This is a genomic window from Bacillus sp. FSL P2-0099, from assembly GCF_038007445.1.
Taxonomy (GTDB): domain Bacteria; phylum Bacillota; class Bacilli; order Bacillales; family Bacillaceae_G; genus Bacillus_A; species Bacillus_A mycoides.
In genome coordinates this window covers 2,443,301-2,558,643 of the sequence record NZ_JBBOXE010000001.1, presented here as the reverse complement: position 1 = coordinate 2,558,643, position 115,343 = coordinate 2,443,301, and the positions used below count along the sequence as shown (strand labels likewise).

Genomic DNA, 115,343 nt, shown 5'->3' with positions numbered 1-115,343 from the left:
ATACAAGCAGCGATCCCTATATTTACGATGATACTAGCTTCCTATTTTTTAAAAGAATATACGAATACATGGCAAAAAACATCAGTATGTATTTCTGTAATAGGTGTCATTTATATATTTGTTATGAATGGTATAGGGGCTCATAAAACGAGCTTTATCGGTGTTATTCTCATTTTATTATCGGCATTATCATCTGCTTGCTACAATGTATTAGCTCGAAACATGACAAAGAAATTCAAGCTGATGGATTTAACATACACAATGACAGCAATCGGTTTTATTAGTTTTAATTTCATCGCAATCATTGACCATATGAACAAAGGTACAATAACTGTATACTTTAAGCCATTTACGAATGGAACATTCCTTATCTCCATTTTATATTTAGGATTACTATCTTCCTTACTGACAGCATTATTATTAAACTATTCATTATCTTATATTGAAGCAGCCAAAATAAGTGTTTTTAGCAACTTATCTACACTTATTACCATTATCGCAGGCGTTGTATTCTTACACGAGCAAATTGCCTACTATCATATTGTCGGTACACTTATGATTGTTCTTGGAGTAATAGGCACAAATTTTCTAGGGAAAAAAGGAATCATAGCGAAAAAGAAGAATACCTCCTTGAGTAAATAAAAAGTGAGGGGTAAATAATGCAGAACTCTAATACGATCGATATCCGTAATATACATGAGCTAGAGAACGAATTATCTACTTTATTAAGTAAACCCATTTCTTCAGGAGAAGATTTAGAAAATTGGCTGAAAATACAGTCGAAATTAATATGGGAAATCGAAGAACAATTGAGATCACACTATATTGACTTTCAATGTAATACAGATAACAAAGAAATAAAAGATACGTTTGAATATGATCAACAATATGTAAGGCCTCTTTTGAAACGTTATCAAAATTCCTTTGATAATAAATATTTAGAGTCACCATTTCGAATGCAACTTGATCCAAAAACTTATAGCTTACTAGATAAAAAAATAAAAAATGCGCAAACATTATTTTGTGAAAAGAACATTGATTTAGAAGTAAAAGAAGACAAATTAGTAACCGAGTACTTCGAAATTACAGGCAGTTTGACTGCACTATGGGATGGCGAAGAAAAAACAATTACTGAACTACAGTCTTACTTACAAAATCCGAATCGTGATATACGAAAAAAAGCAAAAATGCTCATTTCTGAAAAATTCTTATCTGTTGAAAATAATTTACAACATATTTTAAATGAATTAATTGCAATCCGTCACCAAAAGGCAAAAAACATTCAATTAGATAATTATTGTGATTATATGTTTAAAAAATATGAACGTTTTGATTATACGGCTGATGATTGCTATGAACTTGCAGAATCCGTTCGTAAATACGTTGTGCCACTTATTGATAATATATTTAATGAGAAAAAAGCTGAACTTCAAGTAGATACACTTCGTCCGTGGGATCTAAAAGCAGCCGCACCAAATCAAAAAGTATTAAAACCCATTGAAGACGAGAGTGATTTAATCGAAAAAAGTTCTCATATTTTACAAAAACTAGACCCAGAATTTTCTGCATTATTGAGCCGTATGCATAAAAATGATTGCTTAGATTTAGAAAGTCGTAAAGGAAAAGCACCTGGAGGATTTTGCGAACACTTACCTGCTTCTCAATTATCTTTTATTTTTATGAATCTCAATCATACACATTATGATGTTACTACTTTCCTCCATGAAATGGGCCATAGTATTCATAATGAATGTATGAAGCAGCTAAAGCTACAAAAATATTTAGAAATCCCTTCAGAATCAGCTGAGCTAGCCAGCATGACAATGGAATTGTTTTCGATGGAGTATTGGGATACATTTTATGAGAATACAGAAGAATTTATAAAAGCAAAATTAGATTTCTTTAAAGATATTGTTAAGTATTTACCACAAATGCTTATCGTTGATCAATTCCAATATTGGATGTATGAAAATCCAAATCATACTGCTAAAGAAAGAAATGAAAAATATTTAGAATTACATAACACTTACCAATCGAATGTGGTAAATATTGAAGGTTATGAAAACTGGATAGCAACTGGCTGGTTACCTGTACTACACATATTCGAAATACCCTTCTATTATATTGAATATGCAATCGCGCAACTTGGTGCATTGCAAATGTATAAACAATACAAGGAGAATCCTAAACAAGCACTACAAAATTACAAAAAAGCATTATCTCTAGGTAGCTCTGAATCCTTACCAGAGGTATATGAAGCAGCTGGAATTCGTTTTGATTTTTCTAGTGAGACAATAAAAGAATTAATGGCATTTGTAGAAGAGGAATTGGAATTACTTAAACAAATATAAATAAAAAAATGCATCTGTCCTTATAGGTGCATTTTTTATTGTTTTTTTATTCAACACAAATTGAATCTTTATCTCGCTTTATTAATAAGCTCTATATATTGTAGATCCCCATATCCTATTGTTGGAAAAAGATTAAACAACCTTTTTAGTAACTCTTGTGTTGGTAAACCTTTATTTTTGGAGATATACTTTACTACTACATTATTTTCTTTTAGCATCTCTAAATATAAATCTATCGCCTGATACATTACAGGTAGTATCTCATGAGATGGTTTTTTTTGATTTACTAGAACTTGATTATAAACTGAAAAATAGTTTCCTAATTCAAGTTCAATTTGACTTACTTTAAATTCATCCTCTCTGAAGCTATTTAAGTATACTTTTCCCTTATAATCAGACTGTTCAAGATAAGAAAGTACGGTAAGTAGATTCATTTGGCAAAACATATCCTCACCAAACCATAAAACGATACATTTATACTCTTTCTTAAAAAGATTCTCTAAAGGATGAATAACCTTTTTTATATAATTTTCTACAGTACCTTGATGTCCTTCTGCCCTTGTTTTAATAAACTTATCATCAAAAATCTGTGCAGTAGTCGCATTTACACACATAGCTTCATTAAATGGAGCGTAATCAGATTCCCCCATTAGTCTTTCACTTTTAAATTCTTCATACATAAATTGACCATTTAATATGTTTAGTACATCTTTATCAAACAGCTCACTCTTCGCATTTCGTAACTGATTAACTTCAACTTTTCTAGAAAAATTCATTCTATCCCACTCCTTGCCATCATTGATTGAGAGTTTAATAAATGATTGAACCGGTATTTTGTTAAGTTGGAATTTCCCTGGGGTTATACCAAAAACAGTTTTAAATGCTCTACTATAAGCCTCTTGCGAAGAGTAATCGTAATCAAATGCGATATCAATTATCTTTCTATCATTCGTCAAATCTTCCGTTGATAAATACAATCTTCTAAGAAGAATATATCGTCTAATACTTATCCCTGTTACTTGATGAAATTTAAACGAACAGAAGTAAGGAGAATACCCCATATAATCAGATAATTTATCTAATGAAAACTCCTTTTTTAAATTGCCCTCAATCCATTCAATCATTAGCTGTATATGTTCATTCATTTATCTCCCTCCTCACTAAATATTATAAGAAGTATCCACTTCTTTCTTTTGATATTTCTTGTGGTTTATAACATTAACCACCCTCTAGAACCTTTAAATATCATATGTAATTACTCATTTCATATTTTTTCAGCTATCTTATTTTGTCATACATTTACTTTTCAATAAAGTGAAACTTTAATCAGTGGGGAGCTTGTTCCTCCCCACTGATTATTATCCCATACTAATCGGACTTTTACGGGATAAATCTTTTTTAAAGGATTCTACCAAATAAAACACGAAATTTGTAAGTTAATGAACTAGTAGTTTTGTGAGTGGAAAATTTATGTTTGGAAAGGAAGTTAAAATGAATAATATAGAAAAAGAGATACTTAAACTAATTAATAAACTATATCCATTGGATTTTATTGAAATGAAACCAATAACAAATGAAATGTATCAATGTCTCACAGCACAAGGTACTTACTTCGTTAGAATTACAAACTATAAAACATATGAAGAGCAATTAGAAGAAGTTACATATACGAAATTTTTATATCAAAAGGGCTTAGGAGTCCCTCCCATAATACCTTCTTTAAAGGGGAATTTAGTAGAGAAAATAACATTAGACAAAGAAGTTTTTGCTGTATTATATAAAGCTGCTCCTGGTATACATTTACCAAGAAACGAATGGAATTCTAATGTATTTAAAAAGCTTGGTCAACAAATTGGTAAATTACATCGTGCATCTAAAAATTTTGAAAGTATTGAACCAGTAAAACATATAAACGACTGGTATCAAAATGAAGAGTATAATTTTCTTAACTATATCCCAAAAGAAGAGACTACTATAAGAGAAATTGCATCTGACGTTTTAACTTCTATAAAGGAGCTGCCAAAGTCCACTTCAAATTACGGCTTAATTCATGGAGATTTATGGTTAGAAAACATATTAGTGGGCAATGATTTAAATTTAACAATGATTGATTTTCAAGACTGTGAAAAACATTTTTACATATTCGATTTAGCTGTTCCAGTCTATAGCGCGATAGAATATTCTTTCGTTGGGAATGGCAACATAGTCGACTATGAGAATTCTATTACAAAAGCAATAATCGGCGGATACCAGGAGGAAAATGATCTACCTACAGAAATGATAGAGCAGCTTCCATTGTTTATTAAATTAAAGGAGATATTCGAATATAGTTTAATGCATATGTATTGGAATAAAGAAGAGTTAACTGAGGAACAAGTACGGATAATGAACCTTTATAGAATAAAGATTGAAAAAAGCCATTCTTTAAACACAGTTGGTTTCCTATAAAGTACACCCAATTGTTACATTCAGTTTAACAATTGGGTGTACTTTTCTATAGATAAGTTTTCTTCAAAAGACAAAATACAAGGAGCGAAACGATATTTAATCGTACAGTGGCACCTATTTTTCAATCCATTCAACGGATTTATCTAACTTAATACCATCCTCGATATTACTTTCTTCCAAAGTATTTGCCCTAGCTTGAATACAAATAAAATAGAGAGGTTCACTTGAATTGTTACGCCAAATTCTTTCCCCCTCTTGTGCCACCCTTATGACAGTACCCTCTTTGATTTCAAGAATTTCATCATCAATCTTGAATTCCCCTTTTCCTTTGACGAAGATATACAGCTCTTCATTTTCTCTATGCTTATGATAAAAGGGCATTGAAATGCCTGGAGGGAAAACATTTAGTGAAACTTCCATCCCTGTACATTGTAAGTCATCTTTAAGAAATACCTTTCCAGGAGCTTTAAATGGATTTCCATTTTTATATTGAAGCAGATCCTCCCACTTTCCTACTTGAACAGCACTAAAATTTTTACCTTCCATTGTTGAATTAACAAATTGACTCATTTGTATTCTCCTCTCATATTTGTTTTCCATAATTCGACTTTTAATTCTCTAATAAATGAATAAATCCTCTCATAAAAAGAAACCGAATAGTCTCTTTTTCACGGTAAAAAAAACGGCTCAATTAGCCATAATATGTTATTAAGAAGTTTATTAGTAAAGATTGTTTTTTACATATTTATTTATCTCTACATTTATTTTATTTAGAATTTCTAAAAAACGAAGCAATCCAATTTTTATTAATTAATATTTATTTAAAATTGTAAATTAAGGCCTCAGCAGCTTCCATCACAATCTCACTTAAAGTTAGTTGAGCATGTGGTGTTAATGCAATATCTTCAACTGTCATGCCTGATTCAATTGCTAAACCCATTTCGGCAATTATTTCTGATGCACCATTACCCACGATTTGAGCACCTACTAATACACCATCTTCTTTACGCACCAATAGCCTCAAGAACCCTTTTCCTTCATTTGATACAAGTGCACGACCGTTTGCTGAAAATGGGGATTGAATCACTTTTACTTCCATGCCTTCTGCCTTTGCTCGCTCTTCAGTATAACCAACTGTAGCTAATTCAGGATTTGTGAAACAAACTGCTGGAATTGCCAAGTGATCAACACATGATAGTTCACCAGAAATAGCTTCAACAGCTACTTTTCCTTCGTAAAATGCTTTATGTGCAAGCTGTGGACCAGCAATAATATCACCGATAGCAAAAATGTTCGGAAGGTTAGTACGGCATTGTTGATCAACTTTTAATAAACCGCGGTCAGAAAACTCAATACCGATTTTTTCAAAACCAATATTTTCAGTATTAGGACGACGGCCAACCGTTACTAATACGTAATCAGCGTCAACTTTCTTTTCTTCACCACCAATTTCGTAGGTAACAATTACACCATTTTCAACTTCTTCAACACCTTTAGCGGATGCATCTACTATTACTGTAACACCTTTGTTTATAAGGTCTTCTTTCACAATTTGAGTCATTTGTTTATCGAAGCCAGTTAAAATATCTTTACCTCCTTCAATAATTGTTACTATAGAACCGAGGGAAGCGTAAGCAGAGCCCAATTCAGTACCAATGTAACCACCACCGATTACAACCAATTTACTTGGAACTTCAGTTAAACTAAGTACACCTGTAGAGTTAATCACACGTTTTGTAAATTTAAATGTTGGAATTTCAACTGGGCGTGATCCAGTAGCTATAATTGCATTTTTAAATGTATATGTTTGAGCTGCATCTTTATTGGTTACTCGTATAGTGTTAGCATCCATGAAATAAGCTTCACCTTTTATCACTTCTACTTTATTGCTTTTTAATAACCCTTCTACACCACCTATTAATTTCTTTACAACGTTGTTTTTAAATTCTTGTACTTTTGCAAAATCAACATTTACACCAGAAGAAAAAATACCCATATTTTCTGAATGCTTTGTTTCCTCAAAACGATGACCTACAGAAATAAGTGCCTTAGATGGAATGCAGCCGACGTTAGCACATACGCCACCAAGATTCTCTCTTTCTATAATTGCCACTTGTTGCCCTAATTGTGAAGCTCTTATTGCAGCAACATATCCTCCAGGTCCAGAGCCAATTACGATTGTTTCTATTTCTCTCATATCCTTTTTCACACTCCTCCAAAAATTAGAAACAGGTAGGCCGAAATTGTTCATACTCTACACATTTTTCAATTTACTATTTTGTATTAGTACCATTCTTCTCTCAACCGTTTTTTCATAGTTCCATCATGGAATTTCTATTAAGTGATCACCCCCTCAAAAAAGAAACCGAACAGTCTCTTTTTTGTGATAAAAATTACGGCTTACTTGGCCGTAATTTGTTTTTCCAATTCATCTAAAAGTCGTGACGATACTGTATCAATATAGACTGTATCTTGGTATAAGCGTGACAAGGCAAGTGCTCCTTCAAGAGAAGAAATCCAGATGATAGCAATCTGCTTTGCTTGAGTATCTGATCTTAACTCCCCTTGCTCAATTCCATTCGTAATAATCTTTTCAATCATTCCAAGTAATTGATTCATCGCTATCTGTGCTTGTTCTGCCATAAGTGGGTGGGAATCATCTGCTTCTAACGTTACATTCATGATTGGACAGCCTCCTGGAAGAGGATCATTATGAACGAGAGATGTAAAAACTGAGATAAAACTTTTTAACTTATCAAATGTAGTGGATGCTTTTTTTATTTCTTCAATATAACGCACTCCCATTTGTGAAGTTGCGTGCTGAAAGGCTTGAACAGCCAAGTCATCTTTATTTTTAAAGTGACGATAAATACCACCCTTCTCTAGCCCAGTCTCTCGCATAATATCAGAAATTGAAGAACCACTATACCCCTTTATATTAAACAGAGCAGAGGAACGATCAAGAATCATTCTTTTTGTTAATTCACCTTTACGCATAGTGTCCTCCTAAAAGAAAACATTTGGTCTCTTTTTAGTATATGACAAACCGAAAAGAATTAGCAAGAAAAATAACGGTGAGAATCAATGAGTAAAAAAATAAATGATTCACTATTTTAATAGGGATCAAAATAAATACTTGAAAACATCTTTTATTTACAGAGGTGTACTCTCTGCCAATCTAGCTGCGCTAATAATAGGAGCCCACTGGAAAATTTCATCTCTTAATAAACCTGTTTTTTTGCAATATATATGTAAATACATTTCAGCTAATTCCTCTGAATTCTGTGAATACAATAAGTATGTCCGAAACACATCTGCACGAATATCACCTGAACTAGCATCAACCCAATCTATAATATTCACATCACCATTACTCATAATTAAATTAAACGGATGAAAATCACCATGACATAATCTAGGTTCAAATGTGATTGAATCTAACTTTTTTAATATATTTCCCTTTTGTTTTTCATCCAGATCATGTACGGAGTTAATTTGACGATAAAGCCTCTTTTCCATCAGCTCTATTTCATCCGATCTCACATAGATCGCATGAATCTTTTGTTGTACACTAACACATATACTTATGTAATGCTCCGCTTTACTCAAATTATTAAGCAAAAGCTCACCAACACTTTCCCCTTCTACATATTCCATAATAATAGCTTGTCTACCTTGTATCTCTGTAACTTCAAATACTTTAGGAACGTGTAAACCACATGAATATGCATACTTTTGTTTTCGTGCTTCGTATAGAGATTCTGTATTAGGGAGGTATTCTTTAAACAATTTCACAACTTTATTATCACAAAGATAAATTTCAGCCGTATTTCCTTTGGCTATCGGATTTCCTAGATTCAATTCATTTCTCTCCTTACAGTAAATTAGAATAACGCCTTATAGTCCTCTATAAATTCAGTGTAATTATACTGAAACCCTTCTTCATGAAAATGAAAAAAACTTACCCCTCCCTATAATTATATAGAAAGTGGTAAGTTTAATTTTCTAGGAATATCGGAATGAAACTCCGGTGTATGCAAAACAGAAAATGAATACCCTTGTTGAATAAACAATACTTCAGTATGTTTACTTTCAAATGGAACACCATTTTTCTTAAAGTTATTTTGGATTTGTTGTAAAAACGCATGATCCGGTGTTCCGAATGAAACATGTACTTTCGGTGGTAAAGCTTTCATCGCGATTGGAATCCACGGTCGCTGCCACCAGGTTGCAACGATATATGCAGTGCCACCTATTACAAAGTTAAAAATATCCCCATCTTCCTTCGTTTTCATGTCTAGATTTGATTTCAACCATTCCGTAAATACAGGTACACTTTTAACCGGAAGACCAATTTCCCTTACGTATAAAATGTTTAACGGTGAATGCGGGACTAATACATCTTCTTTAACATAACTATGTGCAATAATTTCGAGAAGATTTCCATCACCATCTTTAAAGTATAAATTGAATAGACCATTCTCCTCACCAATTGTATGACCATCTTTCCATTTCACAATGAGTAATCCAGACTCTTTAAGCCATTTTGCCGTTTCATGAAACTTTGAATATGGGATCTCAAAAGCGAAATGCGCAGGTGCAATTGGTTCATATACTTCTTGAAAACTAATTGTTGTATACGGTGTTACTTCAAATTGAATATATGATGCGATTTCTTTTTTTATTGGAAAAGATAATATGTCTTTATAGACTTGTTTTACCCCTTCTATAGAAACCGTTTGTAGTTTTATATCTGATATATGTGTAATCACTTTACATTCCCCCTTGTTTCTTATTATCTATTCTTATTGTATTACACTTATAAATAGATAAAATCAAACCGAAGGGTGGATTTTTCATGTAAAAACTACAACTTTAGTATGAATATGTTAGCTCCAATTACTTTTTATTTCCTCTATAACAACTTCTGGTTTATCCCAGTGTAACAAATGTGTAGTATCAGAGATTAATTTTACTTTCGCGCCAGTTTTTAACTTGAAAATCCTCACTGTTTTATCTCTATATTCATCCCATATTTGTGGAACTGTAGCTCGAAGCAATATAATATTAGATGGTAACTTCTCGTAAATATCTATCGTTTCATCTTTATGCATACCTCTTATTATATTACCAGCTGTTGTACCTCTCGCATGCCAACATACTTTATTATCCATTTCAATCCCTAGGTCTTTTACAGCAACTTCTAATAATGGAGACCACCTAGTATATGCTTCTTTTTCACTTTTGAAAAATCCACCCCAATTATTAAAAATATATTCTTCAAAATCCTTTTCGTAATACGCGATTTCCTCTTCAAGCGTTTCTTCTTGAAGCCTTTTTGTTTGATATCCACCATCAATAAGAATACTTCCTAGTACTTTTTCTGGATTATTTAATAAATAAAATAGTGCTACAAAACTTCCCCACGAATGTGATAAAAAATAGAAATGTTCAATTCTCAGTTCATTTATTATTTCATTTAACCAGTTTGCTAAATTCAGCATCTCATAATCTTCCGTTCTTTCAAAGGGCGGTGTTTTACCATGCCCAGGTGCATCAATGGAGATAAATCTATACTCTTCCTTTAATTCCTCTGCAATTTCTATAAAACTTAAACTCGTACTACCTAACCCATGTAAACAAAAGATAACGGACTTTTCATTATTTCTCCACTCAGTAATATGTGCGTTTATTTTTTCGTTGTTAATATAGTAACGTTTCAAAATAATTATCCCCTATATTTCAATTTTTAGATTACCACTTTACCTATTTCTATGATTTTTAAGTTTTCCCTGCATTCTTTTCCACAAAAAAAGCTGATTTTCTTTTAAAGAAAATCAGCTTTTACGTTAAAATACACTATGATTTAACAGCAATAATCATAAACCTTTTTGAATTCGTACGAATACCTTTTTCGGAACTATTAGCGTCAATGAACTTTTGTAAAATATTAAAGTCCTCTTCTTTTTCTCCAAATCTAGGAATAATAGGCGTATGTTTTAATAAGAAAATAAGATCCTCAGGAGTACTGTAATAATCAGTAACATCATATTCACGTACTTGTACGAGTTCAAATCCTGCACTAATAAGTTCACCCATATAATTATCTTTTAACGTACCATCTCTTTCACCTAAACATTGCCCTCTACCAAATGCTTCTTTAAGATTTAATTTATCATGTTCGCTAACTTGTTGTGTTAAGAAAAAAGCACCTTTTTTCATTACTTTTGCCAATTCAGATGCTACAAACGGCGCATGACAACTTGAAGTAATATCAAAATGAGCATGCGGAAACGTTAAAAATTCCGAATCCATTTGAAGAAATTCAACATTTTGTATACCTGCTTTATTCAAATTGGAATGTGCTGTTTTGATCATTCCATTAGAATTATCTATTCCAATCAGTAATGCAGCTGAAGATGCTATTTTTAATATATTCTCTCCTCCACCTGTGCCAACATCAAGTAGAATATCTGATGGTTTACATCTTTCTTGCACTTCGCCATAAAAGTCCCAAGTGTCACCTACAGTTTCACACTTTAGCTTACTAAAGTCCCACCCATTTAATCGTCCCACTTTATCATAAAAACTTTTATACTCTAATTCATTCATTTTATTATTTCCCCTTTGTAAAAAAGCATTAACTGTTTAGATGATTCTCGAAATAGACTCATAGTTGATATTATCGTGAAAGGGCCTACGTCTTCTTTTATATCTGCTACGCATTTTTTCAGCCCCGAACAACTAGTTACTTCGAACGATACAGCATTTCAGCTATATCACCTCATCTGGAAGACTGCATATATAATAACCTATAACACTACTTAATTATATATTATAAAATACAAATTATTAAAACGATATGTTTCGACAAATTCCATTTAGTTTACATAATAATGTTATATTTTATTTTTATCAATATATTCTAAATGTCCTCTTCCCCAACCACACATACTATCTAAAACAGTACTAACTGTTTTTCCATGCTCAGTTAAGCTATATTCCACTTTAGGTGGTATTTCTTGATAAATTTCACGTTGTATTAGTTGATCTTGTTCTAATTCACGAAGCTGCTTCGCTAATGTTCCTTGAGAAATGTCTGGTATTAATCGCTTTAATTCACCAAACCGTTTCGTTCCATCTGTTAATAATATAAATAAAATAAGTGGCTTCCATTTCCCACCGATTATTTGTAATGTCGCTATTACCCCTTTTAATTTCGGTTCCTCTAAATTCACTTTCCTCACCACTCCCTCAAATCATAAATTATAATGAGTAATTTTTTATATTATGTATCCATATAACAAGCGATTAGTACGAAATTTGCGACTATGTACATATAAAGTGCGTACTTTTCACTTGCAATCTTTTAGCGAATAATAAAAGCATAGCAGTTTTATTTTAAAGTTTTTATTAAAGGAGGGGCTAAAATATGTCTATTACTACATTAAAGGATACTCGTATCGTTATCATTGGTGGAAGCTCTGGTATTGGATTAGTAACAGCAAAACAAGCAATCGAACAAGGCGCACATGTTATTATTGCAGGACGCTCGGAAGAAAAATTAAAAATTTCTCGAGAATTAATAAATAACAACCATCTTCAAACTTATGTATTGGATAATCAAAATAAAGAGCAATTACAAGATTTTTTCAAGACAGTTGGGAATTTTGATCATTTATTCACACCGGGAGCCTCTTACACACTTGGACCAATAACCGCTACAGAGGAAATTGCTGAAAGCAGCTTTATCGGAAAGTTTTGGCCACAATATTACGCCGTAAAATATGCAATTCCTTTTCTTTCAAAATCTGGATCTATCGTGTTAATGTCCGGTGCATTTAGTCAAAGACCACTTAAAGGTGCACCTGCTTATGGCGCTTGTAATGGTGCTATTGAAAGCTTAGGGAAAGCTTTAGCTGTTGAATTAGCTCCTATTAGAGTTAATGTTGTTTCTCCTGGAACGATACGAAGAGAGAATGAACAAAATGAGAAAAGACTAGCTGCTTATGAAGATTATAAATCTCTTTCTCTTGTACAGAGACCTGGGTATAATGATGAAATTGCACATACTGTCCTGTATTTAATGCAAAATGGTTTTACTACAGGTAATGTATTATTTCCTGATGGAGGATACACATATCATTAATTTATAACAATTCAATGCCTCCTTAGATTAACTAGTATTAAGGAGGCTATTATTGTTAATCAACGAGTCCTTTGTGCTAAATATTTTCAGATGGAAATAAAGTAAAAAAGGCATATACGATACCTTTTTTACTTTATTGTTTATTTGTTTATCGGATAACAAACCTCTGTAACCCACTTATTAGGATCTGATTCCATCGCTGGACTAACGTGATAAATATTAAACATCGGTCCGGCTAACTCATAACCTTCCGTTTCAATCCATTTTGCTGCCGCCTCATTTACAGCTGTCATTTGTTCATAACTTCCGTTAACTGTTATTGAAGCTACATAGGATGGATCTATCTTTTTGAAATTAACATCTTTTGTATTTTCATGCTCCCCTAAAATATTTATCTGTATTTCTACATCCACATCATTTTCCTTATATTCTTGATCATGGAATGTAGCAATACTATAACTCGGATTAGCTATACTAATATTTTTAACATTAATTTCTTGCATCAATATACTCCATAAATCCCCTTCGCAATTATACGATGGAATAACCTTTCTAACACTTGCTACATTTCTTTCTGGAATTTCTTTTAATGAAACATGATAGTTCATTTCAATAACATCCTCTCTCATCGTTTTCATTGAGTCTTCGAGGAGACGTAATTTTTTTTTGAGATCGTCCATATCTTCCTTTATTTGAGCACTACGATTTTCAAATTGTGACTTTATTACTTCAATATTTTCACTCTCTACTAATTCTTTAATAGTGGCAATATTAAATCCCATATCTTTTAACACTTGAATTTGATTTACTTTCTTTAATTGGGCTGCTGAATAATATCGATAACCACTTTGCTCATCGACTTTTACTGGTTGTAATAATTCCACTTTATCGTAATGTCTCAACATACGTATGCTAATGGAAGAAAGTTTTGAAAAATCTCCTATTTTGAACATTAGTTCCTCCTATTTATTACAATTATTCGAAGCTCAACTTAAGCTTAAACAATGACATTGTGTGAGAGTCAACTATTTATAACAGTTTAAACGATTATTTAATGTATTATATTTATATAATTAAAAGCTCTTACGACTTATTTACCAATTCACTTTTCACAATATATATTGATATTAATCCATTTATATTCAATAAAGTAACTATAATACTAATGAGCAACGCTACATCTGCAGAAAACATTTTAATCGTCTGCCACGGTGAATTTGTACTATAAATAAGAAGTGGAATTAAAGTAATAGATAATATTAGAAATAAACTCCCTAGAAAAATCCAGGTCATTTTTTTACGTTTATACTTTATTATTAACATAATTGCTGTAATAAAAAGTGAGAATATTAATATTGACATAATAATTTGAACTATTGGTATATTTTTTGGTATATCAACCGGTTCTTCACCATTCAAAATATTAATAATCCCTTTTTTAAATTCTGGTAGTGATGCTTCTTCTAAAACATGATTTTTATTCGTTAAAATCACAACACCCCAGCCAGTTTCATTTAAAATAAATATTTCTGCATGTGAATCAGGAGTTGAGCCTGAATGCCAAACCATCTTTTCGTTTCCATTTATATTTGTTGTCCTCAGTCCAAAACCATAATATTTCGCTGAATCTATTTTATATAATGGAGATAAATAAAGATCCATACTATCTTTATTTAAAAATTGTGTATGCTCTTGCTGATTCAAAAACTTAATGAATTGAATCATATCTTCTAGATTTGCTGTAATATATCCATATGGTGTCCCACCATTATCATACGACACCGTACTTTTTCTTGGTATTCCAAACCATGATTGATAACCTGTTAAATAACCCTTTTTATAAGACTCTTCACTATTTGCTGCTGCACCATTCATTCTTAATGGCTGAAAAATTTGCTTCTCCATATAAGTAGAGTATGTCTCTTTTGAAACTTCCTCAATAAGTGCACCAAGAACGAGATAATTTGCATTACTATATTGATATTTTTGTCCTGGGGGAGCAGTTAATGTTACATTCGACAGTTTCATTACATTTTCTTTTATAGCCGTAGTAGTCTTTGATTGCTTATCTGATAATGCTAAACCTTCATAGGTACTCATTCCACTTGAATGTGTTAGTAGATGTTGGATTGTTATATTTGAGGCCGATTGATTATCTTTTACTTTAAACCAAGGAAGATGTTGTTGAACTGAATCCTCTAAATTTATTTTTTTATTTTCTATTAACTTCACTATAGCTAGACCAGTTAAAGATTTACTTATTGATCCAATTGCAAATGGTGTTTTACTAGTTATCTTTTTTTCAGATTCTCCAGTAACCCCCCATAATTTTGTGTAAAATACATCTCTATTATGTACAATAGCTACTGAAGCTCCTGGAATTTTATGTTCCTTTAAAAATTTTTCAATATAAATATCTAAAGTAACTCTAATATTTTGCTGAGCGTAAACTTTTGAATGTGCAATACATAACATTAATACATTACAAACTATACAAATTAGAAACAATTTATATTTCGATATCTTCATCTTAATGTACTTCGGATAACTTTCTTTTTTTATAAATTACTAAAATTATAGATATTAATAAAGAAACCATTAAACTAATCATTATTAATATAGAGTTCCACCACTGATTTTCTGCTATTCGATATAAAAGATTAAAATTAAAGTTATTTTCACTGTTGGTTGGATTAAGGGATTCAGTTAAAAATATCGAAAGTGTAGTTTGTGAAATGAGGTATGTAATAAATGCGACAAATATGCCAATTATGATTAATGTATTAGATTTTTTATTTATATTTTGAAGTTGTTTCATTTTCACTCGCAGATCAATTTCATTTATCTCCAAAAAGTCTTGAACAAATAATTGAGGCGTTCCTAGGTCATTTATACTTTCCTCACCATGTTCACGACATTCTTGGATATGCTCTAAAATTTGTTGTTTAATATTTTCCCTTTCTTCTAAACTTATATCATATTGCTTTAATTCCTTAAGTACGCCTGTTAAAAATTGCTGTTCTTTATCTTTTAATTCACTCCTCATTTCAGAAGGTCTCCTTTCAAACCACTCTTTAATAATATTTTAATATCAGATTGCAACTCTAACCATTCATTAACTTTCTCCTCAAGACGCAATTTTCCATTTTCATTAATTTCGTAATAAATCCTAACTTTACCACTGTCTGTTACTTCTTGATAAGTATTAACCCACTCTTGATTTTTCAGTTTAGTTAAAATGGGATAAATACTTCCTACTCCTTTCAATTTTAAATTATGTACTTCAAGTTCTTTCATAATTTCATAACCATAACTTTTCTTTGTAGACAAAATAGACAATACACACATTTCTAAATTCCCTTTAATTAAACTTGTTCTATCCATAGGATAAATTTAACAGAAATATATACTTCATTCAAGTATATATTTCTGTTAAATTTAAAAATTCTAATAATTATACAATCACTAAAAAAGTAGCATATTCCTTTTGTTATTATCCAAATAACCTAAATTATTATCCCCCAAAAACATTTTTATACGTCAATAATTATATAATAAATGATCATAATTAACGATTTAAAACTAACTATCGCAGATAAATATTTATATCTTAGAAAGACTAACAAAACTTAAACATAAATGCCAACCTGTAATACCTTTCAGTTTAAAATTTAAGAATAATTTATATTGGTATTACAAATAGATTTTTCTTACTCTATTATTTATCTACCTTAACACGTTTAAAGAAACTCTTCTTCAACATAAAAACTCATTTGCAGATTATTGCAAATGAGTTTTTAATCCCTAACTAACCACTATTTTTTATTCTTCTTAATTTAATTATTTTTCTCAAGACATTCATAAACCGCCATCATTTCTCGCTTATTCAACTCACGAATTCGATTAAATATTAGAATGTCTGCAACATCCTCAGTTCGTAAGCTTACATCCACAACATCACTAACTTTTCCAGTTAACCATGTTTGTACATCTATGCCATCAACAATTTCTTTAAGCCCTTCATCATTAATACCACTTGCATTACAAGTTATACATGGAATTGTTAATTTAAACACACCATCATGTAGATTATCTTCGGTTATAACTTTCTTTCCGTTACAGAATGGACACGGGTTGCTTTTTTTAATTTTATTAATTTGGGTAACTAATTTTTTGTAACCAAATGCTTCGTATACATATGTTAGTTTTTTATATTTACCATTTGTGAAATACTTATCTATAATTGTTTCTCTTGTTTCATAAACATTAGGAAAATCACAAATAGTTACTTGATTGTTGAAGCAAATGGATTCTATATTTCCTTTTATTTCGTCCCAGAATGGTAAAACATTTTGTAACACCATTTCATAATTTGAAAAGCTTGCTTGTTCTAATTCAAACATTTTCAGTGCGACTTGTATATTTCTAGGTAATAAAGAAACATCTTCTGTCATCATCATATCGTCACCTACGATAGATTTCAATTTGACGAGTACAGGCAAATCTCCTACAATTTTTAATACTTCGTTAAGCGGTTGATTAATAATTTCACGAATATCTGTATCTCCAAAATTAATTGATTTGTGGTGATTTAATAAAGTCCCCTTACAAATTGGACATTTCATCATTTCTTTAGAAGTCTTAATATCTTCTTTAATAGCTGCTTTTGAAATAACAATATACCCGCCAATAATCGTATTAAATCCTACCCATGTTCTACGTGTCTTTCCTTTCTTATCATAAAAGGACTTATCAAAATAGCCGTACCAAAATGTATGTTTTTCTTCCTCAGACATATCATTATAGCTCTTTGACAAATCATGACCAAGCTCATTTTTAATTTCTTCAAATAGAAATTCTATTTTTTCATATTGATAAAATTTTAATACTTTCATGATTTCCGGATCGAATAGACCATCCCAAAATGGAACATTTTTATCTTGAATTGTAATTTCTTTATCAAAAACTTCAATTTGAAGACGTCCAGAACATGATGGGCAATGATTATCCTGAGAATAGAAATCGAAGCTTCTCGTATCTTTATTAGTCGGATGAGCAGCTACAATATGATTGATCAATCCACCAATTTCATATAAGAAACTATATTGACTATACAAATGTCTTTCGAGATCAATAGCAACAACAGGTGCCATTGTATCAGATTCATATTCACCATAAATTAATCGTGCCATTGATGATAAGCTTTTTAAAATACCACCCTTATAAACGTTTTCAGCATTTTTAAAATAGTTAATATGATTTTCTTTTAAATAGTGAACTCCTTCTTTACGCTTAAGCGTTGAAGAAATGTGTACTTGTTCAGCATTATTCACACTTCTTTTTTGACGATAATAATCCTCATGACTTACTACATCAAGATGCTCTATAGATTCAACCTGTCTTTTTCCAAAATCAACAATATAATCAGAACTTTCTAGCATGTAACTGTTATGCTCAATCATTATGATAGAGACTGATTCATCTTGTAATATCCCTCTAACACTATCTATAAATTGATTTAAAATATTTTGCGATAAACCTTTTGAAGGCTCATCAAAAATAAACAATGTATGTGGATTTCTTGTTTTTGCAAATAACTCAGAAACTAAATGAACACATTGAAACTCACCCGTTGATAATGTTTGTGTTTTTCGTTCTAATGTTAAATAGCCCAGTCCTAATTTGATTAGTAGGCTCAAGCGTTTATACGCAATATCTTCGTTTGGAATTTCCTCAATAATATCCTCAATTGAGCGCTCAAAAATATCATCAATTTCTTCACTATACTTTGTCAGTTTCTTTTTAATATCTAAGAAAGTTGCTACAGTTGATCGACTTGTAATCGATTGGTTTCGATCTTGCCCTACCATAACTAGTTTATCTTTGGGATATCGTTTCAAGAAATCTGTAGCTAAACACTCATTGACAAGTGTAGATTTCCCGCATCCAGACTCTCCTGTAACAGTTACAAGTCTATTTTTAGGAATCTGAAACTCAATCATTTGGATATTTCGGCAATATAATTCATGGAATGTATAATATTCTGTTGGCATTTCGTAATTTCGTTCCGATAGTATTGGTTTTGGTCTTGGTGATTCTTTCACGATTTGTCCACCATATTTTCCGCTACCAGGTCCGAAGAACAATTGCTCATCTGTTGTATCCAGTACTGTATCTGAATGATCAATGAGCCAGATTTGATTTTTATACCCTAATTTTTCGATCTCTTCTAATATTTGTAACAATGTTTCATTATCAAGTCCAACTGAAATCTCATCAATAATAATTACAGTATTTTCACTAACTGCCATGAATTCAGCTAAGTAAAGTCGTGTTAATTCTCCACCTGACAACGTACCCATAATTCGATTTAATGTTAAATAACCAATGTTCATATTGATAATATTTTTCAATATATGTTGTTTTGCTTCACTAATATTTAATTCTTCTGCTAGTGAAAGAATAGATTCAACACTTAAATCGTTAATATCCGAAATTGTATGTGATTCAGCAAATAACTCAATAGTACGTTGTTCAACTTCTTCACTATAACGTTTCCCCTTACATTTTTTACACTCAATATTTTTAGTAGTACCACGCCCTTTACAGCCAGCACACCAACCTAATTGATTATTAAATGAAAAGACTTCAGGAGAAAGATTAAATTCTTCCGCTAGTTTTTCACGAATCTCTTTAAAAACACCTGTATGAGTACCAATCGTCGAACGCGGATTGGAAGAAATTGATGATTTTCCTAAAAAAAGTACTAAAGGCATTTCCTCCATCTTAATGGCACTAAAATTAGTTTCCATAATATTAGGAAATAAATATTGATATTCAGCCTTTGGCAATAAGGAAACTAGACGCTTCTTTGATTCTTCACCAATTGTTTGACAAAGAGTTGTTTTTCCAGATCCAGATAAACCAGCAATACCAAGTGATTTATTAAATGGAATAACAGTATCAAGTTTATTTATGTTATTAGCAATTAATTGATTTACTTTCATATTAACCTCTATTCTTATTTTTCCACAAAATCATTTTTACAGTATAATAATTACATAATGAATATTACCTATTATACAATTATCCTCTCACTTCTCGAATCTTATCCTTGTATTTTTCGAACCATTGTTGCCATTCGTTTTTAGAAAATTCCTTCTCATCCTCTTCTAAAACTGAAGAAAAAAGGTCAAGACAAATATGCCAACCAGCTATATCTTTTGGTGTATGATCAGTTAATTCATGAATGTATTCTTTAAGTAGTAAAAGAGCACCATTTTTCTCTTTATGTATTTCAAATCGGACACGATCTTTATCCCATGTGAATTCAAGTACTGAATTTAGTTGGCACTCTAAAATATCAATATTTAAAAATGAACCATCCATCATGTCGAACTTTATAATTCCACCTGTTTTAAGGTTTTCAATCTGTAAATTAGACATCCATTTTTTAAGCTTGCTGTTTTCAGTTAAAACAGACCAAACTTCCTCTATTGTATTGGGAAATTGGCGTTCAAATTTTATAATATAGCCATCAGTTTGTTTCTCTATTTGAGCTAACATATTTATTTCCTCCTACTCTTGTACAGAATGTATGTTCCTGTTTTATTTTACACGAATTTATGCATAAAAGAAATCTCTATGGCAATGAAATATTAATTTAATGTGTGAATGGTATCTTGAACATTGATTGATTTATTATATATTCTCTCCATGTGTTTATTACAATAGGCGTACCTCAACATTTCCGCAAAAAAATTCAACATGAGAAAACGTTGATTTATTTACTTTATATGATATTTCCATTAAATATTTAAAAGCAATTTTCTTTAAGATAAATGGTGTTAATAAGAGCTAATATAGTATTCAAATCAAGTTATGTAACGTTCAAAATCACTTATTATGTATGTCTAATTCCTTGCTAAACGTAGGTTTACAAAACAAATAAAAAAAGCCGCATTTGCGACTCATGAACTGATAGAACTAACACCTATTTTAGGTGAATGACTTACCTTTTAATCGCGTCAACAATTAGCGATGGAAAACCAAGTTTATCGCCTCTATTTCTAGAATCATACCTTTTCGAACGGAAAATAACGCCGTCATTCGCATCCCATTCTGTGTAATAAAATTGACCATTTTCATCACAATATTCAAGTAAAACTACCTCAAATCCAGCAATTTCAAACATTTTCGTTAATGTTTTATAATTATGTACGATTTTATGGCTTGCAGCTGGATGGTCTTTCGGGCCAGGGCCGCCTATTTGAACTATATTTTGGTAGGTTTCATCTCGGAAAAATGCATCAGGCACTCCGCACCGAATATGACCTGATGGATTTAAAAATTTATAGCAAATTTCAGCTGCTTTTACACCTTCTTCAAAAGTAAGATGTTCCCATACATGCTCTGCTAAAATAGCTGAAATGGAATTGTATTCAAATCTTTCTTCCCAAGTGGTATTGTCTAGTAAATTAAGTTCATCTTCTTGCGTTTGAACCCAACCTGGATTATTATTAAATACTCCAGCTCCGACTACTACTTTAATTTCGTCTTGCTTAATTGCCATCACTTTCACCTCATAAATCTTTTAATGTATTAATATATTCTATGTTTACTATACATTTTCCTTTTTCAACTAAAGTGCCAGTTAGCTCAATAAGATAGGTAACAAAACTTCTGTTGTTTTTACTTATCCTCCCACATACAGCAAAAACGTTTATAGTGCAAAATAAAAAGCGAAAAGAATAATTCCCTCCGCTTTTTATAGCAATAAATACATTTCATATTGTGCTAAAGAATTCTTTTCAAATCCAGATTTCTTTAAAAACCCTTCCAGTAAATTGTTGTTTGGCAACCCAATTGATAAACTTGATAACTTTAATTCTTCACTTGCTACCTGTAATAATTTCGTCCCAACACCAATATTTCTATAGTCTTTGTCTGTGAAAATAAAACTAATTTTTCCTTGTTCATTTACACATACAGAACCTTTTATATCACTATCAACATATGCACCGTAAAATGTATGATTTGTTTTTTTGATATAATCAATATCATTTTGCCAATTTATATGGAAGTTTAGCCATTTCTGAATCTCAACTTTAAATGTTGGAAATTCTAATTGTTTTACTTCAATCTTTTTATTATCTTTATTCATTATTTTAGTTAAATCATTTAAATTATAATAAGAAAGATCATATACTTTTTCATAACCTAATTTGTTATAAAAATGAATCGCCCGATCGTTTCCTACAATAACTTCAAGAAAAAGCTGCTTACATTTATTTTGTGTCGCTTCTTCTTTATGTAACTCAAATAACTTTTGACTTACACCAATGCCTCGAAATTCTGGATGAACAGCTAATGTTCCGCAGCGCATTGTTTTTATACTTTCATATACCTTAATACCACCAAGTATTACACCAACAGATTTGTCACCGTCTAACGCAATAAAGGAGTGTTCTAGCGAGTTACCTTCTGGTCCCAAAAACCGTTGTACAAAATCCTCTTTTGAAACTTCCATTTTAATAATATAATCAGAAAAACCATCTTTAAACGCTTCATATACTAAATCAATATTTACTTCATTACACCTTTTATATTGAATCATATAGAATTATCCTCCACTTACTTGTATTAAACTCAACATTCAAACACATGAAATAAACTATTAGCACTATATCCATTATTCTTTAATTTTTAACGATATCTCTTAATTTGAAATGAGCGGACACTTTCCTATATATCTTTCACTATTAATTTGTTTTATTACAAACGGTGCAATATCCCCATTTTGAATTTTGATTCCTGGCATATCTACTAAACTCTCTTTAATATCACCAATCCCATTTCCCTCTATAACAAACGGTAATCTAACAATTGTCCAATCTATTTCACTACTTTGTATAATTTGCAATTCTTTATATTTATCCTGCATCATCTTTGGAAGAAATAATCGAAACAAATTAGCCCCTATTTTATTTGCAATTCCCTTCTGATCTCCTTTTACATTTAAGGAGCCTCCAGAAATAAGAATATAGCGCTTCATTTCATATTCCTTCATTACTTTTAAAATATGCTTCGTAACTGTACTAAAAATATAAGGTTCATTTTTCGGCTGACCCACCGCATTAATCACAGCTTTACACCCTTGAAGTAATTCCTGTATGACTGAAAAATCGCGGGCATCCCCACGGATAGTCTCTATATTTTCATTAGTTATCGTCATATTTTTAGAATTTCTCGTTAATATTCGTACTTGATAGCCCTTTTCTAACGCTTGATTTACGAGGAATTTTCCGACTTTTCCATTCGCACCAAGAATCGCTATTTTATTTGTAGCTTTCATCACTATACTCCTCTTACTATACATTGTTAACTACAGTAATCTCATAAACACGTAAAAAAGTAATTAAATGCTCACATGCTCGTTCACATGCTAACATTTTAAAAACCTTTTGTTCTTCTTTCGTTTTGTCATTCGCTTGATCTGAGGCAGCTTTTAAACATAGAAATGGTTTTTTATTTACATGACATACATAAGCAAATGCTGCCACTTCTTGATCAACGGCTAAAGCACCGTAAACAGTATGAAGTAAATACCTCATTTCTGAGCTTCGAATACGTTGATCTCCAGATAGAAATGTACCAAAATGGACCGGGTCATACGAACGCAATTTCTTCATTCGTTTTACGAGTGATTTAGTTGTTTCAATAGGTGCCGTTCTACCATCATATAGATTAAAACTATCTTCTCCTGAACCAGCCGCTGTAACATCATGCTGTAAAGTATTAAGAGCTACAACGATGTGTCCATTTTTCACCTTATCTGATAAACTCCCGCAAATCCCTGTCATAAATAACTGGTCTGGCTGGAATTCACTTATTAATAGTTGTACACAACTAGCACAACTTACTTTACCGACACCAGTTACAACTGAAATAACTTCTAATTCATTAATAGAATGAAAATGAAATTCCCAAGCTGCTATTTTTTCTACACGCTCACTTGGATAATGTTGATGCAAATACGTAAGCTCTGGTTCCCATGCAGATACAATTGCGATCCTTTTCATTACACACTTCACTTCCTCCTATTTTCATGTAAATAAGTCATCTATACTCTCTCGTTCATATTCTTGTATCCACTCTTTATACTTCTCATATAACTCCCGTATCTTTTCTTTATTCTTCGCAATTACTTCACATCCTCTATCATCATAAATAAACATGATAATATCCTTTGTTACATTTATAAAAAATACATCTGGATATGAAATTTCTTTTTTTCGCCCTAAGCGTGGACGTAGGTCAGGGAAATCTTCATGATTAGCTGCTTGAATAAGCGGTTCATATTTAATATCTTCAGCAAGACATTTTAAAGAAAATTGATATGTACAATATAAGTCAGCTTCTTCATCTTCAAATAGAAAAGGGAATGTTTCTTGTCTTATATGAAACTTTAAACCCCTCTTTTTAATAAACCTATTGTATACATTTATTTTCTGCGCATTTTTTATATTTTCCTGTTTAAATCGATAAACATTTGTGACTAAAAAGACGGCATCTTCTTTTGAAAATATATCTTTAAATAGACTTTTATTATACCTATATAGTTGTGTGAAATATTCCATATTATAAGTGTTACCATCTTCTTTAAATTGATATTTATCTTTCCCAAAATCAAAATGCAGATGTTTTTCCCACTGAGAGTATATGTACGGTACTAACGTAACTCCTGGGAATGTTTGATCCATATATTCTTTTAATTGCATTTTTATACCCTTTCTACTCTACAATTTCTTTTAAATGCCAATATGCTTCTTCTAGCCACGGATGTATGACTTTTAATGTATCTTTTCTTTCCCACAAATATGAAATATATACAAAAGCAGCATGTTCCAAAGATTTTTCCAATCCTTTTTTTACCTCAATTAAATATGACGGTGTCCCTATTTGATCCCATTCTAATTTATCAGCAATAAATAATACTAAATCCATCTTTGTTGCATGTTTATGCAACGTAGTGTGGCAACAGATAGCATTTAAAACTTCTTTATCTTCTACTTTAAATACCTCTTTTGCAATTACTCTCGATAATTTTTGGTGAATAATCATTGGAAATTCTCGTTCTTCTTGTAATATTTCTATGCCAAATTCTTCAGCAACTGCAATCCGCTCCTCATTCGGAAAGATTGCACTAATATCATGTAAACACCCTGCAATCGCTGCTTTTTCTTCATCTTCATAAAATATTTTCGCAATTTTTCTCGCCTCATTTGCCACACGAATTGAATGTTTATATGTAAATTCTTTATTGTATTTTAATAGAAAAGCTTTAATATCATTTTCTATTTTTCCAGTTGGAGTAAATGAATATATATCATTATATAACATAGCAAGTCCCCCTTATAACTATCTTTCAGTATAATGTGGAGTTTAAATATCCTTCTTATTTTATATTCGTTATGAATGTTTTAATTCCTTTTTAATACGATACATGAAATTTTATGTAGAAACATTACTACAAAATACATAAATGTTTGATATTATAGTAATGTTGATTAATTGTAAGGAAAGGAACTAACTATAAAATGAATAAAAACATATTAATTATTGATGATGATAAAGATATTGTAGAATTACTGGCTGTTTATTTACGAAATGAAGGCTATAACATTTATAAAGCTTATGATGGTGATGAAGCATTACAAATGATATGTACATATGAAGTCGACCTTATGCTTTTAGATATTATGATGCCGAAACGAAACGGATTGGAAGTTTGTCAAGAAGTGCGTGAAAATAATACTGTACCTATCCTTATGCTTAGTGCAAAGGCTGAAGATATGGATAAAATTTTAGGACTTATGACCGGCGCAGATGATTATATGATTAAACCGTTTAATCCACTAGAATTAGTGGCTAGAGTGAAAGCTTTATTACGAAGATCCTCTTTCCAAAATGCTACTTCCCAAAAGAATGAAGATGGTATTATTCGTATTCGTTCTGTTGAAATACATAAACATAATCATACTGTTAAAGTAAATGGAGAATATATTAAACTCACCTCTATCGAATTTGATATTTTATATTTACTAGCGAGTAATACTGGAAGAGTATTTAGCTCTGAAGAGATATTCGAACGAGTTTGGAATGAAGACGGTTATGGTTCTAATAAAACGGTAATGGTCCATATTAGTAATTTACGCGATAAACTTGAAACCGTAATGAATGGTGAAAAACTAATTCATACGGTTTGGGGAGTAGGCTATAAAATTGAGAAATGAAGCATTTGATATATTAAAAGATATACCAAAGTGGAAGCTTATTTTTTGGCTTTTATTAGCTATCACTCTTACACCAATTACCGAATTAATTATATTTCGCCTCGTAACGAGTGTAATTGAGAGTTCACTTACTCTAAGCGAATTAGGAAAAGAATTCATTAGAATTTTTGGCCATGAAAAATATATTGGATTAAAAGAGTCTTTATGGATGATGATTGTATCTTATTTGTTTTTATTTTCTATTTTCTCATCCTATTTATACATTTTTTATCGTCATGAAAGAAAGGTTTACTATGAAACTTGTATAAAAAAGATGATTGAAGAGATTCGGTATATTGCAAGTGGAAACTTTAATCATAAAGTTTCCATCGTACACCATAATTATTTAGAAGAACTGGCAACTGGGGTCAATCAAATTATTGAGCAATTAAAAGTTTCGATTGATGAAGAAAGACAGGCAGAACAAGCAAAAAGCGAACTTATTACAAATGTATCACATGATTTACGAACCCCTCTTACATCTATAGTTGGATACGTAAATTTAATCCATCATGATAATTATAGAGATGAAGTAGAATTACGATACTATATTCAAGTCATTTACGATAAAGTAACTCGTCTTAATGCATTAATGAATGACTTGTTTGAATATACACGCGTTCAAAATAAAGAGTTAAGTTTATATTCTGCTCCCATTGATATTGTAGAATTGCTTGGACAATTAACTGTCCAATTTCGGATACAGCTTCAAGAAGCTAATATTGAATGTCGCCCTTCTTTCCCATCTCAAAAGCTAATGGTACTAGCTGATGGGGATAAATTAGTACGTGTGTTTGAAAATCTAATCATAAACGCTATTACTTATGGAAATGATGGAGATCATATTGATATTACCGCTTACGAAAGCAATAACATGATTACAATTGATATAACAAATTACGGACAACCTATCCCTAGTACTGATTTACCTCATATTTTTGAACGTTTTTATCGTGTTGAAAAATCACGTTCAACAAACACTGGTGGATCTGGGCTCGGATTAGCAATTGCAAAAAGTATTGTTGAATTGCATAAAGGAACAATTGAAGTATATAGCGATGATAAAAAAACAACTTTCACTGTAAAATTACTCCCTTATAAAGCTTAATACCACATATTTATAGGTTCAATTTTTTATCATATAAGAAATTGAACCTTTTATATTCCATCAATATCCAAAATTTAATAATCCTTTATAATTCTTTAGAAATTCTTTACCTTTTCTTTCTTCCTAATTAAGCATTCCTTTTTACAATAATATTATTGATGTAATAGTAGGAGGATCGCTAATGCAATTCTTAAAAAAAATAACAGTTTTATTATTATCTTTTCTTATTACTGCACTTATCGTTTTATATTTTTATCTTTATGTAAATGGTCCAATTATTCAAGCTAAATCAGCTATTTTAATAGATACTAATTCTGGTGAGATTGTTTATAAAAAAAATGAAGAAACTCCTATACAATCAGCTACTTTATCTAAATTAATGACAGAGTATATCGCACTGGAACAACTGAATGAAGGAAAAATACAGTTAGATGAATTAGTAAAAATAAGTAACGAAGTTTTCCGAGCAGAAACGAGTCCTATACAAGTAACTTCGAAAGATAAAACGACGGTTCGTGATTTACTTCATGCATTGTTTTTGACAGGAAATAATCGTTCCGCACTTGCCCTTGCAGAACACATTGCTGGAAACGAAGATAACTTTACACTTTTAATGAATGACAAAGCAAAACAACTAAAGTTATCACAACCATCCCCGTTTCTAAATGCTACTGGAATTAATAACGATACGAATAAACAATCAACTACAACATCGATAGACGTCGCTAAACTAGCAACACAATTAGTAAAAGACTTTCCAGATGTATTGAATGTTACGAAACTAACCTCTTACCAATTTACCTTCAAAGATTCAAAAGTTTTCAATACAAATAAAATGATATATTCCCTTAATAAAAACATTAAACTCCAAGGTGTTGACGGCTTACAAACTAGTTTTTCAACTAATGGTAATTATAGTTTTGTCAGTACAGCCACACGAGGAGATACTAGACTTATTTCAGTAATATTAGACGCCGGTGATGAAAACAGTACTTTTATTGAAACAAAAAAGTTACTTCAGTACGGTTTTGATCCTTCCTCGTACTCTGCACTCCAAGCTTTTAAAGATGCTGTTACATCTTGGACAATATTGTTTCAGTTTAAAAATTTAATCATACAAACGATTATGATCTTTTTCATCATTACAATCTTAATGTTTTTATATATACGTCAAAAAAAAGCCGAGGATTTTAATTAAAAATTCTCTTTAATATAAAAACCGACTTGCAATACAAATGCAAGTCGGCCTCTAAATTTATAATCCCCTTCCAATTAAATTTGCTGAAACAGGCTGAAGATTTAGTTCTCTCGCCCATATAGATAGCTGGCCAATGTGATGAATTTCATGCACAATTACATGTCGTAACACTTCTCCGTATGTATATATTTTGTCTGTCCACGAAGCTTTTAATATCTTATATTCTAGGTCACCAGACCATATTTGCAAAAACTCTTCTAATTCTCGTCGATATGAATCAGATAGCGCTTTCACTTTTTTGATTGATTGATAATCTTTAAACTGTGGTTCGTTATCCTCTTTTTCTTGAAGCGCACTAATCCAGCTATACTCAACATCTACAATATGGAAAAGTGTTTCTAAAATACTCCCAACACCTCCAACACGTTTGCGAAGCAATTCTTCCTCTGTAAGTTGTTCACACCATTTAAACCAATCATCTCTTACTTGCCAATTGTAATAAAATAGCGTTTTCAAATTGAAGCACCCCACTTTTTTATATAGCCATAAATGTTCCATTCGTATATGATTCATTTTTCAATCAACTTTACAAAATCACATTTCTTCTACTGAATTCCTCTACTATTTGCACAACTATTTCATTTACACATAAAGATCCATCCAAAACGATATCTGAATTCGGCTTTACTGTATTAATCGCCTCTAAATAAGCTTTTCTCGCATGTGTTATATAGTGTTTTAGATCATTATGTATTTCACTAATTTTATCTTCTGTAAAGTCACGCAAAATCCTCCTAGCCATCGCAATATCTAAAGGGGTGTCAATAAATATAGTTATATCTATTAATTCCCGCATTTCACTATTTAAGTAAGCAAAGGGATAATCTACTATAATATAGTCTAAATTACTATTTTGTAGTAGATGCTGAATATCTGCAATTAATGGTGTTAGTACCCATTCATCGTAATTAGCTCCATCATCAATCCATTTGCAAATATCAACCGGACAGTTATCAAATTTCTATCTATCAAAATATAGAGCCTTTGATTTTTTCAACTCATGAGCTAAACTTTCTGTAATGGTAGTTTTACCGCCCCCTGAAACAGCTGCAATTGAAATTATTTTTGTTTTTTTATTCACGATTCCCACCAAACCCCTTTTGTTAACATAATATAATTATAAAGTACTATTATTTATTGTTCCATTCATATTCTAACATACTCATTTCCCATAAATTCCAATACGTTTCTCCTACTTTTTTTGACTCTCTTAATAAACCTTCTTTTACAAAACCTATTCTTTCGTAACAAGAAATAGCTGACTTATTAAAGTCATAAACACCAAGAGTTACTCTATGTAGTTTTAATTCTTCAAAAGCAATACGAAGTACGGCTTTCATCATATGTTTCCCTATAGAACGCCCTCTCATTTTCGTATTACCAACTAACACTTTTCCAATTCTAGCAGACTTATTTATATTATCTATTTGTCCAAGAGAAATATGACCAATAACTGCTTTAGTCTCTTCATCCATTATTTTGAATGCCAGTGTGTTTGCACATTCTGTATATTTCTCTAATTGCTGTTCATTTAAAGGATATGTAAATGCATTTCCCGACCATTGTATTAAAAATTCTTCGGAATTAATCCAATTTATTAATTGTTTGAAATCAGTTCTTGTAAATTGTTTCAGCTTGATCACTCTCATTCTCCTTTCACACAACCTTTTATACACCTTCAAATTTATTTCTATATGAAAAATATATTCCCTTTTAAACAAAATAAAAAGCCATTCATAAGAATGGCTTAACATCAATAAAGCATAATTAATCTTTATTTGCTACGTCAACACCGTTAAAATCAAACTCATCAATAACAGTTGTAGCAGGTGGTAAAATTGCTTCAATTTTACAAAGAGATATAATTGCTGCAACTGAACCAGGAATAGCAGCTAGCTTAACAACATCGCAAGTTACCGAAGAAACAGTACCTATATAAGTACGTCCTTCAGTGTTAATTCGCACTGTTTTATTAATTAATTTTTTAAGCTCATCTCTAATTCCTTGTACACAAGAGCTGTCACATTTCTCATTCTTTTCCTTTTTACACTCTTCAAAAATGTCCCAACAATCATCATGCTTACACGTACATTTCTTTCTACAATTATTAAATCGAGAACCCAAAACCTCACCCCCTAATCCTTTCTACTAGTAGAGTATGTCCAATAGCTTAAAAGTGTACGAGACAAAAGCATAGAAACAAAAAAACAAACACTTGTACTAAACCTTCTTATTTATACTTTTAATAAGCCGGCTCCTTGAATAGGGACCACCTTTTCCTATTACTTCACATATACATAGGCTTTGTTCGCAGTGATATGGTGTATTTTTCCTTTACCATTGTGAAATATACATTCAGAAAAGCGTACTCCAAAATAAGATATTATTTAAAATCTTAACGTTTCCTTCAACAAGTGTTTGTTGATTAATATCATAACCAGTAGTTCTCTCAACTATCTCTTGAAAATTAGCATAGTTTGTATGAATTCTATATCTAGTAGAAAGCACTCTATCATATAAAGGTAAAATAATAGGTTAATAAACAAGCCATTCTTTTACTAAAACATAGAATAGTATGAGCCCTATTGAAGGGAGGTATAAAAGAATGTCCTGGAAAAATGATTGCTGGAGTTCTAAGAAAAAGCATTGTTGTGATGACTGGTGGAAATCTAAAGAAAAGAATCATTGTGATGATGATTGGAGTTCTAAGGAAAAGCATTGTACTGATGATTGGTGGACATCTAAAGAAAAGAATCATTGTGATGATGATTGGAATTCTAAACGAAATAAGTGTCGTTGTAAATGTTTCTTTATTTGTTGTCATTGTAAAAGGAAGAATTGGTAATATTTTCAATATAGACTTAAAAGAGAGAACATGTCTTTTGTGACCGATAAATACTAGAATGTAATATACAAAAAGCTGACTAAGTATAGTCAGCTTTTTGTGAATGAACACGTAGAGATTTATTTTAATATAGTTCTTATTAGAAAAGGATTATTTTATATAGATTACTATAAGCATCCATAAAGCCAAGGCGCCAATGATAGCGAGCGCTATACGTGTAGATAGTACCCTTAATTCAAAGTCTGTTTTCTTGGAGGGTTCAGGATATGCAATTATGTAGATTCCCTTTAATAATGCAAGCCATGCAATAACCGTTAGGAATCCCTGCCAATTGAATACCCATACATTATGTAGGATTACACTACCTAACCCTAGGAAAATCGATAGAAAACCATACATAATACCAAATCCTCTGTCTTCAACCACTAATTTTTTCAATTCACGTAGTACCGATGGACGTACGAAAAGTATTCCCGATACGATAACCGTTATCCATCCCCAAAACAATCCTAAAAAAGTACTAGTTTCCATTATTAGTTCACTCCCCTCAATTATTTATATTTCAGATATTCCCCCCTTTAGAACAATTCCAAAATCTTTATATATAGGCTAAATTCTGCTCTTTTTTAATACAAACATGGCATATTCTATGCCTATCCTTAATCACCTCATTTCTCTACAAAATGAAATTTTTATATCATTCTTCATCATCATCTATCCGAATCAACCGAAGTCGCTTTGTACTATTACCGCACACTTTTTCATAGCTTGGAGCTAACATGCACCAAAGCCAATATAATGATTTATTCGCCTTTTCACTAACCTCTAAAATTGTCCCCTCTGTAATAAAATGATCACCTTGATACAATGTATACTCGCTTGTCCCATGGAATCATCATTATTCCCCTCCCTATTAAAATAGCGTTTTTGTTTCAAATAATGCTCTCATTAATTTGGACGTATTTACCAGTATATTTACCAAAAAATTCATGATATCGTTAACTAGTCGAGTACGTCATTACTTGACGATTACCCTTAGGGGCCCCGCAGACAATCGGGGTTCCTTTTATTTAAATGAGGATTTTGTTTAAACTTTACAAAACTCACCTATATTAAAATATCTTCTAAAATTCCCATTAAACATTTATAATACTTTTAAGCGTTTTAAATTCTACAATCAGTAATGGAGGCATTTTAATGGGAAACATCCCAAAAGTATCATCACACCAATCAAATCCTAATATACCCTCACAGCAAGTGAACGCTAACACCAAACAAGGTAATAATAAAAAAACAAGACGCCGTATTATAACTACTTTAGCTTTTATATTACCTATAATTTTTGTCCTTCAATATTCTCTTAATAACCAGCAAGAAATGATTAAAGAGAAACAAATCACGGTTAATACGGAGCAACAAAAATTATCTTCTGTAAAGAAGGATGGTCATTCCCTTAAGAATGATGTTACAGCTTTAACAGGTAGTGAAGAAGAAATTTTAAAATTCGCAAGGAAATTGTATGGATTTTCTAAACCGAATGAAACTATATTTCAAATAACCGAATAAAATTACACTGTATTACCCAAAAGGCGATTTGAAAATAATCGCCTTTTTATATTTAATTTCTAAAGTAATCATACTAATCTCTCTTTCTATCAAATAACTATTTTGTTTAATTTATTAAAATACAGCCACTTGTCCATTTCACTTTGCTCTATCATTACATTTACTATTAGTAATACGATTTTTAGAGGTGATATATAATGGACGAGTTTTTATCTTTTGCTGCACTTAATCCGGGTTCTATTGGACCTACACTTCCACCTGTTCCACCTTTTCAATTCCCTACCGGTCCTACTGGTTCTACTGGACCAACTGGACCAACCGGACCAACTGGACCAACCGGACCAACCGGACCAACCGGACCAACCGGACCAACTGGACCAACCGGACCAACTGGACCAACCGGACCAACCGGACCAACTGGACCAACCGGACCAACCGGACCAACTGGATTTAATCTTCCTGCTGGGCCTGCATCTATTACCTTGACTTCTAACGAAACCACAGCATGTGTATCCACTCAAGGAAATAATACTTTATTTTTTTCGGGTCAAGTATTAGTAAACGGTAGTCCTACTCCAGGAGTAGTAGTCAGTTTTTCATTTAGTAACCCTTCTCTTGCTTTCATGGTTCCTCTTGCTGTCATTACCAATGCTTCAGGTAACTTTACCGCTGTATTTCTAGCCGCTAATGGGCCTGGAACAGTAACCGTTACTGCTTCACTTCTTGATTCTCCTGGAACAATGGCTAGCGTCACTATTACCATTGTGAATTGTCCGTAACGGTTTTATTTTTAAGGACTAAGCAATATCTAATAAGATGAGCACAGATTTACAGTGCTCATCTTATCATTGGGATGTTCCTTTCAAATGAAATTTCGTAGCATCCAACGAATGGGATCTAGTTACCACTAATAGAAATGTTCAAGTAACCCCCATTCATTATCTGTTGTCCTTTTTGAAAGGACTTGTTCCGTACAACAGGTCCTATTTAATCTACACCCTACTAAAATAACGCTTTTATTAAGAACTAATGATCTTTATATTTCTTAAGCTTGTCAGCACAAGTAATTTTTATAATTAGTTAAATTCTCAATATAGTTTGTGTATATAATTCCATTCAAAGATACATAATACCCACGTAACTATTTAAAAACACTTCGTTTTTATATCTAAGTTCAAAAAGGAGCTACATAACATGGATAAAAAAGATTTATTAAGTCAACAACTTGATCCTGTGTCATTAGATGCGCTGAATACCCCTAGTAAGGCCCAAGAGCAAATGCAAGAAACCTCTCAGGAGGCACATAATTCAAACAAAAAGGACAGTACTCAAGCTTTACATGGCGAAGATTTACCAATTTCAGATGTATATAGAACAACAAATAATCAGTAAATTTAAAAGGGAAAAAATCTTAAGAACGAGTGAACTTAATTCTTTTCCCTTTTCCTATTTAAATAACACTTTTATATGAAACCCGTACACATTTTTGACACATCCACTATCACAATCTCCTGAAAATTCGTGATAATATTAATTTGTCGGATACGCCAAATTTCGACATTGAACGACAATAATATCTCCCTTATTGAATCCCTGTCCCCCAGGGATTTCTCCTTTTATTCATTACTTTTTTCTTCACTAAATTTTCATTCTTAACAAAATTCATTCACTCCATTGAATAGACAGCCACAGTATCCTATTTTGATAAAAACTAAAAACAAACAGACATACTTAACACTAATAGTAGATTTTTTAACTTCAAATTTACTTTTTCTCTCTTTTCTTTTTGTAAACATTAAAAATGAGCTCTATTTACATAGAGCTCATTCGTAATTTTATAGTTTGCTAGACTGTAGTCCTTGAATAAAGGGTACTACTTCAGGATTTACTAGTGACGATAAATCGCCTAACTCTTTTCCTAAGTAAGCTGCTTTAATAACACGTCGCATTACTTTAGAATTACGTGTTTTTGGTAAATCTTCTACAACATGAATATCTTTTGGACATAAAGCTTTACCAATATGAGAGTTTACTAAACTCATTAATTCTTTCTTTAATTCTCCTGAGAATGTTACACCATCTCGTAATACAACAAAACAATGACAAACTTCTCCTTTTACATCATCCGGTACACCAACTGCCGCTGCTTCTATTACATCATTATGTTTCACAAGAATAGATTCATATTCAGCAGGACCAATACGTTTCCCTGCAATATTTAGCGTATCGTCTGAACGTCCTGTGATGATGTATTGCTCACCGTCATAAATAACCCAGTCCCCATGGACCCATTTATTTTCAAAGCGTGACCAATATGTGTTTACATAACGTTCATCATCTTCCCAGAAACTTTTCGTCATACCTACCCAAGGTTTTTCTAAACATAGTTCTCCGACTTCATCTCGAATTGGTTTACCTTGATCATCAAGTACAACCGCTGCCATTCCTGGTAAAGATGCGTTAAAACTAATCGGTGCGATCGGCTTAATTAAGACATTCCCGAAAATCCCACCTGAAATTTCAGTTCCACCTGAATAGTTACAAATTGGTACTTTACCTTTACCAACTGTATTAAATAACCACATCCATGGGTCTGGATTCCAAGGTTCTCCTGTTGATGCGAATACTTCTAAACTCTTTAACGAGTGTTTATTTACATATTCATCACCTTTTGCCATTAATGCACGGATTAATGTTGGTGAAATACCGAGATGAGTAATTTCATATTTATCGACTGTCTCCCATAAGCGGTCTGCTTCTGGAAAGTCTGGGACACCTTCATACATAACCATTGTTGCGCCATTAATTAAAGAGCCGAATAGTAAAAATGGTCCCATCATCCAGCCCATATCAGTTACCCATAATACTCGGTCGCCTTGTTTTATATTCATTCCAAATCCTGCATCAAATGCAGATTTTAGCGGGAAACCAGCATGTGTGTGTACTGTCCCCTTCGGCTTACCAGTCGTTCCAGATGTATATATAAGCATTAATGGATCATCACTGTTCATTTCTTCAGCATGTATAAATGGTTTTTCTTTTTCTAACGTACTCCATGAAAAATCATAATTATGCGGTGTAAAATCATTTCCTGCATGACGAACAATTACCACCTTTTCAACAGTTGGACAATGTTCACAAGCTTTATCTACTTCATCTTTTAATGAAACAATTTTCCCACGGCGTGAAAAGCCATCTGCGGTAATAACCATTTTTGAACCAGCTGCTTGTACACGTGTCATTACTGCATCAGCAGCAAAACCTGAGAATATTGGTGAAATAATCGCTCCAATTTTCATTACCGCTAACATAGCAACAACTGTTTCAGGAATCATTGGCATGTAAATTGTTACACGATCACCTTTTTCAATACCAGCATGTTTCAAACCGTTGGCAACACGGCTTACCCAGCTGTCAAGCTCTTCATATGTAAATGATTTCGAAGTTCCGTTTTCCCCTTCATACATAAGTGCTGCTTGTGTTTTCGTTTTATCGTCTGCAAGCCAGCGAGATAAAGCAGATTCTACAACGTTACAAGTTCCCTCAGTATACCACTGTGCAAACGGTGTACCATTTTCTAAATCTAACACTTCTGTATATGGTTTCATCCACTGATAGCCAACTGCTCTCTCAGCTTCTCCCCAAAACCAAGCTGTTTCTTCAATTGACTTATTATAAAAAGCTTCGTAATCTTCATAACCTAATGATTTCATCCAACCAAATAAACGCGTTTTTTCTTTATATTCTTCTGCTGGAAACCAAACTGCTTGTTTCATGTTTTCCCCTCCTTGATTTTTTGAGCAAGAAAGCCCTAAATAGGGCTTTTAAACTGGATATACAGGATGTTTACGATCCGTGAATACTTGATATTTACTCATATACATTTCGAATCGTCCTTTTAGCTCTTCACGTAAATTGTTTGGATGAACAATACCATCAATCACCATCTCAGATGCTAAACGGTAAATATCAATATCTTTCTTATACTCTTCTCGTTTTTCAGCAATAAAGCTTGCACGCTCTTCTTCTGGTAAAGCTGCTATCTTATTTGCATATACAGCATTGACCGCTGCTTCTGGACCCATTACTGCAATAGAAGCTGTTGGTAATGCTAAGCAGCAATCTGGTTCAAACGCTGGACCTGCCATTGCATATAAGCCAGCTCCATATGCTTTTCGAACGACGATAGAAATTTTCGGTACAGTTGCTTCACTCATTGCAGAGATCATTTTTGCACCGTGACGAATAATTCCGGCACGTTCTACTTTTGTACCAATCATAAATCCAGGTACATCTGCAAGGAATAATAATGGAATATGGTATGCATCGCATAAATTTATAAACTTCGCTGCTTTATCAGCTGAATCGTGGAATAATACGCCGCCCTTCATACGCGGCTGATTTGCAATAATGCCAATTGGCTTACCATCAATACGTGCTAAACCTGTAATTAGTTCTTGAGCAAATAATTTTTTCACTTCAAAGAAAGAACCTTCATCAATAATTCTGTTAATGAGATCTTTCATATTGAAAGGAGCATTTTGATTTTCTGGAATGATTTCTTCTAACGTTTTATCGAACTGTTTCGGTTCTTGAGGTGTAATCAAAGGAGTCTTTTCTAAATAGTTACTTGGAAAATAAGAAATATATTGTCTTGCTTGCGTAATTGCATCTTCTTCTGTTTTACATAAAACATCTCCGCATCCTGATACTGAGCAATGCATACGTGCTCCGCCCATTTCTTCTAAAGTTACCTTCTCACCGATAACCATTTCAGCCATACGCGGAGACCCTAAATACATAGAAGCATTTCCTTCAACCATCATAACAACGTCACAAAATGCTGGAATATACGCACCACCAGCCGCTGAAGGTCCAAATAATAAACAAATTTGTGGCACTTTTCCAGATAATTTCACTTGGTTATAAAAAATTCTTCCCGCACCGCGGCGTCCAGGGAACATTTCAACTTGATCTGTAATACGTGCCCCAGCGGAGTCAACTAAATAAAATAACGGCACACGTAATTTCTCAGCCGTTTCTTGAATACGTAAAATCTTTTCAACTGTACGTGCTCCCCATGATCCAGCCTTAACAGTTGAATCATTTGCCATTACGCACGCAGTGCGGCCATGTATTTTACCAGTTGCAGTTACAACGCCGTCAGCTGGTAACCCGGTTTGTTCACAATTTGCAAATAATGCATCTTCCACATATTCACCATTATCGAATAAAAGAGCTAAACGATCTCGAACAAAAAGTTTTCCTTTTGCTTTGTTTTGTTCATGATATTTCGGTGCCCCGCCTTGCTTAATTGTTTCAACTCGTTCTTCAAATGAATTAGATTGTTGTTTTTGATCTAACATATTTACTCCCCCTTATACATTGGTTTGCGTTTTTCCTTGAATGCCTGTAATCCTTCTAATCTATCTTTCGTATGGATTACGCCCTCATACGCCTGTTTTTCCATTTGTAAGCCGGTATGTAAATCTACTTGAATACCATTTGAAATTGCTTCTTTTGCTAATCGAACAGCAATTGGACCATTTTTAGCAATTCGATCTGCAATTTCAATTGCTTTCTCTTCTAGTAAATCAGCTGGTACTACGAATTCTACTAAACCATATTCTTTCGCTTCTTGCGCCGAAATACGTCTTCCTGTATAAATTAATTCTTTCGCTCTACCGACTCCAATTAATCTCGGTAAACGCTGCGTACCACCTGCTCCAGGTATAATTGCAAGAGAAGTTTCAGTAAGACCTAGACTTGCAGTGTCAGAAGCAATTCTAAAATCACAAGCTAAGCTTAATTCAGTACCTCCACCAAGTGCGATTCCATTAATAGCAGCAATAACTGGTTGTGGTAATTGTTCCACCATCTCCATAGTAGAACGAATCATACCCACAGCATGGCGAACTTGTTCTTCACTCATGTTGGCACGCTCTTTTAGATCAGCACCAGCGCAAAATGCTTTTTCGCCATCCCCTGTTAAAATAACAACGCGCGTATTTGATTCTTCGTTTATTTGAGTTAATATAGTTTGTAATTCTTCTAATAATGCCAAAGATAATGAGTTTGCTTGTCTTTCACGATTTAACGAAATCTTTACAACGTGCGGTGTAACATAGTCAACTGAAATGTTTTGTAATTGTAGCATCTTCTCACCTACTTATCGTTTTATGTTGAAGCGCTCTATACACATGACTCGGTAATTGGATATTCAACTTACTTTGAATAAACTGACTAGCTCTCAATAACTTTTCTTCATCAATATTAGTTTGGACTCCCAGCTTATGGAGCATATGCACTAAGTCATCAGTAGCAACATTACCCGATGCTCCTGGTGCATAAGGACATCCTCCGAGTCCACCACAAGAACTATCAAACGTTGTAATACCATATTCTAAAGATTTAACTACATTCGCCAGAGCCATTCCATACGTATTATGAAAATGCATTGCAAACTGCGAAGCATCATACTTCTTTAATAGATGTTCTAATACTTGTTCTACTTGTAATGGATTCGCTACACCAATCGTGTCACCGAGAGAAACTTCATAAATGCCGTATGAAAATAGTTGATTACATATTTCGTCAACTGCTGTGGCACTTATATCCCCTTCATAAGGACATCCAAATACAGTAGAAACATAGCCTCTTACCTTTTTACCTTCGAACGTTGCCTGTTTTGTTATATCTTCAATTACAGCTAATGCTTCTTTAATAGATTTATTAATATTACTTTTATTATGAGATTCACTTGCTGATAAAAAAACATTCACCTCATCTACATTTTGCAAAAAAGCTCGTTCCAAACCATTTTGATTTGGAACAAGCGCTGCATATGTAACATTTGGATCCCTTTTTAGCTCAGAAAATACATCACTTGCATCTGCTAATGCAGGAACCCATTTAGGGTGAACGAATGAGGAAACTTCAACGTACGACAATCCCGCTTCTGTAAGTAGTTGAATCCATTTTACTTTATCTTTTGTGCCAACAATCTTTTTTTCATTCTGTAAGCCATCACGTGGCCCGACTTCTTTAATGACAGCAAAATTAGGTAGTTTCAATTCGCTTCCCCCTATATCTCCCTATTCAATTTCTAGTAATACATCTCCTTCATTTACAAAATCGCCTTCTTGTACGTTAATTTTCATAACAGTTCCGGCTTCTTCTGAAACGATTGGAATTTCCATTTTCATAGATTCCAAAATGACGACATCCTGCTCTTCCTCTACTGTATCTCCTACTCCTACAACAATCTTCCAAACATTTCCTGCCATCGATGCATATACTTTCGTCATCATTTTTTCCCCCTTAATATTCATAAATCTTACTTTTTAACAAGTTGTTTCGTTACAAAACCCGTTGTATAAATACCACTTTTGAACACATCGTCTCCGAGTACTTGCAGTAACATTGGTGTGTTTGTTTTAATACCTTCTACTTTTAACTCTTCTAGAGCAATTTTTAATTTTGAAATCGCTTCTTCACGAGTTTCACCATGTGCGATTATTTTCGCAATCATTGGATCATAGAAAGGTGTAATCGTTACTTGATTCTCCAAAAAGTGATCAATACGTATATTTGTCGGTAACGTTAAATCTGTAATTTTCCCAGGTGATGGGAAGAATGTTTTCGGATCTTCTGCATAAATACGAGCCTCAATGGCATGACCACTACGTTTTACATCATCCTGTGTAAATGATAGCTTCTCACCATATGCGATAAGTAATTGTTGTTCAACTAAGTCTAACCCAGTAATTTCTTCTGTAACTGGATGTTCTACTTGTAATCTCGTATTCATTTCTAAGAAATAAAAGTTCTTTTGATCATCTACAAGAAACTCAACTGTACCTGCATTTGTATAACCAAGTGCTTTAGCAGCTTGTACAGCAACTTCTCCCATAGCCTTTCGTGTACCCTCATCTAAAAATGGTGAAGGTGCTTCTTCAATTACTTTTTGATTTCGGCGCTGCACTGAACATTCGCGTTCCCATAAATACACTGTATTACCATGTGTATCTGCTAAAAGCTGAATTTCAATATGATGTGCATCTGCTATATAGCGTTCTAAGTACATTTCTCCGTTACCAAAGAAATTTTGCGCTCTTGTTTTATTACTTTCAAATGCTTTGGTGAGCGTTTGCTCAGTTTCCATCAACTGCATTCCAATGCCTCCGCCGCCCGCGGATGCCTTAAGCATTAATGGATAACCAATTTGTTTTGCAATTTCAATTGCTTCTTCAGCAGTTTCTATATTTGTAGTAATGCCTGGAACTACTGGTACATCTGCTGCTTGCATCGCTATACGTGACTCAATTTTACTTCCCATCTTAGTAATGATTTCTTCTGAAGGACCGATAAATACGATGCCTTCTTCTTTACAGCGAATCGGAAAAGATGGATTCTCTGATAATAATCCGTACCCCGGATGGATTGCTTCAGCATTTGTCTTCTTAGCTATTTCCATAATTTTTTCAAGGTTTAAATAGCTTTCTTGGACACGTGGACCGCCTACTAAGTAAGCTTCATTTGCCAATTTTACATGAAGGGCATTTTCATCAGCCTCAGAATAAATAGCAACGGTACGAATGCCAAGTTTTTGACAAGTTTTCATAATGCGAACTGCGATTTCCCCGCGATTAGCAATTAATATTTTTTGAAACATAGTGACTCCTCCTTTTTATCTACATCCTAAATGTCTTGCAATTACGAGACGTTGAATTTCAGAAGTTCCTTCACCAATTTCTAAAAGTTTTGCATCACGAATATATCGTTCAACTTCATATTCACGCATATAGCCATATCCACCATGAATTTGTACTGCATGATTTGCTATACGACTTGCAGCTTCAGATGCAAACAACTTTGCCATAGCCGCTTCTTTACCGAAAGGTTTATCGTTATCTTTTAACCAAGCTGCTTTATGTACTAAATTACGCGCTAATTCTACTTCAGTCGCCATATCAGCCAATTTAAATTGAATCGCTTGGAAATTAGAAATCGGTTTTCCAAATTGTTGACGTTCTTTCGCATATTGCAATGCACGTTCAAATGCAGATTGTGCAATACCTACTGCTAATGCTGCAATTGAAATACGTCCTCCATCAAGTGTATATAAGAATTGTTTAAATCCTTTATTTACATCACCAAGAATATTTTCTTTCGGTACACGTACACCATCAAGTACGATTTCACAAGTATTAGAAGCACGAACACCCATCTTATCGTAAGGGCTTGAAATCGTTAATCCTTCACTAGTAGTCGGTACGATAAATGCAGAAATACGTTTTTTACCATTGTCTTCAAAACCGTTGATAGCGGTTACAATAATTGTATTTGCATACTCTGCGTTTGTAATCCAGCACTTTTCACCACTAATAACATATTCATCGCCATCTAAAATTGCTTTCGTTTGTGTGCCCCCTGCATCAGATCCAGCATTTGGCTCCGTTAATCCGAAAGCACCTAACGTTTTACCTGACGCCATTGGAACTAAAAATTTCTGTTTTTGTTCTTCTGTACCGAAATAATAAATTGGAGAAGCACCTAATGAAATTGTTGCAGCATAGCTTAAACCTGTTCCACCACAAGCACGACCAATCTCTTCAACAGCTAACGCGTACGATAACGTATCGCCACCTGAACCTCCATACTCTTCCGGGAATGGGATACCTAATAATCCTAGTTCGCCCATTTTTTGAAATGTTTCATATGGAAATTCCGCAGTTTTGTCATAATATACAGCTTTCGGTGCGATTTCCTTTTCAGCAAAATCACGTACCATTTCTTTAATCATTTGTTTTTCGCGAGTTAGAGTAAATTCCATTCCGCTACACACCCCTTATCGAATATTGAGTTTCGACAGCGTGCGAGTTTCTACTACAAACATTACTTCTTAAAAGACACGAATATTAGTTAGACAATTGCTATAATTCTGTCATAACTTAATTTTAAAACAGATTCTGTACCAATGCACAAAAAAATTCCTACATTGTTCTACAGCAACATAGGAGGTTTTGTGTCGAATTATGTAATTTATTGTTTAATAATCTCTACTTTTTCCCGAATCAGAAATTTCTACTAACCCTTCAGGGTATGGTTCGAAATATGTTTGTCTTAATAAATACTTTTCATCAAATCGAATGGCCCATGTTTTTAAAATGACAAGTAAACTACTAAGTGGGATTTTCTTTTCAGAATACTTCTGTAACAGCTCTAAAAAATGATCTTTTTCTTGTTTTTTTAGCTTTGTTTTAAAATATCCGAAAATGTGCTCACATACATTTACATTCGATGTATAGCGAGGCGCGCGAATAAATAATTCATATAAAGTCTTCTCATAGTTATCAAATACGACTTCAATTGTTTCATTTTTTTGATTTGCAATAATACGCCCTAATTCTTTTTGTTTCACCTGATTATATGCCATAAATAAATACTTATAATCTGATTGAAACGCTACGAGTTCTTTTATGTTTTTAGTATGTTTAATCATTTTGTAATGCGCGATTGTAAACAATCTTGTAAAGAAATGCTCTCTAATAATAAAATTCGACAATCTACCTTCTTCTTCAATTGGAAGATGCGAAAATTTTTTTATTACTGCTCCACCAAATAATTCAGTTCCTTTTCCTTTTACTGGCCCTTTTTCAAAACCAGAATAGATTTTCACATCACGAGTTCCGCAACTTGGCGAACGATTCTTCAAAATAAAACCGTCAACTTCAGGTAATGTTTGTAAAAATGCATTTGAAAATTCATTCATTTTTTCAGTTACATCTTCTCGTATTGACGGTTGTACAAGCCTATTCGCACCATTTTTTTCTACAATACGTATCGTTTCACGAGGAGTCCCTAAACCAATTTCTACTTCAGGACATACAGGTATAAATGTAACAAATGGCTGCAAGTTTCGAATTGTTAAATCTGGAACCATCTCTCCATTATAACGACAGGCATCAAATTCTAAACATTTACTTACAACAATTATCGGTTTAGCAAATTGTCGCATCACATTACCTCCGTGGCGTTAGTCCATACAATATAAATTGAATCGTATTTTCAATTTCCACTTCATCGTCCCATTTCTCTTCCGGCAATAATAAAAACCTCGTTAAGAGCAACCCTAATACAGCTGATAAAGTAAGACGTAATACGGAAGATGGTGGAAGTTCAATAATTTCCCCTTCTTCTTGAAACTTTGCAATCAGCTTTTTAAAATGTACAAGCAGTTCTGTTTCTATTAATTGTTGTATTTCACTTTTTAGTTCCGGCTGAAATGGTACTTCTTGAATTAATATTTTTATCATTGGAAAGTGCTTTTTAGCAAATTCAAATCTATTTTGAATTATTACTCTTAAAAGCACTTCATACGATTCATACTCTGTTTTAAATATTTCTTTTGCAAAGGCTTGTACGAAAAATGGTGCAGCAAACTTTGTTAAGGTCGGCATCACGACTGCAAACAATAAATCTTTTTTCGTTTTATAGTAGCGGAAGATTGTTCCTTCCGCTACACCAGCTCGCTTTGCAATTTCACTCGTTGAAGTTGAGGCGTACCCTTTTTCTCCAAACATATCAACAGCTGCCTCTAATATACGCATTTGACGTTCATTACGTTTATCAGCATTCGTTGCGGCAACTAATTCTTCCAGCCAATCCTTCTTCATTTATTGTGCTCCTTTTTATCATCATTATATTTTGCGATGTTTCTTTAATGCAAATACATTTCCTACTGCAAATAATAGTGAAAAAAGTAGTAATACAGTAAGATCTAATGCAATCTCTGTAAACCCTTGATTCCGAATCATTACTTGTCTCATAGCGTCAGCACCATATGTGAGTGGAAATAATTTACCTAACATTTGTAACCATGTATTCATGGATTCCATTGGAAACAACCCAGAAAAGAAGACTTGTGGCACGATAACAAGCGGTATAAATTGAATCATTTGAAATTCATTATTTGCGTATGCCGATAAAAATGTGCCTAATGTTAGTGCAGTTAAAGAAAGCATACATGTTATAAGTAGCGTTAGCCATATTGAGCCAGCTACATATAAATCTAAAATATAAACTGAAAAACTTACAATTATAATAGATTGTATAAGTGCAAAGATTCCAAAACCAATAATATATCCTAAAACTATTTCCCATCTTCTCACTGGTGTGGACAATAACCTCTCTAATGTACCACTTAAACGTTCTCTTACAAAAGATACTCCGGACAATATAAATACAAAGAAAAATGTAAAGAAACCAATTAATACGGGACCAAGCCCATCGAACATCGTAATGTCTTTAGAGCCATGTAAATAATCCACTTCAGGCTTCATCATTGATACATTATTCTTCTCTGTACTCTTTTGCAATACTTGAAGTACTGCACGGTTTTTTGATGAATCACTGCCTTCTAATAGAAGATTCATTTTTCCATTTTCTAAATGAATTACTGCATCTACCTTTTGCTTTTCTAATTCCGAAATTGCTTTGTCTTTACTATATTCATAAATTGATGCTTCTTGATTTTTCATTGCTTTTACTATAGGAGCAGGTACATCGACTACAGCAATATGCGGTATATAGTCTTTTTGTGTAAATATTAGCGATAATAACCAAAGTAATAACATTGGTGCCCCAAACATCATTGCTAAAGAACGCTTATCTCGAAAAAATTGACGAATGATACGGATGACTACACCATTAACTCTCATGATTCAATCACTCCTTCTAACATAAAGACATCTTCAATTCGTCCAGAAGATGTTTGTTTTTTCAATTCCTCCGGTGTGCCAATCGCAACTAAATTCCCTTCTCTAATTAGCCCTAGACGTTCGCAAAACTCAGCTTCATCCATAATGTGCGTTGTTACAATAATAGTTGTTCCTTTCTTTTTAAGGTCATAAAACTTCTCCCAAATCGATTTTCGAAGTAGAGGATCTATCCCAACTGTTGGCTCATCTAAAATTAATATTTCTGGTTCATGAAGGAGTGCTATCGCCAATGATAAACGTTTTTTCATTCCACCTGAAAAATGCTGTACTTGCTTTTTCATATGCTCTGATAATTGCACAAGTTCAAAAACTTCTACGATTCTCTCTTTCTTACGCTTACCTTTTAACCCATACATCGTTGCAATAAAATCTGCATTTTCATATGCCGATAGTTCTTCGTATAATGCATCAGCCTGAGCCATATAACCAATTCTTTTCATTTCATTTAGATTAGGCATGTTTGTATTAAAAACAATTACATCCCCTGTAGTTGACTCATTAATACCTGCAATCATTTTAATGAGTGTTGTTTTCCCTGATCCGGAAGGTCCAACCAAGCCAAAAATTTCTGCTTTTTCTACTTGCAGCGAAAGGTTATGCAAAACTTCTTTTTTTCCAAATTTTTTTGATACATCTCGTAAAATAATTGAAGGTTGCTGCACTAAAAATCCCCCTTTTCTTTAAAATGAGTGAGTACTCACTTTTATTTTACTCTTGAATTATTATATGTCAAACTTTTCAAACATATATTTTTTCTGTTATTTACTAAATCAATGAAACAGAGTCGACATTAGAATATCTTTTCTTAAAGTCGACTCTGTTTCATTGTAAATTATTTGATTTTTGTTATGTTTTTAAATTTAAATACCTTCTAATTCTAGCAACATCTAATGAATATTCGATAACTATTTGCTGTATTGGTAATATAACCGTTTCCGGATATAAATGTGCATATTGTAACGTTTCTGCATACTTTTCCAACCGTTTTTCTAAATACTTTACAATTTGCTCAGGATGACTTACTAATAAAGACGTACTATAATAATGAATTTGCTCCTCAATCGCCGTATATTCTTCAATTTCAAATTCTTTATGCATTTGTACACCCCTTTATATTTTTAATATTGCTTAATAATAACTATTTTAACTCGACTAATTTTTAAGTTTTTTGATTATTTACACTATAACAAACTCAATAGGTCAAATTTTGTTACTTTATGTAACGTTGAAAAATTTTAACAAAATTGTAATGGAAACTTGTACTCAAGAAAAACTACCTTTAAATTATTCTCCTGAACAAAAAAGCCGTACAGATTAATTTAACTGCACGACTACAATCTCAGGTCTATTAAAAACTCTTTGCGGAATGATACTATTGCCTAATCCTCTACTAACTATCATAGACGTATTTTGTTGTTCATATAAACCCGCTGTATATTTGGGCAGTATTCCTTGATTAGGAGCAACTAATCCCCCGATAAAAGGTAACCGAACTTGCCCCCCATGTGCATGACCCGATAACACTAAATCTACTTGCTCATCAGCATATGCTTCTAAAAATTCAGGCCTATGGGATAATAATACATTATACCTATCTGGCAGCGTTTCAATTTTTGCTTTTACAATTGCATCTTTTACAATACTTCCTTCATCAATATCTCCAGTATTAAATTCCGGATCATCAATTCCTAACAAGTTTATTTCGTGTCCTCCCTTTTGTATTATTACATGTTCATTTCTTAAAACAGTGACATGCTGTTTCTTTAATTTTTTTTCTAAACTGTTATATTTCCCTGACCATTTTTCATGATTTCCTGTCACAAAATATACCGGATATTCCTTCACAAGTTCTCGTATTACTTGCATACTCATTTCTGCATCGTACGATTTACTGTCTATTAAATCACCCGTAATAGCAATAATATCTGGATTTATGCTTTTTACTTTTTGAATTAAAACGTCTTGATTATCACCAAATTTTTTATTATGTAAATCTGAAATTTGTAGTATTTTATATCCTTTAAAAGAAGAGGGAATTTTACTAGAGGTTATTTTAACCTCAGTTATACTTATTAAATTGTTTTGTAAATATAAAAAGATACTAATGCCTACTAATATACCAATAATTAATATGATTCTTTTAATCTTCTTGTTCATAACTTCCTCCTAAAATCTTAATCAGTACTACAGTTCACAATAAATATTACGTGCCCTTCGCATTCAGAATAACTGAAATTTTTTAATTGATTTGTAGTATTTGTTATAGTTTTATACGCCACTTATAAAATTTTTCAATCGCATGCGTGTATGATGTCATGCTCATTTCTCAGTAATTTTATAGCAGATCACTGGAATCTCTTCATAATATTAACATTTATCTTACTTAGTTTGATAACTATATCATGATAATTCCTATAGTTTTTTATAAAAATATTGTGTACTTTTCTTGAAGTATATACGACATTTGATTACAAATATATTATTACCACTACGATTTTAATTTGTTTAAAACGTACAAAGAGAGAATTGAAACACTAAATTGCCTTATGAAAAGGTATTACTGTATTATTTATTAGAAAATTGAAAAAACATGTGTAGATAGCTATCATTGTAAGTGCATATATAATTAACTTTAATTTTCTGACATAATTTCACATAATTCTTAAACTATTTTTTTGCGTGCATTATGAAATAAAATATTGCCCCATGTCAGTCTTTAAAAAATTATATATCATAACTTTAAGGGAGGAAGAAAACTATGAAGATGAAAAGAAAAATCATGATGACGACAGCACTTGCAGCTACATTGGCTACAGGTGCACTACCAAGTACATCGGTGTTTGCTGCTGAAAAAGAGGCTCCTATCCAACAAGAAGAGACACAGATGAGTATTCAACCATTTGCACAAAATAATTTGGAAACAGCAGTTAAAGCTGCCTTAAATGGTCCAGAAGTTAAAAAAATTAAAGTATTTGAGCATGAATTTAATGTAAAACCAATTGAAGTAGTAAATTTAGGTGGCGGTAAAACATATGTTAAGGGACAAATTTCTCATCATTTAAGTTTTCGTCCAGATGATCAATTTTATTATGAGTTTACAGTGCAAGATGGAAAGGTAATAGATAAGCCTGTATTTAATATTGATAGAGGTGGTTGGACACCATTTACTGCTCCACTTTTATCAATTCTTGCTGCGTATAATGGGATTCCAGTAAATCCAAATGATTTAAATGCACTTGGTCAACAAATTGGGAAAGTTATAGATGGAAGCTGGGAACATGCAGCCCAATCTATCGCAACTGTAGTTAGTTTAAGTTTTAATGAATAGAATTTTTAAATTTTTATTAGCATTGTAGAGATCCACTTTTCCTAAGTAGCCTTGTTATAAGAAATTCTGAAACAGCTATAAATAGATTTTTACCACTCAGTCACATTATCTTGATTTGTTAACCACCTTATCATTCATTATATGTCACAAAATAGAAGTCTTTTTTAAGACTTCTGTTTTGTTTGTATACAGTACAGCGGAAAGTTTGTTTTTTACCTATCTATGCTTCAATTCTTTAAGAATCCGTTTGACTATTAGATACAATTTATTACAACAAACTATTAAAATCTCAAATAACTTCCTACCCTATTTTGATTTTTTCAAACACAAAAATTCATTACTTTAAGAATGAAAACAATAGATGTAGTAAAAAATCATCTTGTTTTATTATATCTATTGTTTAAAAGTCAGGAGAGATAAAATGAACAAAATAAAAATGAGGAATTTTTTTAAAATTAGTATCCTTACTTGTTTCTCACTAGCAAGTTTAAGTACACCATCTACTATTTTTGCTGATAGTCATCCAGGTTATTCCTATGAATCCAATATAGGCTATCAAAACCCAGCATGGATGTCGAAAGTAGCAGATTCAACAAAATTGAGTGAAATATCTATTCCAGGGACTCACGGTACAATGGCTTTACATGGAGCAAGTTTTCTTGATGAAAATTTGACAAGAAATCAAACTATGAGTCTACCACAACAATTAAATTCCGGAATTCGATATGTAGATATGCGTGTTAAACGTGTAAAAGATTCTTTTGCAATGTACCATGGGATTGTAAATCAAAAAGCAATGTTTGAAGATGTATTAAAAGAGGCAATTCAATTTTTAAAAGATCATCCTACAGAAACAATTTTAATGCGCTTAAAAGAAGAAACTACTCCTGAAAGTGGCTCACTATCATTCGAGGAAATACTTAATAAATACAAAGACCTTAATTCTTCCTATTTTTGGGATCCGAGTTCTGTACCAACTTCAAAAAGAAATAATCCTACTCTAGGAGACATCCGAGGGAAAATTGTAATCTTACAAAACTTTACAGCCTCTCAGCAATATGGTATTAATTACGATAGCTTAAATATACAAGATACATTTGAAATTGAAAACGGACCCGACGGAATGTATGAAAAATGGAATGCGGTGAAAACCCACCTTCAAAATGCAAATAATAATTTTAATAATGATAAAATCTATCTTAACCATTTTAGTGGCACAGGTGGTGCTGCTGCATTATTAAATAATGTTTATCCTTGGTTTGTTGCAAGTGGTAAAGAGAGCAGAAATACTGATAGTAACCCCAAGATGATTCAAAAAGCTACAACTAATGCGTGGGAAGATTTCCCTCGTGATATAAATGGTCAAGTATTTTATGGTGGAATGAATACACTTGGAACTGAGTTCTTACAACAAGGTGGAATGAAACATACTGGTATCATTGCAGCTGATTTTCCTGGACCAGGTTTAATTGATAGTATCATTAAATTAAATGGTATACATTCGAATGAAAAAGAAATATTAATTTCGCAAATTTCTTCCGAATCTAGTCCTTTATCCGGTCAAAAAAATCGATCCAGTCAAAACTTTAAAATTGATAGTTTACCTGTAGGTACTAAGGAATTAAAATGGATTATTGAGCCTTCAGAAAAAGATCATCCTTCTACTATTTCTTTCAATGTAATGATTGATGTTTCCCTAGGTACAGATTCTATTCGTTGGAAAAATATTTCACATGGATCTAGGACTGAAGCTTATACGAATACTAAATATTATATTGCAAGCCCACTTGGTGCCACTAACAAATTTACAGTGAAAATATACGCTATTACAAATTAAAAAATAAAGAACCCCAATGGAATTCCTTTTTGATGGACTACCATTGGGGTTCTTTAATAATTTCATTTCGTATATATTGGGATGAAGAGTAAAAATTGCACCCCTGTTCCGGTATTGCACATAGAATAAGTGATAACTACCCTTTTCCACTTATCATTTATTTAAAACTGGCTTCCAAATCGATAGTGCAAAAATCCAATTTGGATCGCCGTTCCCTTGATAACTTTGAACCGCTTCATACACTTTTCCCTCATGTACTACTTTATCACCTTTATTGTATGCTTTTCTTGCATCCCATTTTTCATAAGTAGAGCCATCTAGTTTTGTTGCTACAGTTAAAACATCACTTCTACTAGACTCATTTCTAGCTAAATCAACCGCTGTCACTACATATTTGTACGATGTATTTGCCTTTAAATTTTTATCCACAAAGGATGTATTATCCGTTGTCCCAATTTTATTCATAACCCCTGCGTTTTCTCTATATACAACATAATGGTCAACACCTACATTATCTTCAGACGGACTCCACATCAAATCAACAGTTGTCGCTGTTGTACCCATACTATGTAATCCTTTAGGTTGAGTCGGAGCCTCTATATCTGGGATTGCATTTGTTGTCTTAACCTTTAGTTTTTCACTTTCTTTTGATATATTTCCAGCAGAGTCTAATGCCTTTATTGTATAGGTATATTCCGTATTTGCTTTTAGTTTTTTATCAATAAAAGTTGTACCTGGTACCGTATCAATTACTTCTCCATTGCGTAACACTTGATATTCTTTTACACCTATATTATCAGTAGAGGCCTTCCATGTTAGTTCAACACTATTGGCAGAAACTTTAGACGCATTTAATCCAGTTGGTTGACTTGGAGCTACTGTATCGGGAGCTTCATTATTTACTAGATTTACATCAATTACATTATAAAACGCATTTGACGTATCTGCTACATCCCATACAGCTAAAATAACATGATAACCATTGCGATCAGTTGGTACATTAATTGTATGTGTTAAATTATTTGATGCTGCCGAACCGTCATGTTTCACAGTTCCAATTGGTTCTAATTCAGCACGTGTTAATGGTTTATTAGGATCCCATCCCTTTTTGGTAATGTAATAATGCCATTTACTTGTAGAATGTGCCGCTGTGTATTTCCATGTAAATGTATTTGCTCCCCCCTTTATTGTGTTTTTGAACCAGCGATTTGATGTTTGTTGGTCAAGAATCCCTCCAAACAGTCCTCCTGCCGAAGCGATTTTCCCATCAATCGGTCCACCATCTGGGAATCCTTTAGGTGCTTCTAGACTTTGAGGTTCGTACATTACATTTCCACAATTTAAATTTAATGCTCCATAATTCTGACTACATAAAGCAGCACGACTACTCGGCTTTTCAACAAACCCATGTGCATATGCACTTTGAGGAATCATTGTAATTGCCGTCACCCCTGCAGCTAAAACACAAGCACCAATTCCTTTTTTACTTTTTCTTAATCTTTCTAACTTAGATGTTAATTTCAAATTCATACTTGTCCCCCCAATATATTGTTTATGCTAATATAATAGCAATATAGGGATAAACGAACAAATCACCTACTAATATATTAATAGTTCAATAACATAAACACATTTAGTTTATTTATTAACCTGATATGGGGATAAATTAAGCAAATTAATTCTATTTTGTAACATTATGTAGTAAAGAGTTTATAAAAAACCAATAAAGATTCACAAAAAATCCAAATATCGATTACTTAATTTTTTACAACCACACCCCCACACGATAACTACATTATTAAGCAGGTTTCATGATTTATTACATTCTCTCGCCACCTGACAAAATCAGATCAAAAACATATTCCTGCATATTATCGATTAGTTCAACCACATCTGGATTTTTATCATTGCTCAGCGACCAATTGATTGACACCATTGCGTTTGCTGTATACAACTGAGCTACAAAGTCAATCGGCACACTTACTTCAACCTGCTGCTCTTTCAAATAGGAATAGCAGGCATTATATAAAATGGATTCTAATTCTAAACGTAAATCCGCTGAGGGAACACGTACATGGAGTAAAGTTGCAACCTCTTTTTTTCGCGCTGAGATCTTATCGGTTATCATATTAATAGCTTGAGCCACATTTCCATTCTCTATTAATGCGAAACGAAATTTAATTTCTTCCTTGAACCAGCAGACATAATTTTGCACTAATTTTTCCAAAAGATCATATTTATCTGCAAAATGGCTGTAAAATGTGGACTTACTCACCATAGCATGTATGCAAATATCTTTAGTTGTAATTCGCCCAAACTCTTTTTCTTTCAAGAGGGTAATAAGTGTATTAGAAATATTTTTCTTCGTTTTATAAACGCGAACATCCTCTCCCATTAATAATCAATCTCCTTCCCAAAGTTGCTTATCAAACCATTTATATCCTTATGGTTCGATTTCGTACTTCTTACCCTTTCCTGCTTGTTGTTTCTTTAATATACTTCTCTTATCCTTACCTTGTAGTCAAATATAAGGAGGGATTTTATGTTTAAACAGTATGTAAACAACGAACAGTTCAATTTGCAAATTAACCGTTTTTTCAACGATTTCTATCAAGACGATGAGCGGGCAAATCAGGATTTGCAAACCATCATCCCAAGACTTACAGACACGGACAGCTGGTATAACACTTGGATAGAATATGCAGCAATGCGGGAGCATCAGAAAGACTTCGATCTAGCTTCGGTTTATTATCAGGCTGCCGAGTTTTATATGGAATCATCCGATCCAAAAAAAGAAAAAGTGTACCAAAAATACCGTGAAACTTTTTATAAGGGCTTTCATGACTTTGAGTATGAAACCTATCAAATTCCTTATGAAGATTCCTATCTTCCTGCAATCAAATTCATGACACCAGGCGCATGTAATACACTACTTTTCTTTGGAGGCTACGATTCCTACATGGAGGAAATGATGAAGATGATGAACTACCTCATAGGAATCAATTATAATATTATAGTTTTTGATGGACCTGGACAAGGAACAGCACTGAAAAACGGCTTAAAATTCATCCACAACTGGGAGAAGCCCGTTTCCACAGTCATTGACTATTTCAAACTTGACCGTGTTAGTATTCTCGGAGCTTCTTGGGGCGGCTACTTGGCAATGCGTGCCGCCGCTTTTGAAAAACGAATCGACAAAGTCATCGCCTTTAATATTTTTTATAGTGGCCTTGATGCACTCAAGATGCGCATGCCGGATAATATCTGGAATAAATTGACCACGCTTCTGGCTACTAATGAAGCTGACAAAATTAATACCATGTTTAAACAAATGATGGCCACCAGCATCGACCTGAACTGGAAAGTTAAAAAAGGTATGGAAAATACAGGTGAAAAAACGCCATTTAACTTACTTAAAAACTTTGAAAAACATACGATGGCAGGAATCGGTCAGTTCATAAATCAAGAAGTATTGCTCCTGGCTGGTGAAGACGATCAGTACGTTCCAATTAGCCGATTACCGCAAATCGAATCGGAGCTATGTAATGCAGCCTCCATCACTTCTGTAGTTTTCACTAAGAAAACTGGTGGTGAACAACATTGTCAGGCTGGTCATCGTCACTTAGCTTTTGATGAAATTAAAAGATTTTTGCGACATAAATTATATTGAGAAATATGAAGCGTTTTAGCACTTTCAAAATTTTTCTTTTATTAGCACATTAGAACATGGTGACATTCTTGCCCTTCTTATAGTGTTCATGGTGACCATCGTGTCACTCCTCAAAAAGACAGATATTATTTTCATAAAAGAAATCCCCCACGTATTTGTGGGGGATTATTCTGCGTTTTACTTATAATGAAATATGTGAAGTTTTGTTTATTTACAAACCTAAAATTCCAACAATCTGACTCGCCTTTAGATTAGTAATATAATAGTACATCTCTAAACCCTTTTTTTCAGCCTTTAGCACCTTCCCCCTCATTTTCGATAAATGCTGGGAAACAGTGGATTGTGGAATTTTTAAAAGCTTCGTCAATTGTGTAACATTACATTTTTTATACTGAATTAACTCGTTTATAATTTGCAATCGAATTGGATGTGCCATTATTTTTAACATATCTACATCCTCTTCAGTTATTACACTCTTTTTCATTTCACTTTTATACATTGTCATAAGAAATTCTCCTTTATTATCCGTGCATTTCCGCACGTCTTTTAATTAGAAGTACATTCTAAAATTATTACGGTTTAATATTCTTACTTTTTGGTATATTGAAGTTTATATTTTCAAAATAATATAATTCTAGAAACGCCTTACACACATATTGTAAAATTCCAATATGTGATTCATATGAACTTAATATACGGTTTAAATGAATCTTATATAATGAATCTCACTTCACTATGGAGACACTGTTGAAACTTTACTTCAATAACTCTGTAGGAAACTTATAAACAACTAAAAAAGGACACACCTATAGCATATGTATGCGTAGGTGTGTCCTTTTCTAAGATAAATTTTAGAGTATTAACTTCTTTTTATCTCATCGTATAAGATAACTATTTAAATTTCAAAATATATAGTATAGAATAGGAACATTCGCTATATTTATGTATGAAAGGATTTTCGGAAATGGACTTGTTGCAAATCAAGAAAATGGAAAATTTAATTTGGACTATTGAACATAGTAGTGACCTCTCAAAAAGGTTTTACATAATAAAATTTTTTGATAGAGAAAATACAATTAAGCCAATTGAAACATTAGAATTTGGAAATAGAAATATCGAAAAATTTGAATGGGTGTTTATTAATATATTTCCAAGGGTAGTAACAACTTATGTCCCTTCCACTGGAAGGAAACCTGATGAATCATTAATAGATACAACTAGAGAAAACAGTAAAGAATCACTTATTTTACAAGGAATACGAACCTACACCAAGTTTTGGTCATGTTAACCCCCACCCTTCTATAGCAGCAAATATAATTTTGCATAAAATGTGTTTTTTGAGTTAAGGTGAATTCTATATGTAAATTCTTCTGAGAGTTTCATTCACATTGTATTGTTCGTTATTTGAAGAACAAGGAGTTTTTTATAATATACGATATATCAATTTTTAAAATGTATGCTTATACTTATTTTTTTAGGCATTTTATTCTCTTAAGAGCATCCACGCAAATACATGCTCTTAAGAAAATAAAAGTAGTACGCATGAGATTGAATGAATATTAAATAAAACACTTTGGATCTGGAACTTACCTTACACTTTGTTTTATATACATAAAAGAAGAGTAGAATATCCTTTTTTATTTTTAGATTTGCCTACTAACACTTCAAACAATCTATCAGGACGTTAAGTAGTGAATAATTCAATTTAAGGGGATTGTTTTAGTCTCTACTAATTTAGCAGAAAATTCAGTTCCACATTTAACCTTTCTAAATTCTAGATGATTAAATCCTTGATTAGCGCCTCATCGGTTGAATCAAAAAGGGTATGCACTTTAATACACCTAGTCCAACAAACGTAAATATTACTCCTACCAAATCTAACAAAAAAATTTGAGTAGCCCCCTATTTATTGCACTAATTATAACTAGAGCTAGCCCTTTCCTTTTCTTTAAATTCCCACTTTAACTAGACCATACGGACGTTAAGTGATATGAGTTCATTTTATAATGGGGGAAATTTTCACCGTTTCTAAACAACTTATTATATTATTTTTATCTAATAAGGCACAGAAACAAATTAAAAAACTTTAGTGCTCCTGAGAAAAAATCTCTTGAGGAAAAACGTTTTTAGGGTGAAACGTTTTTCAGGGTACTTTTATACTGACTCTTTTCCTTAAAATGTTTCTGTACCTAATATTTAAATTAACTTATGTCAAAATATTTCGCAATACAAGTGCTAAATGCTACATGGATATATAGAAAATGACACTTTTTATCACCATACCCCCTCAAATACTTATATTAAATATAGAAAAGTCACCTTACTATTATTAAATTTGTTAAATTAAATAATGAAAATGGAGAATACTAACTTTATAATTGTCACAATTTAATATATATATCTACTCTTTTATTACTCGTAAAAATCATTTGATAATTCCTTCAATATTAATTTATGAAATGCAGAGACCATCTAAAGCAACAATTTTCTTACATTAGATTGTTTTTCTATTTAATTTATTTTGTCGAAAAAAGTCGATATTTTCATATTTTTTTCATTTAATTATTGTACATTTGCACATTTAGTGTTAGGATTATGCCTATTCAAATTAGATCCTATTGATTCCTCTTTAAGATTTCTTTATTTTATTTGTGAAAATTAGTTACTTTCTAGTAAATTCCCAGCAATAATACAGCAAACTACACTAATAATAATTCTAAAATTATATTTTCATCTCGTAAATTCATAAAAAGGAATTTACGTCAAACTATATTTTCTATCTGTGTATATTCATTCTTTATTCAAACATGATTAATCATAAGTTCTAACTCGTTAATCAAATTTAAATAACAATTTTGATTCTAAAATAAGTTCAAAATCAAAATAAATATATTGTTATTTCAAAATAATGTTGTAAACTATCTTTAGAATGGAAAGATTTATGTAACAGCATGTTAAGGGGTTACAGGGGGAATAAAAATGAGAAATTTTTTCGATGATAAGTATAAAAATATTGAATTAAAAAGGAGACTATTAAATATAATCAGTGAAATTAGTGAATTAAAAGGAAAATTAGCTGCTTATCAGGAACAAAATCCTGATATATTTACTAGCTTAGAAAAAACCATACCACTTCATTACATAAAAAACTTTACTACTACCTATGAAGATATAAAAGTCCCAAATAAAAGATTAAAAGAACTTATTTTAGATGATATAGTACCTCAAAATATTTCGGAAGATGCTATCTTTTGTTTTTATCAAACACTTACTTTTGTACATAAGAATTCCTGTGATTTATTAATCAATCCAGAGACTATACAGGAATTACATTTTCAATTAATACATTACATTACCTCTGACAGTGCCAAATGGCGCGAAAAACCGTTTACTATTCCAGGTATTCCTGAAAACGGAATGCACTTAAATAGTTACCGCATTCTTCCACATGAGCTTATTCCACAAGTAATGGAACAATTATGTGATCAATATAACTCATTAAATTCTAGTAAGGGCCATCATTCACTTTTATTAATAGCTCGTTTTATATTTAATTTTTATTGCATAGTCCCTTTTAATCAGGGTAACGGCAGATTGGCACTTATGTTAATGCAATTGCTATTAATTAAGAGTGGAAATACATTTGTAAAATATGTATGTCTGGATAAATACATTAAGAAAAATGAATCTGAATATTACAATTCGATTTATAAATCTTCGGTAAATTGGTACTGCGAGGAACATAATAGTAGCTTTTGGTTAAAAACGTTTTTAACTATTATATTAGAGGCGTACAAAGATCTTCATAATACAGTTCTAGATTCTATATGTAAGCATACTAAAGTGGAGAGAATTCAGGATTTTATCCTTAAACAAAAACAACCCTTTACTAAGGAGTGTATTCGTAACACATATCCAGACATAGCAGAGAGTACAATCAGTAAGGCTTTAAATTCCTTGCAATTGTTTGGCCATATTAAGCTAGTGACAAAAGGAAGAAATGCTAGTTGGATTAAAGTTTAACTATACTTGTAAAACACTTACAGTTCAAAAAAGAAAATTATAACTTTATCATTTAAATTCATGCCTTTGGACTCTTATTCATTGAATTTCACTTTAATATATTAAGCTATTATTACTAATTTAGTTATTTCTAATTTCTACAAAACACAAAACGGTTTATAGGAATATTTGTCGAAAAAAGTCGCATTTTAATATTTTTTCTTTATTTTCTGGTTGTAAACGTTTCATTTTCGTGTTACCATCTTAATCAAACAATAGATGGTAATAAAAATGAAAATATTTCTTTCCCTTAGAAACATATAAACGTACGGTCATATCAAGAAAATAAGGCCAAAGAAATATTTGATACCTATCCAAATTACCAATAGGAATTTTGCCGCATTAACTTTCTGTTATTTCAGAATAAAACTTCACATTTTGTCCCTAAACAAAATTTGTTAGCGTGCAAAATTCAAATACACTAAAACACCCAAATAAATGAAATGTCCTTTTTTATTGAGCATTGAGGTATGAAAAAATAATTCTTCCTACAAAATTCAGCTGAGTAACATAAAGACATCTAAATTACTACCTTTATCGCCATCTATTGTTGACAACATATTTACCAACTATTAAAAAGAACCTATCAAGGGTTCTTTTTTATTATAATCATTCAAATTTCACTTCTATCTTGATACTTAGATTTCTACACAAATTACATCTACTTTTTTACTCTCAATTATTGAATTTATAATATAGTACTTCAATTTTAGTTATTCTTGATCTCAATCCGTTTAAATTAGTGAATAAAATTCAAACATATAAAAATAATAACTACAACTAATCGTTATATATTAAAGAGGTGTCAATTTTGTCCTTAAATGAAAAGACCCTAGAAACAAAGACAGATAAAACCATTGAAAAAATCCAAACAAATAACTTAAAAGAACTTAAAAATACATTAGATAACATCTTTGATATTAGTGCAGATTTGATTGAACATCCTTTGCAATTAAAAACAAACACGAATATTTTACTATATTATTTTGAAGGCCTTACAGATGGTGTTGCATTAAAAGGAAATGTTGTTACACCATTATTACAAGAAGTGAATGAAGACAGTCAAATATTTAATTCTAATATTATTGCTACTCATACCAAAATAGTATATACGTGGAATGAAATTAAAGAAGGATTACTTGAGGGACAATGTGTACTATTTATGGAAGGAGAAAAGAAAGCCCTTCTCATTAATACAAAGGGATGGGCAGAAAGATCAATTCAGGAACCTATTTCAGAAGTTACCATTAAAGGTTCTCATGATGGGTTTATTGAGAATGTCACTAAAAACATAGGTCTGATTCGTCGATATATTCCTTCTACTGAATTGAAAATTAAAAAAATGACAATCGGAGAACGGGCCACTACTTTTGTATATTTACTTTACTTAGGCGATGTAGCTAACGAAGATGTGGTACAGGAAGTGGAGACAAGAATCTGTAAAATTAAAACTGATACAGTATTGAGCGTAGGAGAATTGTCCAACTTTACAAAAGATCAAAATTGGACTCCCTTTCCACAGGCTTATTTAAGTGAACGCCCAGATGCTATTTCTAATCATATTCTTGATGGTAAAGTAGCAGTGTTAATTGATAGATCTCCTGGTGCAATGATCGTTCCAATGAATTTAATTGGATTTTTTCAGACTCCCGATGATTATAATGTACATTGGCTGATTGCATCATCTTTTCGCTTATTACGATTTTTAGGATTTATTATAGCTATATTTTTACCCGCAATATATATTGCAATGGTTTCATTCCACTTTGAAATCATTCCTTTAGATCTATATACTTCTATTGCAACGTCAAGAATTAAAGTCCCTTTCTCGCCTTTACTAGAAGCATTTATTATGGAAATCACATTAGAAATGCTTCGTGAAGCTGGTATTCGTCTACCACAACCAATTGGACAAACCATTGGAATTGTTGGAGGTATTGTAATTGGACAAGCAGCTGTTCAAGCAGGGCTTGTGAGTAATGTTATGGTTATTATCGTGTCTATTACTGCCATTGCATCATTTGTTGTTTCTAATTATGATTTATCAAGTTGTATTCGGCTTATTCGTTTTCCAATGATGTTATTTGCCTACTTTTTTGGAATTGTAGGTATTGTTAGTGGATTAATGCTCTTATTTGCTCATTTTGTTTCACTAACTTCCTATGGTTCACCTTATGGATTGCCAATTGCACCATTTCGTCTCCAAGAGTTAAAAGATTCTTTTGTAAGATTTCCAATTTCTATGATCACCACCCGCTCGAGTACAGGACAGCCGAAACAAAGAAAGAAAAAAGAAGGTGGTTCACATGGGGAATCTTAAATTCCAAAACATAACTTCATTCGAATATATTGTTTTCATTCATTCACTGCAACTAGCATCAGGTATGCTAATTATGCCAAGCCCTCTTGCCACTACCGCTGGTACAGACGGCTGGATTTCTATCATTCTGGGATGGATAATTACTTCTATAATTGGCGTAATTATTATATTAATGTTACAAAAAAATCCTAACAAAAATTTCTCTCAGATCTTAAATGCATACTTTGGTAAATGGCTAGGAACAATTTTTCTTCTTTTATATGCCTTTTATCTATTTTTTGCTGGTTTTAATACTTTATTAAAGGCAACTGATATTGTAAAAGTGTGGATATTCCCCTCCACTCCTGCTTATCAAATCTCCATATTATTACTATTGCCTTTTATTATTTTAGCCCTGAGTGGGTTAAGGGCTCTTACTAGTTATTCTATGCTTGTTTTCTTCTTCACTACTTGGATGCCACTATTTCTTCTTTTTTCACTAAAGAGTAACTACAATCCTTTACACCTACTACCTATTTTTAAAGATGGCTTATACCCTATTGTAAAGGCAACAAAAGAAACCATTACTCCTTATGCGGGCTTAGAAATTGCATATTTTATTTATCCGTTCTTACAAAAAAAACAAAAAGCCATAAAAGGAATACTAATAGCGAATACTGGAACCATGTTTTTCTATCTATATGTGACTATTCTTTCTTATATATACTTTAGTCCGGAGGGGATAAAAGACGTAATTTGGCCAGTATTTCATCTGTTAAAAGGAGTTCGTTTTTCTTTCATAGAACGATTAGAAATTTTATATATCGCTTACTATTTGATTGTATTTTCCACTACAATATATCCGTATTTATTTTTCAGTTTCGAATCTGTGACCATTTTATTTCAAAAAACCGTTCGCAATTGGGTGCTGGTTGGTTTTATGCTTTTAATAGTCGGCTTATTCGTTTTTCTAAATCCCGATGTGGATCAATATTTATTTATATATTCTCTTATGGATATCTTAAATATCATTTTCTTTATTCTATTACCAATCTTCTTTTTCGCTTACAGCATTGTTTTTACTTGGTTTACTAGGAGGAAACAGCTTTGATTCGAAAATGGATATGGATTGTAATCTGTTGTGTATGTTTAATTGGTTGTGGTCAGAGAATTCCTCTTGAAAAAGTTTCTTTAATCCTTTTAATCGGCTTAGATAGTACTTCTAATGGAAACATAAAAGTGGGCACAAGCATACCACTCTTTCATCATAAACAGCAAAGCAGTACTGTAGAGCATTGGGTTCAGGCGTCAACCATATATGATGGATTTAGCAAAATGGATACGAAATTAACAGGGTATGTGACATCATCCAAAGCTGAAGTTATTTTAATTGGGGATAAATTAGCACAAGAAGAAAATTGGATACAGGCGCTCGATTCCTCTTACCGTGATCCTTACGCTACCATTAATGCTAAAGTGGTGCTTGTTGATGGACCGGCAGAAGATATGTTTAAAGTTAATAGGCCTGATAAGCCATCACTTCCATCTTATATAAATGGTGTAATCGAGTCTTCAATTCAAAATAATCAATCCGTCTCTTCTACAATTCAACAATTAATGAGAGAAAAAAATGAACAGGGAATGACGCAAACTGTTCCCATTATCAAGAAAACAAATAATGAAATTGATACGGTAGGAATTGCATTTTTAAATCATCAAGGAAAGTACTTAACGAAGATTCCTAAAACCGATGTGAAGTTTTTCAACCTTATTAATAAGTCAAAAAATACAGGTCGGATGATACTACACCTTGTTCTTTCTCCAAAAAAATCTGATAAAAAGCCAAATGCGTCTGTTTTCGTACAAAATGCAAAGAGAAAAATTAGTGTTGATTTCCAAAAAGGTAAATTTATTTTTAATATAGATGTAAGTATGAATGTATCCTTAATTGAAAAAACCAACGGAAACTTAACTAAAACTCGTTTACATGGTAATAAGAATATAGGTAGATTGGAACATGAAATCCAGGAAGAGTTCAATAAAAAATTACAAGGCATGTTACAGGATATGCAGAGAAATAAAATAGATCCAATTGGTTTATCATTACACGCTAGAGCTTTTCAATATAAAGAATGGAAAAAGGTAAAAGAAGATTGGTTGCGCGCTTTTTCAAAAGCTAAAATACGTGTGAATACACACGTTAAAATAAAAGATACAGGAACAATTAGAAATTAAACTATCTAGATTATTTTTAGCCAAGAAACCTTCCCCCTCAATTTGTGTGAAGGTGCATAGCACCAATAAGTTAAGTGGAAGATGAATTCACCTTTCCTGTAGGGAAACATGTGTTTCTAGGGTATATATGGTTCTGGTGCAAAGTTTCTCAAGAGATAAACAGAGGCATGAATATATGAGGAAATATTATGAGGCTACTAGTAATTCCTGTAATTCATGATATACTGAAAAGGCGAAGTCTCCAAAGAGACTCCGCCTTTTCAACGTACAATGAACTTCAACAAAATGTTTTAGTTTTAACGAATTCCCCGAAATAATTCTCCTTCCTCAAGCGTGTGAAGGGCGTAGCCCAACGGTAGGTGGGAGATGAATTTCGGTTTGGCATAGCCAAAAGCTTTTGATAAACTAGCTATATGAAGTTCTTTGATAACTTGATATATGAGGTTGCAGGAAGAAGATAGAGTGCGAAAACCAAGCCATTCGGTTCCTGCGTAAAATATCAACCGTACCAAAAGAGCGTCCAAGCGTTGGACATCTAGGGATGGAACACCCCGAAGTAACGCTCAGGGAGACGAAAGGTTGCTTTCATCGTGGAACTGAAAAGCTCCCACTTCAAGCTTTGCTAAGTGGCGAGTAGTTCACAGCCATCGATTAAACTTCCTGATGTATATTTTCTTTATAATTTCAGTAACTAGAGCATATATTGTTAAAATTCCAAATAACCACGGGAAATAATACAACGGAAGTGGAGTTAAGCCAATTTGGGTACTTAACCTGGTAAATGGAAGGGAAATCCCTATAATCATAACTAAACCTGTAAGTATCAAAACAGGTCTAGCAGCCGTACTTTGTAGAAAAGGAATATGTTGAGTACGAATCATATGCACAATTAATAATTGTGTTAGTAACCCTACTACGAACCAACCCGTTTGAAATAAGGATTGCATTTCAGGAATATTTGCACCAAATATATTCCACATTACAATAAAAATGATTATATCAAAAACACTACTTACCGGCCCAATAAAAATGATAAAACGAAATAAATCTTTTGTATCCCAACTTCTTGGTTTCACTAAAAATTCATTGTCTACTTTATCCCATGGAATTGAAAGTTGGGATAGATTATATAGTAAGTTTTGACATAATATTTGAATTGGTAACATTGGAAGAAAAGGAAGAAATGCGCTAGCAATTAATAAACTTAATACATTTCCAAAATTTGAACTTGCTGTCATCTTAATATACTTCAGTATATTTCCAAACGTTGTCCGCCCTTCCACAATAGCATCTTCTAATACATGTAAATTCTTTTCTATAAGTATAATATCTGAACACTCTTTAACGATATCATCTGCTGTATGGATAGATACACCAACGTCAGACTGTTTTAAAGCAAACACATCGTTAATTCCATCCCCCATAAATCCAACTGTATGGCCATTCATTTGAAGTGCCTTAATAATACGAAATTTTTGACTAGGATTTAATTTTGCGAACACACTTGTTTTACTTGCAAGTTTTACTAATGCTTTATCAGGAAGACTATCAATTTCATAACCCAGTACTGGTTCTCCTATATACAAGCCCATTTTCCTACATACATTTCTTGTCACGGACTCATTATCGCCAGTTAAAATTTTCACTTGTACCCCTTTCTTTTGTAGAGTATGAAGTGCAGCCATAGCCGATTGTTTGGGTGGATTTGAAAAACCAACATATCCAACAAGTATCATATCTGATTCATCATCAATAGAGTAACTCCCCACTTTATCACTCTTTAACTGCTTATATGCAACTGCAACAACACGCATCCCCCGTTCCTGCCAGAGTTCAATTAAGTGTTTATTTTTACGTTGGATTTCATCTGTAATAGGAATTATCTTATTATTTTCTTTTATATAACTACAAATTGATATAACTTCTCTAACAGCACCTTTACATAGCATTATTCGTTCGTTAGCATTTGTTTCTACAACAACTGAAACTCGTCTTCGATTAAAATCAAATGGGCATTCATCTATTTGTGAGTATTGAGATATATTATATTCACTACTATCTCTTACATAACGCATAACCGATAGATCAATTTCATTTTTATATGCTGTATGAAAGTAGCCATTTAAATACGCTAATTTCAAAACCTCATCCGACTTCTCTCCATTAGTATCTGTATGGCATACCAGGTCCATTTTATCTTCTGTCAATGTGCCTGTTTTATCGGTACAGAGAATATCCATAGCTCCAAGATTATGGATAGAAGATAGTTGTTTTACAAGTACCTTCTTTTTACTCATATTAATAGAACCTTTAGCCAAATTAGCGGTCACAATCATTGGAAGCATCTCTGGAGTAAGTCCAATCGCTACAGCTAAAGCGAATAAAAATGCCTCATACCAATTCCCATTTATAAATCCATGTATTATCATAACAATAGGTGTCATGATAATCATAAATTTAATTAATAGCCAGCTAACTTTGCTTACCCCTTTATCGAATCTAGAATCAGATTTCTTGTTCAGTTTAAACTGATTCTTTGCTATTGAACCAAAGTAAGTATCTGTTCCAGTACCCACAACTATTGCTTTTGCGGTACCACTTATAATATGAGTTCCCATAAAACAGAGATTTTCCAATTCGATCAAATTTTGGATTTTTCTAATTTTACGTTTTTTGTACATATGGAAATACTGATTTGTTTTAACAATGGGTAATGCTTCCCCTGTTAGTGATGATTGATTTACAAGTAAATTTTCCGATGAGATGATTCGTACATCTGCAGGTACAATATTCCCGGCAGATAATTCTATAATATCCCCTGGTACAAGATTCTCAAGAGCAACTTGTACCTTTCCACTTTCTTCTAATACCGCCCTCTTATTTTCCTTATATAAAACATCTCCCCCCCTGAGAGCAGTTACCTTTCCATATACAAGATTTTTTAATTTTTCTATAGACTTCTGAGAACGAATTTCTTGTATGAACCGAATTAACACACTTACAGCCACCATAATCCCTACAATAATAGTACCCTTTATATCATTAGTAAGAAAAGATAACATCCCTAATATGATTAGAAGAGAAATAAACGGACTTCTAAAAGAATTAAATAATGTTATATACCATTTTATTCTTTTTTGATAAATCACTTTATTTTCCCCATATACTTCAAGCCGCTTAGTAGCTTCTTCCTGAGAAAGTCCATGAGACGATGTTTTAAAAAAAGCTAACGTCGACTCAACATCACTTTTTGCAATTTCACTTAGCATTTTATAATTTTTTCCTAGTACTTCCTGATTATAAAAAGATTTTTTTTTATTAGATCGCAACAACTTAACCTCCTACCCATTAAATAAAATCCCCCTGTTTTTTCAAAATATAATTTTAAAGCTATATTTTTATAATCACCCTGAATTTTTAATCAAATTTAGAAGTGCAATCGCACTTAAATAGTATTATTCTCACCGTAAAAAGTAATTTTTATTTATAGGTTTCCTCTTATTAGCAGCAAAAATTTTGAATATAATGTGGTCTGTCGCAAGTATAATAGTGTAGATGCTTTATTTATTATTTTTGAAGTTAGTTTTAACTATATAATGGATTATGAAGGCCCATAAAAATCCTAAAACAGCTCCTATTAATACATCCAGCGGATAATGTACTCCTACCCAGACCCTTGAAAAAGCAATTAAAAAAGCTAACAATAAAAATGCTTTCCCTAAACGTTTTTCATATAAGCATAAAGTTATAGCTATTGCGAAGGCACTTGTAGCATGATCACTAGGAAAAGAGGCATTAGCGGTATGCTCAACAAGTTGTTTTATATTCAACTGAGAAACAAATGGTCGTTCTCTATAAAAAAACAATCCAATAATTCTATTCAACACAAAAGCAAAACAGCATGCTATAATAGCTTGAATTACACAGGTTCTATTTTTATATTTTTTATTTAACCAAAGAATCATAAATAATAGTATGAACATATACTGAGCATATTCAGCAAAAAAGATCATTAAATAATCGATGTATACATTTCCTTTCACATGCTCATTTATATACCGAAATCCATTATAATCTAGATTGTTTATTAAATTTAACATTTCTCCTCCATAAGCAAATATATTATCTTTTTTTATTGAAAATTGAGATATTTATTAAAAGTCCCATTACTATTAAATTAGCCATTAAAGAGCTTCCACCATAACCAATAAATAGAAGGCGGGGTGCCTGTAAGAGAGAACATTCCCGTGACACCTCCTAAATTAACAATAGATTGAAGACCTATCATACTCCCGATTCCTATTGATATTAGACCTCCAAATTGACTTTTACACTCTTGAGCAATCTTAAAAGAGCGAAGTACTATAGTTAATAAACCAGTTAATATGATTAGTACCCCTATAATTCCAAGCTCCTCAGATACAATTGACATAATAAAATCAGTATGAGGCTCAGGTAAAAAACCTTCCTGTTGAATACTATTTCCATACCCACGTCCACTAACTCCACCAGATCCTATGGCAATAAATGAATTTACAAGTTGGTAACCATCCCCTTTTGCATCAAGAAATGGATTGAACACCGTTGTAATACGTGCCATTTGAACATCAGATAAACCAAACCTAAAAAGAAAGTATAAAGTCGGTACCCAAACAATTGAAGTAACAGTTATCCATTTCATTAAAATAGAAATGTTTATTCCAAAACATATAAACATACTTACCCCTATTCCTGAAATTAATAATGCAGATCCTAGATTGGGTTGTTTGTATATCAAAAAGAACGTAAACATTAAAAACAAAATAACTTTACCACTGCCTTACCAATATGATTTTTGCACCTCTTGACGCTTTGAAAAAAAAACTGCTAGTACAATAATCACACCCAGTTTAATAAATTCTGCAGGCTGTATTCCAAATATCCAAGATTGTGCATTATTAACAACTTTCCCTTTCCATAAAACTAAAAATAGTAATATAATACTTACAATTACAATACACACGGAAACGATGCGTTTTTTCCATATATGTAAAGGTAGTCCTATACAAATTATTAACCCTATTACTCCTAAAAAAGTTTATTTAATTGAGAGCGAAAAAAGAAATCACCACTATAACCATAATTTTTTACTGCAACAATTGAGCTAGCACTATACATCATCAAAATTCCAAATATAATTGTAACGATAAGCGAAAACACCAACGGATAATCCAGTAACTTGAATATTTTTTTCATTTCTATTCTCTCTTTCTCCATGCTTCCAAGAATCTTGTCTACAAACTTTACGGGAACGAAACTAGGTATAAAAACTTAGTATAAATTTTTTATAAGCCTAATAACATTTTTGCAATGGTAAAGTACAGAATTAACCCCGTCCCATCGACTAATGTCGTAATGAACGGACCTGAAATAACAGCTGGATCCAACTTTAACTTATTTAGAATCAAGGGTAATACAGATGAAACAATAGACGACCAAATAACAATGAATAATCCAGTTATAGCTACAACTTGTGCGACTTCTGTACCTACGCCTAAAGTGTACGCACGAATTAATGCCGCCACGGCTAATGTAAGCCCAAGTAAAATACCTACTAATGCTTCTTTTTTCATAACACGAAATATATCTTTAAATTTCACCTCATTTAGAGCTACAGCACGAACCAATGTAGTTACGACCTGTGTACCTGTATTTCCACCAGTTCCAATTAACAATGGAATAAAGAAAGCCAGTGCTACTACATGAGTCAAAGTTTCTTCATAATGTCGAAGTACAGAACCAGTATATGCTTCCGCTACAAACAGAAGTAATAACCAACCTATACGTTTACGGTATATTTGCCAAATAGAGGTTTCGAAATATGGCTTATCTAATGGGGTGCTCCCTCCTAATTTTTGAATATCTTCAGTTGCTTCTTCTTCGAAAACATCCATTGCATCATCAAAGGTTATGATACCTATCATCCGATTATCCATCGTTGTTACAGGTATAGCAGATAAATCATAATCCATTAGCTTTTGTACAGCTTCCTGTTGGTCTAGATCCACTGAAACTGAAATGACATCTGATGCCATTATTGATGATAAAGTCTTATCATCTGAAGCTAGCAATAATTCACGAATAGAAACAATTCCATTAAGCTGACCACGCGTATCAAGAACATAAATATACGAAATTGATTCTACCCCTGCCCCAATTTTTCTAATATGCGACAGCGTATCTTTCACTTTCCAATTTTCCCTGGCGGCAATATAGTCAATTGTCATCAGACTGCCCGCTGTTCCAGATTGAAAAGCCAGCAGACTTCTAATTCTTTGTTGAGATTCTTCAGACATAAGTTGTATCAGTTTTTTAGCCTGAAGTGCATGAATTGAAAGAATTACATCAACAAGGTCATCGATAGATTGCCTTGCTAATAGCTCTTCACCTTTATCCAAAGGCAAATTGGTACAAATATTATATTGCTCCTCTGGAGTAAGGTAACTAAGAATTTTCGCACCTTTTTCAGTAGGAAAATATTTCATTAAAGATATCTGATCTTTATGATGAAAATCTTTCATTTCCATTGCAATATCATAGGATTGATTTTTTATAAGCTCTCGCACTAAATGTATGTCTTGTGTCTTTAATAATTGTTGCAAACATTTTTTCATCGTAATTCCTCCTTAAGGACAATGGCACTTGTTATCATTTTCCCACTTCTGGGAAAACAAATTTCTTAATAAATATGGGATCAATATCATCAATCATTAATTTTCCCCCCTTTTATAAGAGATTTATTACAAATAAAATTTTGCATATAAAAAACCTCCCCTAGTGATTCAACTAAAGGAGGTTGATTTAAAAAAGACATAGCTAAATAAAGCTCATTCCCCCTAGTTGAGTTTTGGCACTATACAACGTAAAGGATGAATCTTTCATCACTTAGCTATCTTAAGAAGAGCCTTAATCCGACAATTCCTGTTCTACCCATTGGCATCTTTCGATATTTTTGGGCAATAGCCTGTGTTTGTATAGGAGCCTCACCTAACAGGTTATAAATATTTTAAATTTTTTATTCGTTTCGTGTTAAAGCATATCCACTATTTTTGAGCTTGTCAAGTAATAATAAAACTTATTTCTTCATTTTTTGATATCATACCATTCCCAACTCATAGATATAAACAGCTGTATACTGATTTATATTTATACAACGAACTTTACAATTTATGCGCTAAATTTTCTAAACTATAAACTATTAAATTAATTTTTTTTATTATTACACGTGTCCTGACGCTTTATAATTGAAGAATGGTGTAAAAATAAAATATTTAACGTATTATCCGAAAGAATGCTCCTTCCTCAAGCGTGTGAAGGGCGCTAGCCCAACGGTAGGTCGGAGATGAATGATTGCTTTCTTCGTGGAACTGAGAAGCTTCCACTTCAAGCATTGCTAAATGGCGAGTGGTTCACTGTATTTTATTTCAAACAAGATTTATACAAATGAAATGATTTATAGATTTCCTTATATAAATCTCTCGAAATATTTGAAATTTAAATATAAAAAAGTAGAAAGCATTCTTGCTAACAAAAATGCTTTCTGTTTTACACGATTTTTCTAGTATTTATTTATTTTTATTAAAAAAGATATAACTAGGGTCATAAAATAACCATTGATTATCACCAATACTTAACCATCCATTTTGTTCCTTATATACAGAATATGATTCATTTTTATTTAGTTTACGAATTACTTCATAAGTCGTCCCAGGTCCCTTGCGCAGATTTACACCAGAACCAGTTATGGTAACAACACCTATTGAATTATTGTTATCATTATTTAATACATGTAGCATTCTATTCAGAAAGGCAGCAGCTTCTCCGCGAGTGGCTGTACCTTTGGGCATAAATTCGTTTTTTTCATTTCCTTTTACAATCCCTAGTCCATAAACACGTTGTACAGCCTGTTTATCATACGCTAAGTTCTGATCAGTAAAAGGCAAGTCTACTAGCTTTCCAATAATATTTTTATACTGTAACGCTCGATCAATCATAATGACCACTTCATCACGCTTAATTGTGTCATTTGGAGCAAAAATATTATCTCCCCTACCACTAATGATTCCAGCTGCTGCTGCACGATTAATCCCATCTATTAATGAGGGGTGTGCCGTATTAAGATCAGTAAATTTTGAAGTGCCCTCAGGCAACTTTAAGGCTCTAGTAATAAATGTTGCAAATTCTGCTCGAGTAACAAGACGATCCGGCCAATATGAACCTTGTCCATCTCCTACCATAATCCCTTGCGATGCTAATTCACGAATATCTTTTTCATACCAACCACCGGTAATATCATCTTTATTGTTAGCGTTATAATAGTTTTTTGTACCAACTAAGAAATCATTCCAAGCATCTCTTTTAATCATTTTTGATGGACAAATTTTCCCGCTCCAATTTTGATGTTTAACCACATGATATTCATATTTCTAATAATTACACGCATTTTAGAGTAGCCTATAAAAAAAGAACTACAATGATAAAGAATAATTTACCTCTTGAATTTCAGAGTTTAACAAAATTTTATGCAGTGAATATGGGGAAATTATGTCCGTTATTTGAATTCAAATATTCATCTATAGTAATTATATATTCGAAATAAAATTAACTTATTCAAAACAGGTCTGTTTTCTCACGGACACCAATAAACAGCACGTTCCATCGGTGCCTGTTCCTGTTCATGTCCCTTTTCTTTTTTCTTTGATTCTACTATCTGTAGAATCATAGGAAAGGATGACTTATTTACGATTGAATTTATACCGGGTCTATTTAATTGATATGGTGAACCTCATTATAAAAACTAAAATAAATTACACTTCGCAGCAAAATCAATTCATAATAATTAATCAAGAGACGCTTATACAAATAGCTGCTGATCCCTTCATTCTCTTTTAAATTTCAATATAATAATTTTTGGTATAAAGATATTTCTATATTTAGAGTAAGACAGCACAATAAATTTGAGTATTTATATCATTTTATTTATTTCAAATAGTATTTCAAGTAAAATAAGGGATTTTTTTCATTTTTATTTTTCTGTATTTTCTAATTTCATATGTTATAATGAAAAAAACTTAAATTTCGACATTTTTCGTCAAAAAAGGAGAGTGCTCTATGAAACAATCGTTAACTTTTAAAGAAACAATCCCTATTGGACTTATGCTGTTTGCAATATTTTTCGGTGCAGGTAATATGATATTCCCTCCATTATTAGGATATTCATCTGGAACGAATATTTGGATATCGATTTCGGGATTTGTTGTGAGTAGTATTGGACTTCCATTACTAGCCATCGCTGCTATTTCCCTTTTTGGTGGAAATGTTAGTACCCTTGCTAGTAGGATTCACCCCGCCTGTGGTGTTATTATCCCTCTTATCATTTATTTAGCAATTGGCCCTTTTTTCGCCATTCCTCGTACAGGCACTGTTTCATATGAAATGGCAGTTGCCCCCTTTTTAAGTAACACCATGCAAAATCAATGGTATATATTACTCCTATACACATTTGCATATTTCGCTATAACGTATTATCTATCTTTAAATCCCTCTAAATTAGTAGATAGAATTGGAAAATATTTAACCCCGCTGTTACTAATCATGATTAGTATTATTATTGTTAAAGCAATTTCTTCACCAGTTGGATCTATTTCAACACCCTCTGATTCATATCAGGAAGCTCCTTTTTTCAAAGGATTTATTGAAGGGTTTTTAACAATGGATGCCCTTGCTGCTCTCGTATTTGGAATTATCGTAATTAACGCTATAAAAGAAAAAGGTGTTACAAATAAAAAATCCATTGCTAAATCTACTATAGTAGCAGGGCTTATAGCCGCACTTGGATTATCTATCATATATATATCACTTGCTTATATTGGAGCTACTTCTCAAACATTTGGCACATTTGAAAACGGAAGTGTGTTATTAACAAATTTAGTACAACATTTATTTGGGCAATATGGTCTTTCCTTATTAGGAATTACAATGTTATTCGCATGTTTAACTACATCTGTAGGACTCGTTTCAGCATGTGGGAGATTTTTCACAACACTATTTCCAAAGATTTCTTATAACAAAATCATTTTAATTATTTGCTTATTTAGCTTTGGAGTATCAAACCTTGGTTTGTCTATGCTAATTAAACTTTCCCTACCTATCCTAATTGTTATCTATCCTGTAGCAATTGTGCTAATTATCCTCGCTTTTTTTGATCGATTTATAAAAGATAAGCAGGCTGTCTATGTTGGATCAGTTTTAGGAGCATTACTGATTAGTATAGTACAAGGATTAGAAACAGCAGAACTTGCTAGTGACTCGTTGCTTACTTTCATGCAATACGTTCCTCTATATAACGAAGGAATGGGATGGATTTTAATAGCCTTACTTGGCAGTTTGATTGGTTTGATGATTTCAGGAAGAACTAAACAGTGTTCTACTACGTAAAATCATTAAGGCAATTGTAATCATTGGAACAATGTAACTCTAAAGGGGCGTCTGATTCGTGTACAAAAAGAAAATATATAAACGAAAATAGTATCGGGATTGGATTTTTCCTGGTAATAACATTATGTTAGCTTCTTTGAACTCCCCCCACTTAACACTCTTACGAGATGTTTGAAGTGGGGGATTCCTGCGAACACCGATGTATCCACCAGTTATCTTAGCAGGCTCTGCCCGTAGTTCCTACGGTAAGAACTGAAGTGTCTTGTACGTTGACTCATCACGCTTCCTACTTTAGCTTGGTTTTCGCAACTTCAGCAAGCGTGGGACGATGGAACGTTGAAGATTTTACGATTGCAACGATTTTTCTGCAACCAACCTCATTTCTTCAGTTTTCAAAGAGCAATCTGTACAAGTATATGCTAGCAAACATTTTGACTTACGCCATCCGACATTCATCTGCCACCTATCTGCTAGTGCTATCACACCTTCACACAAATTGAGGAGGAAGTCTTCTGGCGGAAAAAGATAAAAAGGAAAAGGACGTATTAGTTATGCACTGTATTCAAACAAATAACCTAGAACAGTTACTAGACCAAGTACAATCATATACAAAAAAAGGTAAACTGGCTACTTATATCCCAGAACTAAGAAATGCAAATCCAGATGATTTAGGGATTGCAATTTATCATAAAGAAACAGATTATATCCATGCCGGGAACTCCCAAACGCTTTTGACCCTTCAAAGTATTTCAAAAGTAATTACGCTTGCACTTGCACTTTTAGAGCGTGGCGAAGAGTATGTATTTTCTAAAGTTGGAATGGAGCCAACTGGTGACCCATTTAATTCTATTATTAAACTAGAAACAGCTAACCCTTCTAAACCACTCAATCCAATGATTAACGCAGGAGCACTAGCGATTACAAGTATATTAACAGGGGATAGTAATGACGAGAAGATGGAACGGATTCTTTCCTTTGTGCGTGATATTACGGTCAATCCTACAATTAATTACTCTTCAAAAGTAGCCGGCTCTGAATTAGAAACAGCTTACTTAAATCGTTCTCTTTGCTACTATATGAAACAAAATGACATTATCAATGGCGATGTAGAGGCGTTAATGGACTTATACACACGTCAATGTGCAATTGAGGTAAACTGCATTGATTTAGCACGGATTGGTTTGATTTTTGCAATGGATGGATATGATCCATATAGAAAAAAACAAATCGTTCCGGAACATATAACAAAAATTTGTAAAACATTTATGGTCACATGCGGCATGTACAACGAATCTGGTGAATTTGCAATTCGCGTCGGAATACCCGCCAAGAGTGGGGTTGCCGGTGGGATATTCGGATGCGTAAAAGGAGAAATGGGAATTGGTATTTTTGGACCCGCTTTAGATGCTAACGGAAATAGTATAGCTGGTTTTAAAATGCTAGAACTACTTTCCGCACAAGAAGGCTGGAGTATGTTTTAACGAATTCCCCGAAAGAATTCTCCTTCCTCAAGCGTTGGACATCTAGGGGTGGAACACCTCGAAGTAAAGCTCAGGGAGACGAAAGGTTACTTTCGTCGTGGAACTAAGAAGCTCCCTCTTCAAACTTTGCTAAGTGGTGAGTAGTTCACATTCATAAGTTATTATCTAACTGCTGGTGTTCACCATCCAATAAAACCAGTAACTACATCCAAAAAAGTGCCCCTAGATTTATCTAGGAGCACTTTTTTAGGAAATACTCTGCTCTCCATGCTTTACCTCACACCCAAAAATAAGGGAGCAGATTCTACTCTATAGGTTGACTGTGAATTTGTCGATTCATGGTAACCCAAGTGGTTGTAAACAATATCATTAATAGTATTACAATGATATATAATCCGGTTTGAGGTATCATGGTACCAATCATTACGCCCATCAATAAGAGGGTTGGAATTTGAATAGTCTTAAGTTTTTCTTTTGGAATCACTTTAGGGATGATTGGCTTTACATTCCATTATTAATACATTTTCGAACAGTTTTTATTTTCATACATCTAAAGAATCCACGATACCTCTATAAAAGTGAATTCATTACTCAAAAACCTCCCTAAACAACTCATGTACTGCTTTACCTTGATGAAAACGAATTTCCTCTACGTTTTCATGTAATACAATATTTCCGTCTTTTAAAAAGATTACCTCATCAAATGTATTTTCAATTGCTTCTATTAAATATTTTTTTACACCATAACACAAAAAAGACATGAGTCTATACTTCTCAATGACTCATGTCTTTTCTTTTTAAAGTTTATTCTACCGTTTTTATTAAAAGCAAATACTTCTACTTTGTGCTACTATATCGAAACACATACTTTATTTTATAAAAAGTATTATTTTAATTTTGTCAATTCCCAACATTGAGCATCTGTACCATTGTCTGGCCATTGTTGAATATTAGCACCATTGTTTTGTATACTACTCTTCAGATCAAGTAATTGGCCGCTATGCTTAGCTATCAATTTAAGCGTTCCATCCGAATTTTTTTCGATTTTCCATTTTTGATGATCTCCACCAATGTCTTCCCATTGTTCTACATTCGCACCATCACTGTTTGAAGCTCCGGACACAGTAAGCAATTTTCCACTATGAACTGCTTTGATTTTATAATACCCATCTGCCATCTTCTCTAGTTCCCATTTTTGATGATCTCCGCCGTTATAATCCCATTGTTGGACGTTTACACCATTATCCTTTGAGGCGCTAGATATATCTAATACTTTTTGACTTCCTTTATTTTTGATGATATAGACACCACTGTAGTCAATCCCTTCAATACCATCGCAACAAAGTATTTTTGCTTTTTGCAATGTATCTTGTTGCAATTTTTCGTCTAAAATTGTTTTTGTTAGTTTGTGGGTCAACTGTTCATTCTCATTGAGTAATTCTTCTGCACTCTGCTTCCCTTCGTTGAAGGCCCGAATTGCATCTTGTATTTTTAATTTTTCTGCTACGATTACTCCTGCAGCCGCTAACTCAGCTTCTCCAATACCTGTCACGATTTTCTTCTGTGCTTCTTTACAATTGCTTTCGTGAATAGCTGTCACTTCATTCGTCATTTCTACTTTACGATAAATTTGTCCATCAGGAATAAGCTTATATTTATAATCAACTTTTGCTTTGTTTGTCACTTTCTTAGGCACTGGGTTATCAATCAACACTTGGAAGGTGACTCTTGTCGTCGTCCCGGGCTCTACCGTACCAATATTCACGCCACTTTCTATATTGCCTGAGAGAGGGCGCCCATCTATCTGCAAACTGCCTGGAACCAACTTCGTTCCATTTGGAATTTGATCCTCAATTACGACATCGGTCAGTTGTGTATCACCTGTATTAGCAACTTCAATGGTATAGGTTATAATGTTACCTGCCTTGACATAAACTGACATGTCTTGCCGTTTCACTACCTCTACCTCTACTTTTCGAATGACCGTAATGGCTTCATTACTATCTGCTGTACCTGAAGAGACCGGTAAGCCTGGGGCACTTTGGAAATCATACACGACAGTAGCTTTATTCACCGCTCTATTGTCTGGTGGCACTTTTAATACTAAGGTTTGAAAGGTAACTTCCGTCGGGCCTTCGATAGATATGGAACCAATGTCTACTCCTTTTGTCGGATCTCCACCAGGTATAGGAACGCCATCGATCTGTAAGCTGTCTTCAACAAACTTTAATTCTGGTGGAAGAGTGTCTTTTAAAATAGTTTTTTGTGCTTCGGTCATTCCACTGTTTTCAATTAATAGAGTGTAAGTAAGGATTTCACCCACGATAGCTGCTTCTTTATCTACTTCTTTATTAATTTTGATTTCTGGACTATTCACATCAATTTGGACACCCAGACCTGTCACTATATAACCATCTGATTTCGAAGTCAGTTGAACTAATGCCTCCGTTTGTGAATTCTCCATAGCTGTAGAAGCGTCCACATTGGTAATATCCCAATTATAACGAACTGCTGGTCCGGCACTTCCTGGTATGACATTTACATTCCCATAGGTACCACTCGTATCTAGATTCCCTGCATCATCATTAATTTGTGAAGCAAAGAAGTTGTCAATCGGATTATTGGGACCTGAAATGGGCTTTAAAGAAGAGGCATCTTTTCCAAAAAGTAACTGATCTCCTGGAATCTTTGAATCTCCTTCCATTGCGGTTAGCAACAATCTTGCTTTGACATCACCAAGTTCAGGCGTAGAGAAGCCAGAAATTTTCTGGCTTACTGATCCCGTTTTCTCAATCGATGCAGTTCCGACATGAATGTTCATATTTCGAAGAGGCAGTGTAGGATCTTTATAAACCACAGATAAAGTCCATCCCCCCACGTTGTTCCCTTTATATCTTTGTACTGTCGCTGGTACACCACTGACAGTATAATTACCAGCCCCACCTGCATCTATAAAACTAGTAACATTGGCAGAGCGAACATAAAATATTTGGTTCGCCTGAGCTACTTGCTGACTCGTAGTCGGATCTGGCGTAATGAGGGTGCTCCCTTTTGGTGAGATTAACGTTATGGCCCGATCTATTTCACTCGTCACATCCCCGGTACTCGTTTTTGTTGATCCACCCCAAATTAGCTCTGCATATAATACTATGCTTCCCGTTGGTAAGCGAAGCTGTGCAGCAGAAGCATTTTCTTTCCAATCTAGTGTGGTACCTGCAGGATATCCTGGTACCTGCTTAGACAAATCTAATGTGATAAATGCACCAATATCTGTATAACTGATATTTATATTACTTAGACCCAGTGTGTTGCCAGTAAAAGTAACCGCCCCGTTAGTCGTGGTTGAATATCGCTGAATAAACGCCATGATTCTCACCCTTTCTCTATTTATCTATTCCTATCCCTACTTACAACCACAACATAGGTCTTTAACTTGATCTAACTTTTTCTTCAACTCTTTTTCCAGATTAGCAATTTGCTGAACTGCTTCCTTTGCACTCTTGTTAATTGCTAGCAAATCCGTCACTTTAATCCGGCCACCTCGGAATGAATTAATTGCTGCTTGAATCTTTTCGCCTTCCATGTAAAGAATCGTGGCTAGGCCTTTTTCCTCTTGTGCGATGGAATGAATGATTAAGTCACGTGACCATTCACAGGTTGTTCGTCCTGCTGGCACATTGGTTTGTACTTCGTTACTGACCGCATCTACATAACCACCTGAATACTGAGAGCCCATGTAAGCTTTATTCCTAATCACTCCACTAGGATGGGGTTTAATCACTTCAACTTTAAATGTAATGATGATAGGCCCTTCAATGGATAGTCTATCAAGTACAATCGTTTTCGTTGGATCTTCACCAGGTTTTGATTCACCGTCAATTTCCACACTATTCGGGACAAACTGCACCTCTTCTGATAGAAAATCCTTAAAATGACAATTAGTAACATCAATTAGACTATCATTGGAAATGGTAAACGTATATGTTAGAATATCTCCTACCACCGCATCAATTTTGTCTACTTCCTTTTCTATACTCACTTTCGGAAAATTAGACATGTGCCTCTCCCTTTCTTTTCTGTAATTCATACCTTATTAGTGATGAATCAGATTCCCTATTTTTCAAAAGCATCTGAGGAAAAGTAAGACATCCTCTTCTTCTCTACTTACAACCACTACATAAATCCTGAATCGTATTTCTCTTGTTCTGTAGTTCTTGTTTCAATGTAGATAATGTTTGAGAAACACTATTTTCACTCTGAATAATCAAATTCTGTTCATTTTTTGTAATCCTGCCACTATTAAAGGCTTGATTTGCCGTCTTTATTTTTTCTGCTTCTGCATCCAGTAACTCCTGAATGGCCTTCTCTTCCTGTTTAATTGAAAATTCAATGGTACTTTGATTGTTCTCACAGTTAGTAGGAGGACGCACAATCACTTTTGTCTCTGTTATATTACTGGCTGCTTCTCCTTTTTTGATAGGCGATCCAGAAGCACTTTCAAATTCATAATTTAAGGTGGCTTTATTTTTCACTAGCTCATCTGGAGGAATATTGATTACTTTCGCTTGAAATGTCACTTCAATCAGTTCTCCTGTTCCTACCATTCCTAGCTTAATCCCATTATTTACATTCACACTAGGTTGAGGCACACCATCCACAAAAACACTACCTGGAACAAACTTCAACTCTTTTGGAAGGATATCTTTCAAAAGAGTGTTTTGTGCGTCAACCGGATCCATATTTGTTACAAGAACGGTATAAGTCAAAATATCTTTTACTTTTGCCTCATTTTTGTTTACTTTTTTATTTATTTCCATCTTCAGACTATCCTCCATTAATCTATTCGCCTCAGTTTTCATATTTACATACCCCCGACTTTGAGACATATTTCATCACCCTTTCCATCATCGAATCAAATTATATATGGATGTTATGAGCAAAAATCACAAATTTCTTGGGTAACAGCGAGTTTATCTTTAAGCACTGATTCTAGTACGATTAGGCTGTCTAACATATCCTCCACACTTTCATTGACAGCGATGAGATCTTGGACTCCTATTTTCTTATCTCCAAACGCACGAGCAGCTACTTCAATTTTTTCTGCTTCTGCCCGCATAATCCTAGCAATGCTTTGTTCCGCCTCAGCAATCGTTTGGATAATCTGATTTTTCCCTTCTTCACAGGTAGGTGGCTCAATCACTTCAATCCCAGGTTTGTTACTAATACTCGTCGCTGTCGAAATAGGTAAATCTGGTCTACTCTGAAAATCAAAGATCATCGATGCTTGATTATGCACCACTTTATCATCAGGCTCTTTCATGATTTTCGCTTGATACGTGATGAGGACTGTTTCTCCTACATCCAAAGTACCAATGTTCACACCCTTAGCAATATCTTGTCCTGGCCATGCCGCACCTCTGATTCGTAAACTATCTGGTAAATATTCAAGTTCTGGATCTAAGTAGTCCTGAAAAATCACATTAGTCGCATCTACATAGCCATCATTTTTTACTTCCAAAGTGTAAGTTACTATTTCACCTACTACAGCTTGTTTTTTATCCCCCGACTTATTCATTTTTACGATTGGGCTATTGGCGTCAATCTGTACTCCATATCCACTCACCAAATAGGTATCTTGCGCCGTCGCAATACGGGCGATTGCCTCGGTTTGACTATGATGCAACGTGTGAGAAATATCTACATTCGTGATATCCCAACCCGATCGTACGCCAAATCCGTCTGATCCAAGAGGCTTATTGAGCGTTCCAGCAGTTCCACTAGTATCTAAATTTCCTAGATCATCGTTAATCTGCGACGCAAAAAAATTATTTCCAGGATTATTCGGCCCAGATATCACCGAAAGCGACGAACGATTGGGACCAAATTCAAAGCGATCGCCAGGAAGATTAGAGTTTCCTTCCAGTGCCGTAAGCATGACACGTCCCTGGATATCCCCACCTTCTGGGGTTTTAAAATTATAAATCAACTCATCCACTGGAGGATTAGACATAGAAATCACTTGAGACCCAACATAAATATTCATATTTCGAATTTTAAGTAATGGATGTTTATAAGCGACAGCCAACGTCCATCCCACTGTATTGGTAGAAGCTAGAAAAAAAGTACAATCTCTTACCGTTCCGGGAATACCACCTACTATATAAGTTCCAGCTCCACCTTTTTGTACAAATTCAGTTACATTCGCAGAGCGAACATAGAAAACTTGACCGCCAAAGACGGACTCTTCTCGTGCAGTGAAGGCATCTGGTGCGATGGATACAGTAGCAGCTGGGGTGGTAAAAGTAATCGAAGTATTGATAGCTGAACGAACATCAGTATATTGATCTTTAGTCGATCCACCCCAGATCAACTCGGCATACAATATTTCACTGTCTGCAGGGATTCTCAGCATAGCCAAAGAGGAATTTTCTTGCCAGTTCATTGTACTTCCAGCTGGATAGCCTGACACTTGTTTAGAACTATCTGTTGTCAAAAAAGCCCCGATATCTGTACTTCCATCTGCATAACCTAATGTATTTCCTGTGAATGTAATCGCACCATTGGTTGTTTGGGTGAAACGATGAATAAATGGCATATTCTTCCCCCTTTTCAATCTAAATAAAGCTATAAATTCTTGTGCTTCTTTCTCATTAATCTACTAACAACAAATCTGCTTAGCAATTTCTAATTTATCTTTTAATAATTTCTCCAACTGTGTAGCTTTTTGGACTACTTTTTCGACACTCTGATTAATCCTAGCAAGTTCTTGGGCAGAGATTCTTCCTTCTTCAAATGCCTTTACCGCTTCTTGTACCTTTACACTTTCTGCTTGAAGGATTTTCATCAAACCGAGCTCTTGTTGTGCTACTGATTCAAAAATCTGATTTTGTGCTTTTTGACAATCGGTCTCCAACCACGCCGTAATTAGGTTACTTGTTACTATTTCCTCACGCACATTGCTACCTGGTTTCAGCTGAAATTGATAAATTGCCTCTGCTTGGTTATCTACTTTCACTGGCAACGGACTTTGTAACGCTACTTGAAATGTAATCACAGCTGTTTGGTCAGGAATTAATGTACCAAGAGGAATTCCTGTTGTTAAATCATCAAGCACCGGTGCACCATTTACTTTTAAACTCCCTGGAACGAGTACCGTTCCTGTAGGTATGACATCTTTAATAGAAAGTGCATTTACTGAAGTATCTCCATTATTGGTAATATCGAGCGTGTAGGTGATAATACCTCCCCTTTTATCGTAAACCGAACGATCTTCACTTTTCACGAGATCGACTTGTACATGCTTAATGATAGTATTTACTTCATTTGAGCTACTAGATCCTGATGTGAGAGGTAAACCCGCTGCACTTTGGAACTCGTAATCCAGCTCACCCGTATTAGTCACCTTTCCATCTGTAGGGACTGCAATCACTTTCACTTTAAATATGATCTCGACTGGTCCTTCTATGCTTACAGATCCGATATTGACTCCTTTAGCTGGATTTTCTCCGGGTTTGGCTTGCCCATCGATAGTTAAGCTGTTCTGCACAAATTCTAACTCATCTGGAAGAATATCTTTAAAAATGGAATTCTGTGCTTCTACTAGTCCACTATTTTCTACTAAAATTGTGTAAGTTAACTCGTCTCCGACTATTGCTATATCTTTATCCACTTGTTTGTCTATCTTAAGTTCCGGACTATTCACATCAATTTGAATCCCTAATCCAGAAAGGATGAATCCATCCATATCTGTTTTGAACCGAGCAATCGCTTCAGTTTGTGAGATTTCCATGGCGTTTGAAATATCCACATTCGTAATATCCCAGCCATAGCGCTGTGTAGACTGTTTTTGCCCTGGGGTTACATTACTATTTCCCGCTGTCCCACTAGTATCTAAATTTCCACCATCATCATTAATCTGTGAAGCGAAAAAGTTATCCACTAAGTTATTCGGTCCAGAAATGGCTTGTAATTGGCCTGGGGATGGACCAAATAAAAATTGGTCCTTAGAAATGAAACTATCGCCTTCGATAGCATTCAATAAAGCTCTTGCCTGAAACGGTTTGGATTCAGGTGTCCCAAAACCTTTAATTTTTTGATCCACTACATTCCCTCTTTCAACAGATGCCACACCAACATATAAGTTCATATTTCGTGAAGGTAAAGAAGGATTTTTATATATAACAGCAAGCGTCCATCCTGCTGCATTACTTTTACTTGGCCGTTGGATTGTGGCTGGTACCCCACTTACAGTATAAGAACCTGCCCCACTCGCCTTTATTAGTTTAGTAACATCAGCTGTACGAATATAAAATGTGTGATTTTCATGCACTACTACTTGGGCCGTTGTAGCATCAGGAGATATTGTTTGTATTGAACCTTGTGGGTTAGTTAAGGAAATGGGAACGTTAATATCTCCTGTAACATCCACTGCATTAAATTTTGAGGTACCTCCCCAAATCAACTCTGCATACAGCACTTCACTAGCTACAGGAAATTTCAGAAATGCTTGAGAAGCATTCAATTTCCAATTCAATGTACTACCTATTGGATAACTTGGGACTTGTTGGGTAAGATCCAACGTAATGAATGCTCCAATGTCATTATAGCTAGGATTATTCGAACCAAATCCTAGCGTATTACCTGTAAACGTCATCGCACCATTTGTAGTCGTTGTATAACGCTGAACTATTGACATTCTCTTCGTCCTTTCTATAACAACTAGAATAATAACTATTATTTTATTTTTTAATAAAACTTAAGGGGGGATTTTAATTCATATATTTGCCTCCTATGTAAATATTTGATAACACAAATTATATTTCACTCACTGAAAAACTATATCTATAATTAAATGTTCTTTCTATTTATCATTATTTATCTGATTTTTCAGGTAAATGTATTTCAAATCCAGTTCTGCTGTGAAAATCATTTAATAGGAATACCACCACATCTCTATTAGGCTAATAATAAAAAAATGATATCATTCAAATTTTTCAGTTAACAATTATAAAGATTTTGATATTTGGACAGATTGTAACTCCTAGCATTTATCGTTTGAAGGTTGAAACAAAACATACTGATGATAAAATAGGAATATTTTACACTGATCCAATCGAATTGAAGAATAGGGATTGGTGGAACAATACAGACAAAAAAGCAACTAATTGAAATTGGTCGCTTTTTTGTCTTCTATTTACTTGGCCTCTTATAGGGAACAGCCGAGATACGTGTAAAAATAGGTCATAGACTTACTTTTATGGTTCTGGTGCAAAAACTATATGACTTATGTAACTAATCTCTGAAACTTGGACATACTGATACTAGTACTCTAAAAAAGGACGTGATTAGTATGGAAAAGCAAAACCTATTCAAGTGGAAACAGATTATTCAGTATTTTCTTTAGGGGATTGAACAGGCATGCACGATTGCCCAAACTGTTCAATTGAACAAAACATTGGAGGAATGGCCTGGTGAAACCCCGGGCGGTGTGCTACGCAATATTGCATCTCACAACTCCTACCATTTAGGAGAAATTGTGCTGATTCGCAGATTATTTAGCGCTTGGCCACCGCCAGCATTTCGGAAAAAAACCATGCTAAGAGCATGCAAGGTTTTATACAGTTTTTCGGCTAATCCAGTAACAAACAAGAACCCTAAAACCGCGCCAGGATAGGAATGTATAAAAAAATGCATAGATCCGTAGAACAAAAAAAGGAGGTTCCCTTGTGAAAGTAGGGATCCACCTTTTTCTTTCTACCCATAATAGGACTTTATGTTAACTTCTATGAATACAATATACATCCATCTCATAAGAAAAACCGCTAGGAAAACATCTTGACGGTCCTTTTGTGTATAAATCCCATGAGGAGTGATAGATATGATCCGGCACTCGTAACCATGTATAGATCGGTATGTTTTCGTTTTCCAAGCAGGTCAAACATATATAATTCACTGTCTGTTTAGACTTGCGTAATGGCTAAATTCCTTATTGATTATTTTATCGTGAGCTGGCGCTACTTGTGGACCTACCGAGTTGATGCACGTTACCAGAATATGCTTCCCGTCTAGAGATCCGACGGCTCTCGATTCATATCCGAAAGTACCTCCGGCATGCCCCCAGTAAGATTGCCCGTCCGCTGTTTTAAATTCATAAATCCCTAGTCCGACTTTACCAAAAGGTCCATCTACTGTTGTGTGCATCTGGTCCATCATCTCTTGAGTCAGAAGCTTCCCGCCCAACAACGCACTGAAGAAGGTAGTCAAATCATTAACTGTTGAGACTATATCTCCCGCCGCATTTGCCCATGATTGATTCATTTCTGTTAAATCATACAAATGACCCGATCTATCCATATTATATCCTGTGGCATGCTTACCCGGAATTTCGTGACTATTTCCCATCACAAATGTCCCTTTCATTCCAAGCGGTATGATAAACCGTTTCCTGATCTGCTCCGCATACGTTTCTCCTGTTACCTTTTGAATAATTTGACCGGCTAGTACAGTATTCATATTGGAATAATTCCAGCCCTTCCCTGGTGCAAATACAGGTGGCTTTGAAAGTCCAAGGTCGATAAGCTCATCGACGGAATAGTAACGGTATGGATTTTGAGGCAAAGTAATATCTCGGAAATCCAAATCTGTATAGCTAGCAAGCCCACTTGTATGATTCAATAACTGACGGATCGTAATTTTGTTGCCATCATACCCTTCACCTTTTATGACACCTGGCAGCCATTTTTCAATCGAATCATCCAGATTCAATTTTTTCTCGTCAGCCAACTGTAATACAACGGACGCTGTGAAAGTCTTTGAAATACTTCCAATCCGGAATGAAAAATTGGACTCCACCGTGTGTGGTACTTCATAACTGGCTGTACCTGTAGCGTAAGACCAGCGTTTCCCGTTCTGTAACCCGCCAGCTATGACACTTGGGACTCCTTTGATGGTTACCACCTCATCAATGACGCGTTTGACTTCATCCCGATGCTTGCTTTTCTTTTCCTTCTCTGTCTCCACTTGTACCGCGCCTTCAATCTGTACCGGGTTTACAGACCCATAAGCAGAAAATACCAGTGTACTCGCCGATATAGCTGTTAATGCAAGTACAGCTCCTTTTTGAATCTTGAGTAATTTCATAACGTATCGCTCCTATTATTTTGGAATGTTGTGTTGCTTTACATCCTCACCTTATCCCCAAAATTGTTAAATCGGATAGTGATGAAACCGCCAAACTTTTGTTGACACTCGGAATTGGACTTGTCACATATACCATATGACAAACTGTCAAATATCTCATGTGACGTGCTTGTTACAGTAAATTCTAACTGTTTACCCTCTTTTTCGCTTGACGGATCAGAAGTTTATGGTGCATGATAGGTTTGATTTATTCAGAATTTATTTTAAAAAATACAAGTAGGTGTGCATAATCCGTGTTCTCTATAATAAAAAAACGGTTCTGGTATGATTGGATATTTGTGGCCATACGAACGCTTTGGATGGTCATTATCATAAGCGCTAGTTTTATCAAACCGTCATTAATCGATGCTTCTTTTTGGGTCTTATTTTCTTTTGCTTTCGTCGTTTATCTCGTTCCATTAATCGCCTGGTGTAGAAATGCAGATTGGTATCTTGCAGTCGACGTCATGGCAGCGGGGGGTTTTCATCTTTATTTAGCCTATACAGCACCGGAGTTACTTTGGTCTTTCGTTTTACTTGTGATGAATATCGGCTTGGCCAGCAATCGAAGAACCTATGTATGGACAGGTATCCTCTGTGGAATCATATTGCCGGCATTGAACGGTTGGATCGCTGGTCGTCTCCCGTATGAATTTATCGTTAGCAACGGTTTTGGATTCGCCATCGGCTTCACGTTTAATATATTAATTCAGTCCCATAAGCAAGCCCTAATTATTCATGAGCAAAAGCTATTGCTGGAGCAGCATATTGAGCGGATTGAGGAACTTACGCTGATGGAGGAGCGCAGCCGGCTGTCACATGAGCTGCATGACACGATTGGCCATACGCTTACCTCACTCATCGTCGGCGTCGAATCGCTGCGATCGTCCGTACCGAATTCACAGATAGAGAGGATCGATTCGCTTGTCGGAATCGCCCAACACAGTCTGGTTGATATCCGAAAACATCTGCATCAGCTCTCTCATACTCCATTGAACCATTCGTTAAGTGCATCTCTACGGCAATTTACCGAAGATTTTATGAAGTCAACAGGTATAATGGTCAAATTCCATGTGATTGGCAGCGAGACTCTCGTTATGCAAAAAATAAACTTTTGTCTATATCGTTGCCTTCAAGAGTCTCTGAACAACGCAGTTCGGCACGGTTCGGCGAGCTTGATATCCGTTCAGTTGTATTTCGAGAGTCAGCATCTCAGGTTACAGATCGAAGATAACGGCATCGGAATGGAAGAAATCCAATTTGGATTTGAACTTAATGGGATGAAGGAACGACTTAAGCTATTTCACGGCACGGTGTCCGTGCATTCCGAGCCAGAACAAGGAACTTTCGTCATATGTAATATTCCGTTGCAGACAGAGCCTGCACATGATACAATCCGCCTGCTGCTCGTTAACGACCAGGTGATCATTACCGACAGTTTGAAGCAAATTTTGGATCAGCATACTGATTTTAACGTAGTTGGTACAGCCAGGGACGGTGGCGAAGCATTAGAACATTGTGAGCGGTCCCAACCGGATATCGTGCTAATGGATATTAGTATGCAGGGAATGAGCGGGATTGAAACTTTACTTGAGATGAAACAACGATGGCCTGATATGAAGGTTGTGTTCATGACAACGTTTGAGGATTCCTTGCAGGCAGCAACTGCATTGGAGCACGGGGCGGAGGGCTACATGCTGAAGTCGATTCATCCGCGAGAGATGAAGGAAGCCTTGAAACTAATTTATAACGGAGGAATCTGGATCGATCAATCGGTCGCTACGCGAATTTTCGAAGAGATGAAAAGTCAACGCGAGCAATTGGAGAAGATCGGTTCAAGTCAGGAAAACTTCCCGTACGGGCTTACGAAACGTGAAATGGAGATTCTGGAGCATCTGTCAGGTGGACTGCGTTATAAGTCGATCGCCGCCAAATTATTTTTATCGGAGGGAACGATCCGCAATTATTGCTCGACTCTCTACTCTAAGCTCAGCGTCAACAACCGCGAAGAAGCAATAAAAAGGGCCCGAAAGGAAAATATTGTGTAGATGGCCCAAAAAATAGTAATCATTTTTCCGTATTCGGGGCACGGCAACGATTACTATTTTTTGGGCCACTCATTATTTTAAGTAACAGAATTAGAGTTCCGTTAACTTTTGGAATGAATTTAACAAAATTTGTTTACAGAACACCTGTAAATATTGCTGGAAAATAAGTGGACGGAATACATTTAAAGAAAATCTTCTTGAAAACTTCAAATTTAATTACCTTAAAGTCATTGTTTTATCATACCTTTCAAAGTTTTTTACAAGTGGTCCGAAAAAGAACGAATCGTTGTTATCCCCCATGCCCATCAACCCCCCAAAAAAACAAATACTCTAAAACGAGAAAATTGGCATCTTTAGGTGAAAATGTACAATTTTTTTGTTTTTGGGGCGTTATAAAATTCTTAAGTTGATGGGCATGTGGTGCTACCCCATCGCTATCAAGCTAAGCTTATGCAAAGTCAATTTTAGGCGAGATTGTTTCTTTTTTCTAAAGGGCAAGTGTAGTTGATTGAAAGATTTGCATACGAAATAAACCCTAACGAGTTTCACTTTTTTGAATTAAGCGGCTTGATTATCTGACATGGTACAATTGTAAATGACACCTAGTATATCAAAGACCGTTTTTTTCTCATATCGATGAGATTTCCGCCCGTTTTGCTGTAGGAGTTTGAACAAGCGAAGTAACACCTTTGATAGCTCTTGGGCGTTTTTTTGTATAGTTTGGAATAAAAGAAGAAAATAATCTTTAATCATATATATGGCTTTATACTCACTAAGCTCTCTTTTTTTCTTCATGAGGAGCAATTGGCGCATTTGAAACATGATAGAAAAACAGAGTAGAATGGCAATCAATTGAACATATAAATGGCACTCCAATCGTTCTGGTTTTATCTTTTTACAATGATGAATTTGAAAGAATGACTTCCACGTTTTAAATAAAATTTCGATTTGCCAACGCAAAGAATACCAGTCATGTACCTGTCCCATTGGGACAATATCTGTAGGGGGTGTTTGTCATATATACATTGATGCCACTGAGTCGTTTACTACGTGGAGAATACTTCATTCCTTTCTTTTTTTCTCTTACAGCTTGATCTTGTAATCGTTTTTGTTGTTGTTCTTTTGTTAACCGATGAACAATTACACGAGTTGGTACTTTATCAGTCATTCCTACATAAGCGTCGGATATTTCACATGTTTGTCCTGGTTGAAGAGAGTTCATTAAGACCTCCAGATCTATCTGTATATACTCTGTACCTTTCTTGATCCTTCCATCTTGAAAATAATCAGGGGTGGGATTTTTTTAATAAATACGTGTATTTGATTTAATACGAGAGATATAGTAAGCCTTTTTATCTTGTATATGTTGAAGATCTTTCAAGTGAAAATAACCTAAATCTCGAATACATAAATCATTCGCTTTCACAGTCGGGACACACAGAGAACCATAGGTTCGATCATGTTGTTTACCTGGACCTGTATGGATATGTAGGAACTGTCCACTTAATAGATCATATTCAAGCTGAATCTTCAACCCTGCTGTATGACTGCATCCTCCTGCACCTGGATAAACAGATGAAAATACATCGGGAATTTGAAACGCAGTTGAATCTAGGTTACGAATACGCTTGAACATAGAAGTGTATGGAGAAGAGGGCAGCTTAGTTGAAAATAACTTTTGGTTGAGAAGTTCGGCTAACACTTGTTGTAGAAATTGCACAGCTGTGGCATTAAATCGTTGATTCAGTCCTTCAGGACTGATGAGCACTTCCGTTGACGCTTCTAAACAGCTACATAACTGAGCTAAAGAGGTTTTAGCAACATTTTGACTAATCCATACACATAAAGCTACTAAATCTTGTGCTTGATACTTACTGGTTCGTTGTACAAAACCAACATCTCTAGCAAGATTTCGTAAGAAATTTGGAGATAAGAAATTTTGAATTTCTTGAGCAAATAGTTGTAATTCATCTGATACAGAAATAGACATACAAAAACGCCATCCTCTCGTTTTGAACTTATACCGAAAGAATAGCGTTTTTCCCCACTTTTAAATAGTCTATTAAGAGTTGTTTCTTGAAACGAATATATGACTTATTTGGTAAACGATAGGATATAAGAAAACCAGAAAAATTAACGGTTTATTATGCATATGGCTAAAATTCCATGTTCCTTCTGATAAAAATAAAGTACCTAAAGTTAATACATACATTACAAAACAACAAATTGATAAGCTTTTCTGTCTGATATGTAAAAACATTTCATCAATAAAATTTTCGCCCTCTTTTTTACCTTTCAAAATTCTCTTCATAAATAATGATTGCAAAATGATTGTTGCTACAAATAACGAGGTTATAGAAACCTGTTGTTTCTCATACCATTCAAAAGCAAGTAACCCCATAATCACAATGTATAAACAAGTAAATAAGATATTAATTCCATTTTTCATTTGCCTCTACTCCATATCTAGATTTTATAAATAAATAATTGATCAACCGTTACACCAAGGGATTTAGCTAAATTAAAAGCAAGTTCCAATGTAGGATCATATTTGTTATTCTCAATCGCATTAATCGTTTGTCTTGAAACATGACATAATTTAGCTAAATCGTCTTGGGAAAGCTTTTTCTCTTTACGTAAAATACGAATTATGTTCTCCATTTTTATGAACATCACCCCTGATTTTGTCAAAAACTTTTTACATTCTTAGTTTATATAATTCTGTTATAAATGTCAAAAGTTTTTTACATTTATAAAAATAAACGATACTCCTCCTACATCTTAGATAGAAAGAATACCGTTTTTTCGTTTTGGAGGTACTTTAAAATATTAGCTTGATAGCGATGTGGTGCTACCCCTAAAAGTAAATTATATAACAGATATAAGATATACATAAGAAATAGAGTCCCTTATTATTAGGACTCTATTTTTATGATTGCTCATGTATTCTTTCATGAGATTCACACTTCCATTAGCAATTGTTTAAGTTTTTAGGAAGCCTGTTTTTTATAAGAACGAATTTTTTTATAGCGACCATGTTTTACAACATGACGAACGTCTAATTCTTTATAACCCTTATTTTGGATAGTTTCTGAAACATCTACGATAATTGTGTTAGTTAAAATATTTACTACATAACCATTTAATTTTAAAGAAGGATTCTTACGATTTGAAAATTGTACATAGTCACCAATTTTTATTGTTGGAACTGAAATCCTAATTCATCAATTTTACGATTTATACCAGTAGTTTTCATTTTTATTCTTCCTTAAATAATCCAATCAATGCTTTTTTGCTGTGGTTTAAAATTCAACTTAACAGTGGATTATACATTACGGAAAAGATAATTACCTTAAAATCACAATCTCGGCGACTATCAATATACAACCCCCTTTTTTATATAAATCCCAAATAAAACAAAACCACTCACGAGGCACAGCGAGTGGTTTTGCTCTTTACGTAAAGAAATTAATTATATCTCGCAACTTATACATCAATGAAAAGCAATGATAGCTTAACAAACTTCAAAATTGAATTTACTAGTGTTTTTTCACGAGAACGGGAAATCTTATAATTAAGTTCTTATATTTTCCAATAACTATTTCCCCTCATCTCTTCGGTCTCGAATCTTTTGTAAATAATCAAATATACAACTACATATCATTATAAACAACACTGCTCAAATAATCCAAACCCATAATTTCTTTAATCAGATAGAAAGCTAGGGGAAGTACATTTAAATTTTATGCAATTGTAAGTAATTGCAGTAATTCATTGTACGTTGAAAAAGCAACGCTTACAAAAGAACCTTTAATAGTCTAAAATAATTTTTATCGAACATTAATTTCACCATTCGTTTGAATTACATATTTATACCAATGAAACGAATCTTTTTTGTATCGTTTCATGGATCCATTACCTTCATTATCACGATCCACATAAATCATCCCATAGCGTTTTTTCATTTCGCCTGTAGTAAATGAGACAATATCTATAATTCCCCAAGGTGTATAACCAATTAAATCGACACCATCGTAGGTTACTGCTTTTTCTAATGCTTCAATATGTGATTTTAAATATTCTATTCTCTTCTGGTCATGGATTGCCCCATCTTTTTCTAGAATATCCGCATCTCCAAATCCATTCTCTACGATAAATAATGGAATTTGATATCTGTCATACAATCGATTTAATGTATATCTTAATCCAGTTGGATCAATTGCCCATCCCCAATCAGTAGATTTAATATATGGATTTTCCACACTTTTAGCTAAACCACCGTTTACAATATCTTTTGCACTACTAATTTCCACATCATTTTTTACTGTCGTGGACATATAATAACTAAATCCTAGGTAATCTACTGTACCATTTTTTAATGTCTCTTCATCACCTTCTTCGAAATTAATAACGTACCCTTCCCTTTCAAATTCTTTCAACGCATATTTAGGATAGTAACCACGAATTTGAACATCAGGGAAGAAGTATTTTAGTCTTAGTGATTCTTCGGCTAGCATAACATCTTCCGGGTTTGATGAATAAGGGTAAATAGGTATATACGAAATCATTGCCCCAATTTGGAAATCAGAATTAATTTCTTTTCCTTTTGCTACAGCTAATGCACTTGCAATTAATTCATGATGTCCTACTTGATACATTACTTCTTTAGCATTTTCTCCTTCTTTTACAACCACTCCTGAGTTTGTCCATAAAAATAGAGGGTTATTTACATCCATTTGGTTATTGATTTCATTAAAAGTCATCCAGTATTTCACTTTATTTTTATATCGTTTAAAACAAACTTCAGCAAATTTTACAAAGAAGTCTATTACTTTTCGGTTTCTAAATCCACCATATTCTTTGGCTAGATGCAATGGCATTTCAAAATGAGATAATGTGATGATAGGCTCAATACCATATTTAAGTAATTCATCAAATACATTATCATAGAATTGTAGTCCTTCTTCGTTAGGCTCTGTTTCATCACCATTTGGAAAGATTCTGCTCCATCCGATAGAAGTTCTTAAACACTTTAATCCCATTTCACCAAATAAAGCGATATCTTCTTTATATCTATGATAAAAATCAATTGCTTCATGGTTAGGATAAAACGTATTAGGTTCAACTGTATCTGTTATTTGTCTTGGCACTCCATGTTCACCTGCAGTTAGTACATCAACTACACTAGGTCCTTTATTCCCTTGATTCCATCCACCTTCGAATTGGTGGGCAGCTAAAGCACCACCCCATAAGAATTTCTTTGGCATTGTTTTCATTGTTTATTCCTCCTTATTTTACTACTGTAAATAATTTCTGATATAGTTTGGTTTCAGAAATATCTTCTACAATAATTTCTTTATAAGTATTCAAATTTGTTATGATAATAGGTGTAATTGTTTTTAACCCATGTGTTTGAATTAATTCTTTATCAAATTCAATTAATAAATCCCCTTTTTTGATTTTTCTACCATCTTCTACATGTATAGTGAAAGGCTTTCCAGCTAATTTAACTGTATCTAAACCAATATGTACAAGCAATTCAATATCAGATTCTGAGCGTAACCCAATCGCATGTTTGGTAGGTGCAATCATGACAACTGCTCCATCAAATGGGGCATATAATTTATGATCTGACGGATCTACAGCTAAACCTGTCCCCATAGCACCTGAGCTAAATACTTCATCAGGTACTTTTGAAAGTGTGATAACATTACCACTAAATGGAGCACCGATTGTTTCTTCATTATTCTGTTGGATATTTGTCTCGCGTTCTTGTTTTGCTGTTAAGTTTTCACCTTCTATTTTTTCTGCTGTATCTTCACCGAATCCAAATATTTGAACTAAAATGATAGGTAAAATAATCGCAACCCCAGAACCTAATAAAATTCCCCAGATAGACATTGGGTAGTCAGCATTTATACCATTTACAATCGTTAATGGACCTGGTAACCCCGCATAGGCAAAGTAGTATGGATTAAAAAAGCTAGCTGTAATTGCACCTATAGTGCCTGAAATACATCCGAATATAAATGGCTTTTTAAATCTTAAATTCACGCCATAAATAGATGGTTCTGTAATACCAAAAAGTCCAGTAATACCCGCTGAAACTCCAACTTTGCGCACTTCTTGACTTTTCCCTTTTAAAACAACACCCAGTACGGCACCAACTTGTGCAACCACTGCAATTGTTTGATAGGCTTGGAATGAATCTCTACCATACAAATCAAAATTTGCTAACACCATAGGAGTAGTCCCCCAATGAATACCGAAAATAACTATTACTTGCCAGAACCCTCCTATAATAGCTCCAGCTAATGCGGGTACATTTTCCGCTAAGAAATTATAACCATTTGCAATTCCTGTTGCTCCCATTGTTGTAAGAGGTCCAATCAGCAACAATGTAAGCGGAACCATTATTACCATACATAAAAGCGGTACAAATAACGGCCTAATTACCTCATTGATTCGCTTATTTAAAAATCTTTCAAGATAGGACAAAGTCCACACTAAAAATAGTGGTGGTAACACTGAAGATGTATACACTGTTTCAGTTAAGGAAATACCTAAAAAAGTAATACAATTTGCGCCGCCATTTCTGTCCATAAGGGACTTACTAATGCAGCACAACACGCCACTGCTATGTACATGTTTGTTTTAAAGTGCTTTGATGCTGTAATTGCGATAAAAATCGGTAAAAAAGTAAATGGCGCCCAAGAAATAAAGTTTAGAACTTGATAAGTTCCAGTTTCTACAAAGTTATCAGAGAGTAATTTTATTAATATTAGTAAACCTTGTAAAATGCCAGCTGCGGCTAAAATATAAACAAATGGGGCAAAAACCGCTGAAATGGTTGCGATTATACGGTTTAACACTATTCTTTTTTCTGCTTTTGTTTCACTAGGAATATCGGTGTTTATTAAACCTGCAAATTCTTCATAGACTTCTCCTACATGTTGCCCAATAATAACTTGAAATTGCCCACCATTTTCTACAGCCGCAATAATCCCGGGTAAACTTGCAACTTTTTCTTTGGCTTTTGGATTAGATCTCTTAAGTACCAACCTAAGCCTTGTAGCACATCGTGTAGCATTAATAACATTCGTTTCTCCGCCGACAGCTTCTAAAATATCCTTTGCAAGTTTAGGATAATCTCTAATTTTTTTTGACAATCTAACTCCCTATCTTTTTTTATTTGTGGATTTTTGATACAAAAAGAATCCTTATCATAAGGGAGTACGGCAACAAAACGCGAATTTCGTATATTATCAAGACCTAAATTAATAAATGCTTAAAATTAAAAGGCCTACACATATTAGATATTACTAATATGTGTAGGCCAGCATTGTTTTGTCTATGTTCTCTTTATAGTAACTAGTCCCTCTTGATTTTTTTCGTGATCCCATTCCACTTAAATTTCGAATGTTACTTCTTCAAAGAACAAAGGGAATCTTCTACGAATGGATTTCTACATAGGAAGATTGTAAGCTTCATTGATATTCACCCAAACAGCTTTTCCTTCTGGTTAATCTTTTAGTAAATCCCCCTTAAAGTCTTTTGTAAAATAGTTAAATATCATATATCGGTCTTTGACGATCGGATTAACATATTCATAAAGTCCTTTATAAACAAGGTTGCTAACTTCAAGATCAGTTTCCTCTTTAACTTCTCTAATGGCACTATCAACAATACTTTCCGGAAATTCCAAAACTCATTACTAAAAACACAGTATCATACGGAACATTAAACACCGTTTATGGATTGTAGTGCTAGTCCATTTATTATTTCCAAACCCATTTAGAATGATCAATAAATGGGGCAGATTATGTTGATATTTCGTATAAATAATATCATTACATTAATTTTCTTTCGGAAGTACAATTCTTTTATACAATTGAACTGTAATAAAATAGTAAATCGAGTAAATCACTACGAAAATAATAATTGGTACCCAAATACGATTGTACGGATCAGGCAAAAGAACTCTGAACATGTTCATACCAACTAATACGTGAACAATACCCACAATTGCTGGGACTAAGAATACAAAGAATAACTCCTTATAAATTGATTGTGCTAATAACTCTCGGCGAACACCGATTTTACGAAGCATTTGATAACGTGTACTATCTTTGGATGCACCGGATAGAATTTTAAACATTAAGCAGCTTGCCATCATTGCTAAAAATGCAACTCCAACGAAAAAACCCATAAACATTAGTCCGCTGGCAAAATCATGACTCACAATATACGCTTGATACTTACTATCCAATTCTTCCGCTTTCACATTTTTATATTTTGATATCTGTAATTCATCAAGTTTTTTCCATTCTTTTATGTATGATCCAAAATCATCTGTTTTCCCCATAAACACAGTACTTTCTTTACCCTTCAACCCATCGTATATGTTTTGATCTACAATTTTCATTTCATAATCAGGATATAAATAATTTGGCTGGATCTTTCTGAAAGCCTGGATCCATTGTTTTGTGTCGGTCTCTCCTTTAACCCATTTTATTGAAAATGCACCAATGGGTAATCCCTCTGAAACTTTTTCTGTTTTCATACCTTGCAAGAAAGGGCGATTTTTTTCTAAATCTTCTTTAAGATAATAAACATACCTATCATCAACTTTGTAATGATATTCAAGTTTTTCTTGAAATAAGATACCACCCAAAATTTTCTTTTCTTCCGCTGTTGGATTATGAATGACTGAATCGTAAATTCGCATTTGATCTGTCATTTTTAGGATGTTGTTTTTAAATGCCATACCACAAGCAATTCCACCAGCACCAAGAGCTACTAAGATTGCTACTGTTGCAAGCACATTTGTTAGGCCATTAATGCGGAAATTTAATTGTGCAAAAGTAAAAGCATTGAGGCCTTTTTCACTACGTTTTTTATTACTCTTTAACTTGTTAATCATAACTGGGAGAAGTGATCCAAATAACATGTAAGTACCAACGGTTGCTGTGATTAATCCAACGGCCATTAATCCCAGACCAATTAGCGGGTTTGCATATTTCATATAGATTAGTGATGCATAACCAATACCCAATAAAATCACACCAAGGATTGCAACTACAACTGTCATTTTTCCTTTTATGGCGACACGTTCTGTTTGTGTATCTGCATGTACAAGTTGTAATACAGAAAAACGCGCTAGCTTAATACTACTTATACTTGCTGATAGTACAAATAATGCAAAGAAAAAGATGCAAGTAACCGTCATAGATGGCATGTAAAATGCTTGATAACCACTAATAGGAAGTCCTAATTGTTTCATTAGTAACTGACCGATACCTTCTGCGAGCCCTACACCAACTGTAATTCCAATCACAAGAGATGCGGCACCTAATATAATTGTTTCGATAAACATAAGTAAGGTAACTTTATTCTTTTTTGCTCCTAACATCATATACATACCAAATTCTTTTTGGCGAAGAGATGATAAGAAAGAGTTTGCATATAAAATATAAAAAAATGTGATAAACGCTAACAAAAAGGACCCAATTTTAAATACAGACACAATATCCCTAATAGAAGAGTTAGATTCAAGGAACGCCTTATTGAGTGCTAATGTTTGAAACATATAAAAAGTTGAAATAGAGACAATAAGACCAACAAGTAAGACAATGTAATCTTGCAACTTACTTTTTAGGCCTGACATGGAAAGCTTAAATAACATGATTGAACTTCCTTCCTTACGCTTTTTGTGTACCTAAGTTTGCAAGCACGTCTAAAATTTCTTTATAGAACTCTTCACGTGTACCACCGCAATAAATTTCTTTATATAGCTCACCATCTTGAATGAATAAAATACGCTGACAGTAACTTGCACTATATGGATCATGAGTAACCATCATAATAGATACCCCTTGCTCTTTATTTAAGTTTGTCATCGCATCCAGTAAACTCGTTGCATTTTTAGAATCAAGAGCTCCAGTTGGCTCGTCCCCTAAAATAATTGCTGGTTCATGAACTAACGCACGTGCTGCTGCTGAACGTTGCTTCTGTCCACCAGATACTTCAGATGGATACTTTTGAAGTATTGCTGAAATGCCTAACATATCAGCTACCTTTTCTACTTTTGATCCGATATTTCGTGATGAAACACCTTGAAGGGAAAGTGGAAGAGCGATGTTTTCGTAAATAGATAAATTCTCCAATAAGTTAAGGTCTTGGAAAATGAATCCTAACATTTGTGAACGGAAATCGGAAAGCTCACCTTGTTTCATTTTCGTAATATCTATTCCTGCAATTTCAACAACGCCGCCCGTTGCTTTATCTAACGTTGAAATTACATTTAATAATGTCGTTTTACCAGAACCAGAAGGTCCCATAATTCCGACAAACTCACCCTCTTGAATTGAGAATGAAACACCTTTTAACGCGTGTGAGTGATTCTCACCTTTTTTACCGTACACTTTTTGGACGTTTTTCACATCTACAACTGGTTTTGTCATATATATCCTCCTACGTTTGTTTTTTCATTTCTTTAAAATAAGCTGCTATTCTTATTTGCTTTTAATAAAATTTTCATGTTGCATCCACCTTAAAGCTAAAATGAAAACTTTCTTCTTTATCTACTTCACTCACCTCATCGCTTTCAATATATACATGATAAACTATGAAAATTAGAAAACACCCCGTAAAAACCTTAAGAATTCTTAAGATTTTATAAAAAAAAAGCTTATGGAACCTTTCATTCCATAAGCCATTCTATATGATCGGATGTTCAACAATAAAGGACATCCAGCCGTCTTTATACTCTGCATGTATATTACCATGATGAAGTTCAACAATTCTTTTTGAGATAGCAAGTCCTAGACCATTTCCCTGGTCATCTTTTCTTGCCTTATCTCCCCTGAAAAACCTTTCAAACAATTTATTTGGATCGCTAACAGGTGGCTTCTCGACTTTATTTGATACTTTTAAAATTGCTTTGTTACCTATTAGTTCAAGACTTATTGATAATTCGGATGGTTTCATGCTGTACTTTATCGCATTCATAAACAGGTTTTCATAAACACGTACCATTTTTTCTACATCCATGAAAATAGGTATTGTTTCTTCCGTTATTGATTTTTGAACGATTAAACCTTCCTTTTCAAATATAGGTATGTATTCTCCAACTATTTGCTCCAACAAACCTGATAAATCAACTTCATTAAGGTTTAACTTAGCATCGAGGTCTGATAAACGGGTATATTCAAACAGTTCATCAATTAGATATTTCAGTCTCTGTGATTTTAAATAAGTGGTTTCGAGGTATTCCTGTAATTGTGTTTTACTGTCGTATTGCCCTCTTTTTAATAAATCTACATATCCGATAATAGATGTCAACGGTGTGCGTAAGTCATGAGATACGTTGGTAATGAGTTCATTTTTTGTACGTTCTAATCGTCTTTCCTGTTCAAATGTATTCTCCAATTCCTTGGACATATAATTAATATTTTGAGCAAGTTGGGTCAATTCGTCCCTACTTTCTATTCTGATTGTTAAACCAAGTTTTCCATTAGCAATATGGTGAACGCTCTCGGTAATAAGTTTCAAATATAATAATTTTTTCCGCACCATTAACAAAAATACTGCAATAAAGATAAAGATTATGATTGAAAACAAAATTAGCGTATAAATATAACCTGTAACTAGAGTAACTTCGGGCAGATAATTTTTTACGGATAGATGATAAAGCAATTTACTGAAGAGAAATATCGCACCAAGTGAAACAAAAAAACTAATTGCTACCGCAATAAGAAGTTTTGCAACTAACTTATTTCTAAGTTTAAACATCCTCATATTTTATATCCTACTCCCCATACTGTTTTAATGTAGATGGGATGTTTGGAATCTTCTTCTATTTTATCTCTAATTCTTGTAATGTGTACCATTACATTATTATCCGATTTGTAAAAATTCTCCTTCCAAACAGCTTCATATATTTTTTCAATGCTTAAGACCATCCCTTTGTTACGAGCAAGAAGTTCAAGTATATCGAATTCTTTAGGAGTAAGCCTGGTTTCCTTTCCCCTTACCCATACTTGACGTGCATCTGTATTCAAGGTCAAATTACCAATTTCAATAATATTTTTATTCTTGTTCGTTTCAGTATTATATTTTGTATATCTTCTTAATTGAGATTTTACTCTAGCAATTAATTCTAATGGGTTAAACGGTTTTGACAAATAATCATCGGCACCAGAAGTAAGCCCCTGAATTTTATCCATATCTTCGGATTTTGCAGAAAGCATGATAATGGGAATAGTTCGTTCTTCCCTAATCTTCATACATGCTTTAATTCCATCCATGTTAGGCATCATAATATCCAAAATAATGAGATCAAACTCTTTTTCTTCCAACTGTTTTAAGGCCTCAATAGCATCTTCAACCTTTTGAGTTTGCAAACCTTCATTTTCCAAATAAATAGAAATAAGATTTCTGATTTCTTTATCATCATCAACAATAAGAATTTTAGCTTCCATATTTTTCTCCCTTATTTTTTGGTGTTGAACAGCTAAAAACAAAAGCAGGTGGTACGTTTCTAAGCTCCCATTTCTCATCTATTGTATCAAAAAACTGATTAAGGAACTTCTTTTTAAATTTTGTATATTGAAAAGTAATAAATACCCCATCTTTCTTTAAAATTTTTGTGGTAGTTAATAAAATTTCATCTGAAACATTTTGGGGCAAACTAGCAAAAGGAAGACCAGAAACAATATAGTCTGCATAAGGAATAGAGAAGTTTTTTAGATACTTGTCGATATTTTCCGCAGACCCCCATACAATGAATAAATTTTTCTCTTTTTTAAATTTTTCTTTCAACATTAAATAAAACTCTCTATTATTTTCCACTAGCATAAGAGTGGTATTCGAATTTCGTTTTTTAAGTAATTTCTCAGTGAATACACCCGTACCTGGCCCATATTCAATAATATATTTAGCGTTCTCAAAATTAATGTTTTCCATCATTTTTTCTGCGAGAAACTTTGAACTTGGAAGTACTGCACCAACGTTTCTTGGATTAGTTATACATTGAGATAAAAAAGACAAATGCTTCATATTTAGTCACTCCAATAGATTAACTTTACAACCATAGTTTAAAATCCAAACATGAAGAAACTGGAGTGAAAATCCTTAAGAATCCTTAAGATTAAAAAAAACTGTTAAAATTTCTCGGCTTCAACAGAAAAAATGCAGGAGTTTACACTCCTACGTTTTTTTACTCATATCGTAAACATTCAATTGGATCAAGTTTTGCAGCTTTGTTAGCTGGTAGTAAACCAAATGCAATACCGATTAGCATTGAAATGCCTACTGCAAGAAGTCCAAGTTCTGTTGAGACAACGAGAGGCCATCCGGCAAAGATTGAGACGATCCAAGCGAAGAAAATACCGAGCATGAATCCGATGAAACCACCTAGTCCAGTCAAAATACAAGATTCAATTAAGAATTGTGTTAATACTTTACCGCGTGTTGCACCAAGTGCTTTACGAATACCGATCTCACGTGTACGTTCTGTTACGGATACAAGCATAATATTCATTACACCGATACCACCAACAAGTAAGGAGATAGCAGCGATACCACCGAATACCATTTTCATCATACCGATTGATTCGTCTAATTGCTTCGTAAATTCACCCATATCTTGAGCTTTAAATTTATGCTCAAATTTAGGAGCTTTCATCTCGTTCAAAATAGAAACAGCTTGTTTTTCTACACTTTTACGTTCTGTTGGTGAAGTTAGTGTTAATTTTACAGAGTCATACTCAGTTACTCCTGAAATGACAGGAGCATTTTCAAGTGATGTATAACCTGCTGACATAGCCATTCCGGAATCATTTTTTGCTTCATAAACACCGACTACTTTATACGGTTTTCCTTTTATGTCTGTATATAGATTTGGTTCCCAACCATTAAATAATTTGTTGAAAGTTTCTTCATTTAAAATAACTGCAGAGATTGCTTGTTTTAGTTCACTATCGTTTAATTCCCGACCGTGAACTAATTTTATTTTCGCATCTGTCATAAAGGCGACTGTTCCACCTTTTAGATTAAGAGAGACATCTTTTGAACCAGAAGATGCTTTTACTTTCATACTCACATCTGGATCAACATCTTTAACGCCTGGCACAGTTTGAAGACGTTTGAGCATATCAGTTGTGATTTTGGCACTATCTGTTCCATAATCGGGGTTGTTATAGTAAATGGTTACTTCCGTATCTTTTCCTTGCCCTAATTCTTTTTTAAACTTTGCGTTTGTACCATCACCCATTGAAATGATGGTAATGATGGCGCTAATACTGATAATAATTCCTAGCATCGTTAAGATAGAACGCATTTTATGAGCAAAGATAGAGGAAAGGGCCATGCGTATAGTTTCACTCGTGTTCAAAATTAACCTCTCCAATCTTGGACGATATTTCCGTCACGAATTACAATTTGGCGGGCAGCCGCTTCACCGATTTCACGATCGTGGGTAATCATAATGATTGTTGAGCCTTGCTTGTTTAATTCATAAAAGAGGTCCATAATTTGTGTACTTGTTTTCGTATCAAGTGCACCTGTCGGTTCATCGGCTAAAATAAATTTCGGGTTATTTACGATTGCACGAGCAACCGCAACACGCTGTTTTTGTCCACCTGATAATTCATTTGGCAGGTGAGTAGCACGATCAGCTAAACTTACTTTTGTTAAAGCAGCTAATGAGCGCTCACGTCTTTCTTTTTTATCGACTCCAGCGTAAATAAGAGGTAATTCAATATTTTGTAGTGCTGTAAGTCTTGGTAGTAACATGAAGTTTTGGAATACGAATCCGATTTCTTTATTACGAACATGTGCAAGTTCTGTTTCAGACATGTTTGAAATATTTTGACCAGCTAGTTCGTACGTACCTGTCGTTGGTTTATCTAAGCAACCGATAATGTTCATTAATGTTGATTTACCAGAACCAGACGGTCCCATAATAGAAGTGAATTCTCCTTGGTTCAGAGTTACGTCAATTCCGTGTAATATTTGAACGGCTTCTGCACCATTTTGGAAGGATTTCGTGATGCCTTTTAAATTAATCATTCAACGACAACCTCCATACCATCTTTTAAATCTTTTTCAGGTTTAGAGATAATTTGTTCTCCTTTTTTCACTCCAGAAACTTTTGCTTCGCTATCTGTCTCGAATTCAACAGTAATCGCTTGTTCTTTCGCTTTACTGTCTTTTACAACGAAGACAACATTTTTGTCACCTTTTTTCACAATGCTGCTTTTCGGAACAATCGTACCAGTTGCTTCGCCAGATTTACTCGTTACGTATACATGGAAGCCGTTTTGTAATTCTTCACTATTATCTAATGTGACAGTGAATTGATAATTAGAAACAGTTTTATTTTCGTCCATACTCTTTAATGGTGTAGAACCGATTTCTGTTACTTTTCCTATCCAATTCTTACCAGTGACAGTTTTTGATGAGACAGTTACTTCTTGCCCAACTTTCATGCTAGCAAGTTCATGTTCAGAAAGTTGACCTTTTACTTTAAATGGACCAGCGTGACGAAGTGTAATGCCACTCATACCTGTTTTTTCATCAGCAGTTTTTACGATATCATCAATTACACCATCAGCAGGACTCGTTACAGAAAGTGTGTTTACTTTCTCTTTTGCTTCTTTAATCATTTCATCAGATTTTTCAACTTCAAATTTTTTCATTTCAAGTTGTGATTCTAATTGTTGCACTTCGATTTCCGATGCTTTTAATGCTTCCTGAGGAAGACCAGCATTTTTATCTTTTTGTAATTTTTGTTTCGCTGCATCAAGTTGTTTTTGATACAATGTTACTTCTTTTTGTGCGATTTTCTTTTGCATTTCTGCTTCCGTTACACCTTGTTTAGCAGTAGGGGCATTATATTTAAACAGAAGCTGACCTTTTTTCACTTCATCGCCTTTTTTAACAGCTGATTCATACGTACCTTTTGTTGGATCGAATGAAATTGTTTCAATTCCATTTGGAATAACTTCACCGCCAAATTTTTGTGCATTTTCAATTTGTTTTTCTATAACTTTATAACCGCTATATTCCATTGCTACTTCCGAACCGCCGCCAGCAAATGCAAAATATGATCCAGCAGCAATTCCAATTGCTACTACACTAGTAATTAACACTTTATTTTTCTTCTTCATCTATTTATCACCTTTTCAATGAGATTGTCACTATGTATCCACCTGAAAGCTACAAAGAAAATTTTCTTTTTTAATTTCTTCACTCTCCTCATCGCTTTCAATACATACATGATAAACTATGAAAATTAGGAAACACCCCGTAAAATTCTTAAGAATTCTTAAGTTTTATAAAAAAAGCTTATGGAACCTATAATTCCATAAGCCATTCTATTTAATTGGATGTTCAACAATAAAGGACATCCAGTCGTCTTTATATTCTGCATGTATATTACCATTATGAAGCTCAACGATTCTTTTTGAGATAGCAAGCCCCAGACCATTTCCCTGGTCATCTTTTCTTGCCTTGTCCCCCCTGAAAAACCTTTCAAACAATTTATTTGGATCGCTAACAGGCGGTTTCTCGACTGTATTTGACACTTTCAAAATTGCTTTGTTATCCATTAATTCAAGACATACGGATAATTCGGATGGTTTTATGCTGTACTTTATCGCATTCATAAAGAGATTTTCATATACACGTACCATTTTTTCTACATCTATGAAGATAGGTATTGTTTCTTGTGTGATTGATTTTTGAACGATTAAGCTTTCCTTTTCAAATATAGGAATGTATTCTCCAACTATTTGCTCCAACAAACTTGATAAATCAACTTCATTAAGATTTAACTTAGCATCTATGCCTGATAAACGAGTATATTCAAACAACTCATCAATTAAATATTTCAGTCTCTGTGACTTTGAATACGTGGTTTCAAGGTATTCCTGTAATTGTGTTTTACTGTTGTATTGCCCTCTTTTTAATAAATCTATATAGCCAATAATAGATGTTAACGGTGTGCGTAAATCATGAGATACATTGGTTATAAGTTCATTTTTTGTACGTTCTAATCGTCTTTCCTGTTCAAATGTATTTTCCAATTTCTTGGACATATAGTTGATATTTTGAGCAAGTTGGGTTAATTCGTCCTTCCCGTTAATCCCAATAGTCAAACCCAGTTTTCCATTGGCAATATCATTCACATTATCAGAAATGAGCTTCAAATATACTATTTTCTTTCGAACCAATATCAAAAAAATTACTATAAAGTTAAAGATTGCGAACGTGAATAAGAGCAACATTGCGAATCTGAATTCAAACATGCCAAAATCTTCGTGTTTTATAAATAATGGATCTATGACGTATACCAAAATGAGGATTGTTAAACCAAATGAAACAAAAAAACTAACTGCAACAGCACCAAGAAGTTTTATAATGATCCTATTTCTAAAACTAACATTCTTCATATTTTATACCCAATTCCCCAAACAGTTTTAATATAAATGGGATGTTTAGAATCCTCTTCAATTTTGTCTCTTATTTTTGTAATATGCACCATGACGGTATTATCTGATTTATAAAAAACCTCTTTCCAAACTGCTTCATATATTTTTGCAACACTCAGGACAATCCCTTTGTTACGGGCAAGTAGTTCGAGAATATCAAACTCTTTTGGAGTTAGCCTTGTTTCCTTTCCCCTTACCCATACTTGACGTGTATCTGTATTCACGGTTAAATCACCAATTTCTAGGATGCTTTTATTATGATTTATTGACGTATTGTATTTTTTAAACCTTCTTAATTGGGATTTTACCCTAGCGATTAATTCCAATGGATTAAACGGTTTTGTTAAATAATCGTCTGCACCAGAGGCTAGACCCTGAATTTTGTCTATATCCTCAGATTTTGCAGATAGCATAATGATAGGCATATTGCGGTCTTCCCTAATCTTCATACACGCTTCAATACCATCCATATTAGGCATCATAATATCTAAAATAATAAGATCAAACTCCTTTTCTTCTAACAGTTGTAAAGCTTCAATAGCATCTTCAGCCTTTTGAGTTTTCAGACCTTCATTTTCCAAATAAACAGAGATAAGATTTCTAATCTCTTTATCATCATCAACAATAAGAATTTTTGACTCCATATTATTCCTCCACATTTTTTCTAATATTGAACAATTAAAGACATTTGCAGGTGAGACATGTCTATCGTCTCTTTATTGTTAACTTGCAAACGGAAAACAAGAAATAACATAATGAATATAGTGATATCAATCCCCTAATATATTGTTCAATATATACTGCTAAGCCATATTACAATTCATAAGATTCCTTCTTCTTATAATTAATTTCCCTTTTAATACACGTGTGCTTGGCCCATATTTGACAATGTAATTTACTTTCTTCAAATCAATTCCTTCAATCATTTTATCTCCAAGAAACCTTAAACTTGGAAGGGCTGCACCAACTGATTTTTGGCTCATTATATACAGAAATAAGAAAGTGAATTGTATTCATACTTAATCACCCCACTGGTAAGAATTCATACTCATACTCTAGAATCCAACCCTTAAGAAAAAGGGGCAAAAGTTCTTAAGAATTCTTAATCTTTCTACAGCAGTTTGTCTTAAAAATATATAGTCACTCTTGAAATGTCTACTATTAGCTTCTCATTGTAATAATATTTATTAATAACACCTAAAAAATAAAGTAAAGTATTAGATTCAACTTCCAATAATCCAAGAGGGAGTCCATAGTAATTTATAGAAGATTCTGGGGTAGGCATTACATTAAATAATATCGTAAAGAAATTCGTAAATTTAGTAAGATATATACGCTAGCCCAAAAGGAAACTGGTGCAAATTTTCTTAGCAGATAAAAAGTTGGTATGATTGCAGATGGATTTTATGCGATCGTTAGTAATTGATGTAATTCATCGTACACTAAAAAAACGAAATTTCGTTGTTGCAAAAGGATTATGAATATCTAATCCAATTAGAAGAATACAATAATCAATTATCCGAAGTTAACTTCATACAAAACTAATAACAAGCATTAAAAAACTTTGCCTACTCTTTAAAATGGAAACATAATCTATTTATCAAGTAGTCAATAATGAATAGAAATTTTGGGGCGCTTTACAAAGAGACTCCGCCTTTTCAGCGTACAATGAATCTCAACAATTACTAGCTACTTCCTAAACATTGTTTCTCATTTATCAACCTGTTTATGCTGGTTATAAAATTTGCAACAGAATCAACAATTTCTTTATATTACTTATTAACCATTAGTTGCTGGATCTTCTCCTGTATTCCCATCATAACTTGGTTGCGTTGGCGTTCCACGACCATCCCCATTGTTTGGCGGCGCTGTATTTCCTTGACCACTACCGTTGTTTGGCGATGTTGTATTTCCTTCGCCTCTACCATTGTTTGGCGGCGCTGTATTTCCTTGACCACTACCGTTGTTTGGTGATGTTGTATTTCCTTCGCTTCTACCATTGTTTGGCGGCGTTGTATTTCCTTGACCACTACCGTTGTTTGGCGATGTTGTATTTCCTTCGCCTCTACCATTGTTTGGCGGCGTTGTATTTCCTTCGCCTCTACCATTGTTTGGCGGCGTTGTATTTCCTTGACCACTACCATTGTTTGACGATGTTGTATTTCCTTCGCCTCTACTATTGTTTAGCTCACTTTGCTTTTGCTCTTCTGGTTTCTTTTGCTTTTCTTGTTGCTTATTTTGATTATTATTACTTGGCTGTTCAGTCATATTTGGGGAAGAATCACGTTTCTCACCTTTAATACGTAATTCGCTACCTTCTTGAACTACACTGTTCGGCATTTTAAATTGCGACTTATCTGTAGCAAACTTACTCATCATTTCTTTAAAAATTAACTGAGCAATTTTCGTATTTTTACTACTAATATAATCGTCTTTACTATCTTTAATATATCCAGTCCATACTGCCATCGTATATTGTGGTGTATAACCAGCAAACCAACTATCACGAGTTGCACTTTCTGGTAGATTATATTGTGCTATTTGTTCTAAAGAATAGTTTGTTGTCCCTGTTTTACCCGCTACATCTAAAGAACCTATATTAGCTGCTGTACCCAACCCAGAAGAAACAAAAGTACGAAGCATATCAGTAATCATATATGCTGTAGAATCCTTCATAACTCGTTTGGGCTTTTGCTCAAAGCTTTTTGATTTACCATCTGAATAAACGACTTTCTTAACAAAATGTGGCTTCGTATACTTACCATCATTACCAAATGCCGCATAGGCACCTGCAATTTCAGTTGGTGACGCTTCATTTGTACCTATCGCTGTTGATTCGGTCGGTGCTACATTAAATGTAATACCTAGCTTTTCAGAGAAAGCTTTTGATTTATTCATTCCTACTTCTTTTGCAGTTTTAATTGCCGGGATATTTCGGGACGTTTTCAATGCATCACGCATTGTAATTGGTCCTAAATGCTTTCTATCTGCATTTCTAACTTCTTGTCCTGTTGAATACTTAAATGGAGAGTCGTCAATTTGATGGTAAGTAGCCCATTTTAAATATTCAATTGCAGGAGCGTAATCAAAAATTGGTTTCATCGTTGAACCTGCTGAACGATTTAATTCAATCGCTATATTATGTCCTTTAAATACAGCTTTATTTTCACCACGCCCGCTACCAATTGCACGAATTTCTCCTGTTTTCGTATCCATAAATGTGAAAGCCCCTTGGAATTTCTCATTTGGATAATTTATAATGTTTTCATTTAAAAGCTTGTCCGCAAAATCTTGTGCCTTTTGGTCTAATGTAGTATAAATTTCTAAGCCGTCAGATCCAATATTAGCATCTGGCAACTCTTTTTCAACCTCTTTCACAACCGCATCCATAAACGCAGGATATGGCATTTCTTTTTGTTCAGTTGCTTTCTTAAGTCCTTCTGTTACTGGAACTTTTGATGCTTCTTCCATTTCTTTTTTTGTAATATAACCATGTCGATTCATTAATTCAAGTACAACATTTCTTCTTTCTGTTGCTTTTTTGATATTTTTTTCTTTTGTTGGATCATAGTTATTAGGTGCTTTCATTAAACCAGCAAGCATCGCAACTTCTGGTAGTGTTAAATCTTTCAATTCCTTACCATAGTAATTTTGTACTGCTGTTGCGATTCCGTATGAACGGTTGCCTAAGTAAACTTTATTTAAATACATTTCTAAAATTTCATGTTTTGAATACTGTTGTTCTAGCTTATACGCTAAAAATATTTCTTGCGCCTTTCGCTTTGACGTTTTTTCCATCGATAAGAAGTAATTTTTAATAACTTGCTGAGTAATCGTACTTCCACCTTGAGAGCCGTAATCACCTTTTAGGCTGACTAAAACTGCACGTGCAGTACCTTTAAAGTCTACGCCACTGTGCTCGTAAAAACGTGCATCTTCTGTCGCTAAAAACGCATTTTCTACTAATTTAGGAATTTGATCATACATAATATTCGTTCGTTTTTCTTTCCCATATTCATATATCAATTTTCCATCTTTATCATAAATTTTTGAGGATAACGGATTAACAAGTTTTGCTTTCTCAAGTTTTGGTGCATCCTTGATCATAACGAAAAAAGTAGCAACCCCTGCGACTAACCCTACAATACCAAGTAGTAAGCAACTGATTAAAAATTTGCGAAGAAACAATGTTTTACCTTGTTGTTTTTGTTTTTTAGAAGTTGGTTGTTTTTTCATTTTAACTTGTCGTCGCTCCTCTCGAGAACGATAATTTTCTGACATGTTACTTTCTCCTGCCTTTCAATTCTCCCGTTGATTTACTTAAAACTATTGAGGTCACCTTTAGAAATATACTTATATTAAAAAAGTATGGTAATCGAGATTAGTAAATATTTTTCTAATCAGCAGATTATAAAACTTAGATTAACTCTTGAACAAAATAGTTTCATATCTATTCTTTATAATAATGCTGCCCTTTAAAGTAAGGGAATTGTGAGCTGTTCCTCACCTCTTTGTACTATATCTAATGTTTGTAATAGTGAGTTCTTGAATTACTCGTCTAATTTAATGGTTCTTGTTAGCATAATCATAATGAAAAGAATGTGAAAAACGATTCTTTTGATGTAAAAAAGAATCGACTTCTAATTTTATCCTATAGATGGTATGGAATATAGGGAATCAGAAAGCAAAGGTAAAATCAATACCCTCACTTGAGAGCATCTATTGTAACCTTGGCAGTCTGCGCGATTAGCTCAGTATCATATATAGCATCTTGACTGGACAGAATTGCAATGATAATCGGTTCTCTGGTTCTCTATTCGGTGGCTAAACGATGGCAATATATCATTAGGTGTTCCGTAGCTTCCGGCTCCAGATTTATCATCGACTTCCCAATCTTTTGGTACACCCGCATGGATGAGTTCGTCTCCTGTAGCGTTTCCACGCATCCAATCCGTAGGGATTTTACGTTTATCAGTTTGGAGTGCATCTCTGACCGTGAAAGCCTTAAGATTGGTAGCAAGTGTTTTTGCTGTACTTGTATCACAAATGTCTCCCGGCATAGCTTCGTTCAAATCCTTTAGGTCCGTCTAATTTCTTGAATAAAGTGTTCCCCGCAGTGTTATCACTGTAACGAATAGCAGCCTCCGCAATTTTCCCAAGAGTCATACCGCTATCCACATGTTTCTCTGTAATTGGTAAATACTCTACTAAATCATCTTTTGTATAAGTGATAACTTCGTCTAATTTGTCAATTGGATATTGTAGTAACAATACCCCTGTAACCAGAGCCTTAAAGGTAGATGCGTAAACAAACCGTTCATTAGGTGATCGATAAGTAACTGCCCAGTTTGTACTGGTGTCGATTTCATAGACACCCAGTCGAGCGTCAAACTTTTTCTCGAGTTGTGCGAATTCTCAATGAGCCGCATGATTTGTATGTTTAGTTTTCTCTACTTTTTCTTTTGCTTCCACCTACAATGGTTCACCTGTAAAAAGTTTTACACTTGCAAGACTTAAACTTAGTATTCCAACACACATCCCTATTTTTAACATCCTTGTACTTTTCAAGATAATCAGTCCTTTCGTATTTTGCAGTACTTAAAATAGATGTCAAACCAGATTCAGTGTATCAAGTTTGGGCACTAAGTTTTTAGGATTACACTTAATAGACAATCTAAGTAATAAATTTGTTCCACATTTACAAATAAATTAAATTTAAGATAAAATAAAATCTTTGGTTTGTATAGTAACGGAACAGAAATGGTAATAGGGGTACGGCAATATCGCCATTAAGCTAAGATTTTAAAGTACCCCCTAAACGAAAATTTTCTTTCTCTAAAGGTAGTTACTTTGAGAAGTCAGATCACTTTTTTCGTTTTGGGGGCTAATTAGTTTTTTAACTTGATACGTTATGGTGGAACCCAATATGTAATTATAGTTATAGATAATTGTAATTCTTAAATACAGTTATCATGCTGATATTCTTCACAAATATTTAGATGTTGATAGTAGGATACTAAGGTATGTTATTTTGAAAGTATAAGATACGGATATTGTCTTATGATTTCTACTAATTTTTATCCAATTTCCTTCTGTTTTCCCAACTCTATTAATATTTATGTTTATAGTTAAAGAAATAGGGGATTTCCCTTCTAGAAGCGCTTCAAAAACTACTGTTCCTTCTGGCTTATCATGATTAGCCAGAGCGGTTTCAAAGGCCTTTTCTGTTGCATCAGTTAAGTAAAACATACCTTTATCCTTTACACCTGGATTGCCAATACAATCCTTTTGATAGCTGTCTAGATTATTGTTACTAAGAAATATGAATTTCGTACATTATCAAGAATTTTTTTCTAAAAAATCCTTAAGAGAAAAAACATTTACAAGTTAAAATATAACTAATATGAAAATGCCTTTATTTAATTCCTTGTTTTTGAACTACCCCCACTTAACGACTTTGCGGCCTTTTTGAAGTGGGAGATTTCTGTGAACATCGGTGTATCCACCAGTTATCTTAGTAGGATCCGCCCGTAGTTCCTATGGTGGGAACTGAAGTGTCTTTTACGTTGCCTCACCACGTTTCCTACTTTAGCTTGATTTTCGCAATTTCGGCAAGCGCGGGACGATAGGACGTTGAAAATTTTACGATTGCAACGAATTTTCTGCAACCAACCTCATATCTTCAGTTTTCAAAGATCAATCTGTACAAGTATATGGTTAAAAACATTTTGGCTTACGCCAACCGACATGCATCCCCCACTTAAAATTGACGTTTTACACCTTCACATTTTTAAGAAAGGAGTCTTTTGTCAGAAATCGATAAAATCGCTCCAATTCCTATTCATATAAATTAGTAAAAAATATTTTCCTATACCTTGGAATTAAATGTATCATAAGGCAGTCCTGCTTTTTTCCATGCAAGAAATCCTCCCTTTAAATTAACTACTTTCTTTATATCAGCTTTTTGTAAAATGCTAGCTGCTATAGCGGAACGTAACCCCGTTCGACATTGTAAAACTATTGGACAATTTTTCGGTACATCATCTAGCCGTTCAAGTAGATTACCTAAAGTGATATGTATTGCATCATGAAGATGTCCTTCATCCCACTCTTTTTTACTACGCACATCGATAACCTTTACACTTCCATCTTTTATTAACGGATATAATTCATTTGATGTTTTTTCCTTATAAATCTCTAAACTATGGAATCTTTGAATTACCTTTGAAGGTGCAAAAGCAATAATATTATCTAAGCCAATGGACTCAAAGTCTCTAATAACTTCCTCCACTTTAACATTTTCCGCATCTAAAATTATTAAAGTTTCTTTTTTATAATCTAATATCCCCCCACACCAAGTTGTGAAAGAATTGTTATAAGGTATGTTAATTGACTTCTCGATGTGGCCAGCAGCAAAACACTCTACATCCCTTATATCAACTATTTGCTGAACACCCCTCATCACTTCTTGAAGTTCTTCTATTATATAAATAGCAGTAATCTCTCTCTTCTTACGAGTTGGTGGACCATACTTATTTAAATGCTTCATTAATGGAAAATACTTTGGAGGCTCTGGCTGTCCCGTCAATAAATTCGATATAAAATTATCTTCATCATTACATTGAAACGCCCAATTAAACATCTTTTCATAACCTAATGTGGAAGTTGGAATTGCTCCTAATGCTTTTCCACATGCACTTCCTGCACCATGTGATGGCCATATTTGCAAATAATCGGGGAGTATTTTTATTTTTTGTATAGAATCAAATAATTGTTTCGCTCCTATTTTTGCGGTATCTTTAATACCAACAGCAATTTCTAATAAATCGGGTCTACCTATATCTCCTACAAATATAAAATCACCTGTGAATATTCCTATCGGTTTATCATTCATATAATTATTTTGACTTGTATCGGTTACTAAAAAGGAAATACTTTCAGGCGTATGCCCTGGGGTATGAATGACATTGAATTTTATATGACCAACCTTAAACTCTGTTCCCTCTCTAACCAAATTGTATCGGCCCTCGTTAAGATTTTGATATTTCCAATCACTATCTCCTTCATCTGATACATATAAATTTGCATTAAAAAGAAGGGAAAGTTCTCTAGACCCAGATAGAAAATCTGCATGAATATGAGTCTCAGCCGCAGCAATTACTTCCATTCCCTCTTTCTTAGCAAATTCTATATATTGTTCTATATAGCGGCTGGGATCAATAACAATTGCTACGCCTTCCTTCTGACAACCAACTAAATAGGAAGCATGAGCTAATTTTTCATCATAAAAATATTTTAAAAGCATAGCTATTCCCTCCAAATGCTTATTTCAAATTACTTCTCGGTTGTTACAACAACTCTCTATCTTTCCTTATAGAATCCCTTTCAACATTAAATTCCAATACATATAGGGCAACATATACCTTTTAAGTAAAAACATACTATACCGTTCTTTCGCTTGATTAAACGGAAACGTTTCTTGAGGCTCATGTTCATAGTTAAATTCAGCGAGTATAAGACTTTTATATCCTGTAACAATCGGACAGGATGTATACCCATCATAATTAGCCTGCAAGTCTCTTCCATTAAGTACGTCCAAAATATTTTGTTTTAAGACAGGTATTTGTTTTCGAATTGCCGCTCCAGTTTTAGATGTAGGTAAATTGGTACAATCTCCAAGTCCAAAAATATTCTTATATTTTACATGCTGCAAAGTATAAGGACTTATATCTACCCACCCCTGATGATCACTTATCTCACTTTCTTTAATAAAGTTAGGTGGCCCCATTGGTGGAACAACATGTATCATACTATATGGTACTGTTTCTCGTTTCAGTGTTTGCGTATCTTCAAAAATTGCTTCTCTCTTTTCAGCGATAATTTCTACTAAGTTTTTATTATAGTTCGTTATAATTTGCTTTCTTTCTAGTACTTGTTCTAATGTTTCAGCATAACGCGGTACCTGAAATATGTTAGCGTTCGCAGAATAAAACATTACTTCACTTCTGTTTTTCAAACCGCTATTACAAAAATACTCTTCTGCTAAATACATAATTTTTTGTGGGGCGCCACCACATTTAATAGGAGTATTGGGGTGGGTAAAAATCGCATTTCCTCCTTTGAATTTTTCAATTTCTCTCCAAGTAGAATCAACATATTTATAAGAATAATTGCTACAAACCCCATTAGTCCCAATAGACTCCTTTAAGCCTTTAATACCACCCCAATTTATTTGTATACCGGCTGCTACAATAAGAATCTCATATTCAAGTAGCATTCCATCATCTAAAAGTATCTTATTTTGATCTGGAAACAACTTAACAACACTTTTAGGAATCCACGTTGCTCCTTTTGGAATAAGTGATTCTTGATCACGCATCGTACATTCCTTTG

General features: G+C 33.6%; 92 protein-coding genes, 10 pseudogenes and 1 riboswitch (2 of these 103 running past the window's edge). Of the genes and pseudogenes, 23 read left to right on the top strand and 79 right to left on the bottom strand.

Going from position 1 to position 115,343, the window contains the following annotated elements; genetic code table 11:
* Both MKY90_RS13010 and MKY90_RS13005 read left to right on the top strand, forming a co-directional pair.
* On the top strand, positions 1-642 hold the 3' portion of the coding sequence (locus MKY90_RS13010) for a DMT family transporter (protein ID WP_078179127.1). 297 nt of this gene lie to the left of the window's left edge; the window shows 642 of its 939 coding nt (coding positions 298-939); the start codon falls outside the window, past its left edge; it ends in the stop codon at positions 640-642.
* 17 nt (positions 643-659) lie between these two features.
* Positions 660-2,351: a M3 family oligoendopeptidase gene (locus MKY90_RS13005; RefSeq protein ID WP_215599640.1), complete on the top strand. Its 1,692-nt coding sequence runs from the start codon at positions 660-662 to the stop codon at positions 2,349-2,351.
* Positions 2,352-2,419: 68 nt separating this feature from the next.
* Here the strand turns inward: MKY90_RS13005 and MKY90_RS13000 are convergent, their stop codons facing one another.
* The gene (locus MKY90_RS13000; RefSeq protein ID WP_341091508.1) at positions 2,420-3,496 is read right to left on the bottom strand and encodes a helix-turn-helix domain-containing protein; all 1,077 of its coding nucleotides are present in this window, start codon (positions 3,494-3,496) and stop codon (positions 2,420-2,422) included.
* Between the two features lie 325 nt (positions 3,497-3,821).
* Between MKY90_RS13000 and MKY90_RS12995 the strand changes: the two genes are divergently transcribed.
* Positions 3,822-4,799 carry a phosphotransferase enzyme family protein gene (locus tag MKY90_RS12995; RefSeq protein WP_078214415.1) on the top strand — a complete coding sequence of 326 codons (978 nt, stop codon included), beginning with the start codon at positions 3,822-3,824 and terminating at the stop codon, positions 4,797-4,799.
* A gap of 114 nt (positions 4,800-4,913) precedes the next feature.
* On the opposite strand, the gene MKY90_RS12990 is transcribed toward MKY90_RS12995, so the two are convergent.
* The 8 genes from MKY90_RS12990 to MKY90_RS12955 form a co-directional block, all read right to left on the bottom strand.
* Positions 4,914-5,369, bottom strand: a complete 456-nt coding sequence (locus MKY90_RS12990; RefSeq protein WP_016127029.1) for a cupin domain-containing protein — start codon at positions 5,367-5,369, stop codon at positions 4,914-4,916.
* Positions 5,370-5,616: 247 nt separating this feature from the next.
* The gene (lpdA, locus tag MKY90_RS12985) at positions 5,617-6,996 is read right to left on the bottom strand and encodes a dihydrolipoyl dehydrogenase (protein ID WP_341091505.1); all 1,380 of its coding nucleotides are present in this window, start codon (positions 6,994-6,996) and stop codon (positions 5,617-5,619) included.
* A 203-nt stretch (positions 6,997-7,199) separates the two neighbouring features.
* Positions 7,200-7,796 carry a TetR/AcrR family transcriptional regulator gene (locus MKY90_RS12980; RefSeq protein WP_002127527.1) on the bottom strand — a complete coding sequence of 199 codons (597 nt, stop codon included), beginning with the start codon at positions 7,794-7,796 and terminating at the stop codon, positions 7,200-7,202.
* A 156-nt stretch (positions 7,797-7,952) separates the two neighbouring features.
* Positions 7,953-8,660 carry an aminoglycoside phosphotransferase family protein gene (locus tag MKY90_RS12975; protein WP_003189412.1) on the bottom strand — a complete coding sequence of 236 codons (708 nt, stop codon included), beginning with the start codon at positions 8,658-8,660 and terminating at the stop codon, positions 7,953-7,955.
* A gap of 116 nt (positions 8,661-8,776) precedes the next feature.
* Positions 8,777-9,571 (bottom strand): VOC family protein, encoded by a 795-nt coding sequence (locus MKY90_RS12970; RefSeq protein WP_003189410.1) that lies wholly within the window; start codon positions 9,569-9,571, stop codon positions 8,777-8,779.
* Between the two features lie 117 nt (positions 9,572-9,688).
* The gene (locus MKY90_RS12965) at positions 9,689-10,522 is read right to left on the bottom strand and encodes an alpha/beta hydrolase (RefSeq protein WP_003189408.1); all 834 of its coding nucleotides are present in this window, start codon (positions 10,520-10,522) and stop codon (positions 9,689-9,691) included.
* 136 nt (positions 10,523-10,658) lie between these two features.
* Positions 10,659-11,411, bottom strand: coding sequence for a class I SAM-dependent methyltransferase (locus MKY90_RS12960; RefSeq protein ID WP_003189406.1), 753 nt, complete (start codon positions 11,409-11,411; stop codon positions 10,659-10,661).
* Positions 11,412-11,698: 287 nt separating this feature from the next.
* A complete protein-coding gene (locus MKY90_RS12955; protein ID WP_033713746.1) occupies positions 11,699-12,037 on the bottom strand; it encodes a winged helix-turn-helix transcriptional regulator in 339 nt (112 codons plus the stop codon).
* Positions 12,038-12,231: 194 nt separating this feature from the next.
* On the opposite strand from MKY90_RS12955, the gene MKY90_RS12950 reads away from it, so the two are divergent.
* Complete coding sequence (locus MKY90_RS12950; RefSeq protein WP_002085411.1) at positions 12,232-12,948, top strand: SDR family oxidoreductase; 717 nt, start codon at positions 12,232-12,234, stop codon at positions 12,946-12,948.
* Positions 12,949-13,088: 140 nt separating this feature from the next.
* Here the strand turns inward: MKY90_RS12950 and MKY90_RS12945 are convergent, their stop codons facing one another.
* From MKY90_RS12945 to yqeK, 12 genes are all read right to left on the bottom strand, one after another.
* Complete coding sequence (locus tag MKY90_RS12945; RefSeq protein WP_341091502.1) at positions 13,089-13,901, bottom strand: MerR family transcriptional regulator; 813 nt, start codon at positions 13,899-13,901, stop codon at positions 13,089-13,091.
* A gap of 130 nt (positions 13,902-14,031) precedes the next feature.
* On the bottom strand, positions 14,032-15,477 hold the full coding sequence (locus tag MKY90_RS12940; protein ID WP_341091500.1) for a serine hydrolase domain-containing protein: 1,446 nt from the start codon (positions 15,475-15,477) through the stop codon (positions 14,032-14,034).
* 1 nt (position 15,478) lies between these two features.
* Entirely contained in the window at positions 15,479-15,994 is a 516-nt protein-coding gene (locus tag MKY90_RS12935; protein ID WP_098168227.1) for a hypothetical protein, read from the bottom strand.
* A complete protein-coding gene (locus MKY90_RS12930) occupies positions 15,991-16,332 on the bottom strand; it encodes a PadR family transcriptional regulator (protein ID WP_341091499.1) in 342 nt (113 codons plus the stop codon). The genes MKY90_RS12935 and MKY90_RS12930 overlap by 4 nt, the downstream gene beginning before the upstream one ends.
* Before the next feature lie 452 nt (positions 16,333-16,784).
* Positions 16,785-19,955: an ATP-binding cassette domain-containing protein gene (locus MKY90_RS12925; protein WP_098167882.1), complete on the bottom strand. Its 3,171-nt coding sequence runs from the start codon at positions 19,953-19,955 to the stop codon at positions 16,785-16,787.
* A 79-nt stretch (positions 19,956-20,034) separates the two neighbouring features.
* The gene (locus MKY90_RS12920; RefSeq protein WP_341091496.1) at positions 20,035-20,514 is read right to left on the bottom strand and encodes an SRPBCC family protein; all 480 of its coding nucleotides are present in this window, start codon (positions 20,512-20,514) and stop codon (positions 20,035-20,037) included.
* Between the two features lie 445 nt (positions 20,515-20,959).
* Positions 20,960-21,523 carry a class I SAM-dependent methyltransferase gene (locus MKY90_RS12915; protein WP_141506935.1) on the bottom strand — a complete coding sequence of 188 codons (564 nt, stop codon included), beginning with the start codon at positions 21,521-21,523 and terminating at the stop codon, positions 20,960-20,962.
* Positions 21,524-21,715: 192 nt separating this feature from the next.
* Positions 21,716-22,564: a GNAT family N-acetyltransferase gene (locus tag MKY90_RS12910; protein WP_078185737.1), complete on the bottom strand. Its 849-nt coding sequence runs from the start codon at positions 22,562-22,564 to the stop codon at positions 21,716-21,718.
* A 102-nt stretch (positions 22,565-22,666) separates the two neighbouring features.
* Complete coding sequence (locus MKY90_RS12905; RefSeq protein WP_078185736.1) at positions 22,667-23,302, bottom strand: SDR family oxidoreductase; 636 nt, start codon at positions 23,300-23,302, stop codon at positions 22,667-22,669.
* Between the two features lie 16 nt (positions 23,303-23,318).
* On the bottom strand, positions 23,319-24,029 hold the full coding sequence (gene mtnN, locus MKY90_RS12900; protein ID WP_061690205.1) for a 5'-methylthioadenosine/S-adenosylhomocysteine nucleosidase: 711 nt from the start codon (positions 24,027-24,029) through the stop codon (positions 23,319-23,321).
* A 24-nt stretch (positions 24,030-24,053) separates the two neighbouring features.
* Entirely contained in the window at positions 24,054-24,728 is a 675-nt protein-coding gene (locus tag MKY90_RS12895; RefSeq protein WP_098167885.1) for a DUF3885 domain-containing protein, read from the bottom strand.
* Positions 24,729-24,741: 13 nt separating this feature from the next.
* A complete protein-coding gene (gene yqeK / locus MKY90_RS12890) occupies positions 24,742-25,350 on the bottom strand; it encodes a bis(5'-nucleosyl)-tetraphosphatase (symmetrical) YqeK (RefSeq protein WP_002016573.1) in 609 nt (202 codons plus the stop codon).
* A 197-nt stretch (positions 25,351-25,547) separates the two neighbouring features.
* Between yqeK and MKY90_RS12885 the strand changes: the two genes are divergently transcribed.
* The 3 genes from MKY90_RS12885 to MKY90_RS12875 all read left to right on the top strand — a co-directional run bounded on the left by MKY90_RS12885 (position 25,548) and on the right by MKY90_RS12875 (position 28,588).
* Complete coding sequence (locus MKY90_RS12885; protein ID WP_002016575.1) at positions 25,548-26,243, top strand: response regulator transcription factor; 696 nt, start codon at positions 25,548-25,550, stop codon at positions 26,241-26,243.
* Positions 26,233-27,390 carry a sensor histidine kinase gene (locus MKY90_RS12880; protein ID WP_002085430.1) on the top strand — a complete coding sequence of 386 codons (1,158 nt, stop codon included), beginning with the start codon at positions 26,233-26,235 and terminating at the stop codon, positions 27,388-27,390. The genes MKY90_RS12885 and MKY90_RS12880 overlap by 11 nt, the downstream gene beginning before the upstream one ends.
* 181 nt (positions 27,391-27,571) lie before the next feature.
* Complete coding sequence (locus MKY90_RS12875; protein WP_002141854.1) at positions 27,572-28,588, top strand: D-alanyl-D-alanine carboxypeptidase family protein; 1,017 nt, start codon at positions 27,572-27,574, stop codon at positions 28,586-28,588.
* Positions 28,589-28,645: 57 nt separating this feature from the next.
* On the opposite strand, the gene MKY90_RS12870 is transcribed toward MKY90_RS12875, so the two are convergent.
* The 4 genes and pseudogenes from MKY90_RS12870 to MKY90_RS12855 form a co-directional block, all read right to left on the bottom strand.
* Positions 28,646-29,104 (bottom strand): DinB family protein, encoded by a 459-nt coding sequence (locus tag MKY90_RS12870; RefSeq protein WP_012260957.1) that lies wholly within the window; start codon positions 29,102-29,104, stop codon positions 28,646-28,648.
* A 70-nt stretch (positions 29,105-29,174) separates the two neighbouring features.
* Positions 29,175-29,729, bottom strand: a pseudogene (locus tag MKY90_RS12865) (hypothetical protein).
* Between the two features lie 49 nt (positions 29,730-29,778).
* Complete coding sequence (locus tag MKY90_RS12860) at positions 29,779-30,291, bottom strand: GNAT family N-acetyltransferase (protein WP_098167886.1); 513 nt, start codon at positions 30,289-30,291, stop codon at positions 29,779-29,781.
* A 124-nt stretch (positions 30,292-30,415) separates the two neighbouring features.
* Positions 30,416-30,772 carry a hypothetical protein gene (locus MKY90_RS12855; protein ID WP_341091489.1) on the bottom strand — a complete coding sequence of 119 codons (357 nt, stop codon included), beginning with the start codon at positions 30,770-30,772 and terminating at the stop codon, positions 30,416-30,418.
* A 461-nt stretch (positions 30,773-31,233) separates the two neighbouring features.
* Between MKY90_RS12855 and MKY90_RS12850 the strand changes: the two genes are divergently transcribed.
* Positions 31,234-31,536, top strand: a complete 303-nt coding sequence (locus MKY90_RS12850; RefSeq protein WP_337379542.1) for a hypothetical protein — start codon at positions 31,234-31,236, stop codon at positions 31,534-31,536.
* Positions 31,537-31,643: 107 nt separating this feature from the next.
* On the opposite strand, the gene MKY90_RS12845 is transcribed toward MKY90_RS12850, so the two are convergent.
* Together MKY90_RS12845 and MKY90_RS12840 are read right to left on the bottom strand one after the other, a co-directional pair.
* Positions 31,644-32,024, bottom strand: coding sequence for a hypothetical protein (locus MKY90_RS12845; protein WP_002127497.1), 381 nt, complete (start codon positions 32,022-32,024; stop codon positions 31,644-31,646).
* A gap of 166 nt (positions 32,025-32,190) precedes the next feature.
* Positions 32,191-32,361, bottom strand: a complete 171-nt coding sequence (locus MKY90_RS12840) for a hypothetical protein (RefSeq protein WP_002065532.1) — start codon at positions 32,359-32,361, stop codon at positions 32,191-32,193.
* 329 nt (positions 32,362-32,690) lie between these two features.
* Here MKY90_RS12840 and MKY90_RS12835 point away from each other — a divergent pair, with 329 nt between their 5' ends.
* Together MKY90_RS12835 and MKY90_RS12830 are read left to right on the top strand one after the other, a co-directional pair.
* Positions 32,691-33,059 (top strand): FtsB family cell division protein, encoded by a 369-nt coding sequence (locus MKY90_RS12835; RefSeq protein WP_002165759.1) that lies wholly within the window; start codon positions 32,691-32,693, stop codon positions 33,057-33,059.
* Positions 33,060-33,256: 197 nt separating this feature from the next.
* Positions 33,257-33,313: pseudogene (locus tag MKY90_RS12830) on the top strand (exosporium leader peptide-containing protein); the annotation flags it as partial.
* Between the two features lie 17 nt (positions 33,314-33,330).
* Here MKY90_RS12830 and MKY90_RS12825 read toward each other — a convergent pair.
* Together MKY90_RS12825 and MKY90_RS12820 are read right to left on the bottom strand one after the other, a co-directional pair.
* On the bottom strand, positions 33,331-33,561 hold the full coding sequence (locus MKY90_RS12825) for a hypothetical protein (protein ID WP_016127010.1): 231 nt from the start codon (positions 33,559-33,561) through the stop codon (positions 33,331-33,333).
* A 45-nt stretch (positions 33,562-33,606) separates the two neighbouring features.
* Positions 33,607-33,822 carry a hypothetical protein gene (locus MKY90_RS12820; RefSeq protein ID WP_002085442.1) on the bottom strand — a complete coding sequence of 72 codons (216 nt, stop codon included), beginning with the start codon at positions 33,820-33,822 and terminating at the stop codon, positions 33,607-33,609.
* A gap of 431 nt (positions 33,823-34,253) precedes the next feature.
* On the opposite strand from MKY90_RS12820, the gene MKY90_RS12815 reads away from it, so the two are divergent.
* Entirely contained in the window at positions 34,254-34,451 is a 198-nt protein-coding gene (locus MKY90_RS12815; RefSeq protein WP_098167889.1) for a hypothetical protein, read from the top strand.
* A 443-nt stretch (positions 34,452-34,894) separates the two neighbouring features.
* On the opposite strand, the gene MKY90_RS12810 is transcribed toward MKY90_RS12815, so the two are convergent.
* From MKY90_RS12810 to MKY90_RS12750, 13 genes are all read right to left on the bottom strand, one after another.
* Positions 34,895-36,835 (bottom strand): AMP-binding protein, encoded by a 1,941-nt coding sequence (locus MKY90_RS12810; protein WP_002032230.1) that lies wholly within the window; start codon positions 36,833-36,835, stop codon positions 34,895-34,897.
* 48 nt (positions 36,836-36,883) lie between these two features.
* Positions 36,884-38,425, bottom strand: a complete 1,542-nt coding sequence (locus MKY90_RS12805; RefSeq protein WP_002017014.1) for an acyl-CoA carboxylase subunit beta — start codon at positions 38,423-38,425, stop codon at positions 36,884-36,886.
* A gap of 2 nt (positions 38,426-38,427) precedes the next feature.
* Positions 38,428-39,216: an enoyl-CoA hydratase gene (locus MKY90_RS12800; RefSeq protein WP_002017012.1), complete on the bottom strand. Its 789-nt coding sequence runs from the start codon at positions 39,214-39,216 to the stop codon at positions 38,428-38,430.
* 4 nt (positions 39,217-39,220) lie between these two features.
* A complete protein-coding gene (gene mvaB, locus MKY90_RS12795; RefSeq protein WP_002017011.1) occupies positions 39,221-40,132 on the bottom strand; it encodes a hydroxymethylglutaryl-CoA lyase in 912 nt (303 codons plus the stop codon).
* Between the two features lie 21 nt (positions 40,133-40,153).
* Positions 40,154-40,369, bottom strand: a complete 216-nt coding sequence (locus MKY90_RS12790; RefSeq protein WP_001985297.1) for an acetyl-CoA carboxylase biotin carboxyl carrier protein subunit — start codon at positions 40,367-40,369, stop codon at positions 40,154-40,156.
* A 26-nt stretch (positions 40,370-40,395) separates the two neighbouring features.
* Entirely contained in the window at positions 40,396-41,733 is a 1,338-nt protein-coding gene (locus MKY90_RS12785; protein WP_078178952.1) for an acetyl-CoA carboxylase biotin carboxylase subunit, read from the bottom strand.
* 15 nt (positions 41,734-41,748) lie between these two features.
* Positions 41,749-42,894: an acyl-CoA dehydrogenase gene (locus MKY90_RS12780; RefSeq protein WP_002032227.1), complete on the bottom strand. Its 1,146-nt coding sequence runs from the start codon at positions 42,892-42,894 to the stop codon at positions 41,749-41,751.
* Between the two features lie 216 nt (positions 42,895-43,110).
* Positions 43,111-44,079 carry a YbgA family protein gene (locus MKY90_RS12775; protein ID WP_078178953.1) on the bottom strand — a complete coding sequence of 323 codons (969 nt, stop codon included), beginning with the start codon at positions 44,077-44,079 and terminating at the stop codon, positions 43,111-43,113.
* A 4-nt stretch (positions 44,080-44,083) separates the two neighbouring features.
* A complete protein-coding gene (locus MKY90_RS12770; protein ID WP_002032224.1) occupies positions 44,084-44,737 on the bottom strand; it encodes a TetR/AcrR family transcriptional regulator in 654 nt (217 codons plus the stop codon).
* 24 nt (positions 44,738-44,761) lie between these two features.
* Positions 44,762-45,781 (bottom strand): ABC transporter permease, encoded by a 1,020-nt coding sequence (locus MKY90_RS12765; protein WP_002127488.1) that lies wholly within the window; start codon positions 45,779-45,781, stop codon positions 44,762-44,764.
* Complete coding sequence (locus MKY90_RS12760; protein ID WP_016120235.1) at positions 45,778-46,503, bottom strand: ABC transporter ATP-binding protein; 726 nt, start codon at positions 46,501-46,503, stop codon at positions 45,778-45,780. The genes MKY90_RS12765 and MKY90_RS12760 overlap by 4 nt, the downstream gene beginning before the upstream one ends.
* Before the next feature lie 184 nt (positions 46,504-46,687).
* Positions 46,688-46,939 (bottom strand): hypothetical protein, encoded by a 252-nt coding sequence (locus MKY90_RS12755; protein WP_002017002.1) that lies wholly within the window; start codon positions 46,937-46,939, stop codon positions 46,688-46,690.
* Between the two features lie 216 nt (positions 46,940-47,155).
* Positions 47,156-47,998, bottom strand: a complete 843-nt coding sequence (locus MKY90_RS12750) for a metallophosphoesterase (RefSeq protein ID WP_002032218.1) — start codon at positions 47,996-47,998, stop codon at positions 47,156-47,158.
* Between the two features lie 601 nt (positions 47,999-48,599).
* Here MKY90_RS12750 and MKY90_RS12745 point away from each other — a divergent pair.
* Together MKY90_RS12745 and MKY90_RS12740 are read left to right on the top strand one after the other, a co-directional pair.
* Positions 48,600-49,169 (top strand): hypothetical protein, encoded by a 570-nt coding sequence (locus tag MKY90_RS12745; protein ID WP_002127485.1) that lies wholly within the window; start codon positions 48,600-48,602, stop codon positions 49,167-49,169.
* Between the two features lie 421 nt (positions 49,170-49,590).
* A complete protein-coding gene (locus MKY90_RS12740; RefSeq protein ID WP_341091483.1) occupies positions 49,591-51,006 on the top strand; it encodes a phosphatidylinositol-specific phospholipase C in 1,416 nt (471 codons plus the stop codon).
* Positions 51,007-51,159: 153 nt separating this feature from the next.
* On the opposite strand, the gene MKY90_RS12735 is transcribed toward MKY90_RS12740, so the two are convergent.
* Positions 51,160-52,536 (bottom strand): lytic polysaccharide monooxygenase, encoded by a 1,377-nt coding sequence (locus tag MKY90_RS12735; RefSeq protein ID WP_002168344.1) that lies wholly within the window; start codon positions 52,534-52,536, stop codon positions 51,160-51,162.
* Between the two features lie 289 nt (positions 52,537-52,825).
* Positions 52,826-53,401: a TetR/AcrR family transcriptional regulator gene (locus MKY90_RS12730; RefSeq protein WP_078179147.1), complete on the bottom strand. Its 576-nt coding sequence runs from the start codon at positions 53,399-53,401 to the stop codon at positions 52,826-52,828.
* Between the two features lie 147 nt (positions 53,402-53,548).
* On the opposite strand from MKY90_RS12730, the gene MKY90_RS12725 reads away from it, so the two are divergent.
* Entirely contained in the window at positions 53,549-54,676 is a 1,128-nt protein-coding gene (locus tag MKY90_RS12725; RefSeq protein ID WP_341091482.1) for an alpha/beta fold hydrolase, read from the top strand.
* Positions 54,677-54,887: 211 nt separating this feature from the next.
* Here the strand turns inward: MKY90_RS12725 and MKY90_RS12720 are convergent, their stop codons facing one another.
* Entirely contained in the window at positions 54,888-55,181 is a 294-nt protein-coding gene (locus MKY90_RS12720) for an ArsR/SmtB family transcription factor (RefSeq protein WP_078179149.1), read from the bottom strand.
* Between the two features lie 459 nt (positions 55,182-55,640).
* On the opposite strand from MKY90_RS12720, the gene MKY90_RS12715 reads away from it, so the two are divergent.
* The 5 genes from MKY90_RS12715 to MKY90_RS12695 all read left to right on the top strand — a co-directional run bounded on the left by MKY90_RS12715 (position 55,641) and on the right by MKY90_RS12695 (position 63,272).
* Complete coding sequence (locus MKY90_RS12715; protein ID WP_002085464.1) at positions 55,641-55,964, top strand: hypothetical protein; 324 nt, start codon at positions 55,641-55,643, stop codon at positions 55,962-55,964.
* Positions 55,965-57,655: 1,691 nt separating this feature from the next.
* Positions 57,656-58,699, top strand: a complete 1,044-nt coding sequence (locus tag MKY90_RS12710; protein WP_002016992.1) for a Fic family protein — start codon at positions 57,656-57,658, stop codon at positions 58,697-58,699.
* An 850-nt stretch (positions 58,700-59,549) separates the two neighbouring features.
* On the top strand, positions 59,550-61,058 hold the full coding sequence (locus MKY90_RS12705) for a spore germination protein (RefSeq protein ID WP_078179288.1): 1,509 nt from the start codon (positions 59,550-59,552) through the stop codon (positions 61,056-61,058).
* Positions 61,045-62,148, top strand: coding sequence for a GerAB/ArcD/ProY family transporter (locus MKY90_RS12700; protein ID WP_002185802.1), 1,104 nt, complete (start codon positions 61,045-61,047; stop codon positions 62,146-62,148). Before MKY90_RS12705 ends, MKY90_RS12700 begins: the two co-directional genes overlap by 14 nt.
* Complete coding sequence (locus MKY90_RS12695) at positions 62,145-63,272, top strand: Ger(x)C family spore germination protein (protein ID WP_002185803.1); 1,128 nt, start codon at positions 62,145-62,147, stop codon at positions 63,270-63,272. The genes MKY90_RS12700 and MKY90_RS12695 overlap by 4 nt, the downstream gene beginning before the upstream one ends.
* 638 nt (positions 63,273-63,910) lie before the next feature.
* Here the strand turns inward: MKY90_RS12695 and mgtA are convergent.
* The 5 genes and pseudogenes from mgtA to MKY90_RS12670 all read right to left on the bottom strand — a co-directional run.
* Complete coding sequence (gene mgtA / locus MKY90_RS12690) at positions 63,911-66,604, bottom strand: magnesium-translocating P-type ATPase (protein WP_078179151.1); 2,694 nt, start codon at positions 66,602-66,604, stop codon at positions 63,911-63,913.
* Between the two features lie 228 nt (positions 66,605-66,832).
* A complete protein-coding gene (locus MKY90_RS12685) occupies positions 66,833-67,372 on the bottom strand; it encodes an undecaprenyl-diphosphatase (RefSeq protein ID WP_016126998.1) in 540 nt (179 codons plus the stop codon).
* Positions 67,373-67,394: 22 nt separating this feature from the next.
* Positions 67,395-68,507 (bottom strand): annotated as a pseudogene (locus MKY90_RS12680) (FtsW/RodA/SpoVE family cell cycle protein).
* Between the two features lie 89 nt (positions 68,508-68,596).
* Positions 68,597-69,925, bottom strand: coding sequence for a magnesium transporter (mgtE, locus tag MKY90_RS12675; RefSeq protein ID WP_078179241.1), 1,329 nt, complete (start codon positions 69,923-69,925; stop codon positions 68,597-68,599).
* Positions 69,926-70,136: 211 nt separating this feature from the next.
* A riboswitch (M-box (ykoK) riboswitch) is annotated at positions 70,137-70,313 on the bottom strand.
* A 563-nt stretch (positions 70,314-70,876) separates the two neighbouring features.
* Positions 70,877-71,725: pseudogene (locus tag MKY90_RS12670) on the bottom strand (S-layer homology domain-containing protein); the annotation flags it as partial.
* Between the two features lie 697 nt (positions 71,726-72,422).
* On the opposite strand from MKY90_RS12670, the gene brnQ reads away from it, so the two are divergent.
* Positions 72,423-73,748, top strand: a complete 1,326-nt coding sequence (brnQ, locus tag MKY90_RS12665) for a branched-chain amino acid transport system II carrier protein (protein ID WP_003189324.1) — start codon at positions 72,423-72,425, stop codon at positions 73,746-73,748.
* A gap of 551 nt (positions 73,749-74,299) precedes the next feature.
* The gene (gene glsA / locus MKY90_RS12660) at positions 74,300-75,229 is read left to right on the top strand and encodes a glutaminase A (RefSeq protein ID WP_078214540.1); all 930 of its coding nucleotides are present in this window, start codon (positions 74,300-74,302) and stop codon (positions 75,227-75,229) included.
* A 587-nt stretch (positions 75,230-75,816) separates the two neighbouring features.
* Here glsA and MKY90_RS12655 read toward each other — a convergent pair.
* From MKY90_RS12655 to MKY90_RS12630, 6 genes and pseudogenes are all read right to left on the bottom strand, one after another.
* Positions 75,817-75,957, bottom strand: a pseudogene (locus tag MKY90_RS12655) (ABC transporter ATP-binding protein); the annotation flags it as partial.
* 158 nt (positions 75,958-76,115) lie between these two features.
* Positions 76,116-78,596: an RICIN domain-containing protein gene (locus MKY90_RS12650; protein ID WP_215599648.1), complete on the bottom strand. Its 2,481-nt coding sequence runs from the start codon at positions 78,594-78,596 to the stop codon at positions 76,116-76,118.
* Positions 78,597-78,632: 36 nt separating this feature from the next.
* A complete protein-coding gene (locus MKY90_RS12645) occupies positions 78,633-79,286 on the bottom strand; it encodes a DUF11 domain-containing protein (protein WP_016126992.1) in 654 nt (217 codons plus the stop codon).
* 103 nt (positions 79,287-79,389) lie between these two features.
* Complete coding sequence (locus MKY90_RS12640) at positions 79,390-80,115, bottom strand: DUF11 domain-containing protein (RefSeq protein WP_016126991.1); 726 nt, start codon at positions 80,113-80,115, stop codon at positions 79,390-79,392.
* A 44-nt stretch (positions 80,116-80,159) separates the two neighbouring features.
* Positions 80,160-81,824, bottom strand: coding sequence for a DUF11 domain-containing protein (locus MKY90_RS12635; RefSeq protein ID WP_016126990.1), 1,665 nt, complete (start codon positions 81,822-81,824; stop codon positions 80,160-80,162).
* Between the two features lie 63 nt (positions 81,825-81,887).
* Positions 81,888-83,924, bottom strand: coding sequence for a DUF11 domain-containing protein (locus tag MKY90_RS12630; protein ID WP_078178615.1), 2,037 nt, complete (start codon positions 83,922-83,924; stop codon positions 81,888-81,890).
* A gap of 675 nt (positions 83,925-84,599) precedes the next feature.
* On the opposite strand from MKY90_RS12630, the pseudogene MKY90_RS12625 reads away from it, so the two are divergent.
* A pseudogene (locus MKY90_RS12625) lies at positions 84,600-84,902 on the top strand (hypothetical protein); the annotation flags it as partial.
* Between the two features lie 275 nt (positions 84,903-85,177).
* Here the strand turns inward: MKY90_RS12625 and MKY90_RS12620 are convergent.
* The gene (locus MKY90_RS12620) at positions 85,178-86,368 is read right to left on the bottom strand and encodes a serine hydrolase domain-containing protein (protein WP_078178614.1); all 1,191 of its coding nucleotides are present in this window, start codon (positions 86,366-86,368) and stop codon (positions 85,178-85,180) included.
* A 293-nt stretch (positions 86,369-86,661) separates the two neighbouring features.
* On the opposite strand from MKY90_RS12620, the gene MKY90_RS12615 reads away from it, so the two are divergent.
* The gene (locus MKY90_RS12615; RefSeq protein WP_341091474.1) at positions 86,662-88,455 is read left to right on the top strand and encodes a hybrid sensor histidine kinase/response regulator transcription factor; all 1,794 of its coding nucleotides are present in this window, start codon (positions 86,662-86,664) and stop codon (positions 88,453-88,455) included.
* 558 nt (positions 88,456-89,013) lie between these two features.
* On the opposite strand, the pseudogene MKY90_RS12610 reads toward MKY90_RS12615, so the two are convergent.
* From MKY90_RS12610 to MKY90_RS12505, 22 genes and pseudogenes are all read right to left on the bottom strand, one after another.
* Positions 89,014-90,445 (bottom strand): annotated as a pseudogene (locus MKY90_RS12610) (IS4 family transposase).
* Between the two features lie 72 nt (positions 90,446-90,517).
* Positions 90,518-90,904 (bottom strand): hypothetical protein, encoded by a 387-nt coding sequence (locus tag MKY90_RS12605; protein WP_341091473.1) that lies wholly within the window; start codon positions 90,902-90,904, stop codon positions 90,518-90,520.
* A 17-nt stretch (positions 90,905-90,921) separates the two neighbouring features.
* Positions 90,922-91,116: a helix-turn-helix transcriptional regulator gene (locus MKY90_RS12600; RefSeq protein WP_002204176.1), complete on the bottom strand. Its 195-nt coding sequence runs from the start codon at positions 91,114-91,116 to the stop codon at positions 90,922-90,924.
* A 329-nt stretch (positions 91,117-91,445) separates the two neighbouring features.
* Complete coding sequence (locus MKY90_RS12595; protein WP_087944776.1) at positions 91,446-91,676, bottom strand: DUF2187 family protein; 231 nt, start codon at positions 91,674-91,676, stop codon at positions 91,446-91,448.
* Between the two features lie 609 nt (positions 91,677-92,285).
* Positions 92,286-93,731, bottom strand: a complete 1,446-nt coding sequence (bglA, locus tag MKY90_RS12590) for a 6-phospho-beta-glucosidase BglA (protein ID WP_016126986.1) — start codon at positions 93,729-93,731, stop codon at positions 92,286-92,288.
* A gap of 13 nt (positions 93,732-93,744) precedes the next feature.
* Positions 93,745-95,624: pseudogene (locus MKY90_RS12585) on the bottom strand (beta-glucoside-specific PTS transporter subunit IIABC).
* Positions 95,625-95,863: 239 nt separating this feature from the next.
* Positions 95,864-96,160, bottom strand: a pseudogene (locus MKY90_RS12580) (NUDIX domain-containing protein); the annotation flags it as partial.
* Positions 96,161-96,310: 150 nt separating this feature from the next.
* Positions 96,311-98,140 (bottom strand): FtsX-like permease family protein, encoded by a 1,830-nt coding sequence (locus MKY90_RS12575; protein ID WP_215599649.1) that lies wholly within the window; start codon positions 98,138-98,140, stop codon positions 96,311-96,313.
* Between the two features lie 16 nt (positions 98,141-98,156).
* Positions 98,157-98,918: an ABC transporter ATP-binding protein gene (locus MKY90_RS12570; RefSeq protein WP_003193219.1), complete on the bottom strand. Its 762-nt coding sequence runs from the start codon at positions 98,916-98,918 to the stop codon at positions 98,157-98,159.
* 256 nt (positions 98,919-99,174) lie between these two features.
* A complete protein-coding gene (locus MKY90_RS12565; RefSeq protein WP_050001526.1) occupies positions 99,175-100,254 on the bottom strand; it encodes a HAMP domain-containing sensor histidine kinase in 1,080 nt (359 codons plus the stop codon).
* The gene (locus tag MKY90_RS12560) at positions 100,251-100,937 is read right to left on the bottom strand and encodes a response regulator transcription factor (RefSeq protein WP_016126979.1); all 687 of its coding nucleotides are present in this window, start codon (positions 100,935-100,937) and stop codon (positions 100,251-100,253) included. Before MKY90_RS12560 ends, MKY90_RS12565 begins: the two co-directional genes overlap by 4 nt.
* Positions 100,927-101,514, bottom strand: coding sequence for a class I SAM-dependent methyltransferase (locus MKY90_RS12555; RefSeq protein ID WP_078179150.1), 588 nt, complete (start codon positions 101,512-101,514; stop codon positions 100,927-100,929). The genes MKY90_RS12560 and MKY90_RS12555 overlap by 11 nt, the downstream gene beginning before the upstream one ends.
* A 160-nt stretch (positions 101,515-101,674) precedes the next feature.
* Positions 101,675-102,826, bottom strand: coding sequence for an ABC transporter permease (locus MKY90_RS12550; protein WP_003193210.1), 1,152 nt, complete (start codon positions 102,824-102,826; stop codon positions 101,675-101,677).
* 26 nt (positions 102,827-102,852) lie between these two features.
* Complete coding sequence (locus MKY90_RS12545; protein ID WP_016126976.1) at positions 102,853-103,527, bottom strand: ABC transporter ATP-binding protein; 675 nt, start codon at positions 103,525-103,527, stop codon at positions 102,853-102,855.
* Entirely contained in the window at positions 103,524-104,627 is a 1,104-nt protein-coding gene (locus MKY90_RS12540) for an efflux RND transporter periplasmic adaptor subunit (protein ID WP_016126975.1), read from the bottom strand. Before MKY90_RS12540 ends, MKY90_RS12545 begins: the two co-directional genes overlap by 4 nt.
* 207 nt (positions 104,628-104,834) lie before the next feature.
* Positions 104,835-105,911 carry a sensor histidine kinase gene (locus MKY90_RS12535; RefSeq protein WP_016126974.1) on the bottom strand — a complete coding sequence of 359 codons (1,077 nt, stop codon included), beginning with the start codon at positions 105,909-105,911 and terminating at the stop codon, positions 104,835-104,837.
* Positions 105,908-106,594 (bottom strand): response regulator transcription factor, encoded by a 687-nt coding sequence (locus tag MKY90_RS12530; protein ID WP_002147746.1) that lies wholly within the window; start codon positions 106,592-106,594, stop codon positions 105,908-105,910. The genes MKY90_RS12535 and MKY90_RS12530 overlap by 4 nt, the downstream gene beginning before the upstream one ends.
* A 1,135-nt stretch (positions 106,595-107,729) precedes the next feature.
* Positions 107,730-110,231 carry a PBP1A family penicillin-binding protein gene (locus MKY90_RS12525; RefSeq protein ID WP_144513802.1) on the bottom strand — a complete coding sequence of 834 codons (2,502 nt, stop codon included), beginning with the start codon at positions 110,229-110,231 and terminating at the stop codon, positions 107,730-107,732.
* 424 nt (positions 110,232-110,655) lie between these two features.
* Positions 110,656-111,524 (bottom strand): annotated as a pseudogene (locus tag MKY90_RS12520) (serine hydrolase).
* Positions 111,525-111,935: 411 nt separating this feature from the next.
* Positions 111,936-112,199 (bottom strand): hypothetical protein, encoded by a 264-nt coding sequence (locus MKY90_RS12515; protein ID WP_016126970.1) that lies wholly within the window; start codon positions 112,197-112,199, stop codon positions 111,936-111,938.
* Between the two features lie 619 nt (positions 112,200-112,818).
* On the bottom strand, positions 112,819-114,255 hold the full coding sequence (locus tag MKY90_RS12510; RefSeq protein WP_016126969.1) for an MBL fold metallo-hydrolase: 1,437 nt from the start codon (positions 114,253-114,255) through the stop codon (positions 112,819-112,821).
* Positions 114,256-114,321: 66 nt separating this feature from the next.
* Positions 114,322-115,343 carry the 3' portion of an NAD(P)/FAD-dependent oxidoreductase gene (locus MKY90_RS12505; RefSeq protein ID WP_016126968.1) on the bottom strand. It continues 178 nt past the right edge of the window, so 1,022 of the gene's 1,200 nt are visible here — the last part of the coding sequence; its start codon lies off the right edge, out of view; its stop codon occupies positions 114,322-114,324.

What these genes read in the sequence shown, in the direction of transcription:
- MKY90_RS12720 (WP_078179149.1), bottom strand. Translation starts at nt 55,181, where the DNA reads ATGACAATGTATAAAAGTGAAATGAAAAAGAGTGTAATAACTGAAGAG.
- MKY90_RS12950 (WP_002085411.1), top strand. Translation starts at nt 12,232, where the DNA reads ATGTCTATTACTACATTAAAGGATACTCGTATCGTTATCATTGGTGGA.
- MKY90_RS12845 (WP_002127497.1), bottom strand. Translation starts at nt 32,024, where the DNA reads ATGGAAACTAGTACTTTTTTAGGATTGTTTTGGGGATGGATAACGGTT.
- MKY90_RS12605 (WP_341091473.1), bottom strand. Translation starts at nt 90,904, where the DNA reads ATGAAAAATGGAATTAATATCTTATTTACTTGTTTATACATTGTGATT.
- MKY90_RS12640 (WP_016126991.1), bottom strand. Translation starts at nt 80,115, where the DNA reads ATGTCTCAAAGTCGGGGGTATGTAAATATGAAAACTGAGGCGAATAGA.
- MKY90_RS12770 (WP_002032224.1), bottom strand. Translation starts at nt 44,737, where the DNA reads ATGAAGAAGGATTGGCTGGAAGAATTAGTTGCCGCAACGAATGCTGAT.
- MKY90_RS12685 (WP_016126998.1), bottom strand. Translation starts at nt 67,372, where the DNA reads ATGTTAAATTTAATAAACAATCTAGATTATAATGGATTTCGGTATATA.
- mgtE (WP_078179241.1), bottom strand. Translation starts at nt 69,925, where the DNA reads ATGAAAAAATGTTTGCAACAATTATTAAAGACACAAGACATACATTTA.
- MKY90_RS12805 (WP_002017014.1), bottom strand. Translation starts at nt 38,425, where the DNA reads ATGTTAGATCAAAAACAACAATCTAATTCATTTGAAGAACGAGTTGAA.
- MKY90_RS12560 (WP_016126979.1), bottom strand. Translation starts at nt 100,937, where the DNA reads ATGGAAGCTAAAATTCTTATTGTTGATGATGATAAAGAAATCAGAAAT.
- MKY90_RS12730 (WP_078179147.1), bottom strand. Translation starts at nt 53,401, where the DNA reads ATGGGAGAGGATGTTCGCGTTTATAAAACGAAGAAAAATATTTCTAAT.
- mtnN (WP_061690205.1), bottom strand. Translation starts at nt 24,029, where the DNA reads ATGAAAAGGATCGCAATTGTATCTGCATGGGAACCAGAGCTTACGTAT.
- MKY90_RS12995 (WP_078214415.1), top strand. Translation starts at nt 3,822, where the DNA reads ATGTTTGGAAAGGAAGTTAAAATGAATAATATAGAAAAAGAGATACTT.
- MKY90_RS12775 (WP_078178953.1), bottom strand. Translation starts at nt 44,079, where the DNA reads ATGCGACAATTTGCTAAACCGATAATTGTTGTAAGTAAATGTTTAGAA.
- MKY90_RS12800 (WP_002017012.1), bottom strand. Translation starts at nt 39,216, where the DNA reads ATGCTACAATTACAAAACATTTCAGTTGACTATGTTACACCGCACGTT.
- MKY90_RS12630 (WP_078178615.1), bottom strand. Translation starts at nt 83,924, where the DNA reads ATGTCAATAGTTCAGCGTTATACAACGACTACAAATGGTGCGATGACG.
- MKY90_RS12875 (WP_002141854.1), top strand. Translation starts at nt 27,572, where the DNA reads ATGCAATTCTTAAAAAAAATAACAGTTTTATTATTATCTTTTCTTATT.
- MKY90_RS12540 (WP_016126975.1), bottom strand. Translation starts at nt 104,627, where the DNA reads ATGAAGAAGAAAAATAAAGTGTTAATTACTAGTGTAGTAGCAATTGGA.
- MKY90_RS12790 (WP_001985297.1), bottom strand. Translation starts at nt 40,369, where the DNA reads ATGATGACGAAAGTATATGCATCGATGGCAGGAAATGTTTGGAAGATT.
- MKY90_RS12545 (WP_016126976.1), bottom strand. Translation starts at nt 103,527, where the DNA reads ATGATTAATTTAAAAGGCATCACGAAATCCTTCCAAAATGGTGCAGAA.
- MKY90_RS12765 (WP_002127488.1), bottom strand. Translation starts at nt 45,781, where the DNA reads ATGAGAGTTAATGGTGTAGTCATCCGTATCATTCGTCAATTTTTTCGA.
- MKY90_RS12565 (WP_050001526.1), bottom strand. Translation starts at nt 100,254, where the DNA reads ATGAGGATGTTTAAACTTAGAAATAAGTTAGTTGCAAAACTTCTTATT.
- MKY90_RS12535 (WP_016126974.1), bottom strand. Translation starts at nt 105,911, where the DNA reads ATGAAGAATGTTAGTTTTAGAAATAGGATCATTATAAAACTTCTTGGT.
- MKY90_RS12750 (WP_002032218.1), bottom strand. Translation starts at nt 47,998, where the DNA reads ATGAACAAGAAGATTAAAAGAATCATATTAATTATTGGTATATTAGTA.
- glsA (WP_078214540.1), top strand. Translation starts at nt 74,300, where the DNA reads ATGCACTGTATTCAAACAAATAACCTAGAACAGTTACTAGACCAAGTA.
- MKY90_RS12930 (WP_341091499.1), bottom strand. Translation starts at nt 16,332, where the DNA reads ATGGATAGAACAAGTTTAATTAAAGGGAATTTAGAAATGTGTGTATTG.
- MKY90_RS12510 (WP_016126969.1), bottom strand. Translation starts at nt 114,255, where the DNA reads ATGCTTTTAAAATATTTTTATGATGAAAAATTAGCTCATGCTTCCTAT.
- MKY90_RS13000 (WP_341091508.1), bottom strand. Translation starts at nt 3,496, where the DNA reads ATGAATGAACATATACAGCTAATGATTGAATGGATTGAGGGCAATTTA.
- MKY90_RS12735 (WP_002168344.1), bottom strand. Translation starts at nt 52,536, where the DNA reads ATGAATTTGAAATTAACATCTAAGTTAGAAAGATTAAGAAAAAGTAAA.
- MKY90_RS12925 (WP_098167882.1), bottom strand. Translation starts at nt 19,955, where the DNA reads ATGAAAGTAAATCAATTAATTGCTAATAACATAAATAAACTTGATACT.
- MKY90_RS12700 (WP_002185802.1), top strand. Translation starts at nt 61,045, where the DNA reads ATGGGGAATCTTAAATTCCAAAACATAACTTCATTCGAATATATTGTT.
- MKY90_RS12990 (WP_016127029.1), bottom strand. Translation starts at nt 5,369, where the DNA reads ATGAGTCAATTTGTTAATTCAACAATGGAAGGTAAAAATTTTAGTGCT.
- MKY90_RS12600 (WP_002204176.1), bottom strand. Translation starts at nt 91,116, where the DNA reads ATGGAGAACATAATTCGTATTTTACGTAAAGAGAAAAAGCTTTCCCAA.
- MKY90_RS12525 (WP_144513802.1), bottom strand. Translation starts at nt 110,231, where the DNA reads ATGTCAGAAAATTATCGTTCTCGAGAGGAGCGACGACAAGTTAAAATG.
- MKY90_RS12780 (WP_002032227.1), bottom strand. Translation starts at nt 42,894, where the DNA reads ATGGAATTTACTCTAACTCGCGAAAAACAAATGATTAAAGAAATGGTA.
- brnQ (WP_003189324.1), top strand. Translation starts at nt 72,423, where the DNA reads ATGAAACAATCGTTAACTTTTAAAGAAACAATCCCTATTGGACTTATG.
- MKY90_RS12555 (WP_078179150.1), bottom strand. Translation starts at nt 101,514, where the DNA reads ATGAAGCATTTGTCTTTTTTATCTCAATGTATAACTAATCCAAGAAAC.
- MKY90_RS12920 (WP_341091496.1), bottom strand. Translation starts at nt 20,514, where the DNA reads ATGTTAGCTCAAATAGAGAAACAAACTGATGGCTATATTATAAAATTT.
- MKY90_RS12635 (WP_016126990.1), bottom strand. Translation starts at nt 81,824, where the DNA reads ATGCCATTTATTCATCGTTTCACCCAAACAACCAATGGTGCGATTACA.
- MKY90_RS12945 (WP_341091502.1), bottom strand. Translation starts at nt 13,901, where the DNA reads ATGTTCAAAATAGGAGATTTTTCAAAACTTTCTTCCATTAGCATACGT.
- MKY90_RS12980 (WP_002127527.1), bottom strand. Translation starts at nt 7,796, where the DNA reads ATGCGTAAAGGTGAATTAACAAAAAGAATGATTCTTGATCGTTCCTCT.
- MKY90_RS12575 (WP_215599649.1), bottom strand. Translation starts at nt 98,140, where the DNA reads ATGTTATTTAAGCTTTCCATGTCAGGCCTAAAAAGTAAGTTGCAAGAT.
- MKY90_RS12725 (WP_341091482.1), top strand. Translation starts at nt 53,549, where the DNA reads ATGTTTAAACAGTATGTAAACAACGAACAGTTCAATTTGCAAATTAAC.
- MKY90_RS12895 (WP_098167885.1), bottom strand. Translation starts at nt 24,728, where the DNA reads ATGCAATTAAAAGAATATATGGATCAAACATTCCCAGGAGTTACGTTA.
- MKY90_RS12650 (WP_215599648.1), bottom strand. Translation starts at nt 78,596, where the DNA reads ATGGCGTTTATTCAGCGATATTCAACCACGACTAACGGGGCGGTTACT.
- MKY90_RS12960 (WP_003189406.1), bottom strand. Translation starts at nt 11,411, where the DNA reads ATGAATGAATTAGAGTATAAAAGTTTTTATGATAAAGTGGGACGATTA.
- MKY90_RS12815 (WP_098167889.1), top strand. Translation starts at nt 34,254, where the DNA reads ATGGATAAAAAAGATTTATTAAGTCAACAACTTGATCCTGTGTCATTA.
- MKY90_RS12935 (WP_098168227.1), bottom strand. Translation starts at nt 15,994, where the DNA reads ATGAGGAGTGAATTAAAAGATAAAGAACAGCAATTTTTAACAGGCGTA.
- MKY90_RS12835 (WP_002165759.1), top strand. Translation starts at nt 32,691, where the DNA reads ATGGGAAACATCCCAAAAGTATCATCACACCAATCAAATCCTAATATA.
- MKY90_RS12645 (WP_016126992.1), bottom strand. Translation starts at nt 79,286, where the DNA reads ATGTCTAATTTTCCGAAAGTGAGTATAGAAAAGGAAGTAGACAAAATT.
- MKY90_RS12745 (WP_002127485.1), top strand. Translation starts at nt 48,600, where the DNA reads ATGAAGATGAAAAGAAAAATCATGATGACGACAGCACTTGCAGCTACA.
- MKY90_RS12885 (WP_002016575.1), top strand. Translation starts at nt 25,548, where the DNA reads ATGAATAAAAACATATTAATTATTGATGATGATAAAGATATTGTAGAA.
- MKY90_RS12810 (WP_002032230.1), bottom strand. Translation starts at nt 36,835, where the DNA reads ATGAAACAAGCAGTTTGGTTTCCAGCAGAAGAATATAAAGAAAAAACG.
- MKY90_RS12820 (WP_002085442.1), bottom strand. Translation starts at nt 33,822, where the DNA reads ATGGTAATAGTGACGCTAGCCATTGTTCCAGGAGAATCAAGAAGTGAA.
- MKY90_RS12785 (WP_078178952.1), bottom strand. Translation starts at nt 41,733, where the DNA reads ATGTTTCAAAAAATATTAATTGCTAATCGCGGGGAAATCGCAGTTCGC.
- MKY90_RS12905 (WP_078185736.1), bottom strand. Translation starts at nt 23,302, where the DNA reads ATGAAAGCTACAAATAAAATAGCGATTCTTGGTGCGAATGGAAAAGTC.
- MKY90_RS12715 (WP_002085464.1), top strand. Translation starts at nt 55,641, where the DNA reads ATGGACTTGTTGCAAATCAAGAAAATGGAAAATTTAATTTGGACTATT.
- MKY90_RS12530 (WP_002147746.1), bottom strand. Translation starts at nt 106,594, where the DNA reads ATGGAGTCAAAAATTCTTATTGTTGATGATGATAAAGAGATTAGAAAT.
- MKY90_RS12910 (WP_078185737.1), bottom strand. Translation starts at nt 22,564, where the DNA reads ATGATTCAATATAAAAGGTGTAATGAAGTAAATATTGATTTAGTATAT.
- MKY90_RS12940 (WP_341091500.1), bottom strand. Translation starts at nt 15,477, where the DNA reads ATGAAGATATCGAAATATAAATTGTTTCTAATTTGTATAGTTTGTAAT.
- yqeK (WP_002016573.1), bottom strand. Translation starts at nt 25,350, where the DNA reads ATGTTATATAATGATATATATTCATTTACTCCAACTGGAAAAATAGAA.
- MKY90_RS12755 (WP_002017002.1), bottom strand. Translation starts at nt 46,939, where the DNA reads ATGCATAAAGAATTTGAAATTGAAGAATATACGGCGATTGAGGAGCAA.
- lpdA (WP_341091505.1), bottom strand. Translation starts at nt 6,996, where the DNA reads ATGAGAGAAATAGAAACAATCGTAATTGGCTCTGGACCTGGAGGATAT.
- MKY90_RS12620 (WP_078178614.1), bottom strand. Translation starts at nt 86,368, where the DNA reads ATGAAATTACTCAAGATTCAAAAAGGAGCTGTACTTGCATTAACAGCT.
- MKY90_RS12740 (WP_341091483.1), top strand. Translation starts at nt 49,591, where the DNA reads ATGAACAAAATAAAAATGAGGAATTTTTTTAAAATTAGTATCCTTACT.
- bglA (WP_016126986.1), bottom strand. Translation starts at nt 93,731, where the DNA reads ATGAAAACAATGCCAAAGAAATTCTTATGGGGTGGTGCTTTAGCTGCC.
- MKY90_RS12550 (WP_003193210.1), bottom strand. Translation starts at nt 102,826, where the DNA reads ATGGCCCTTTCCTCTATCTTTGCTCATAAAATGCGTTCTATCTTAACG.
- MKY90_RS12515 (WP_016126970.1), bottom strand. Translation starts at nt 112,199, where the DNA reads ATGTTTTACTTAACTGATGCAACAGAAAAGGCCTTTGAAACCGCTCTG.
- MKY90_RS13005 (WP_215599640.1), top strand. Translation starts at nt 660, where the DNA reads ATGCAGAACTCTAATACGATCGATATCCGTAATATACATGAGCTAGAG.
- MKY90_RS12570 (WP_003193219.1), bottom strand. Translation starts at nt 98,918, where the DNA reads ATGACAAAACCAGTTGTAGATGTGAAAAACGTCCAAAAAGTGTACGGT.
- MKY90_RS12710 (WP_002016992.1), top strand. Translation starts at nt 57,656, where the DNA reads ATGAGAAATTTTTTCGATGATAAGTATAAAAATATTGAATTAAAAAGG.